This window comes from Paenibacillus illinoisensis NBRC 15959 (assembly GCF_004000925.1).
In the GTDB taxonomy this organism is placed as follows: domain Bacteria; phylum Bacillota; class Bacilli; order Paenibacillales; family Paenibacillaceae; genus Paenibacillus; species Paenibacillus illinoisensis.
This window is the reverse complement of record NZ_BIME01000010.1, coordinates 115,213-230,205: the sequence shown is the minus strand read 5'-3', so window position 1 is coordinate 230,205 and position 114,993 is coordinate 115,213. Positions and strand designations below refer to the sequence as shown.

The following is a 114,993-nucleotide window of genomic DNA, read 5'->3' as shown; positions in this document are numbered from 1 at the left end:
CTTAAACGCTTGTTCGCTTTTAAGCTTTTATCCGCTAAAGTAAATATATCATAGTCTGCCATTCTCGTCAAGGTGACTAAGGGTACTCCTCATGCAAAAAAATCCTGCGCCACAAACCCTAATTCGGGGCTGCAGCACAGGATTTCTTGTATTTGTTACGTTGTGCGGGTCTTCTCCCGCACTGGGGGCAGCAGTTTGCTCATGTTGACGGTACGCTTAATTTCCCACGTCTCCGGTTGATCATGCTCATATTGCTCCAGATAACTGATAACTTCCTTTGTAATCGGAGTCGGCGTCGAAGCACCTGAAGTTACGGCTACCTTGTTTACCCCTTTCAGCCATTCCTGCTTGATCTCGGACACATCCGATACCCGGTAGGCCGTTACACCCGCAATCTCTTCCGATACTTGTGCAAGCCGGTTCGAATTGTTACTTCGCGGGTCCCCAACAACGATAACCAGATCAGATTGACCTGCCTGCTCAGCTACAGCTTCCTGACGAACTTGTGTAGCCAGACATATCTCGTTATGAATTTCAGCACCAGGAAATTTCTCCAGAAGACGGCTCATGATGTGTTTGATATCCCATTGACTCATCGTCGTCTGATTGGTAATAAGAATCTTGCCAGCTGGCACATTCAGTGCATCAATCTCTTCTTCCTTCTCAATCAAATGCACCTGGTTAGGAGCAACTCCAATAGCCCCTTCGGGTTCAGGATGGTTCTTTTTGCCGATATAGATGATCTGATAACCTTCAGCCGTTTTCTCCCGGATCAGGTCATGCGTCTTGGTTACATCCGGACATGTGGCGTCTACTGTAGTGAGCCCTTTGTCCCGTGCCATCTTGCGCACCTCAGGAGATACACCATGGGCCGTAAAGATGACCGTACCGCTCTCTACCTGACTCAGGATTTCGATCCGGTTCGGACCATCCAGTGTAATGATCCCCTCATCTTCAAAGGAATCCGTCACATGTTTGTTATGCACAATCATACCCAATATATATATAGGCCGTGGTAAATCAAGATTACGTGCTGCCTGACGTGCCAATACCATGGCATCCACAACTCCGTAACAATACCCTCGCGGCGAAATTCGCAGTACTTCCACTTGGTTGCCACCCGCTTTCTTTTTCAGCATCACTGCCGATGTAATTGCAGTCCAGTCTATTATACCTTTATTCGATAGGTGGAGCAAAGACAACTGGCATCCAGATGATGAAAGTCGTTCCTTCACCGCGTCTGGTCACGACCTCAACGGAGCCCATATGCTCCTCAATAATCCATTTAGCGATGGATAACCCCAGTCCAATGCCCGGTGTAGCTCCGCGGGATTCGTCTGCACGATAGAAACGATCGAAGATAAACGGCACCTCATCCTTATCCATACCGATGCCTGTATCACTGATCCGGAGACCAACCTGGCCTTTGTATAGGATAGCATCAAGCGTTACCGATCCGTCCGGTGTGTATTTGAACGCATTTTCAATGAAAATAAAGAGCATCTGCTGAAGATAGTCTTTGCTGCCGTTCACATAAATTCCATTTAAAATCGATAAATCGCCAACCCGCCATTCTGCGTGGTGATCGAGGAAATGTGCTCTGCGAGCCACTTCTTGCACCAGAATTTGCAGCGGAATCGGATTCAATTCTATTTTCTGTCCTGTATCGGCCCTAGCCAGTGACAGCATGTCACTAATCAACCTGCTCATGCGTTTGCCTTCGTCCGCCATATCTTCAATCGCTTCAAGCGACATCTCCTTGACGGTCTCCTCATCCAGATTCGGTCGGTCATTTCCTTCCTGATCCCATAACTTTTTCAGGAAATCCACGTTTCCCCGGATCGTCGTCAGCGGTGTACGCAGCTCATGAGAGGCATCGGATACAAATCTGCGCTGAGCAGCATTGGTCTCCTCCAGGCCGCGGAAGGACAGTTCTGTCCGTTCGAGCATGTTATTCACCGTTTCAATCAGACGACCGATTTCATCCTTGGGACCCGTATATTGTATCCGGACACTCAGATCGTCACCGGATTGAATCTGATTGGCTGCATCAATGACATTGACGAGTGGGCGCATCGATTTGCGGGCAAGAATGAGACCTGAAGTAATGGCCAGTGCCATGGCCACAAGCCAGCCAAAGATTAGAATATTAAGCAGCGCCTCCAGCAATCGTTCCTGTGAACTTACATTGGCACCGACCTGAAGAAGCCCCCTAATTTCATTGGTTCCCGAAAGAGAAAGGGGCTGCTGATTGACCAGAAAAGGAGTGCCATTCACGTAAATCTTGGATATCCCGCGTTTTTCTACTATTTCATTCGTCTTCAAAACCGGAAATTGGATGCGAACCTTCTCCATGTTTCCTGAGATTTTGCCAGACTGACTTTGGTAATCCCAGAGTTGAATGTAAATTTGGGCTTCCTGCAGCTGACTCTCGGTAAATGGGTCCAGATCAAGCGTCTGAGATAACGGGTTAACTCCGATCTGGTCTGTAATACGCGCACTCTTCGACTTTAGCTGCTGTTCGACTTCCTGATACGTATTGAAATAAACAAAGGCATAGATTACGACACCCCAAAAAATAAGCACAGCTGCCAAGATGCCAGAATACCATGCGGTTAGTTTTAACCGAATGGACATGTCAGGAGTCACCTCTCAGAATATAACCCGCTCCACGAATCGTTTGGATTAAGCGTTTGCCTCCATACTCTTCCGTTTTTTGCCGGAGCATCGCAATATATACTTCCAGTACGTTTGACTCCCCGCTATAATCATAGCCCCAGATCTTATCCATGATCAGATCACGGGAGAGTACTCTTTTCGGATTTTGCATAAACAAGTTCAATAGTTCGAATTCCTTCGCTGTCAGCTCAAGACGTTTCCCGTCACGCAGTACTTCGCGTGAGTCATTATCCAATATAATATCTTCGTAGACGAGCCGGTTATCCGGCGTTTCTGCAATATCCGATTTACGACGCAGCAAGGCGCGAACACGGGCCAGTAACTCTTCCAGTGCGAATGGCTTCACCAGATAATCATCCGCTCCGGTATCCAGGCCGGTCACCCGGCTCTGAACCTCATCCTTCGCGGTTAACATGAGCACAGGTACTTTGCTTCCTGCTTCCCTTAAACGGCGACATACTTCGAAACCATCAATCTGAGGCATCATCACATCCAGCACCACTACATCCGGTTCCTTATCCATTAATTTACTGAGACCCTCAGCACCATTGGAAGCAGTCTGTACCTCATAGCCTTCAAACGCCAGCCCCCGGCGGAGCATGGACACGATTTTTTCATCATCATCCACAATCAAAATAGTTGAGCGCATGGTCTTTCTCCTTTATTCTCACATTTTAATCTCATTGTAACAGCCAGAAGCCTAGTCTGCATCTTGGCCGCATTTTTCGCTTCTCCAAGCCTTGCTTGGTATCTGTAATCATGCCTTCATTAGGACAAAAAAAGCGAAAGGGCCCTCAAACCCTTCCGCTCTTCTGAATCTCGAACCACCATTCAAATTATGGTTGTGTTTGTTGCTGTTGATCAGATGTTTGTGAAGTATCATAGTCATTTTTGTTGCCGATTTTAATTTTGATATCCATCTTCTTACCATCGCGTACCACATTCAGCGTAACTTCGCTGCCGATTTCCTGAGTTTTGATGAAATCAATCAGGTCTTGGCTTGTGCTGTACGGCGTTCCATTCGCACCCGTGATGATATCATAGGCACGCAGATCGGCTTGGTAAGCCGGAGACTGATAGATGGTGCTGGCTACGACAGAACCTTCAGTAATATCCGTTCCCATTTGTTTCGCTACTTCAGGCGTCAGCGCCATCAGGGACGCACCGATGAACGGTACCGGCTCTTTTGGAACTTCTTTATTTTCTTTCAGATATTTCACGGCATCCGAGATGACACTTGAAGGGATGGCAAATCCAATACCTTGCGCATCAGCGCTAACAGCTACGTTCATACCAATGACTTCACCGTTAAGGTTAAGCAGCGGACCACCTGAGTTACCTGGGTTAATCGACGCATCGGTTTGCAGCAGATGGCTGTATTCACGCGTTTTGCCCGTTTCTTCGTCCGGAATGCTGATTGTACGTTCTTTGGCACTCAGTACACCTGCAGTTACAGTATGCTCGAACCCTTCTGGGTTACCAATGGCAACAAGCCATTCACCAACTTGTGTGCTGTTTGAGTCGCCAAGCGGAGCAACAGGGAAATCATCGTCTCCGCTGTTTTTCTCGATTTTCAATACAGCAAGGTCAAGATCGAAGCTGCTTCCCAGCAGTTTGGCTTCGTAAGGTTTGCTGTTGTTCTCCAGTGTAACCTGAATGACATCTGCACCTTGAATAACGTGCTGGTTCGTTAGGATATATCCTTCTTTGTCAAAAATAAATCCGGAACCAATGCCGAGCGGAACAAGCTGATTGCTTCCCTGCTGCTGCTGCTCGCCTTGGTTGCTATCCGTGCCACCGCTTCCGTTACCTCCATTACCGAAGAAGTATTGATATAACGGATCACTCATCGTGGATCCACCTTGGCTTCCACTTCGCGTGGACTGCTTAGCTAATGTTTCAATCTTTACAACCGCAGGACTTGTGCTCGTCACTACAGAAGAGACATCCTCTTTACCTGTTGGCAGAAGTGATGCAGTCACATTATTGCTGCTGCCCGTATTCGTAGAAGTCGATTCCTGACTTGTGCTTTGATTCTCTGCACTTGTTAAGGCTTCTTGCGGAGTAAACATGTTCGTGCGGTCTGCCGTGTACATCAGTACTGTAATGACCAGCATCCCTGCTATAAAGGAAAACAATAATGATCTGACCGAGGAGCGAGGCTTACGGTTGTTGTAGTTCCAGTTTCCATTTCCGTTTTTGCCACCGCTGCCACCATCTCCACCGTTTCCGGAACCGCTGCCTCCGTTGCCGCGGCCCGCCTGTTCGGAAGATCCATTATTGTAATACATCGGAAGCGGCTTGACAGGATCGGGTCTTGTGATCTGTACATTGCCCTCTTCACGCTCGCTAGGGTTCACATGACTGCTTGCTGTATCTTCCTGATTCACGGACTGAAAAGGTCCATAAGAATAATAGTAAGAGGATTCGTCCGTTCCGGATGTATTGCGGTTATCCGCATGCTTTGTTTGGTCTTCCTCGTCTTGACGGTTCGGTCTATAATTACGTTCGTCCATGCTTTCTACCTCCCAATCTCTTTTTCACAAGAGATATTCTTTAACTGTCCTTATTTTGTACTTTAAACCTTAACCGTACCTTAAAAACAATTAAAAAGGAGATAAAAGCACGTAATAATAGCACATTTTTCCCGATAAATCAGCATTTTAGTCCTTGTTCTTCACCCAACCCTGACGATGAGCGTAAATGGCCAGTTGTGTCCGATCATCCATTTCGCACTTCATTAGCAGGTTGCTTACATGTGTTTTAACGGTTTTGATACTAATATGTAGTTCTTCCCCAATATCTTTGTTGGTTTTGCCTTCTGCAATGAGCAAAAGAACTTCCTTCTCCCGTTCGGTCAGACCGGATTCGTTCTCTCTCGCGGTGCGCTGCCTGATTCCCCGGGTTAACGCCTGGGACACATCTCCCGTCATGACAGGCATTCCCCGATAGGCTCCCTGAAGCGCATAGATTAATTCTTCAGCAGATACAGTCTTCAGGACATAGCTGACTGCTCCCGCCTCAATGGCCTGCACCACCAAATCATCCTCGAGAAAACTAGTAAGCATAACTATTTTGGAACCCGGAAATTCACTCATGATGGCTTGCGTTGCCTCGGCCCCGTTCATGACAGGCATCATCAGGTCCATCAATATAAGATCAGGCATCTCGCTCTGATCCAGCTTGCGGAGCTGGTTAAGCGCATCCTGTCCATTTCCCGCTTCTCCCATGACATGAAATGTTGGCTCAAGCATCAGGTACGTTTTCAAGCCCATTCTCACCATATCATGATCGTCTACAATCATTACATTCACTTTTCCGTTCATTCCGTTTCCCCCTCTGGTTCATCCGGGAATTTCGGGATAAGCACCCGTACTGTCGTTCCCGCTCCCGGTTTTGAAATAATCTGGACATCCCCGCCAAGCTTTTCTGCCCGTTCACGCATGGTGGACAATCCATAGGACCCTGGCCGCTCAACTTGCTGCAAGAAGCCCTGACCGTCATCGCTTATGCTCATGCTGATCTGATGCTCGCTCTCCCGTATGGACAGACTAACAAGCCCAGCCTCCGCATGCTTCACTACATTGGCGACGGCCTCCTGAATAACAAGAAACAGCTGGTGCTCGATGGCATCCGAGACGCCGCCATCCAGTTCCAGCTCTTTCACTCCCTTTAATCCATTCTGTCTGCAATAATCAGGAAACCATCGATCCAGTGCCTCAGCCAGGTCCCTTCCTTCAAGTTCTACCGGACGAAGCTGCGCAATAAGACCACGCATCTGACGTTGTGCAATATGCGACATTTGGATTAATTGGTCGAGTACTTTGTTTCCGTGCTCCGGATTCATCTCCAGCAGTTTGGGCAGGGAAGACGCTGACATATGAATGGCGAACAGCTGCTGGCTGACCGTATCATGCAGGTCCCTCGCCATCCGTCTGCGTTCTTCAAGAACCGCTCGTTCGGAAGCCTGTTCTTTCTCGATCACTTCCTGCTCGCCCAGACGCTGGAGCAATCTCATTTTTTTCTCAATCGAATCCATCATGACGTTAAACTCCTGGTATACCCGGCCGAAAGAGGCATCATCTGCCTCAGGCATGCGAACGGCCAAGTTCCCCTTGGATACTTTCAGCATATTCAGATCGAGCAGGTCGATTTTGCGCTGAAGCCGCAGTGCAGCAATATATCCGGTAACTACAGTCGCCAGCACAACGACAGCCACATACGTCCATGCGCGCTGTCGTCCTGTTCCCATTAACACCTCTCCGTACAGCAAGTAGAACCCGCCCAGCGTAATCAGCCCGGTCAGGACAAAATACATCATCAGTTCCCACTTGTTGGCCTTGAGAATCGTTCGAATCATACGTTAACCCACCTTATTTACTTTGACGTCTCCGATAAATACACTTACTACGATCCGAACCTTTTTTCCTGCTTCCCGGTAATGGGAAGTTTCCGCCTGGGCACTGCTGAGGAATCCACCCCGTTTTTGGTTCAACAGCGACATATCTCCTATAAAGGAGTTCGTGGTGACAGTGACTCCGAGATCCATGTCTTCCGGCACGAATACCTTTACATCCCCAATAAATGAGGAAATATTAATTTTGGTTTCGCCATAAGGGATTTGGGCTTTCGTCAAGTCAATAACCGTATCACCGATAAACGCCGAGATATTCATTGGTTTAAGGGAGAACACTTCCTGTCCCATGTAGAGGTCACCGATAAATGCTGATTTGTTAACGGTATTTCTGTTGCCGTAATCTTCATATTCACTACCGTATCCGCCTCCGCCATCACCATAGTGACTTCCATAGCCGTTACCATCTGGACCATGGGAATGAGTATGGCTATGGGAATGAGAATGATGCTTTTTCTTATGCTGCTGTCCCTGATGCAATTCATCTTCAGCCGCATTGGCGTATGGATCATAATGGTAGTTTTTAGGCTCCTGTTTGGGTTTGCCAAACGTCTTTTCGAATTGCTCATCAAAAGAAGAAGGCATTTCCAGGTCCTCGGAAGACAAGGGCTGATAAGGTTCAGGCGGCGGTGGTGGCTGCATTTTGTCCTGATGTTTGCGATCCCGGCGACGAGGCCCAATCAGAACAAACAGCCCTCCTCCAATTAACATGATTGGAATGAGATAACGAATGAACTCACCCATGGAATAATCAATCCAGCCGAGATTTCGTGACAGGAAGTATCCGCCTATAGCAAGTACAATGACAGGTCCAATCATGGCATAACCGCCATTGCGACGAATTTCAGTCACTCCTTTTACGCCCCACCAGATTAAAAACAGCGGCCAATATGTTCTAAATATATATCCTATATCAATGTCATAACCCAATTGCCGAAACAAAATGATTGCACCAACGGCAATCAACGGTATGCCAACCCACCAGCGGTCTCGCATAGATCGTTTCATCGCTCATGTCTCCTTCGTCTGTATTCTGTATCCAGTGTACCTCAGACAAGGATTCGATAACAGCGGCGGCAGATGGAATTCGTCTCGGTCTCCAGACTGAGGATTGAGGATATTTATGTAAAATTTATCAAAAACTAAAACACCCTGGAGCGTTTGCTCCAGGGTGCCTGAATCATTATTTATTTTTGAAATTTGCCTGCACGGCCTACTTGGCCTGTTTGTCCAGTGTTTTCTACACCGAACTCTGCATTGTATTTTTCATCAGGTGTTTGGAAATTTTCTTGTACTTTGTTTTGCTGGGATTGCTTCACTTTGCTTGCCGCAGTTTCTTGTCCAAACTCAGCATTGTACTTCTCGTTTGGCGTTTGGTACCCTTGTCCTTGTGTTCTTTTAGCCACAACGAATCACCTCTCTCTTCATATTTACGCTGCACTGCTGCTGCGCGGGGTTCGTCCCCAGTCAGTATTATGTGAAGAGAGCACTACAGTTATTCATCCTTAACATCCCAAATTAAACGGCCTTGTCTAACCATGAATCCGGCACGGATTTGTACACATCGATCGCTTCAGACAACTCGTCCAGCATCTTTTCCGTGCACTTTCCGTCACCTTGTTTAATCACCTGTACCTCGACGTCCTTTTTGCCCCATTCCTTATACACTTGCTTCGTGGTCGGAAAATAAAGGTCAATTTTATTACCCTTGATGGCAGAACCTGTGTCCGCCACGATACCGTAACCATACCCCGGAATATAGAGGATGGAACCTAACGGGAATAATTTGGGGTCAGCAGCAATGGTTGACACCGTTTCTTTGTCTCTACGTACCTTCACCCCAGAGTAAGTAATACCATACTGAGGATGTTTTGGTCCTTTACCGGTTGACTCTACACCTGCCGTGTAACCCGTCGCGGTCACCTTTTGCGTTCCCAGTACCTGTTCTGAGCGCGGCGCCATCACAGGCATGGATGGGTCGAGTACAAGCTGCTTGCCTGGGACATCCGGCTTAGGAATGACAATGGGCTGCGGAGACCACAATAAAGCCATATAAACCATCGTCGTGACCTGTACCTGATCACTGTATTCATAATCATGGATCGATAACTCGGACTGACTTTCAACTTGACGCGTTGCAGCTTGATCCTGCCGCTTGATTACATGCAGCACTTCATTTTCCTCTTCAAATGTATACGCCTCTGCCTGATTCCAGGACAATACCAACCCAATGGACATGACCATAATTGAAATCAGAACCCGTAATTGTTTTGTTTTCATTGCATTTTGCTTTTTCATTTTAAAACCTCCCCCTTACTGCAAAGGTTTTCCAAAAAGCAAAATGCTTATACATTTTCTACTCCACTAGGTTCCAGCACATGAGAAATAGAAAAAAACCGTCTAGAGCATGGATTAGGCCACGCCCTGACAGTCTTTCTCAAATGCATCTATTTATATTGATCTTGTGCTGATTTCTTCTTTCAGTTGAGCTACGATTTCATCCACAGGTTTCATGCCGAGATCGCCTTCTCCGCGTTTACGCACAGACACGGATTCGGCACTGCGCTCATTCTCACCAACAACAAACATATAAGGCATTTTCTCCAGTTGTGCCTCACGGATTTTGTATCCAAGCTTCTCGTTGCGCAAATCAGCCTCAGCAGAAATTCCCGCGCGTTTCAGTTTCGCTTCCACTTCACGTGCGTAATCATCGAAGTTTCCGGATACCGGAATGACTTTTGCTTGAACAGGAGACAGCCACAGTGGGAATGCTCCCGCAAAGTTCTCCAGCAAGAATGCAGTGAAACGTTCCATTGTACTGATTACGCCGCGGTGAATAACGACCGGCCGATGTTTTTGTCCGTCATCTCCGACATATTCCAGTTCGAATCGTTCTGGAAGCAGGAAGTCCAGTTGTACGGTGGACAATGTTTCTTCCTTGCCCAGTGCTGTTTTGATCTGCACGTCGAGTTTGGGACCATAGAATGCTGCTTCACCCTCTGCTTCATAGAAAGGCAAGTCGAGTTCTTCCACAACTTCACGCAGCATGCGTTGGGACATTTCCCACATTTCATCGTTTTGGAAATATTTCTCGGTATCCTGCGGATCACGGTAAGACAGACGGAAGCGATATTCATGAATACCAAAATCCTTGTAAACCGTTTGGATCAATTCAATAACACGAGCGAATTCTTCCTTGATCTGATCTGGACGACAGAAAATGTGTGAATCGTTCAAGGTCATTGCACGAACACGGTGCAAGCCAGTCAGAGCACCAGACATCTCGTATCGGTGCATCATGCCGAGCTCGGCAATCCGGATCGGCAGGTCACGGTAGCTGTGCATGCTGGACTTGTACACCATCATATGGTGCGGGCAGTTCATTGGACGGAGAACGAGTTCTTCGTTATCCATTACCATTTTAGGGAACATGTCCTCTTGGTAGTGCTCCCAGTGTCCAGACGTTTTGTACAATTCCACATTACCGAGAACCGGTGTATATACGTGCTGATATCCAAGACTTTCTTCCAAATCTACAATGTAACGCTCCAGCGTACGACGCAGTTTGGCACCGTTTGGCAGCCAGATTGGCAGACCTTGTCCAACCAGTTGGGAGAACGTGAACATTTCAAGCTCTTTACCCAGCTTGCGGTGATCGCGTTTACGTGCTTCCTCCAGGAAGTGCAGATGCTCATCCAGCTGAGCCTTTTTCACAAAAGCTGTACCGTAAATACGCTGCAGCATTTTGTTTTTGCTGTCACCACGCCAGTACGCACCAGCGACATTCATCAATTTGAACACTTTGATCTTGCCTGTGGAAGGTACATGAGGTCCACGGCACAGATCGAAGAACTCGCCCTGCTCATAAATGGTAATTACGCTGTCTTCCGGCAGATCACGAATCAATTCGAGTTTGTAAGGATCGCCCACTTCTTCAAACGTTTTGATTGCTTCAGCACGGCTGACTTCCTTGCGCACAATCGGCAGGTTTTCACTTACGATACGTTCCATTTCCTTCTCGATCTTTTGCAGATCTTCCGGGTTAAGCGGGTGTTCCAGGTCCATATCATAGTAAAATCCGTCTTCGATGACAGGTCCAACGCCAAGGTGAACCTCTTTGCTGCCATATAGGCGCTTCACAGCTTGAGCGAGCAAGTGAGCTGTACTATGACGCATCACTTCAAGTCCGTCTGGTGAATCAAAAGTTACGATCTCTACCAAAGCTCCCTCGTGAAGCTTGGTCGACAAGTCCACCACAATTCCATCCAGTTTCCCTGCTACGGCGTTTTTGCGCAATCCGCTGCTAATGGATACTGCTACGTCCTCAATACTGCTGCCATCGGCGTACTCACGTACTGAACCATCCGGTAGTTTAATGTTAACTGCCATTTGTCTCATTCCTCCTGTAAATGTAACCTTGTCCATCAACATCATGGACTGATGATCTATTGCTATCCCTGCTGATTGGCAAAGAACGCAAAAAACACCCGTCCCGGCAAAGGGACGAGTGTTGTATACTCGTGGTTCCACCCTAATTCAGCTGCTTCATTCTTCATTGAAAATACAGCCCTCATTGGCATGACGGTAACGGGCATGACCCGGCATATCCTTACTCACGGAACGATTACATTCATCTCCGTTTTCAAAACTGCAGCTACAAAGGGGTAAACCAAACGTGGCATCCGGAGGAAATTTCAGCCTGGTTCCCTCTCTCTGCACCGACCGTGCGTATGGTCCTTGTCTTTGTCAACGCTTTTGCTTATTGGTAAAAGTTCATCCATAAAAACATGTTCATTAATTCATGGATCAACAGTTATTATAATTGCCGAGATCACTTGCGTCAAGGCCTGACAGCAGGCCGGAACGAAGCACTTCACACTCCGGGCAATGATGGCATAATTGAACCTTGTCCTCGAAGATCTGACGAATCGTCGATATAATCGGCAGATCGGGTGTGTTTGTATGAAGCATCACTTTTTCGGGAGATATCGATATAAGTGTGCTTACAATCATGTCTTCAATATCCATTTCCAGTTCAAGACCAGGCATCTCCACGACGACTTGCTCATCTTTTTGTACAGGGAGCTGGTTAAGCCCTGCATCCAGAACCTGAAATTCATGCGAGCCTTTGTGCACCAGATGGACCAAAGGAACTTTGGCTTCCTGAAAGAACACAAAATATTTTAACAGTCCCATGAATTCTTCGTATTGACGATCCATCCAGAATTCATCCAGTGCATACTCCACCAGTTCGTGCAGTTCCTGTTTGTATTGCTTCATTCGAAAATGAAGAATGCCTTCCAGGTGAAAGAAATGAACCTCCTCCAGATCATGTCTAAGACCACCTGCGAGGGTTAAGCGCCGCTTCTCTCGAAGCCCTGGTTGATCCAGATCACCGTTGAATAACAAGGGCATGCAGATCCGGTGTACCTTCTCCACTTCATATTCATCCATAACGGAACAGGCCTTGGAAATCATGTTTTCTACAATGGAGCGTTCCCGGGTATCCATAATGAAATCGGCCAGTCCTTTGGCAAGCAAATCACTGATCTGGGGCAGCCACTGCTGAAAATCCGCGTGATTTTCATTCCCTCTGCAGACCCAGGCTGCTTTGCCGTCATTATGTTTGAAGGTGAGCCGGAAACCTCTTTTGCTTATATGTAAACCTTTGGTTTTTTCTTTGATGCAGCGGTAAAATTGATCTGCTTCCTCTTGCCCTGACACATCGGTCCATACGGCGAACAGCTCCACAAGAATCACTCCTTTCCTTCCTCTTCAAAGTATATGGCAAGGCCGATGGGGATATACGAAGCGGATTGATGGAAAGCGTGTCATCATTTCTCAGTATATTTGTAAAGAGGTTTGGAGTTCAGACAAAAATGTGTTATTATTTTGATAACAGTATGTTTCACGGAAAAGGGGGGAAGCCAAAATGAGACAACAACCTAGAATGCTTCGCAGTGCTTTTATCATCATTTTGTGTTTGTTCCAAGCGTTGTGCTTCCCTATTCCGATGCAGACAGAATCCGCTGTTGGCGTATCCGTTGATGCCACTTCCAATAAGGAAGTGTTATTACAAATACCCGAAACTCAGCAAAAACCTGCTATCCGCAAATACTCGCAAGTCATGGTTAAGCTGATTGCAGTGACGAATAACAAGCCTGTAACTTTGGTGCTTGCCTTATTGCTGATGCTGCGAATTCCTACTCCGCGTCTGCCCTTTAAACCGTTGATTTGTCTGTTTAAGCGCAGATTATTTCTGCTACCCATTAAATTCACCAGTATGTATTTGTCCCTCGCCCCTCATGCACCAAGATACGTAAACGCCCTTCACTAGGCGTTGCACCGTATGTTCGGTTGCCATGCATAGAGACATCTCTGTCCAACAGACGGTGTACTTGTGCATAACTTATAACCCTTTAAGCAAACGTTAGTTAACGACAAGGTTAACAGTGTGTCACGATGTTGTATTTGTCATATCCAATTTTGTTCAAAATTCAATGTATACGGCTGTGTGTCAGGAGTACCTGGCTCTGTTTGCCCGCATCATTTAATGTTTCTTCCAAATACAGATCATTCTATTTTCGGGAAATAAGCCTGTCTTCTGTGGCCAGCCCTCAATTTAAGGAGGCATATTATCCATGGATGTACGTGAAACTGATTTGCCGGGAATCGGCAAGAAGTTCCAGATTGAAACGAGCAGCGGAGATAAAATTGTGATCATTATTCATGATGACGGACGGCGTGAAATGTACCATTTTGAATACGACGATCCGGATCAAAGCATCTCCATGATTACGCTCGATGATTATGAAGCCAGACAAATTGCCGCTATCGTTGGCGGATTGACCTATAAGCCAAAACAGCTTGAAAATATTGAAGTTACTTTTGATGATCTGATCATCGAATGGTACAAAGTCGAATCCTCCTATGGATGCATCGGCAAGTCCATCGGTGAACTGGACGTACGTCAAAACTCTGGGGCAACGGTTATTGCCGTTGTAGAGAAAAACCACAAAAAACATATCAGCCCCGGTCCTGAGGTCGTGATTACTGCTGAGTCTACCGTTGTTGCCGTTGGCGAACGCAACCAACAGAAACTCTTCAAATCCCTCCTCCTGACCGGAAGGGGGTGAGTCGATGGATCATCTGATTTTTGAAGTAGGACTGGCGCTCGTTCTCATTGCTGCCGCTGGCCTCTTATCTGCCAAATTGCGTTTTTCGGTCGTCCCTTTTTACATTCTGATCGGGATGGCGGTTGGTCCACATGCCATGAAAATATGGCATCTGGACTTCCGTTTTATTGAAAGTCAGCCTTTCATCGAATTTATGGGCCGGATTGGTATCCTGTTCCTGCTCTTCTATCTCGGATTGGAATTCTCGGTAGGACGTCTGATCAAATCCGGTAAATCCATTGCCGTCGGCGGTTCGATTTATATCGGGATTAACTTTACGCTTGGATTAGTTTTCGGATTTGCTTCCGGCTTCCCACCTGCTGAGGCACTTGTTATTGCTGGGATTACCACCATATCCTCCAGTGCCATCGTGGCCAAGGTGTTAGTCGATCTGAAACGTACAGCCAATCCGGAAACGGAAATGATACTTGGAATTATCATGTTCGAAGATGTGTTCCTGGCTGTCTACATCTCCATCCTATCCGGATTGGTGCTCAGTGACTCATCCTCGATCGGAGGCGTCATCGTATCCGCGCTTATCGCGCTTGGATTCATGCTTATTGTCATCATACTGGGGCGCAAAGCGACTCCGCTGCTCAACAAACTGCTTAAAATACGCTCCAATGAATTGTTTTCACTTGTGATTTTTGGTGCATTGTTCCTGGTAGCCGGATTCTCCGAAACCATTCACGTGGCCGAGGCCATCGGTGCATTACTTGTTGGTCTGGTCCTTGCAGAGACAGAACATGCCAAACGGATTGAGCATCTAATCCTGCCGTTCCGTGACTTCTTCGGAGCCATCTTCTTCTTCAGCTTCGGATTGTCCATTGACCCTCTGTCCCTTGGCGGAGATGCCGTGTGGCTGGCTTTGATTGCTGTTGTTATTACGCTATTTGGTAACTTCCTGGCAGGTATGCTGGCCGGACGCAGTGCGGGACTGTCTCCGAAAGCTTCTGCTAATATTGGTTTAACCATTGTATCCCGCGGTGAATTTTCGATCATCATGGCCAACATGGGTAAAGCCGGTGGACTCTTGCCGCTTCTCCAGCCGTTTGCCGCACTGTACGTACTGATTCTGGCCATTCTTGGACCGTTATTAACCAAAGAGTCCAAACATGTGTTTAGAATTTTGGATAAAATATTCAAGTTCAAAGATCCTCGGAAGAAGAAAGAAGAACCGAAGGTTTTACAGAAAGAAGGATAAAAACCTGTGCCTGTTCAGAACAGGCACAGGATCGTAACTGCGGCTCCTCGCCGATCTTCTGTGATCAACCCAGGGAGAATGGCTCGCCAGCCGCACAAAGGAGGATGACGTATGAAAGCACCTCTGATATCGGCTAATCCGGTGCCACAAACCGCTAAGACCAGAATATCATCCACGCGACGCTTCCTGAATCTTTTGCTGGTGATCGCCGGTGGGATTCTGGCCTCCGTGGGACTTGAATTATTCCTGCATCCCAATAAGATTATTATTGGAGGCATTACAGGCATATCTTCTCTGTTCGCCCATTGGACTGAGATGAGGATTGGATTGTTCCTGTTCCTATTCAATGTTCCGTTTATATTTTTATCCTACAGGCTGGTGCAAAAGAAATTTGTACTCGTTACTGTACTGGGTCTGGTTGTCTTTTCGATTGGTGCCATCGTGCTTCATCCCATGCCGCCTCTGGTTGAACATCCGCTGGCTGCCGCCATGTTCGGCGGATTATGTCTGGGTGTTGGAATCGGACTTGTGGTGCGGTATGGCGGGACACTGGATACGCTGGAAATCGGTGATCCGTCCTCCCGGCCACCTGAACGGGTATTTAGCGGGAAACGGATGCTTATCGAAAAAATAATCATGCTGCTCAACCTGTTGATTCTGACAGCCGCTGGTGTTGTCTTTGGTTGGGATCAAGCGATGTACTCTGTTATTGCCTATCTTATTGCGTATGAAACGGTCTATATCGCATTTCGCGGATTTACGACCACTCGCAAACTGTACATTCTGACTACCCAAAGCTCGCAGGTTGAAAAAGCCGTTCGCAAGCGTCTGCGACGGGAACCCGGATCTCCTGTACCCTCTTCAGAATCTGCTTCCTTATTGCCTGCTGAAGGATGGATTCATCACATTCCGGGGGCATTGTACTATGAAGTTCATTTTCTGGAGATGATCTGGTTGAAATCCATTGTGCGCCATATTGATCCGCACGCTGGTATTATCACCCATCCGGAGAAATGACCCAACGACTTGAACCCCAAAAACCTCTCTCTAACCTAAAGTGATATTTTATCACAAGGTTAGAGAGAGGTTTTTTTATTCCTGCTTTTTATAACTGTTTCTTTATTTTCGATACCCTACACTTTTACAGTTCAACTATAGCTTTTACCACATGTGTATCTGGGAGCAACCACTTGTCCATGGCGGAAGGAAGCTCAGTTAAAGGCTCCCGATGCGTAATGTAGCCATCCATGCTAAGCTTTTTCTGCCGCAAAGTCGATATCACTTGCTCAAAATCCGCACGCGTTGCATTACGACTGCCCAGTATGCTCATCTCTCGCTTATGAAACTCAGGATCATGAAACGTAATATCGGCTTTGACCAATCCCACATAGATCAATTGTCCGCCATGAGCTACATACCGAATGGCCTCATTCATGGACTGCACATTGCCTGTTGCATCAAATACAGCGGCAGCGTAATCCCCTTCTGTCACTTCAGCTACCTGCTCTACCACTTGATCTGTTGCCTGTATTACAACATCTGCCCCAGCCCAGGTGCGGCTTAGTGCCAATCGGTCCAGGTTCCGATCAATGGCGATTACTCGGGCCCCGGCCTGTTTCGCAAAAGCCATGACCCCAAGTCCGATCGGTCCTGCCCCGATGACTATAATCTGCTCCCCTGGCTGCACACCTGCTCTTCTTACTGCATGAGCACCGATACTGAGCGGTTCAACCATCGCTGTTTCATCCAGGGTCAGTCCTTCCGCCTTAATCAAATGGGAAACAGGCACACTGATTCTTTCGCGCATCCCTCCGTCCACATGTACTCCCATGACCTGCATGGATGCACAGCAATTGGATTTCCCTGTTCGACAGGCAATACAGTGACCACAGTGCAGATAGGGAATAATGCTTACCTGATCTCCAACTTGAAGGCCAGCAGTATTCGGGCCAATGTCATCAATGATCCCTGACAGTTCATGTCCCAGAATACGAGGATAGGTAAAATAGGGCTGGTTGCCTTTATAAGCATGCAGATCCGTCCCGCAGATGCCAATCCGCTTGATGGATACAATAGCCTCATGTTCAGCTCGAATCGGTTCGTCGGTATCCTGTATTGTCAAACGATTGATCTCTTCGCACACAACAGCCTTCATCCCTGTTCCCCCTTCGCTGCTTTCTGTTGTGGTTCGTTATACTCGGGACGACCACTAGTCCACGTTATATTATGAACGGGTGCCAGAATGCGCAGTACCTCTGCCAAAAGCTCTTCATCGAGTGGTTCATCTACCCACTCGGCATTATGACGGATGTTATTTACACTTGCGCTGCTCACCAGTGTGGTTGGGATCTGTTCATTTGCCGTAGCAAACTGCACAGCCAGCTTGGCAATATTCGCACCTTGCTCTGCACAGAACTGCGCAGCTTCAAGACAGACTTGTTTGACTCGTTCATCTGCCGGATGCCAGGCAGGCGTCCCTCTTGTACCTAATAAGCCCATGGAGAGAGGCGAAGCATTAACGAGGCCAACTCCCTCTTTTTCCAATAAAGGCAGCAAGGACAATAATGAGGTATCATTCAATGCATAATGACAATAGGAGATGATGGCATCGGCATCAATCTGCGGCAGCACTTTCTCGAACAAGGGCAGGGGCAGACCACAGACTCCCGCATGACGAATTACACCCTGCTCTTTCAGTTCCAGCAAGGCTGGATAGGCTTCTTCAATAATGATCTCTGCTGGTGCAAACTCAATATCATGCAGGAACAGAATATCGATATAATCGGTGTGCAATCGGTCCAGACTTTCCTTGACACTATCCTGAATGCGCTTACGGGAAAAATCAAACTCATTCTCTCCGTATCGTCCCGCCTTGGTTGATAAAATATATGAACTGCGCGGCTGGCTTCGTATCGCTTCCCCCAGTACCGTCTCTGCCTTGGTTAGACCATAATAGGGTGACACATCTATATAGTTCATTCCTGCATCCAGAGCTGCATGTACCGTACGAATACCTTCCTCGCGGTCAATATCGCGAAATACCGAACCCAGGGAAGAAGCGCCAAAACTCAACACAGGTACATCGAGACCAGTCCTGCCAAGCATCCTTCTCTTCATTCACTTGCTCCTCTCCAGCATGTCTGTTGCTCCGTTTCTTTCATTTTAACAGTTCAATATCATTATAAAATATCGCCATATGCGTAATATGTACTCTTTCATGACCTAGGAATGGCCCCTTATGGCAAGCATCCAACAAAAAAACCACGGATTACCCTTCAATGGGCAGCCCGTGGTCTTCATTCTAATACCTAGATATAAATAAATCCTCTTATTAGTTCTGCATGACAAAATCTTGCTGCACGGAATTCTCTTCTTCATCAAACATGCGCAGAATATCGTATCTTGTATTACGCTGTGCCGGAATATAACCCGCCTCACGAATAAGCTGAAGAATCGAGCCAATATTGACTTTGTATGTAGCACCCGCTGCGGATACGACATTCTCTTCAATCATCGTGCTGCCGAAATCATTACAGCCAAATTCAAGCGATTTCTTACCGATTTCAGGACCCATGGTTACCCATGAAGATTGAATGTTTTTGATATTATCAAGTACAAGTCGGCTGATCGCTACCGTCTTCAGGTATTCTTCCGGAGTTTGGCGCTCCAGTTTCAGATTCGTATTATCCGGCTGGAATGTCCAAGGAATGAATGCCAGGAAGCCTTCTGAGTCATATTTGTTCGCAATACACTCATCCTGTGCTTCACGTACACGAAGCAGGTGAAGTGCACGCTCTTCCATCGATTCGCCCAAACCGATCACCATGGTTGCGGTTGTGTTCATCCCGATCCGGTGAGCTGTCTGCATAACGTCCATCCAGTCGCGCCATGAACCTTTCAGACGGCTGATTTTGCGGCGTGTACGGTCATCCAGAATCTCAGCGCCTCCACCTGGCAAGGAATCCAGTCCTGCTTCGTGAATGGCACGTACGACCTCTTCCAGCGTAAGACCATCCGAAACTTCTACCATTTTCATAATCTCCGCTGGTGAGAAGGAGTGCATGGTGATGTTCGGGAAACGTTCTTTGATTGCTTTTAACAGATCCGTGTAATAGCTGAAAGGCAGATTGGGATTCGTTCCGCCTTGCATCAGAATCTCAGTACCGTTCACATCTTGTGTTTCCTGAATTTTTTGGAAAATCACTTCATCCGGCAATACGTATCCTTCATCTGATCCAGGTCTGCGATAGAAAGCACAAAAACGGCAGTACACATCACACACGTTGGTGTAGTTGACGTTACGCCCAATGACAAATGTTCTGTATGGCTCCGGGTGCATACGCTTCATAATAACATTGGCAGCTGCCCCGATTTTGTCGACTTCATTCGATTCAAACAGCTGAATTGTGTCTTCCAGGTCTAATCGTTCGCCCCGAAGGGCTTTATCTAAGATACGGTCTACCGTACTCATCGTAAAAAGCCTCCCTCATGAAGAGAAAATATGTTCACGATCCGTCCCGACTTGTATATATGCCAGCCTTGTGCATGATTGGTTGGTTCCAAACGATTGCGTAGAAATAGAAATTCTAGGTGGATTGGAACCTTTCGATCCATTCTGGGTTAATAAAAAAACGGCTCATTGAATCTATGCATAAGACGCATCGCTTGCAAGTGCTGGTGGCAACATCGCATTTCTGTACTCTGTCTATCGTAACACAGGTTACATGTGAAAAAAAGCACCTTATGGAAAGGTGCCCTAAATTTAAGTAAAAATATTGACATATGCAATCTATTATAATTGAAGCTTTTTTAGACTGATTTATTGATTGTTCGGCTAGCCAAAAAAAATGATGATTATGATTCCTGAAGTGCCTGATCCAGATCAGCAATCAGATCGTCGATATCTTCGAGCCCGACTGAGAAGCGCAGCAGCCCATCGGTAATGCCACGTTCAAGGCGAACTTCAGCAGGCATCGCTGCATGGGACATCATCGCAGGATAGGACAGAATACTCTCCACTGCACCCAGACTGACTGCCACGATTGGCAGTTTCACCCGGTTAAGCACCGCTTTGGCACGGTCACCCGAGCCAACGTCAAATGAGACAACCGCTCCATAACCCGTGGATTGGCGCTCGTGAGCTTCACGACCCGGATGCTCCAGCAATCCAGGATAGTATACTGCGGTAATATCGCTGCGTCCGCTAAGCCAGGTAGCCAGCTTCGCCGTGCTTTGTTCACTGTGTGCCATACGAGCTCCAAGTGTTTTCATGCCGCGCATCAGAAGCCAGGATTCTTGAGCACCGAGTACGGTACCAAGCCCATTTTGAAGCTGTTTGAGTTGTCTCCCCAGCTCTTCGGTACGGGCAACGGCAAGTCCGGCAAGTACGTCGCTATGTCCACCAAGAAACTTGGTTGCACTATGTACAACAATGTCCACGCCGAGCTCAATCGGGCGCTGATAATATGGCGTCATAAATGTGTTATCGAGAATGGTGATCAGTTCATGTTCCTGTGCCCAGGATGTGACAGCAGCAATATCCGTGATCCGCAGGGTCGGGTTGGAAGGTGTCTCCATATAGACTGCCTTCGTATTCGGCTTGATGGCCGCCTTCACCTCTTCAATATTGGTCATATCCACAAACGTCGTCTCAATTTGCATTCTGCTAAGAATGGACGTGAGCAGGCGGTATGTTCCTCCATACACATCTTCTGTTACGATCATGTGGTCGCCTGCCGAGAACATCAGGAACACACTGGAGATTGCAGCCATTCCTGAAGAGTAAGCAAATCCTCGAGCTCCACCTTCAAGCAATGTGATGTAATCCTCCAACGCTTGACGTGTCGGATTACCCGAACGGCTGTAATCATGCTGTGGTGGATTAAAGATATCAAAATGATGGAATGTGGATGCCTGGTAGATAGGTACGCTGGAGGCTCCCGTTGTTTTATCCACTTCGTCACCAAAATGCAGCAGCTTGGTATCAAACTTCAATTCGGATTGCTTGTTGTTCTGCTCACTCATGATGTACGCCTCCTTCAACCTCACGCTGCGCAGCTTCCAGGGCATTTCCCAAATCCGCAATCAGATCGTCTGCATGCTCAATTCCTACGGAGAATCGCAGCAAGCGGTCATCGACACCTACGGCGTCGCGTATTTCGAGCGGGATATCTGCATGCGTCTGCACCGCAGGATACGTCATCAATGATTCAACGCCGCCAAGACTCTCGGCAAAAGCAATTAACTTGATATGGCGCAGCAACGGTTCAACTAAACGGGCATCTTTGACTTTGAAAGAGAAGATGCCTGTGTTTCCTCTAGATTGTTTCTTCTGCACTTCGTATCCCGGGTGATCTGACAAACCAGGGTGATATACTTCCCCCACGGATGGATGTTCCAGCAAATACTTGGCAATCGTAAGTGAATTATACTCATGACGCTCCATACGCAGCGCGAGTGTCTTCATGCCTTTCATCAACTGATAGGAATCACTTGGAGATAGTACCGCACCAATGGAGTTATGCAGGAATGCCATTTCGGCTGACAATTCCTCGCCCTTGGTGATAATCAATCCGGCAAGCACATCGTTGTGTCCACCCAGGTATTTGGTTGCACTATGAATAACGATATCTGCTCCGAGCTCGATAGGACGTTGGAAGAACGGCGTCAGCAGTGTATTGTCCACAATCGTCAACAGGTTATGGCTTTTCGCCCAGGAGCTGACCGCTTCAATATCCGTAATCATCATAAGTGGATTGGTTGGCGTCTCGATAAATACAGCTTTGGTGTTCGGCTGACGAATGTCTTCCATGGCCACCAGATCATTCGTGTCCACGTAGCTTGCCGTTACGCCAAAACGAGACAGGATACGCTCTAGAAGACGATACGTTCCCCCATACAGATCCAGCGAGACAATCAGATGATCCCCCTGTCCAAACATGGCGAAGATCGTTTGCAGCGCTGCCATGCCCGAGCTACAGGCAAAACCGGCATCACCTGATTCGAGTGCAGCTGCAGCTTCTTCCAGTACCTTACGCGTTGGATTGGTTGTACGAATGTAGTCAAAGCCTGTGCTCTGCCCGAGCTTCGGATGGCGGAACGCCGTCGATTGATAGATGGGGAAATTCACGGCACCAGTCACCGGCTCATTGACGGATCCGATTTGAGCCAAGCGGCTTTCGATTTTCAACTTATTGTCTTCCATTGCAGTATCCTCCTGTAATCTCGATTAGATTTGCGGGCCAATATCGTAAGGCGTCTCCTGATACACATAGTAATTGAGCCAATTAGAGAATAATAAGTTTGCATGTGCCCGCCAGGTTGCTGGAGGAACACGGGATGGATCGTCGTTTGGAAAATAGTTTCTTGGCAGTGCAATATCCAATCCTTTGGATGCATCGCGGTCATATTCCCATTTCAAGGACAATGGATCATACTCCGCATGCCCTGTCACAAAAATTTGTTTGCCGTCTTTGGTGGCAACCAGGAAAATGCCTGCTTCCTCCGATTCGGCCAAAATTTCGAGGTTATCGTTCTTCTCAATATCCTCGCGCCGAACTTCGGTATGACGGGAATGTGGGACATTGAACACTTCATCAAATCCGCGAAGCAGCTGTACGTGAGATTTGTTAATCGTATGTGGAAATACGCCAAAACACTTCTCTTCCAGCGCTACCTTAGGTACACCGAAATGATGGTACAGACCAGCCTGAGAAGCCCAACAGATGTGCATGGTCGATGTGACGTTGGTTTTGGTCCAATCGAAGATCTCCTGAATTTCCTTCCAATAATTCACGTCTTCGAAATCCATTTGCTCAACAGGGGCACCTGTAATGATCATCCCGTCAAAACGGCGGTGTTCAATCTCATCAAAGGTTTTATAGAAAAGATTCAGATACTCCTGTGACGTGTTCTTCGATATGTGGGACTTGGGATGAACCAGAACGATATCAACCTGTATAGGGGTATTCCCCACCAAACGAAGCAGCTGGGTTTCTGTTGTTTCCTTGGTAGGCATCAGGTTTAATATAGCAATGCGTAGTGGACGAATATCCTGCTGGTAAGCATGTGTCTCGTCCATTACGAAGATGTTCTCACCTGCGAGGACTTCCTTGGCAGGCAGTGCGTCTGGAATTTTAATTGGCATGATGTACAAACTCCTCCTTGTGCATAGATAGATGCAGCCATCACAGGCTTGATGTGTTTCACATCAAAATTGTTCTAGACTGCCATGAGCTTGTCTATAGGTGGAGGATTGCAAATAGCGCAACGCTCTAACCTGACAAACTCAAGTTCCATAGCGAAAATCAGTGCTGAGAAGTCGGTGCATATAACAAAGACCTTCCTCGGATTCCGAGAAAGGTCATATGTAAATAGATATGCGCCTCTCTCATCTCTCAGTTACAACAGTGCCTCAATGGACACTTAGTCGCTGCAAGAATTAGCACCGTGCGGTATACCGCCGGTTGCCGGGTTTCATCGGGCCAGTCCCTCCACCTACTCTTGATAAGATTTCGCCTTATTCAATTGTGTATTTAGTGTACTTCACCGTCTACTTTAAAACATTAATCCTCTCACGTCAAGCATGTAGTTTTATGTCTGTTCATGTAGGCCGGAACCGTTCGTCTATCGCTGTCATACACTGCTTCAGGGCGCGAAATAGACACATTTTTGCGCTTGAAAGCACCATGTACCAGCGGTATACTAAACAAGTGTTGCAAACCCTTATGTGAGAGGTGACATATTCAATGGATGGCGACCCGAGGCCTGACTGTCAGCCGTATTCCGACAAACTGCATAGAGAATTGACATCAGCATGCCGGCAGCGGGACGTTATTTCCGTTTGATTATAGAGCGAACGCAGTCCTGACTTCCAGGTTCCGCTGCCGACCGGCTGATCTGTTCTTTTTGCGCCCATATTGATGAAAATCCGCCTGTTTGGCGGGTGCAGAAGGAGTGGATGAACGATGAAAATCCGGTTGGTAAACAACGGTGTATTTATCCCGGTGGACGATATTGAGCAGGCGCTGACGCCACCAGCTGAGGGATTTTACTGGATCGATGCAGACGTTGATGATCTGGCGGTACTTCAGCCGCTGTTCATGATGCATGATCTGGCTGTAGAGGATTGTTTGAGTGATGAAGAACAGCGTCCGAAGATTGAAATTTATGAGAGCCATTATTTTATTGTCGTAAACAGCATTCGATTTGATGACGAAGAGATCTTTTTGCGTGCGGTTAACATGTTTCTAGGGAGACACTATATCATTAGTGTTACGAAGCAGAAGGTCAGCGAACTGCGGACCTTGAAGCCTATTCTGTGGGAACAGGAAGTCAGCACCCCGGATCGTCTCCTGTATCTGTTGGTCGATTTGATTGTGGATAACTACTTTACCGTCGGCGACCGGATCGAAGCACGCATTGAGAAATTGGAAGAAGATATTTTGATGCATACGAAAAAGTCCCATTTGAATGAAATTATCGGGCTGCGCAGTGAGATTCTGTGGCTCAAAAAAGTTCTGGGACCTCAAAAAGAGGTCATCAACACGCTGAATAAAAAAGACTTGCGTCTGATCGATGATCAACTGCAGAAGTATTTCAGTGACATCTATGAGAATGCTGTGAAAATATCCGAGACGTTTGAGACTTATCGAGACCTGATGGGAAACTTGCGAGAAGCTTACCAATCCAGTATCGCCAACCGGGCGAACGAAATCATGCGCGTGTTTACCGCCATTACAACGGTGTTCATGCCCCTGACGGTCATTACCGGCATCTATGGGATGAACTTCAACAACATGCCTGAGCTGGACTGGAAGTATGGATATTTTGTAGTCATTGGCCTGATGGTGACCCTCGGCCTGAGCATGTTCTTTATTTTTCGCAAAAAAGATTGGATCTGAACGTATTCATTCAAAAAGACGAAGCGCTCCATCCAGGGAGAAGCGGCTTCGTCTTTTTTTCTGTACTCAAAAACTTCTCTCGAAACGATATGGGGTGTCTACCCGACGTTCTGCTCTGTTTCTACATGTCTTCGGAATCGAATGCGGATCATGCGCAATCTCTCGTACACTTGCTCCAGATTGCCGCTAACCGGCTTATCTCCGCCGTATACTCTATGTAATACAGGTTTCAGGAAACTGTCTCCCAGCTCCTCGTATGCACTCCAGACCGCCTCCTGCTCCTGCTCAGGCATTATCGCAAGCTCTGCATCTAGGAGGCTATCTGTATCATAACCTTCCGTATCGAGTGTCTCCAGCAGTTCAATCAGCTCTCTGCGGGATAGTCCGGAGCGGTTCACAATCTCTTCAAGCGTATACCCTTCCTTCATACCCTCAAGCAACTGCTTGCGAGTGGTGAATTTGTCCAGCTCCTGCTTATATTTCTGTTCTTTTTGCTTGTACAACCAGCTCTCATATTCATCTTCGGACAAGACAGACTGTACCCAATCAAGTGGAAAAGCAGTCGAACGCTCTACTCCGCTTGTAAGCTCCATCCACTCCTGACCGTATTCACTTGCCTTACTCTCCCCAACACCTGGTAGCTGCATGAGTTCATCCATGGTTTGTGGTACGAATGCACTGATCATGCGCAGCAAACGATTCGTTGCAATAAAGTATGGGGCCTTCCGGTCAGACGCAGCCCTTCTTCTCCGCCAAGTGCATAGATCAGCATATAATTCTTCATTGCCGTAGCGTTCACTATAACAATGAAGACGCTGTCCACCATAACTGCGTAATTTCAGATCTTCCGTTTCATGAAACAGTCCCTGAATCAATGGCCGGTAACCTTCACTCATTCGAATCGCCAACTGGTGGCGATAAATATGGAGCAGTTCTTCCCAGGAGCTCCCCTCATACCAGATGCTGTCTTCGCGATCTCCTTCCTCATAATGGCTCCACCCGAGATGCCAGGCACCTTCCTCCTCACCAATCCACAGCTGAGCGTGTTCCTCATGTTGACCTGACAATTTGGACAATCTGTTCATGAAAATGACTTCCATCGATTTCCCCTCCTTAATATTGCAGCCTATTACCAGTTAGATGAGCCGCCTCCAGGCAACAAAAAAAGCACCTCTCCTGCAAATTCATTGCAAGAGAGGTGCTTCCTCATTAACCGTAGTATGCTGTTGCTCATATCTTACCACAATGGAAAAATTCGTCAACCACTTGTGATCAATTGAATTACTTGTTCAAAGCCAATTTGGCCAAGGCCAGCGATCCGCACAAACCGGCATTGTCACCAAGGCCTGGCGGAACGACATACTCTTCGATCCCCGAGTGAAGGGCAGGATGCTGAACATATCCATTTAACAGCTCCTGCAATTTGCTGCGCACCATAGGGAACAGATGCTCCTGCTTCATGACCCCACCACCCATCACAATTTTTTCCGGAGTGAGAATCAGTACATAATTCATGAGTGCGTGCGCCAGATAGTGTGCCTCAATCTCCCAGGCTTTGTGATCTGCTGGTAGCTCATATGCCGGCTGGTCCCAACGTTTATTGATAGCCGGTCCCGCTGCGAGCCCTTCCAGACAGTCCCCGTGGTATGGACAAAAACCTTCATATGTATCCTCAGGGTGTCTGCGTACAATAATATGTCCCATCTCTGGATGAGATAAACCGTGAACCATTTTGCCGCCTACGACTGCACCGGCACCAATACCTGTTCCGACAGTGATATACAGACAGCTCTCCAGTCCTTGTGCTGCTCCCCAGGTTGCTTCTCCAAGCGCAGCTCCGTTTACATCTGTATCAAACGTCATCGGCACATCAAAATGTTCCTTCAGTTTGCCAATGATATCATACTGACCCCAATGAGGCTTCGGTGTAGTTGTAATATATCCGTACGTAGGACTTCCTTCAATCGGATCAATTGGTCCAAAAGAACCCACGCCCAAAGCTTCAATCCCCTTGCCTTCAAAGAAAGCGATAACCTGCGCCATCGTTTCTTCCGGTGTCGTTGTAGGAAAACTTACCCGTTCAAGCACTTCACCATTCTCTGTTCCAATCCCACATACAAATTTGGTTCCCCCAGCTTCAATTGCGCCTAAAATCGTCAAGTTAGTCACACTCCCAAGTTAGTTTAAAGTGAAATTCATCTTTCGTTCTGGACGATGATATGTTGTGAATCTACTGCCCGCTCTCCAGCTTATCCAAACGTTTCAATAACGTTTGCCTCCAGCTATCTGACAGCGATGGAATAGCCAGTAATGCACGCATTCCGGCGGCATCCTTCTTCCCCTGATGCATGACCCGGTTGGCCTCTAGAACGGTCATGGATGCAGGGTCTGTGCGAATACGCATGAACGGAGAGTCAGGAGCGACTTCTCCCTCCTCCAGTACGCGAAAATAGAAACCGGTATAGCCGCTTTCCTGAAAATATACAGGCAGCTCTTTGAAATCATATCGGGCAGCGAGTTTGAAGCAGGGTTGTCTTGGCTGGCTAACCTGAACCAAAGCTCCGCCCAGTTCATATACATCACCAATCCGGACTTGATCCTCGGAGCAGCCTTCCACCGTTAAATTCTCACCACAAGCTCCCCAGTCCAGCTTGCGCTCCATCAGTTGTTCCAGTACGGAATACCGACTGTAATCGTATACACAAACAGCCTTATCCGGTCCGCCGTGATGCTCCAGGTCCGCCTGGCCATCTCCTGTCATTCCAGTGAATGACAGGAAAACCGGGCCGGATACGGGATGTTTGACAATGCCGCTCAGCACTTCGCGCTTCTGGCCAGGCAACGGCTGAGGCTGGCCCACATTAATGGCAAGTACAGCTGTATTACGTTCTGCTGACTGTTGATCATGTGCGAGTGTCATGTGCTTCATACCTCCCATACGATTAGTACTTTAACGGACTGAGCCGCCAAAAACGAGTGTATTACTTAACAACCGCCCTGGTGAAGTCAACATCTTGCCACCTGCATACAAGCCTGAGGAAGCTCCGCCATCCAGATTCATGGCCTGCTTGGCACCGAGCTTCTGCATGACTGCCGCCCACTCCTTAATGGTAGCTCCCGAGACAGTCGCGAGCATTACCGAACCGTCAGCCATGATGGCGATCCCGCTTCTGGCACCCGAGGCATTCAGAATCTTGGTATCCTTGAATCCTTCGCTGGTTGGGTTCACGGCGACTTTACCGTCTTTCACAAGACGAGGACCAGCACCAACAGCAGTTACCACGTCTTCCCAAGGAATCTCTTTGCCTGATGCATTGGTATATCTATAGTTCATTTCTACAGTCGAACCCACGGTGAAGCGATCTGCAGTAGATTTCTGATTGCCTGTAAAGACCAATACAGATCCATTTTTCGGAATCGCTACATTGTTATTCGCCACTTTCTTGGTGACAATTCCTTTCTCCATCACGACCGCAGTACCGCCTTTGAACCCAACTTTGGGGCCTCGCTCCGGAGTATAGAGCATTGAAATGCTCGCATTCGCAGAAGGTGTACGGTTAATGAAGGTTGCGTACCAGCTGCGTGACTTACCTGCTGAATCGGTAACTTTACCTGTAAGACTTACCTGAAGTGAATCCATAATTGCTGTTCCATCTTCCTTGAAACCTATCGTTGTTCCGTATCGTCCAATATGTATCACTTTTCCATTTGCTATCAACATGCCATAAGGATCTGGTGCTCCATTATACGCTTCAAAGAACGCCCCATTAATGGCTGCTTGAGCACCATATGATTTTACAATGGAAGGCAATGTTGCCGTTTGTCCTACCTGTTTCTTGGCTAATCCTACGGTCACCGGTGTTCCTTTGGGAATGCTTACCGTTTGCACGGTGAAATTTCGTCCTGCTGCTTTTACTTTCTGTACTTTGGTGCTAATTGCCGCTTTTGCATCGGCTGTTTGCGGAGCGCTTACTGCGCCTGATAGTAATACCGGCAAAGCTAGGACGAGGGCCATAGCCCCTGTCCACCACTTTCTACCGGCACGTTTTGTCTGCATGTTGATCACCCTATTGCCACTCCCATCCAAGAGCCCAGGCTCTTCATCTCAAGTTGTTCGAACTTGTCCATCACCGTATCCGGATCAAGACGCAATTCACATACATCCAGTGCGCAGGCTACCGGAACAGCGCAGTGAATCTCTGCCAGTTTACGGGACAGATGCAGCATGTCGAGATCATTCTCGATTTTTTTACGTACCGATGGCGTGAGTTTATCCAGATTATCCAGAATACCCTCAATAGTGCCATATTCCTGCACGAGTTTTAGAGCTGTTTTCTCACCGATTCCACGTACTCCAGGGTAATTGTCACTTGCATCCCCCATCAGACCTTTCATATCAATGACTTGACGAGGAGTCAACTGCTTCTCTGCCATGAGAGATTCAGGCGTATACACCATGTAGTTGCCGTGGCCTTTTTTCATAATAATAATGCTTGTCCGGTCATTGATCAGCTGCAGCATATCATGGTCGCCGGTCAGCACCATCACGTTCATATCCGTCTGCTCCGTATAATACTTGGCCAGTGTACCGATGCAGTCATCGGCTTCATACCCCTCTGCTCCAATATTCGGAACACCCAGGCTGTCCATGACTTCACGAATCAATGCAAACTGGGGAATTAGATCATTCGGTGCTTCGGGACGATTTCCTTTGTATGCCGCGTACTCTTCACCGCGAAACGTCTTGCCACCCATATCCCAGCAGCATACCACATGACTTGGTCCGAAAGTCTGAACCGCATCCCAGAAATAACGGATAAATCCGTATACCGCATTGGTTGGCAAGCCTGCCTTTGTACGTCTGATATATCCGCTTGCAGATGTCGCATAAAATGCACGGAACAACACCGCCATACCGTCTACCAGCAACAAAGTAGGTTCATTACGTTGATTCACTTGATTTTGTTCTCTCCTATCTGTATATAGCAAATAAAATATCGAAACTAATTCTATCATTATAGCATAGTTCCGCCAAGCATCGTTCAGCCAAAAAAGCCCTGAATGTTGAACATTTCAGGGCTGCTAATCGGCTTCATTTATGAATGGACAGACACGTCACTAAGCCTGTTGCTAAACGTTGTTCCATTCCTGTTCATACGTCTCTTCCTTGAATCCTACGGTCACCTGCTCCCCATCTGTCACGATGGGACGCTTAATCAGACGGCCATTGGAGGCAAGCAAACGAATCTGTTCTTCAGCAGGCATGCCAGGCAGCTTGTCCTTCAACTGCTGCTCCTTGTACACTTCTCCACTTGTATTGAAAAACTTCTTCACTTCAAGTCCGCTCTTCTGAATGAGCTCGGTTAATTCGGCCTCAGACGGTGGTGTGTCGAAAATGGGGATTAACTCCAGCTCATGGCCATGAGCTTCAAGCCATTTTACTGCTTTGCGGCAAGTTCCGCATTTTGCATACTGGTATACTTTCAGTTTACTCATTAAAATTTCCTCCTAAAATACTCCGGTATTGATATATCGCTTTCCTTGGTTTGCTTCGCAAATCCAAAAGTCGCTCTACATCAATACCATCGTCATACGTTTAAAACTATTTAAAACAAATGGTGATTTGAGCCCTCCTACAACTCTTCCCTTGGCTTCGCCTCGATATCTAAACGTTTCTCCAGCGCAGCCATATCTGAAGGAAGAGGTGCATGGAACGTCATGCGTTCCTGTGTAAGTGGATGAACAAACGACAGCTCGCAGGCATGCAATGCCTGGCGATCGATCCACAAGTCCCGTTCTTCCCGCATGGCAGCCGTCTGTTCGTCAATCTTATCCGCAGGTAATGTCTTGTACATTCGATCGCCGATTAGCGGACATCCGATCGATGTCATATGTACACGAATCTGATGCGTTCTGCCACTCTCCAGCTTCAAATTCACCGCACTTGCAGTCCCGCCGTCCCAGCGGGTGATCGAGGTGTACAGCGTTCTTGCCGGATAGCCATCAGGCGTGACAATGCGGCGATGAGGTTCCTCCGGATCACGGTCGATTGCACCATCAACAGACCCCTGTTCGAGAGCAGGATTTCCATGTACAAACGCAATATACTTTTTGTCCACAGTTCCTGCGATCATCTGTTCAGATACATGCTGATGCACATATGGATTTTTGGCAATAGCCAGCACCCCGGAAGTCTCCTGATCCAAACGATGAATGGGTCTAAACCGGAAAAGCTCTCCCTTGGACTTCCAGTAATGAACAACACCATTCGCCAACGTTCCTGTATAGTGTCCATGTGTCGGATGCACAATTACGCCGGCATCCTTGTTAACAATAAGCAAATGCTCATCTTCATACAAAATGGAAAAAGGAATGGATTCCGGCAAAATGTCATCCGATTCCTCCTGTTCCATCCGAATCTCCACGATATCTCCAGCCGATACCTTCACGCTGATATACACGCGTTCTCCATTCAACATAATTCCCTGCTCCGTGAGCTTCAGCCTGGACAAGAGCTTGCGCGATACCTGCAGCCGCCGCTGAAGCACGGTTTTCAGCAGCCAGCCATCTTCATGTTCGGGAACGGTGTAGATAATCGGCGAATAATAGCCGCTCATTCTTTGCGGCGGAACACTTTTTTGCTCCGTACATATTCAATATCCGACACCTGCTGTCTGGCATTGGCTGTCCGTGCTACAACGAAGAAATAATCAGACAGACGGTTCAAGTAACGGCGTACCGCAGGATTAATATCCGTATGCTGTCCCAATGTTACCGTGCGGCGCTCTGCACGCCGGCATACCGTACGGCACACATGAAGCGCTGAAGACAGCGGGCTGCCTCCCGGGATAATGAACCGTTCCACTTTCGGGTTCTCCGCATCATACTGATCAATCCATTGTTCAAGCCGGGTGACCATGTCATCCCGCACTTTGTATTTGGTTTCGCTGATTTTCACAAACGCCAGGTCGGACCCGCAATCAAACAATTCTTGCTGAACCTCCAGCAAATGTTCGCGCAAATCCTCAAATTTCCCCTCTGTATCATCGATCAGACTGATTGCCTGGCCGACAAAACAATTCAGTTCATCGATGGTACCGTAAGCTTCAACGCGGTCGTCATCTTTGATCACCCGTCCTCCGATGACCGAAGTTTGCCCTTCATCACCTGTTCGTGTATAGATGCCCATTTGCAATCCCTCCAAATGTTTAATTTCATTCACATGGCAAAACATCGGTTAATTCTTAATATGCCTGCCCTTCTAATCTCAACTTAACCAGTATACTTGACCTCTGCTTGATACGGAAATGCATTTTTTCAGAAACCGCTTCTACCCTTTGCACGTATATATGAATTGGCGTGCTCTGCCCGAGTATACGTCAAATTCAGGTAAATCAAAAGTAGAGGAGACGATTATGCAAAACTGGATAACCGATTTCATGGAACAATACGGCTACATAGGCATCGCACTCATTATTGCGCTCGAAAACGTATTTCCTCCCATTCCTTCGGAAATTATTTTGCCTTTTGGCGGATTTATGACAACGTACACCAGCCTCACTCTTCCAGGTGTTATCATTGCGGCTACCATCGGTTCTGTGCTGGGTGCAGTGGTTCTCTATGGTATTGGCCTGCTGATTGATGTGGAACGTCTGGAGAAAATTGTAGATCGCTGGGGACATATTCTGCGAATCAAAAAAGAAGATATCCACCGTGTTGATGCATGGTTTGACAAATATGGAATGTGGACTGTACTATTCTGCCGCATGGTGCCACTTGTTCGCAGTCTCATCTCCATTCCTGCAGGCATGTCCAATATGAAATTCGGTTTATTCGTCCTCTTCACCACAATCGGGACACTCGTCTGGAACATTATTTTGGTCTCGATTGGGGCCGCACTTGGCGCTTCTTGGGAAAATATTTTGCACTTTATGGACGTCTATTCACTGGTGGTGTATGCGCTGCTCGCCATTATCCTGGTTGGATGCGTAATATGGTGGATCAGACGTATGAAAAAACACAAATAAAAATCGCGTCTCATGCAACTGAATTGCAATCATACATTTCTCAATATAAATAAGCCTCCGTACCACAGTTTGTGGTTATGGAGGCTTTTGTTTACCTGACTTCTTGACCCATTATGCTCAGTTATCGTTGTATCGTACTTCTTGCTTCTTCAGATCAATGGCTAGTCCCGATACCACCATGTACATGCGTTCCGAGTGAGACTGCAGTGCACGATTCACCGAAGCCATTCTTGCGGCAAAAATACGCTCTTCTTCCGATGGATACAGGGAACCCTGCATTTCATTGGTAATGACCAGCAGCTTGCCCTGATAAGATAGCAAGGCATCAAGCAGCTGTTGTGTATGTACGCGTTGTTGATCAAGATCATCCGTTGCTCTAAATCCGGCAGCCATCCACGAAGTCAGACTGTCCACAATGACAATGCGCTGATCAGCCAGAAACAGATTCGATTCCCGATTGATCTGATGAATGACTTCCGTCAGGTGATGGCCATTTCCGGCTGAAATGGCTCGATAATGAGCGGATGGCAGTTCCGGAATCACCGGATCATGATCGCCTGTGGATAAATAGATTCCTTCCCGGCTGATTTGGGCTGCATAACCTAGGGCAAACCTGGTTTTACCACTCCCTATCCCGCCAGTGACCGTAATCAGCAATCCGCTCCCCTCCTTCAGTTACCATACTTATACGCTATTCTGTCAGCGCCTTCAGCACTTTTTTGGATTCTTCAACATTGGCAGCCGATAGCGGAATGGTAGCAAACAGATTTTGGGCGGCATATTCGACATCCTTGAACATTTGCATATCTTCGAGTGGGATGCCATAGAGATGGGTTTCTTGCTTCATATCGGTGCCATTGTCTCCCTGGCCATCCTCAACTAACACTCCGCCCTCAAATACACCACGCTTATACTTCTCAGGATCAAATGTATCATCCAGCGGAATATTGGAGCCATTGCTTCCGTATTGTTTCATATCTGCCTCTGGCAGAATAAAAATATCATGACTGCCTGCTGCGTATTCTACCATAATTTTCTGTACATCATACATGGCGCTTGTAATGACTTCCACTTTAGGTTCCTCACCCAGTTTTTGCTGCAGATTGGCCTGTAACTGTTCTCCGATTACGGATGGATTACCTTGATTATCAATGATAAAAATGGTAAATCCGTCTTTACCACCACATCCAGCGAGCAGAAAAATCAATGATACGAGTGCAGTTAGCCCCCAAAACCTCTTCATTCCAGTTCCCCCTTTAGTCTCCTTAGTACAATATATCACAATTGTTCCACGCAAAAAAATAGCCCTTACAAATAAGAGATTTCTTATTCCCATCAAAAAAGGAGACCCCTAGGGGTCTCCTTTAACATTCATATGGGTAACGTTTTCGTAAATATCAATTTATCTCCCTTTTATCGGGTTAGCTTTCATATATTCATTGATCTTCAGATCCAATAAACTGCTGATTTCAATCACAATCTCTGAAGTAAAGGATTTCTCCTCCATAAAAATCTGTTCCATCTTGCGACGAAGCATGTGGATCTCATCTTCCAAGGAAATGTCATGCAAAGATTCGTGATCTGGTCTCACCGACCATCGGTCGCCTTGATCGCCTTCAGCCACGTAATGCCCACGATTAGTCGGTAAATCATATTCAACACAAAACAATGCTAACCCCTCCTTGGAAAATTAGTTTCCAAATATATGAAAAACATATTTCAAATTGAAATTATATCACAATATTTTGTAAATGAAAGTTATTTTTTTCTAATTAGCAAAATGTCCACATTTCCGAAAACACCTTACTTCTTATTAACCCTCTTTTTGCAGTTTGTAAACAAAATTTCCGATTCGTTCCAAAGCTTCATTCAATTGGGTCACTGAAGTGGCATAAGAACAGCGCAAGAAACCCTCTCCCTGTGGGCCAAACACGTTACCAGGAACAGCAGCAACTTTATTTTCGGTCAGGAGACGTTCGGCAAAAAGATCAGAGTTCAGGCCCGTATTTTGAATACTCGGGAATGCATAGAAGGCTCCCTGAGGTTCATGGCAATCCAGGCCGATGTCACGGAATCCCTGTACGATAAGACGTCTGCGCTGATTGTAGGACTCGACCATGCGGTCTTTCTCTCCCAGTCCATTCGTTAGCGCCTCAAGTGCCGCGACCTGTCCCATTGCTGGAGCACACATTACGGTATACTGGTGAATTTTCAACATGGCTGCGATAAGTTCCGGATGACCGCACATGTAACCAATCCGCCAACCTGTCATGGCAAAAGCTTTGGAGAAGCCACTCACAAGAATCGTGCGCTCCTTCATATCCGGGATCGAAGCGAAGCTGACATGTTTTTGAGTATACGTCAGTTCTGCATAGATTTCGTCAGCAATGACGATCAAGTCATGCTTTTTAATGACTTCTGCGATGGGCAGCCAGTCTTCGTACGTCATAATGGCACCGGTCGGATTGCTTGGATAACACAAAATCACCACTTTGGACTTCGGTGTTATGGATGCTTCCAGTGATTCCGCAGTCAATTTGAATTGGTCTTTGGCATACGTTTCGACACCCACAGGAATTCCTCCGCCAATTGAAGCAATTGGTGAATAGGCTACATACGAAGGCTCCGGAATGAGAATCTCATCTCCTGGCACAATTAATGCACGCAGAGCAAGGTCAATCGCTTCACTTCCGCCTACCGTAACGATAATTTCATCCTTGGGATCGTACTTGGTATCAAATTGAGTATCCAGATAATGACTGATCGCTTCTCTCAATTTGGGCATCCCAGCGTTGGATGTATAACTTGTCATACCTCTCTCGAGGGAGTATACGCAAGCTTCACGCATATGCCAAGGCGTAACAAAGTCAGGTTCTCCGACACCGAGCGTAATTATATCTTTGTTGTCACCAACCAGGTCGAAAAATTTCCGAATCCCGGATGGCGGTATCTGCTGAACCAGAGGTGCCAGATACGAGGTCATCTTCTTGTTGTTTCCTGTTGTCTGTTCATTCACTATCATGACACATCTTCCTTTACGGCGAGATCATGAGACGGTTATCTTCCTGATGGTCTTCAAAAATGATCCCGTCCTGTTTATATTTTTTAAGAATAAAATTGGTTTTGGTTGAAAGCACAGAATCAATTGGAGACAGCTTCTCCGATACAAAGTTAGCGACTTCACGCAGGTTGCCACCTTCTACTTCTACGAGCAGATCGTATGCACCTGACATAAGATAGACGGATTTCACTTGTGGATATAAATAAATGCGTTCGGCGATACCCTCAAAACCACGACCACGTTCCGGTGTGATCTGTACTTCAATCAGGGCTGTCACTTTCTCATCGTCGATTTTGCTCCAGTTAACCACCGTAGCATACTTTACAATAACGTGGTCCTGTTCGAGCTGGGCCACAGCGTTCTTGATCTTGTCTTCAGACTCCCCAAGCAGTGTAGACAGCAGCGCCGGAGACCTTCTTGCGTCTTCCTTCAGCAGATCCAGAACTTTTAATTGCAGATCGTTCAAATCTTTCATGACTTTCCCTCCAGCGTCATCCAGGTTCCTGAAAATGAATTAATACTTATATTACATGAATTTAACGTCTGTGCAAAGCTAAAAACCGCCTGCCCTCAATTCAGGCAAGCGGTGGTATGGTCTGGACAATCTATGCTTCAATCCTTATTCTCGTTTATGCTTCAACCTGTTCGCAAAAAGGTTACATGTAATAAGGGTTACCGTAATTAGGTTGATGCTGAGGCACATTAGGAGCCTGGCTATATGGACTGGAAAGGGTACTCTTTTCCTGAATGAACTGATGACATTTCTGCTGCGTTTGATGTGCAGACTGAATCGTTTTGTCCAGCTCGCTCCGAGAAGCTTTGGAAGAAGCGGAATACATGTTATTCTGCTGCATCAGGTTAAACAGTTCCCCTTGCAATCTAAGGGTATCGTTCGTCAGATCTGTAAACATTCTGCGGGTAACAGGGCAGGAAGATTCAGTCGTTGCTGTAGTATATTCACGGGAAGTTCGTCTTAAATCCGCAAGAATCGACTTCAGCAGATCCTGCTCCTGCATAAAATTTCCACCAGATGACAAAGATTGAGAGTACACGCGGTTTCCTCCTATACATTTAATATCTTGGGACTACCTAAGACTGTGTTGGTGCAAGGGACTGATGCTGCTGAAGGACATTGACGAGTGTGTTCAGATGCTGTTCATGTGAGCGTACATACTGATTCAGCGCTTGCTGGATCTGCGGGTTATGTGTGATGGAAGCTGTTGCTGCACACTGTTTGATCAGCATTTCTTCATTGGAGATCGAATCCGCAATGTAGTTCAGTTCCTTGGGGCTAAGCGCCTGCATCTGCGTATTTTGCATGTGCTTTTTTCCTCCTTAACCTAAAGTTTATGCGAATTTATTGTTACCTTGTCCTGCAAAAGTATACTTATTTAACAATCCAAACCGAGGTGATTCATAATGGAACTTATTAATGGCAATACATTCTGGCCAAGTACATTCACATCCCCATACAGTTATCCTGTTCTAGAAGGCGAGATATCTTGTGACTGTCTCATTATCGGTGGTGGTATGGGAGGAGCACTGTCCGCCAAACTATTAACCAAGAGAGGTTTGCATACTGTTGTGATTGATAAAAGAGAAATCGGTCATGGCAGCAGTATGGCTAACACGGGACTACTGCAATACTCTAATGACAAAACGCTTACCTCCTGTATACATACCTTTGGCGAACAACGCGGGGTACGTTTTTATGAACTATGCCGTATGGCCATGCAGCAATTAGAAGAGACCGCTTCGAGTCTGGACATTGATCCATGGTATATCCCTCGTACAAGCTTGTATTGTGCAAGCCGTGAAGAGGATATGGCTCTTTTGGAAGAAGAATACCATACGCTCAAAACCCACGGCTTCGACGTTGAGCTGTGGAATCGGGACAAAATTAGTGCCCATTTCCCATTCAGCAAACCGATGGCGCTGTATACCCAAGGAGATGCCGAAGTTAACCCCTATAGGCTAGTACATGGCCTCCTTCAATCTGCTACTAAAAAGGGTGCTCAGGTGTACGAACGGACGGAGATGATCCATTGTGAATATGGTGAAGAAGGTGTCCTCTGTTACACTCCGAACGGAACAATTCGCGCCAAGCAGGTTATCTTCTCTACGGGTTATGAGACCCAGGAGATCAAAAATGACCGTGGTGCATATCTGAAGAGCACTTATGCGATTGCAACCAAGCCACTAAGAGATCTTAGCAGCTGGTACAATCACAGCATGATATGGGAAACGGCTCGTCCATATTTATACATGCGCACCACACCAGATGGCAGAATTATTGCCGGAGGTCTCGATGAGGAAATTCCGCGTGAAGATCAGCGTGCAATTCGGGCCGAGCATAGGGGCGAGGATTTACTTAAAAAGGTATCTAACTATTTCCCACTTCCGGATCTGGAAATAGACTATGCCTGGGAAGCAGTATTCGGCAGCACCCATGATGGATTTCCTCTGATAGGCCCTCACCCTGAATTCCCGAACTGTTATTTTATTGAAGGATATGGGGGCAACGGGACAGTATATAGCATGATTGCTGCATCCATTCTTACGGATGTGATTACTGGGAGCCATAACGAAGACATGGAACTGTTCTCTCTAACCAGAACCACTAAACCTTCCCCCGTGTAAAATAGAAAAAGGTGCAGATCAGGAATGGCTTTCCTGATTCTGCACCTTTTTCTGTTGTGACCAAACGAATTAGGACGCTGGCTTACCCTGCTCCGGCCCTACTAACATTTTACGCATAAAGACCCAGCCGATTAATGGGAAAGCTCCCAAAACCACGATGAGCCAGGTTAACGTACGAAGTGAAGGGCTATTCATTACAATAATGATAAACACGGCAAGACCAGCTAGGCGGCCTGTCATCAGACAGAGTTCCCTTAAAACGACAAGTTCAACCCTTTTCTCCACATTTTCGCCGCTCATGCCCATCAAGTCGAATCCTGCCGCAATCATGGGAAGCATGTATAACGGCATGGCCAGTGCTGAGCCAACCCCCATAATCAAAAGCGTGCCATAGCTTACCTTCCAGATGAGAGGCAGGAGAACGAGAAATAATATAATTGCCCCCGTCAACATACCTTTCGATCTATAATGCGGTTTGAACCACTTGCCCGCCATCCAATAACTGACCAAAGCTACGGCGGATGTAATTAATGAGAACTGACCCAGCTTGTACTCCTGTTCCGTGGCTACATAAACGAGCAATGCAATTAGAAAGGCGAATACGCCCTCCCTTACACCTTGGGCGGCCAATCCTAGCCCCAGCGGTCTCCACTCGCTGCCTGGTCTTGATAATTGCTGCCAGGGTTCCGACCAGCGGTAGGTGCCGCTCACTTTTCTCTTTTTCAAAAAAAAGCTGAAGACAACTGCAATCACGTATATCACAAGTGACACGGTAAAAATGAGCCGATAACCCGAATTATCCGCCATCTTCGAGATAATCAATCCCGAGAACCAGGGACCAATGATTCCTGTCATGGAGCCCAACAACCCGACCCATCCATTGAACAGGTCCCTGTTCTCCCGGTCTGTAACTTCAAAGTACACTACATTAAAAGCGATCCAGAACAGACCCAGAGCACATCCGAGCAATATGCCGAGTGGCCATATCCAATCCACCGCTCTTGGTCCAGCCCACAGTACAAGCATATAAAAAATGCCAGACAATGCTGTGCCTAGACGCAGCGCACTCATTTTATTATGTTCTTTGACCCATTTACCGGCTAACCAGAATGTCAATCCAAGTGCAAGCTGTTGACTTACTGTAAACCATCCCAGCATCGCATAGTCCGGACGACTCTTCCATAGATATACATTCAGAAACGTCCCCGACAAAGCTCCGGCTAACACAAACAATCCATTCACGCCCAGAAGCAGAATGGATTGTCGGCCCAGAGATATCTTCATCTGCTCCCTCCTTATTCCGCTTGAAGTCAGCGCTTCGCGGCAAGTCTCAGGGTTAACGTACCCCAAGCAGAGGAAAAACATGACGAATCTCAGGAATATTTCATTTTAATGGAGTGGAAATTACTTCTTGGCGCTCAGATTTTGAATCAGGCGCAGACGATCATCCTCAGACAAACTATATTGAACTTGGAAACAGCCGGAGCAGACATACATCTGTACTGTAAATGGTGCATCCAGCAGGGAATCTGTTCTTGAAACCGCGTTAGCTACAGGAGTGAATGTGTCCTTCGTGGACGTTTGTGTACCTGCGAGAATCATGAATTCACGGCAATGTGGACATTCCGGTACTTCTTCCTGCAGATCCAGCTGTTTCTCCACACCTTCTTCATATAGGATTAGATCATTTCCATCGTCCGCATATTTGGTTAGTGTTCGCAGTTCAGGCAATTTCAGTTCGACTTCATCTCCCCACAATGCCGTGAGGTCAGTGGTTTGATCGCTGTCCTGAGCATCATCAACATCGTAAATATCGCCGGCCTCATCTTCGTCCTCTTCTTCTCCAATGTTGATGTTCAGCGTACGATAACCCTTCAGTTCATTGTGACAATAGGGACACTCTTCTTCAGGGCCCAATTCCTCATCCCATACAATCTCGGTGTGACACCACGGACATACTGTTGTTTCCAATTGAATCAACCTTTCTTTTATACAGTCTTATTGTCAGGTGTTCATGACGTATATAACACCGATAGCAAAAAACACAATAGAAGCCGCAAACAAAATTCGGATCAATATCTTCATGCCAGGTCCCCCTACATGATGCTCGCGCCGATGACAAATGACAACGAGACAGAAATAATCATGGATATCAAGCCCACTGCCCGGTTATCTCGCTCAATTTCCTTGTCAATGGAGAATACCGGTGTCAGAAACTCAAACAGAAAATAAGCAATAAGCAGTAGAGCAAAGCCTACAAACGACCATGTCATGGCTTCATAGACAGAAGACTTGGCTTGTATGCAGAATCGAAGCACATTACAGATCCCGAAGATCTTGCCTCCCGTAGCCATGGCAACAGCTACATTGCCTTTCTTGATCTCATCCCAACATTTGTATTTGGTTACTAGTTCAAAACAAGCCAGAAATACAAGCAGCTCCATTATGGCTACTGAGAAAAAACCGAGTACCATCCCCAAGGGATGAGACAGCAATTGGTCAATCGTCCCTTTCACTCACTGTTCCCCTTCCCTGTTCCACTGCCCCTCTCACCACGCAGTGGAACACTGTTGTTTCAAGGTCCGGCTATTCCAATTCTGCAACAGTTACGCCGTTTCCGCCTTCTCCGTAATTGCCCAGCCGGTAACTTTTAATATGTTTATGCTTACGCAGATAATCCTGAATACCGGATCGCAAAATTCCAGTCCCTTTACCGTGAATAATATAAATCTGACCCAGATTCGCCAGGAAGGCTTCATCGATAAAACGGTCCGTCTCCATCAATGCTTCCTCCAGATTGGTTCCTCGCAGATCCAGTTCACTCTTCACGTTGTCATCACGTGTACGCTTCATGCCAGTGACCGGTTTCTGCTTAGGCTTGGCTTCTGGCGCAGATTGCTTCAGTTCCAGATCATCCAGGGATACTTTCATTTTCATAATCCCCAGCTGTACTACCGCTTCTTTGCTGCCCGATAATTCCACGACATGCCCTTTTTGGTTCAAGCTGTACACATGCACTTCATCCCCTGGGCCGATCGCCCGGGTTTTTGGTGCTGATCCAGTACGCTTCACTGTCTTTTTACGTCTCTCCGGTTCAGCTTCATCCAGCTGTTTGCGGGCAGCAATCAGCTTATGCTCTTTCACGGATGCGCCTTCCTCCATCGCAAGCTGACGCAGGTCCGCAATAATTTTCTCTGCTTCGGCTCTCGCCTTGTCCACGATGTTACGAGCATCTTCCTCTGCTTTTTCAATCCGGCGTTCACGCTGCTGTTCCAGCTTCTCGAGTTCGGACTGGTGACGGCTCCGCAATTTCTCCATATCCTGACGGAGACGCTCCGCATTCTCCCGTTCCTGCTCGGCTGTAAGCCGGTTTTCTTCCAGGGAAGCAATCATGTGTTCGACACGCTGATCTTCTTCCTTCACTTCCCCGCGAGCATAATCGAGAATGTATCCCGGCAAACCAAGGCGCTCAGCGATCGCAAATGCGTTGCTTCGTCCCGGAACACCGACCAGTAAACGGTAGGTCGGGCTTAGCGTATTCACATCGAACTCCATGCTGGCGTTAATGACACCTTTACGTTCATAAGCATAAGCTTTCAGCTCACTGTAGTGTGTTGTCGCTACCATGCGGCATCCTGTCTGATGCATATGTTCCAGAATGGAGATCGCCAGTGCCGATCCTTCGGCAGGATCCGTTCCTGCACCCAGCTCGTCAAGCAGCACCAAACTTTTGGTAGTCATATTTTTCAGAATTCGGATAATGTTTGTCATATGGCTGGAGAACGTACTCAGATTCTGCTCAATGCTCTGTTCGTCCCCAATATCGGCATAGATTGCGTCAAATACGCAGAGCTGACTGCCATCTTCGGCAGGAACGAACAAGCCGGACATCGCCATCAGGCTTAGTAATCCAATCGTTTTGAGTGTTACGGTTTTACCACCCGTATTCGGTCCCGTCACAATAATGGATGTATAATCATTGCCCAGCTCAATATCTGTCGGCACCACGTTTTCAATAGCAATCAGCGGGTGGCGACCTTTTTTGAGCTTAATAAACCCACGATCATTCATGCGCGGCAAGGTGGCTTTTAATTCACGGGCATGCCGTGCTTTGGCGAAGATAAAGTCCAGGGAACCCAGCAAATCGACATCATACAACAGCCACTCACCCTGCTCACTGACAAGTGCTGTCAATTTCTGCAAAATCACTTCAATTTCGCGTTCTTCCCGGATTCGGGTCTCACGCAATTTATTGTTCATCGCTACAATGGACTCTGGTTCGATAAACAGCGTGGCTCCTGAACCTGACTGATCGTGTACGATCCCGCCGAAGTAAGAACGATATTCCGCTTTTACCGGGATGACAAATCGGTCTCCACGAATGGTGATCAGCTGATCCTGAAGCATTTTGGATACGGTCGAGGAACGAATCATGGAATCCAGTTTCTCACGGATTCTGGCTTCTCCCCCGCGCAGCTCACGTCGGATCTGGGCCAAAGTTACACTGGCACTATCCGCTACTTCTGCATTGTCATCAATACAGACGCGAATCGCGTCTTCGAGTGCTTTTTGCTCCGACAGCTGATTGCTGATAAAGAACAGGGACTCAATCTTCTCATCTTCGTGAAGAGCGGCAATCTGACGTTTCAAACGGCGAGCAGCCAAGGTTGTATTGGAAATCCCGAGAAGTTCATGCGGATTCAGGGTTCCTCCAATTTCGGCCCGTTTCACGGATGCCGTGATGTCCACAATGCCTCCAAAAGAAGGCGACCCTTTCAGACGATCAAAAGTGAAGGCTTCATCGGTCTGCTGGAGCAGCCGTTTTACTTCTTCCAGTTCACTGATGGGTTCCAGTTGTTCCGCTTTCTTCTTACCCATGGTTGTTTGGGCATAGCTTTGCAATGTATTTAAAATTTTGCGGTATTCCAGTGTGTGTAAAATTTTCGTGTCCAAGTGTACAACTCCTTCCAAACTATATCTGTATTATAACGAAAGAAACTTTACTGCGCTATTTAACGAATCCTTCCACACATAAGTTCTGACATCATGCCGCAAACTACAGGTGTCAGGATTTTGCAACCTCTCCATGTGTGATGGTTCCAAATGCATAATCCGATCTGAACTTAAAGGAGGTAAACACGTTGAACTTCTTGGGACATGTCGTACGTTTTATCATCGCTGCAATCGTATTGATGGTTGTCAGCTGGATCGTTCCTGGATTTGCTGTCGGTGGTTTCTGGAGCGCTCTGCTGCTCGCTCTGGTTATTGCGCTGCTCGGCTGGATCATTGAAGGCGTCTTTGGCAAAAGAGTCACTCCTTTTGGCCGCGGAATCGTCGGCTTCATTGTCAGTGCATTGGTGATCTGGCTTGGTCAATATATTGTTGACCATGTCGAAGTTAGTTTGCTTGGCGCTATTCTTGCTGCGTTGGTGATTGGGATTATCGATTTGTTCATTCCGGTATCCACACCTTTTGAAGCAGGACGAAGCTCCAAGAATAACTAAGAAGCACCTAATAATGCAACTGCATGCAACACCTGCGATTCTTCCTTAAACCTCTGATGGCCATATGCCAGATGAGGTTTTTTCATTTCCATAACCTCTCGGCCATTCCTCAAGATTAGAGAGAAAACCTTACTAACTAATCTTCAAAAAAACGACATAGCCTTCATGTACAGGCCTTACCATTTTGCGGTATGATGACTTGAGAAATGATTAAAATTTCATCTATATCATGCTTAAGGAGGCTCATGATGAAAAAGACTATGGCTTGGCTTGCAGCCTGCATGTTAATTCTGGTTCTCGCCGCTTGCGGAGGAAGCAAACAATCAGCAGATTCGGGCAGCAGCGGTGAATCCGATCCAGGCGTAACCGCAAGTGAGGAACTCGTCATTAAAGCGAGCAACTATGAATTTGACCAACCGGAATACCATCTTAAAAAAGGGGTCCCCGTTAACATTGTTTACGAAAACGTCAATGGTAATCATGGCATTCTCGTTCCTGAGCTGAATCTTCAGCTGGACACCAGAAACAGCTCTAAAGTTATTACTCCTGACAAGGTTGGAGAATTCGAGATGTCCTGCTCCGTGTTCTGTGGAAGTGGACATAGCAGCATGATCTCCAAAATTATTGTCGAAGAATAAGTCCCAAGACAATGAGCCCCCGTAACGACGGGAGCTCTTTCTGTATTATAACAAATTGTACAATCGTTCGATGCCCATGATTTTAGTTATGATCTGATACCCTTAGGTCTGATCCTGTTCAATCAATTCGATCCATTCGTTATATTCCGTCTGCAATTTCGTATATTCATCCCGCAGCTGGCGATACTCCATGTTCAGCTGCTCTGCCTTCTCCTGCTCCATTTCGCGTTCAACCTGCAGCAGTCTAAGCTGATTCGCAGCGAGTTCGTAGCGCTCACCAATCTCCAGCAGTTCATTTTCCATCGTTTGTTTCTCTTCTATGGCTTCGTTACGGAGCTTATCGAGCTGCTCACGCTCCTGTTCTAGCGCCTCTACCTTTTCAACACTGGCGGCACTTTCCTTCTGCCAAGCATTCAATTCATTCTCAAGCAGGTTCCAGCGTTCCTGCCAGGATTGCTCCTGTACGGCCCATTCATCTGCACGACGCTGCCAGACCTGGTCCTGCTGCTCGGCTTGTTCCACACGAGAGAGTAACCCGGTTTCTCGCTCCTTTAACTCATCCAGTTGTAATATAAGCTCTGCCTGTTTTGCAGACAACTCTTCATGCTTAATCTGCCATTCAAGTGCTTCTTCCTCTGTCTGTGCAAGCAAGTTTCTTTGTTCTGCGATTTGCTCAGTTAGCTTGGCAGCATGCTCGCCGGATGTTGCAATTGCTTGTTCCAGTGCCTGCTTTTCTTGATCCAGTTCAGCCAGCTTGCGCGTGTGATTTTCCTCCCGCTGCAATGCATCCCCATAATCGTTGCGGATTTGTTTATAGGATTCCTGAAGTTGGTTTAGTTCTTCACGGATCCGGTTCAGCTCCTCTTCAAGCTGTTCGCGCTCCTGCTGCACACGACTTGCCTGCTCGTTATAGCGATTCGCTTCTTCTCTGTAACTACGAGCTTCTTCCTTAACCACGGTTAATTCATCATGAAGGGACTGTACACCAGACTCTAATGTTTCATTCTGTTCTGCTGCTTCAAGCACCTGAGTCTCCAGCTCTCCCATTTCGACAAGGCGCTGTTCGGCCAGGTCTTTCCAGGATTTTCCGCTTTCGGTAAGCGTGCTGATTTCATTTTGCAGTGTTCGTACGGCAGCATGAGCCTGCTCCAGAACTTTCTGCAATCTACGCTGCTCATTCTCGGACTTCTCTTCGGCTTCACGAAGCTTCTGAATTTCTTTTTCAAGCAATCCATGCTGCTCCTGAACTTTCCGAAGCTGTGCTGCAAGAGAAGTTTCTCTCTCCACTGTCTCGTTGTATTGTCGTTTCCATTCCTGCTCCGTTTCACGAGACTTTTGCAAAGCGATCTCCGTTTCACGCAGCTGCTCCTGGAGCTGGGTACTGTCTTCCTTCAGCTGCCCCAACTGCTGTTCAAGTTCCGTTATGCGCCGAGCCTGAACTTCCTGAGCCTGTTTGCGCTGCGCTTGTTCCTTGCGCAATGCATCCTGCTCAGCGCGTTCCTGCTGGAGCTGCTGTTCCTGATCAGCAGCCACTTCCTGGGCCTCTTCAAGCTGCCTGCGTATATCCTTAAGCTGGTTCTCAATTTCTGCTACACGACCCTCAGCTTGTGTGCGCTCGTTTTCCAGCTGCTGCAGCAGTTTCCCACGTTCTTCCTGCAGTTTGGCCTCAGCATTAGCTGCGGCTTCTGTGAACTGAGAAGCTGCCTCGGCTTTTACTTGTTGTAACTGCTCCTCGTAGGCTGCTTCTTTTTCCATCCATTCCAATTCGGCCTGCTCTGAAGATTCGTGGAAATCAGCTTTTAGCTTTTCGATCTCTGTTAAGTGTTCCTCTTTCGTTTGTTGTAGCTGTGATGTCTGCTCTTCCTGGACCTTGCCAAGCTGGAATCTTAATTGCTCTTCTGCCTGCTGCTTCGCCTCTTGCAAGCGCTGATCCGTTTGGGATTGAAGTTCACGGTATTGAAGCTCAGCCTCTTCCTGAACCTTCTTCAATTGACTCTCAGCCTGTTCCAATTCGGACAAAATCGCAGCCTCGGCTTCTTCTTTGGCTGCCTGCACCTGCTGTGCTGCCTTTGCCTCGATTTTCTGGCGTTCTGCGACAGCACGACTCTCCGCTTCCTTCATCTGGGCTGCTGTTTTATCCTGCAGTTCCTTGTACTGTCCTGCTGCCTTCGCCTGGCTCTGCTGTAACTCAGCAGCAGCCCGTGCTTGGACTTCTTTTAGTTGGGCTGCTGTCTTATCTTGCAGTTCCTTGTACTGTCCCGCTGCCTGTGCCTGAGCCTGCTTAAGCTGGTTGGCCGCCTTCTCTTCGGCTTCTTTCAAGCGCAATTTCATCTTCTCTTCGGCTTCCTTCAGCTGCGCAGCAGTCTGTGACTGCAACTTTTGTTCACGGGCTGCAGCCTGACTTCGTTCCTGTTCAAGCAATGATTGCAGCTTGTTTACTTCATCCTGCTTCTCGGATTGCAGCTTCGCCATGGCCTGCTCTGCCTCAGTCTTCTGCTTGGTCGCTTCAGCCAGCGCCTGGTCACGACGCTCCAGCTCCTTCTGATGTTCACTTTGAATGGCATTCAGCCTGTTCAATTCATTTCGAAGTTCTGTCCGTTCACCAGTCAGCATTTTCAGTTCATTACGGATCTCCTGGGTCTGAAGAGACTGTTCAGCCATATGTACAGCCGCCAGTACCGCAATACGCGGGGTATCCAGACGGGAATGGTTCTTGGAAATTGCGCTCATGCGCTCATCCACCAGATTAGCTACTTGTTTCATATAGTCGGCACTGCTGCCAACCAGTTTATAGGAAGTCCCGTAGATCTCTACGGTGACGCGTGTACGATCAGGTGTAGTCACAGTTGTGCCCTCCTTCAAGTCTGTATGTTGATTCTAAGCTGTAATGACAAAAAAGTCACATCGATCCTCTAATGCTAAGGATTCGATGTGACTTCAAGCAATTCCTGCTAATTGTTGTTCAAAAAATTGGCTTCTGTTCTATTTGCGCAATTCTGCTCCGAATTGCTCCTCCAGACGGGCAACCACACGAGCATGAACCTCTGTGATTTCCTCGTCCGTCAGTGTACGCTCGCGGTTGCGATACACAAGCGCCATGGCCACACTCTTCTTGTCTTCACCCAGTTTGCTGCCTGTGAACACATCGAATACCTGTACTGTTTGCAGCAGCTCTCCTGCAGCCTCACGAATCGAGCTGAGCATAGCTCCTGCTTCAATGTCTTTACTTACGACTACGGCAATATCGCGTTCAACAGCCGGGAAACGCGGAAGCTCACGGTAACGGATATCCACGTCTGCTTCACTATAGATTGCCTCAAGAGCAATCTCTGCGATATACACATCGTTCAGATCATATTGTTGTTGAAGTTCAGGATGCAATTGACCCATGGTACCGATCAATTTACCTTCACCGCCGTCCTTCCCTTCCAAATACACGGAGGCAGAACGTCCTGGATGGAACCCTTCCGGACTGTTTGCAACAAGACGAATGCGTTGTTCCAATCCAACATAGGAGAACAGGTTCTCAAGCGCACCTTTCAGATCGAAGAAGTCCACTTTTTCTACCCCTACATTCCACTGCTGAGCGGCACGGTTACCTGTAAGCAGTAAGCTCAGGACCGGAATTTCATACGGCTGCTTCGTCAGCTTTTCTTCTTCGGTGAAGAACACGCTGCCCACTTCGAATACAGCAAGTGAATCCTGCTTCCGGTTCATATTATACACTGCTGCATCCAGCATTTGCGGCAGAACGCTTGTGCGTAGCACGCTGCGATCCTCACTCATAGGCATAGCCAGCTTCACCGCCTTGCTTCCTGCAGTCAATGCCGGGAACAAGGATGCTTTATCCGGATGTACAAAGGAGTAGCTAATCATTTCCTGCCACCCGCTGCCTGCGAGCAGTCCACGAATGGTACGGCGCATTGCCTGTGAGCGTGTGTAGGCTCCTGGTGTTGTCGGTCCTTCAATTAATGTGGTTGGAATGTTGTCGTATCCATACAAACGGGCAATTTCTTCAAAGAGATCTACGTCGCGAGTAATATCACCTCTGCGCGTTGGTACTTCCACATCAAGCAATCCTTGTTCAGCATCGCCGCATGCAAAGTGCAGACGAGCAAAAATGGTTTTCACCTCAAGCAGTGAAAGGTCGGTTCCCAGATAACGGTTCAGTCTGTCGAGTGACAGCTGGATAACAACCTTCTCTGCCACCTCGGCTCCAGCTTCCACAATTCCCTGGTGTACTTGGCCTTCAGCATAGCGCTGAATCAATTCAGCCGCACGGTCCAGTGCCGTGATAACAGCCCCCGGATCAACTTCCTTCTCAAAACGCATGCTAGCTTCGGAACGCAGCCCCAATTGGCGCGATGTTTTTCGAACCGTTCCGCCGTCGAACTTGGCGGACTCGAGCAGCAGATTGACTGTGCCTTCCGATACCTCGGAATTCTCGCCACCCATAACACCCGCAATGGCTACCGGTTTCACGCCATCGGTAATCAGCAGCATATGCGGTTCCAGCTTACGCTCCTGACCATCCAGGGTCACGATCGTTTCGCCTTCCTTAGCCATGCGTACTTCAATATGACCTTTTTCCAGTTTATTTGCATCAAAGGCGTGCAGCGGTTGACCGTACTCCAGCATGACATAGTTCGTGATATCCACGATATTGTTAATTGGACGAACACCAGCCGCCATTAGACGGTTTTGCATCCAGAGCGGAGAAGCTCCCAGTTTGATACCCGTTACATAACGGGCAGCATAGTGACTGCATTGTTCCTGCGCCGTGATTTCCACCGAGATATGATCGGCAGCAGCATCACCGACTTCAACCAGCTGTTCTTTCGGATTAGGCAGCTTCACTTCACGACCCAGAATGGCGCCAACTTCATAAGCTGCACCGCGCATGCTCAGACAGTCGGAACGGTTTGGTGTCAGATCCAGTTCAAGCACATGATCGTCCAGACCAAGCACCTGGCTGATTGGTGTGCCGATTTCCGTTTGCTCCGGCAGGACAAGAATGCCTTCCTGCTGATCTTTAGGAAGCAACTTGTCGTTCATGCCGAGCTCTTTTGCAGAGCAGATCATGCCAAGTGAAACGACGCCGCGCAGCTTGGCTTTTTTGATATCCAAACCGCCAGGTAGCTTCGCTCCAACCAGGGCTACGGCTACCTTTTGACCCGCATCCACATTTTTCGCACCACATACGATCTGAAGATCCTCTTCCTGACCGGCGTCAATGATGCATACGTTCAGTTTGTCCGCATCCGGGTGCTTCTCCTTGCTCTTCACATACCCTACAACCACTTTGTTTACGCCCTGGTTGCGGTTCTCCACTACATCGATTTCGATCCCTGCACGTGTAATTTTCTCTGCCAGTTCCTGTGGCGTCACACCTTCAAGGGCAATATAATCAGACAGCCAATCTGTCGATACTCTCATGGACGTTCACTTCCTTAATCTATAAATTGGTTTAGCTAAATTTCCTTTAGCGCTTGCTTATCGTAAAGTTTACAGCCGTCCGAATTGCTTCAGGAATGCCATATCACTGTTATAGAAATGACGAATGTCATCGATACCGTACTTCAGCATGGCGATACGTTCTACCCCCATACCAAACGCGAAACCGCTGTACTTCTCGGGATCATATCCACCCATTTCCAGCACCTTCGGATGAACCATTCCGCCGCCCAGAATTTCAAGCCATCCGGTTTGTTTACATACTCGGCAGCCGCTGCCGCCGCATTGTACACAAGTTACATCCACTTCAGCACTTGGCTCGGTGAACGGGAAGAAGCTTGGACGCAGACGAATTTCAGTGTGAGCACCGAACATTTCACGCACAAATTGCAGCAGTGTACCCTTCAAGTCGCTCATGCGAATGTTTTCGCTGATGACCAAACCTTCAACCTGATTGAACTGGAAGGAATGCGTAGCATCGTCATCATCACGGCGGTATACTTTACCCGGGCAAATGACTTTGACAGGTACTTCCCCTTTCATGCTTTGCATGGTGCGTACTTGCACCGGAGACGTATGGGTTCGCATCAACAGGTCTTCGGTCACATAGAAGGAATCCTGCATATCGCGCGCCGGGTGATTCTTCGGCAGGTTAAGTGCTTCAAAGTTGTAGTAATCCATTTCCACCTCAGGACCTTCTGCTACGCGATATCCCATGCCGATGAAAATATCTTCGATTTCCTGTACCACTTTGGTCAGTGGATGCAGACCGCCTTGACGTCCACGACGTCCTGGCAAGGTGACATCAATGGTCTCGGACTGAAGACGCTTCGCCGTCTCTTCCTTCTGGAATTGCTCCTGCTTGCTGTCGATGACTTCCTCAATGGCGCCGCGAACGTCGTTGGCCACTTGCCCGATTACGGGACGTTCCTCTGCACTAAGTGCACCCATGCCACGCAAAATTTCAGTCAATGCACCCTTTTTCCCCAAATACTTCACACGCAGATCACCAAGCGTCTGCGGATCGTTCACGCCGGACAATTGTTCCAGCGCTTCAATCTTCAATGCTTCTAAACGTTCTTTCATGTGTAATTGCCCCCTTTATGTGGTGTTATTGCAACAAAAAAAGGCCTTTTCTCCCCAAAAGGGACGAAAAGACCGTGGTACCACCCTTGTTAGACATCCGGTGCTGACTGGCCCTTCCGGCCTGTAACACGTCTGTCTCACTCTGTACGGAATAACGACCGTTAACCGTTTGCCCCTACTGCTGAGCCTCAGCAATTGCTGCCAAGTCAAGTTCAGGGAACCGCTTCGGAGTGAATTTCGGCAGCCTGGTTCTACAGAAACGCTCTCAATCTACGGCGCTTCCTCCCTGTCCAGAGGCACTGCTTACTTGTCTCCATCATCACGTTTGTTAATGAATCAAACCTATATCGACGTATTTATCGATGATCGTTCATAATTATATGCAAATTCAATCGAAATAGCAAGCCAGTCAATCATCTATTTTTTGCTCGCATCCTTCCGCCGAAGCTGAATTAACCGCTCTTGAATGTCACGGATCTCAGCGGCTTCCGCAGCTCGTTCTTCAGCAGCTTCTGGATGGGCAAGGATATCTATGCCTGCATTGCTCATGGGAGATAGCAGTTCGGACAGTCGCATTTCCAGGCGTAATCGTTCATCATCCGATTCCCGCTGGCCAAGTGAAGAATCTCGGAGTTTTTTCGACTCTTCCCAATCCAGAACTCCTCCTTCAAATACCGTAACCTTCCCTCCAGGCTCCAGATCAAGCAAGCGATTTGCCAGCATTTTGGTCAGCATTCGGTCATGAGACACAAGGACCAGAGCACCCGAAGCCTGTTTTAATACATTCTCCATCACTTCCTGGGTATCAATATCCAGATAGTTTGTCGGCTCATCCAGAACCAGCAAGTTTGCACCGCCAAAGTATAATCTCAAAAACGCAACCCTGCATTTCTCTCCCATACTCAGGTTCCCGATGCGCTTGAATACATCCTCTCTGGTAAATAGAAAACATCCCAGAATGGTTCGGGCTGCACTCTGAGTCATGGATGGGAGACTGAGCAAGCTGTCCAGCAGCGTCTGATTCTCGGGAAGTCCCTCAAGCTCTTGAGAAAAGTAGCCGATCTTCAGCTGTGGATGCCTTCTCACCACCCCCTGCTCTGGTTCAAGTTCACCAATCATCAGCTTCAGCAGGGTCGTTTTCCCCGTACCATTCGGTCCACGTACGGCAAGCCGATCCCCTCGGCCGACGGCAATTCCCAGATTGTGAAATAACGGATGTCCCCCCGGATATGCGAAGCAGACGTCTCTCATTTCAAGCAGCTGGCGTGCCGCTAACGTGTCAACTTGCAATTCCATGTTTAGCTTGACTGCATCGCGAGGTTTCTCTACCCGTTCATTCTCCAGCCGTTCCAACTGTTTCTGTTTTGCATGGTAACGTGAAATGTTTTTGTTGGCTTTGGCTTTGTAAAAGCTCTGAGTGATCTTAACCTCCACGTCCGTTGCTGAATTGTGGGCCTTATGGAACCACTCCTGATAATTGCGAATGGTTTCTTCAAGCGCTTTGCGCTCCAGTTCCTGTTTGCGGTATAGGGTTTCCTGTTCTCGCCGTTCCCTCTCCTTATGAACTTTATAGTCAGAATATCCACCTTTATATTTGGTCAGCGTTTGCGGATTAAATTCAATGACACCTGTTGCTACCTGATCAATAAAGGTCCGGTCATGTGAAACAAAGAGCAGCGTTCCGGTGTAATTGGATAGCCACTCTTCGAGCCAGCGCATGCTATCTTCATCCAGATGATTCGTCGGTTCATCCAAAATAAGAAATTGGGGTTTGCTGACCAGCAGTCCTGCCAGCCTTGCCTTGGTTTTTTGTCCACCACTCAAGGAATGATAGGATCTGTTCCAGTGCTCCGAGCTTAAACCCAGACGGGTCAACACCTTTTCCACCTCGGTCTCCCACATGTAGCCGTTCAGCTGCTCATATTGCTCCATGACTACGGTATAGGCTTCAAGCAGCCGCTGCTCATCTTCACTCCCGCTCATGCCCATACGCCGTTCCAGTTCTTCCAACTCACATTTCACTTCATAGATCCGGCCACTTTCCTTCCGTACTGCATCCAGCACCTTCATATCGGGGTCAATTAGAGAGCGTTGACGCATGAATCCCCACTCCTTCTGCGGGACGTGGCGCTCAATATGTCCGCCTCCCTCCTCTTCCCCTAAAATGATGCGTAACAATGTGGTTTTCCCGCATCCATTGCGACCGAGAATCGCAAGCCGCTCACCTTCGTTAATTTCCAGATTTAATCCTGCAAACAATTCCATCCCGTTCCATTCTTTTGATACTTCATGTAGGCGTACCAATGTCATCATAAGACTTCATCCTTCCTGCGCTAAAAAATCAAATTCATCCCGAGCTTCTTCGAGATGATATCGTTAATCTCGATCACGCAGAGCTGCCTTGGCTCGCAGGAAACCTTAGACATCATTTCCTGAACAAAAAAAACCGCTGGCATCCGCCGGCGGTCTGGCAATTCAGGTTTGGATAAAGCGTCAAAAAACAAGCACAAGGTACACCCAGGTATGACAAATAAACACCCAAGAAGGGTACACAAGCCACATTACTCGGCTAGCACACACACCTGATCCCATAGCTGAATTTGGACACACGAATCCCCTCATTGCTCAGCCGCTTCGGCTGACTGCGTCATACATCTTCTGCAGTTACTGGGGTTCAATTCATGTGTCTTACTTCATGGGACGTGTGGTTACCTCTCATTCATGTATAGTATCAATTTCTCCGTTATTGTACCAGAAGTTGGGGGAATTGCAAAGCTTTGAATGAATGTAAGAAAGCAAATACTGCGCTTTCATCACTTTGAGTAAAAAAAGAAAACCCTCTTGTGATTAACAAGAGGATTCTCTAAGTTAAGCGGGTGATGGGAATCGAACCCACGCTACCAGCTTGGAAGGCTGATCTTTGGCCTAGTCAATAAGTGTCACACTTCTTCAAAAGCTTGATATATCAGGGTTTTTAAAATTTTACGGCAGTCATTGCTGGCTCATACAATTGTAGAATATACGGTTGTCTGCCCCATGTCTGCCCCTTTTTTTTCTGGTCTGATGTTTATGGACTTAAATAAAATAAAAACCGCCAAGGATTTACCTGGCGGAATAAATGTTGTTTAGAATGAAGCCGATGTAATTTCTGCAAGGTTTACGCGTTTAGGATTTCCGTCACTGGTGAGAAGTTCAATTTCCTTAGTCCCTGAATTTATGTAGACAACAATACCCTTAATTCGTTCGTCTTCAAAGGGACTGAATACAACCAACTCAACCGTCTTTCTTCTATTATATGATTCAACCAATGCCCATTCAATTTCTAACTGAGCTTGCTCGTCGAGGTCAGGTTTACCTCTCTTTTTTTGTTCCTCCAACAATGCGGTGTACGCTTCTCGGTGCTCAGGCAGGATCATCCTCGACCCTTCATACATTCCGTTGCCGCTTAATTTACTCGCCACACTATCGCCTCCTTTATTGGATTTATTATATACGAACATATGTTCTTTATTCAACAGAAAAATAATCCAATTAGACACTTGAATAATAGTACCATATATGGTACTATATAAATAGGAGGTGAGACATGGCTAGGATCGAAAAATTGGTCCAGAAAATGAAAGACCGCCCAAGCGGAATCCAATATGATGAAGTCGCCAAGGTACTCCGGCATCACGGATACGGATTAGTGAGAAGCAACGGCTCGCACTTCCATTTCCGAAACCAAGCAGGAGACTTGATAACCATCAAAAAGGAACAACCACTAAAGGCGGCATACGTCAAAGACGTACTGGACCGGATTGGGGAGTGACCGCTCCCCTTTCCTTAATCCTCATCATATCCTAGCCGCATATTAATGGCAAACCAAGATCAAAAGAAAGATTTAGCCTATTACATGGCTCTACCCTATACAATCCAGATCAGACCGATAAAGGATGAGAGCGGTGACTATTTCTTCGCAACTGTTGCTGAATTAGATGGATGTCAGAGCAACGGGGATACCTTTGCTGAAGCATATGAAAGTTTACGGGAAGCCATGGAAGGATACCTGGAAGTTAAGCTGGAGTATGGAGATGCCATTCCTGAGCCTATCGGTGAAGATGAATACAGTGGAAAGTTTAATCTTCGGGTACCTCGTAGCCTTCACCGGCAATTGGTTGAACGAGCAGCTGCGGAAAGTGTTTCATTAAATCAGTATTGTCTATACAAATTAAGTAAATGAACCAAAAAGCCCTGTTAACCTATATGGTCAACAGGGCTTGATTGCTTACCCGGCTATATCAGTGCGCATTGACTGTACCCCTGAATCTTCAGGTCGCATCATATGAACAGTTAGTTTGCTTAGGAATAAATAATACCCCAGTTTATTCAGTGAAGAGAATTTCTGAATTTTCCCAGCTTTCATTCCACCTTCAATAAGCTTTCTTGAATAGGAATTAACTAGACTTAGATCTATTATGTAGTCATCTAAATTAGCATCTGGAATATACAACAAGCGATAATTCAGGTTACTTTTCATCGCATGTGTATCACCCTTTATTTTAGAAATGGGAACCAGAGGAGCAAACATAATTGATTCATCATTCTCAGCATCACACGTGTTTGAAATCAACATCCCCATAGCAGTCATAGTTGATTGCTCACCTTTTTCATTAAATCTCACAAAGGGGATATTGGCAATAATATCCCCTTGAGAGAGGAATTCAAATGGCTGTGCCAAGCAAAACTTTGTATGACGCCCTAAGGTCTCAAACTGACGAATCGAGCGCTTTACTTCTTCCCTAGTGTACGGAGAGATTGAGGGAAATAGCTCTTCTACAAATTTAACAAAATCTGTTAGCATAAATCAAAGAAGTTCCTACCAGTTGGCACAAATAATTCATCCAGTGCTTTCTCGTAGTTTTCCGCTTCTTCTTTTGTGAAGTCTCTCATTTCAGGAAACAGCTCTTGGGCCTCCGTTACCCAATTTTTGTTCTTGAATGAAATCACATCAGGCGTCCCAGTTTGTTCTTCGAAGCTAAATTTACCAATGTTATTTTCCATAGGGCTAAATGATGAGCTTGTTGAAGCTATACCGGACATTGAAGTCAGAGTAGTCAGTATTACGGCAGCAGATTTGAGGGCGAGAGATGAACTGCTATTCATTACACTCATCATAATTCAATCACACCTTCCGTAATCATTTTTGGTAGCTTATCCTTTACAATACGTTCCATTATATTGTAAATCTCATTAAGTGTGTCCGCCTGAGTTCGATAAGCCGTATCTCTGTTAAAAAGATATCTATCGTTAATATCAATAGATACTCCCAGTAGGTTGGATTTTTCGACTATAGACACCATATCTTGCGGATTCATTCCGATTCCCTCAAAGAATCTGATATTCCTGAAAACTAGGTTAACGTAATACCGATCTTCTAATACAAAGGCCAATTTGTATTCAATATCAAAAGGCTCAGTGTTGGATCGGTAATTAAGAAATTTATCTTTAATTACATCAACCGCAAGCTCACTATCAATAGGAACAATGCCCTCAATAGTCAAACCAGAGAATAGTGCACCATCTATTAAATATGGTTGCATTGTATCGTTTAAAAGATCTGCTCTCTTCTTCAGATAATTCAAACACTTCTCAGGATCTGTGTTAAACAATTCATCGAATTGCACATTAACTTGAGCGTTGCTTAGTGATATTTCTATTTGCGAATGCCCATTAATAGAACTTGCGCTAAGCCTCGTTAACATTTCAGGAGCATTGTCAGGAAGAGCTATAACGTTTATTGCAGAGTAATAAGCTTGTAGACGCTCTTCAATATCGAAGGCTCTTTTCCTTAAATTATCAATCCTTGGAAAAATGGTATTGAATCTACCGGTTTGAATGATCATTTCAAGTTCTCCAGTCCTATTGTCTTTGACACAAGTATAAACAATGGAACTAGGGATTACAATTAAAACTATTCCTTTTTTATCCACTTTCCATCTTTTTAAACCACCTCTCTCCTGATTTCATAAATATTGTACAACCTTCTTTAATACGCTTCGTTTGTATAACGCTTGTATTTCGGCTGATTTTGGGCTGATTTTTGGAAGATCAGTGGCTGAAAATTATAAAAAAAAGGCTCCACCGGCGTTATGCCAGCAGAGCCTTTTTACCGATGCTTTCGGATTTGAAATTATATTACCATATTTAACCTATTTGGTCAACATACTTCAACAGCCGGCTGACGACAGCCCCCAGCTCCTCTCGAGTAACCAAAGCACCCGGACGCGTGCCGTCGAAGAATCCCTTCTCCGTTACCTCTTTCCATGTCGTTTCAGCCCACATACTCGGGACGTTAATATCTCTTTCCTGAGTCATTGTCTTGACCTCCTTTGCCTTGCTTTTCAACCCCAGATATGCCACAATCCCTTGGACATGCCCTTCAATGATTGCATCGATCACACTGGCTTGCTTTAGCCGATCCGCGTCAGCTGCCACATCAACAAATAAATTTTCGGTGAGTACTGCCGGCATTTTAGATTCACGGACCATGTGCAGGTTCTGAGCTTTCTGGCCCCGATCAGTGCCACCCAGTTTGGCCATGACCGCCTTGTGCAGCACGTCCTGCAGCTTAATGCTGTTTTGGGATGCAGATGTATACCGGAAAGACTCGAATCCACCTTTTCCCCCACCAGCGTTGCAATGAATGGAGACTAGGAGATCGGCGCCGGCTGCGTTCGCCTTGCTTGTCCGTTCACGAAGCTCCAGGAATACATCCGTGGATCTCGACAGCAAAACCTGCACATTTTCATAGGCTGCTTCCATGCGCTCCTTAATTCCGAGCGATACCTTCAGTGCAACATCCTTCTCCTGGAGCCCGTAAGCAACTGCTCCCGGATCCTTACCACCATGTCCTGCATCGATCCATACTTTAAACATCTGTACCAGCTCCTTTGCTTACTTCTGGCAAACCTGCCAAACTTGTTAACAGGCTGGTGATCATTGATAATACGACTGTCCCACCCACTACACGCCAATCAACTTCTGTGAATACAGTAGTTGCACCGATTACGCCAATAGCAACCTGCGCTCCCGTTTTAATCACCCGAACTCCTGCAGCTTTCCACCATTTCATTGTCATAATTACATTCCCCCTAGTTTAAGTCCGGCCCATACAGCCGTAACAATAGCCCCTGCAACTACGGCAATTACTGCTCCGTAGAAGGTGCGTTTAAACCACTTTTGATCCTCAGCTTGTGCTTTCTGTGTGGCCAAAGCCGATTCAGCTTTACGCAAAGCATCGTCCGCAATCTCTTTCGCGGATTGAAGCATGTCTACCCTGTGATGCGCCGACTTGGATGACTGGTCCGCATTACGAGCGATCTCACGGACCGTTTCTACGGCTGCCGCCAACGTTGGCACAACCTCCAGCGTTTTCTCTATGCGTGCAAGCTGGATCTGAATATCGACAAGCAACTTCGAATTTTCGTCAGCCATCTCTTTCACCCTCTCGTCCACGGCTTTCTCCCCCTTCTCTTTGTATATATGAAAAAGCCCCCTGACCACTCCAGAGGGCATAATAATAGCGTTCCGTTTCAGGAACGCCTGGCTACGCGATATTGCCGTTTTGGTCCATCCCTGCTGCCTCCAAAGCTTCCGCTACTTTCTCACGGCTTCCTGTAGGTACAGCTTCCAACTTAATAACACCCTTATGGATCAGGGCCACGTATACAGCCAACATAGTCTCACCCCCTTTCACGAGTAACAAAGCCCAACGGATCAGCAGCCTGGCAAGTTTAAGCCTCATTAGATTCGCCGCCTGAAGACAACCCTAAAATCATGGCATGCAGCTCCATCAGAGCAACTTGATTCAGTGTACTTTCCTCAGCCAGCTGCTCATTCCGTGCTTCTGCTTCAGCAAGTCGCTGTTTTAGCAGATCCAGCTCTGAAGGTTCTTCAGGCTGCGGCTTGGTCAGCTCGTCAATCTCTTCCTGGCTTAACCCTTCGATCCACAAATCCGGAAAATCGGGACCGACATATTGCGGCGCTTCTTCCTTTTCTTCTTCAGGTAATTGAAGCCAGGCATCATAAAGAGCTTGATACTCAGTTCGTGCTGTCTCTTCCTCTTCGAGATAGGCTTCCCATGCCTTCAGATCAAACTTCGGCCGAAACAGTCCTGCAGGAACCGGCACGCCTACAATGTAACCCTTAATCTCTGGTTCAACCTCTTCCACGTCTTCCGGTTCCTCAACCTCTTCTGATGCTTCCGGATCGAATACCGGAGGTTCTGGCTCGGCATAAAAAGGGACGACACCGGAAAAGGCATCGCCCACCAACTCGTCCTCCAAATAGAGGCCGTCTATATTTACTTTAGGTACGACTTTCATTTGAATCCTCCTTTATTGTTCAGCTAAAAATGAAATTCCCTCCAATGACATAAAGCCCGATTGGAAGTTAACAGCAGTAATAACTGTACCATCAGGAAATACATTTATGCTTGCTGGCAATGCTCCATCGCCTGCGGCATTCGCGGCAGAAATAGTTGATATAGCTAAAGCATGTGCAGGGCGATATCCTTTTGGAAGCATGAAAAATGCACCTCCAAATCCGGACTTGATTAACCCTCTTATATGCACATATCCCGATGAATCTTTATAATATCCTGCCGGACTAAACCCATTCGAGAAGTTAACCCAACCATTAAGCAACGTTGGCGTAATCCACGCCGGACTATCCTTTTCAGCCTTTTTCGACTCCACAACGCTAATACGTGCATTCGCTTGTTGAACGTCTTGTACCAAGTCCGTAAACAACGCCTTTTCGTTTTCGGCTACCGATCCGAAGATAGGAACAATTGGAGACTTGTCCAGCATCAAATACGTTACCGTGTACGTTACGGATGGATCGTATTTATCCGATGCAAGGCTTGCTTTTTTATTGCCGTATTGATTGTTCCCCGAATAAATAGTCCATTTGTAGTCCCTTTGATTGTTACGGAATATAGCAAGAATATCCAAGACTTTGTATTTCAAGGGTTTACCATAAACCGTATCGTTTAAATAGTAAGTATTTGAATATAAACCCGCTGTATTAGGTTCACGCAACACGATACCCGTTCCGACTTCAACTTGGTTATTGCCTTCGTTTAACGTCAATTGCCCTTCTGACGTGATCGGTTCGACAGTTGGCGTTGCAAGTTGATATACGAGTTGGTATGGCGTCCATTCCGAGTATGTGTCCGTCGGAATTGATGATACGCTGGAATCTGCTGGGCGATTAATTTTAAACCACTGTTTGGTTCCGCTCGTATACGGTGTTTCTCTGTTCCCTTCTTGGTACATTTTCCATCCCATGAAATACGCCTTAATCTCGTCGGCTGTCGGATTGTAAGAGTCTCCCCATCCGCTGTTTGCGTTGGAAATTGTCAAGAATAAACGAGTGGGATTTCCTACAACTATGCCATTTTGAATATCAGAAGCGGTTAATGATGCGTTTAAGTTGAGGACTTTACCATCAAATTTCGCAACAATTGCTGACCTTGAGACGGCATCATTATACACACCTTCAACGTAAACCGCTTTATATCCAGTGCTTGAATTACTCGAACTATACGCATAAACCAAACTTCCGTCTAATGTGCCCTTACGCCACTTCGCCAACTTGAAGTATTGCCCGTCCTTCTCGAACACTTCGTCAGCATTCGCCCCGGTTAATGGATCAGCGTATAAATCCGTTTGCAATGCGAGCATGGCATCTTCACGTGGTTTGAATGGTTTGGCTGTTGTGCCGATATTGAGCATTGGGTTATCCACAACCATAATTCCCGTTAAACTACCGGATATAAGCGTTAGTCGGAGATACTTCGTCCCTGATCCGCTTGGAACAGTGAAGGTAATCGCGTCCCTGACTACGCCCAAAGAGTTCATTGTAATCGTACTCTTATCATCAGCAAAACCGATTACTTGAAAGTTATCTCCGTTTACTAACCCCGGCGTCAATGTGTAAGTCTCCCCTTCGACCACCGGAACCCAATATCTTGCAACGTTTACACTCGATCCTGTTAACGAAAAGGATAGCGAGTATGGGGATGTTAAATTTACGCCAGTAGCAATCTCGGCTTCGTAAAACGGTGGCAACAAATTCTCGCCGTAGCGAATCGCGTACGGATTTCGCACGGGTTGAACGCTATCGACGTAAGGATACTTGGATGATATTTGTTCAAGCGTCATGCTGTCCAATGCAGCGTATTCAGTTGCGCTTAGTTCGTAAAGACGAATCGAATCAACATATCCATACGTTCCGGCTGCCCCTTCCACGGAAATATTAATATTTGCCGCATTATCGGTTGTGGGATTATATTTCACGTACTGTGGCCCGAATTTCGTATCCGTGTAATTTATAGCTGTAGGGCCTCCACTACTTATGTTGGTTCTCAACCCGATCGCATTCCCGTTCTTGACGTCTGCCATAAGCAAATAATATTTTCCGGCTTTGAACGGATACGAAGATTGGTAAATCGATCCCACAGTGAACCCTGCGGAAACAGTTATCTTGAATCCATTAACCCCACTTGTTTTATTAGAGGAATCCAATGCGTTAGAAGTTTGGAAGGTTTTCCAGTTACCGATTGCTTCACAACCTCCTTCACGTCCCAGCAAGTTAACCAACGTTCGGCCCTTGAGTCCACTCAAGGAAAACGGGGCTTCCTGCTCTGCTTGTAAAACTTGGACACCTGGCTGTAGTGTAACGGCTGATCGCTCCGAGATATCCAGTCTCCCGTCCACGTATGTCTTAACCTCATCGGCCTTCGCTTGAGCTCCTGCCTTTGTCTCCCCGTCTTCACGAACAAACTTGGCATCTGCACCGCTCATTAGGCCGCTGGCTCCACCTATCACAGCATCAGGAATAACGTCTGATCCACCTGTGATGTGGGAAGATGCATGCGCACCTGGAGTCGCTTCCCCTGTGGCAGTCACAGTTAATTTCTTACTTGCCGGATCCGTTGTCACTGTGATCCCAGTACCACCTGTAATCTGCAGAGCATCGGACGGGGCGGCTGCCTCTACGTCATTTACCTTGGCAAATGCGTTCTGATTGACCTCAGCTCCTTCAGCAATGCCATCTAGTTTGGCATGATCCTCAGCAGTAACGTGTATGTCCGTATCCGCTGCATGGCTGTCCAGATTAGCCTGTACTGCGTCTGTTTCTGTTTTACGGGCAATGTCATCCGCTGCAGCTGGAGCGGCCACCTTGGCCCGTCCCTCTGCGTCTCGCTGCATGAGCGTGTCAGGCGTTGCAGCGCTGGTGCTGGCATCTGATTTCTTCTTATCTGCAGCTGACATGAAACCTGCGGCGTTGCCGCTCGCTGCTGGGTGCTCGTCGGCTCCTCGTTGCTTATGGGCTGTCAGAGAAGCTGCAGCTGAAGCAATAGCAGCTGCTTTAGCTGCATCGGCTTTAGCTTGAGCATCGGCCGGCGTACCCTTGGTGTCCATTTCAGCCTGGACCCGATCAAAGCCAATATTGATATTATTGAAATCTTCACTGATCCGCTTGCTCCCGACCAGGTTCGCGTATCGGTTGGCCATTTGTCTCAGCTCCCTTCAAAAAATGATCCACATCCTGCTTAAGTAAAAGAAGCAGCCCAAGCTTATCATCCCGATTTGGCATCGTATCCAGCAAGGCCTTAAGCACCTGAGGCACTTCGTTAACAATGTCCTCTACATCGATGGACAACTCTAATACTTTCTTAATTCTCACAGCTAAACCCCTTTCCAGGCATCAAAAAAGAGCCCATGCACATGGACTCTCAATTGGATTATTTAATTGCAGCCAAGGCCTCGTCAATCAGTTTCACATCTTCTTCATATTTAGCGATCTCAGCATCCAGGTCAGCTATTTCTTTTTTTAGGTTGGCTATCACCTGAGGGGTAAAATCACCACCTTCTACCTTTTCCAAATCCGCTAGTTGAGCAACCTTACTTTCTCTGATTTCTTTTGTTGGGATAAGAATCTTTTCCTGAGTTATCTTTTTTGATTCTTCCAAACTAGACTTTGACTGGCCCAGGTATTTATTGGATTGGGGTGTCGGTGTAGTGATTGTAGAATCAACACTAGCATTATCTTCCGAATTCGAAGTAATAGTTATCGTCTTACCACTCACTTTTACATCAGCTCCTAAAGCATCGGACAAAGCGCGCGCCGGTACATTTGCTCTGGAGTCAATCACAGCGCCCTTGTCCGACAATTTTTTACCGTCCACGATAACTGTATATTCACCCGTTACCTTTTTACCAACCATGCTCTTTACAGTATCAGCAAATGCCCCGCCTGCTGTCGAAAGAACAACTCCAATCAGAATACCCCCTGCAATGTATGCTACCTTTTTCACTCTTATACCTCCGTATTGGTGCAATTTACCTATTATGATACATTACGGAGTAGATGTCGTAAAGGTTCCGCCCCAGTTCTGGTTAGCAGTGTTTCCGTGATTGTGCGTAGGTAAAGTAACCGTATGTGTATGGCTCGATGAAGCTTTACCAGCAATCGCTGCCCATAGCGCATTGATTTCGGATTGAAGTCCAGCTATTTTAGATATACCAAGACCCTGGACCGTGGCAAATGAATAATCTATTGTACCTTGCATCGAGAGTGTGCCATTCATTGCTCGAATCAACATATCTGACTGGCCTATTAACGAGAAACTACCGCTAGATGCGTATAGCTGACCCATTAGACTCTCAGACTCATTGAAGAATGTTAGCCCTGCCATACCAGCGGCATCGTTATAGCCAATGCTTACACGCTTACGGTTAGATGAGTCAATGGATCTCCAACCAGCTTGGTCGATTTCAATACGTCTCCCGCTCTCGGCAGTTTTTAGCACTGAACCGGTTATAGTAGACCCTTTAATATCTGTACCTATGATTGTTCCTGCTTGGATCGTTCCGCTGAATGTACCATCTACCCCGAGTAGCGTTCCTGAAAATGTACCTCCTGCTGCTTGCAGATCACCTGTAAATGTCCCACTTGCTGCTTGAAGCCTACCAGAGAATGTTCCATCAACACCCTGGAGTGTACCCGTGAACACGCCATCTGTGGCTTCCAGCGTCCCGTTAAACTTATACCGTCTGCTTGGGATGTCAAAATAAATAGCGTCCTCGCCACCCGCCTGGAAGGTCATCTGGTCACTGTTGAGGATCACCTTGCTGGCATGGTCCTCACGTTCAATGGTCAGCCCCTCAGTTCGGGTAATCGTTGCCCCGTAATAGGACTTACCTTCTTTAACCGCGATCTTGTTCAAATTGTTGACTGCTGTGGTCAGGCTGCCGTCCACCACAAATTCACTCTGTTGCTCAGATACCGAAGGTGCTTCCAGCGTCATGCGAAGTCCGCCAGCAAAGTTAAATACCTGGTGCAGGATCAGAGACTTATACCGGACAATACCGTCCCACGGAATATCGGTATCCTGCCAGGATGATACCGTCTCGTCCCAAGTCGTCCCCTCTTGCTGTTCAAACGAGATCACGTCTCCCTGCTCCAGCTGAGGATACCCCTGCGCCCTCATGGTGAGAGGTAGATAAGAAAACCCCTGCAGCGTCGCCTGTAGGTCATTCACCATAGCCTGGGTCATGAACGGGTTCTCCAGGTACAGGGTATGGTTGTCATCTCCGGTACCCGACTCATACTCCAGCTCATCTTCCGTGTTGTATGTGACGACTACCCGGGTGTATGTCTTCACTGGATTCGTTTGTTTCACGGAAGTATAGTCAAACGTCGTCATCTCAAAGACCGGCTCATCCGTGGCGGTGAATCGCTTGAACTTCACGGTACCCGCTTTGTCAATGTACAGGCTGGCACTATTGGCTGCAGCAATATAGGAAAGTACCTGCCTCATCGTGTAGCCAGCAGGCCCAGCTTGGATTCGGTAATTGGGGTTAATGACCACGCTGCTGTCATAGGTCCAACCCAAGCGCTTACAGATCTCGTCGAACACTGCACGCTGCGTAGCGGGGTAGGTTAGCGACGACACATAAGCTACATCCGAAAATACCAATTTGTCATAACAAACAAAGGTCCACACATCATTGATTCGCTCCCTGGAGTCCACATAAAACTCGCCCAAGGGTAGCCAATCTGTTCCAGTACCGGTCCATGAGATGTGCATATCTTGCCAAGGGTACTGAGCCTGCAGCCAGGTCATCCCTCGCATGGACAAAGAAAGGTATGGCATGATTCGAGCGTTTGCTGGGATGATTTCATTGGTCCGGAGCTTAATGGTCAGTTTGGACGGAATGGCCGTCCCGATCTGAAAGCCGTCCGTCAAGCTCAGGCTATTCTCTATACTAAAATCAACAATCTTAGTATCATCGTATTCTTCGGATCCCACAGAGGCCTTCACGATAAATTCTCGGTCAGGCCGCCGCAGATAATCCGCATAGATCGGTGATATAGGGAACAATCAAATCACCTCTCTGTCAGCGTCATTTTGAAGCCGCTCCAGTAGATAATGCCATCTTTCTCGAACGGAATATTCCCTGGCCGATCTCCGACATACACTTTTTTGGTCACGTACCCTCCGACCATGGGATCCGGATAAGTAAAATCAAAAAAGACATCACTCATTTGCTGAAGCAACGGCGATATCTCCCCCATTTCCAAGGTGTTAAATGTCAGTTCAATTTGACGCTTCACGGCTACCCGGTCCCGATGCAGCGTACCATCAGCGGTTCGCGTGGTACTCTCAGCATCGTCAAGATCCAGGACAGTCACTTGAATTGAGGAAGGCATGGCCGCAATCGCTGCACCGTTGATTTTAAGATCCACAGTCATCCCTCCTTAGATACGCAGCGGGTTTACACCCGTTCTGCGCTGAATATCATTTATGCCGGTGGCGGCCACTCGGCCGATCTCGGTTGTGCCTACCTGCAGGATCAGATCTCCTTTGCTACTCCGAAGAGCCGTAAGGATCTGGCCAAGTAGGTTTTCCATTCTGCTGTTATCGTTGCCTGAGTTAATGATCCCCTGCAACTTGGAAAGTGGTGCGACCACCTCAGGGTCAATGCCGGCGCCCTTGTTATCTCCGACCATAGCCAGCGTTGGCCCGTAAGCCAAACCACCTTTCGCCAGGCGCGGGATCTTCGGAATTCTCGGCAAGCCGATACTACCACCGCCGACTTTCTGGCCGAAAATCTCGACTTCCGGAATGCTGACGCTGATACTGTTTAACCCATCGATTACTTTGTTCACGCCATCGATGATCAGATTCAGCGGTGCTTTCACCAAGCCGTACAACGATTCGAAGATACCACCGAAGATATCTTTGACTCCCGTCCAGGCTTTCTTCCAATCTCCTGTGAACACGCCCGTAACAAATTTAATGAGACCGGTCAACGTCTTCCTCAGTCCCTCAATCACGGTCCCGATCCCGTCGAAGACTGTACTGAATGCCGGCTTCAGATTCTTCCATAGCACGTCTATAATCGGGTTGATCACGTTTTTCCATAGCTGCGTTAGTATGGTAATGACCTTATTGATGATCGGCATGACGGTCACCGTCAAGATCTGATACAGCCCTTTCCAGGCTTCAGCTAAAACAGATCCTATCGCCTGAGCCAAAGGAACAATGATCTTTTGCCACAACATGGTGAGTAATTCAGACAGCACCTTGAAGACAGGCTGCAAAACTGTTCCGATGAAGTTGGCCAGCGGTACCAGGACTTGCTGCCATAGCTGTTTGAAGATTGAAATGACGTTTGGTATCACCGTCTGTACGAAGAACATGATGGCAGGCTTTAGGATTTTGGTCCAAGCATCTGTCAGTACCGTCTTCACGAACTCAGCGACCGGTTTCAGAGCAGCCAGCCAGGTTTTACCCAACTCCTGAACCTGCTTCCGGAATTCCTCGCTCTCAGCATACAGATCCACGAAACTGATAATAAGCGCGGCAATGAGTCCCGTAATAAGTACAACCGGCGAAGAAACAGCACTCAATGCTGCTGTGATCCCTTCCAGGACACTGGCTACCAACCCACCGGAGGCAATCATTTCACCAAGCGTTGCGAGCATGGGCGCGATAGCAACCACAAACTCGGCAATCTTAAATGCAGCAAAGAAACCGGCAACGACAGCCGCACCTTTTAAGAAGGTTTCCTGGTTCCCATCAATCCAGGCAGACAGGCTGTTCAAGCCTCCAGCAAGTTGCTGCAAGGCCGAGACAATAATCCCGCCTGTCCAAGCCGCTACGGGCTGCAGGAAGTTGGTCCAGAGCCAATCCGCTACCGGTTTAAAGGCTTCGACAACGCTATTCAGTACGCGTATGGCTCCAGCCAATACATCAATGAATGCCGGCAAAGCCTTCTCCACCGTCCATTTGGCCAGCGGGACCAGAGCCTCTTTATACAGCCAAACCAAACCTTGGCCAACGTTCTTAGCAAATGGTTTCAGCGCACTCCATAGGCCAGCTAAGGATTTCTTCAGTGGCTCCAGGCTGATCTTCGAAAGAGGTTCCAAGGCTTTACGAACCGTATCAGCAAAAGCCCTAGCTTTCTCCGTGAGAGCATCCATTTCACCTGTTACACCGCTGAAGTCGGAAGCTGTGAATCCACCCATCCCGCCTCCTCCGATATCGGGGATAGAAGCTCCTCCTCCACCAGCTCCAGCACCTCCGTCATCCTCTGCGCCAGAAGCACCGCCGCCCTTATCACCGACCAGGTTGAGCTTGTCAAAGCCTGCAACGGCAGCCTTGGCTTCCTTCGCAGCAGCTTTGGCTTTCTTGCCGGCGTCCTTAATGGCACTACCCGCCCCGGAAGCTTGATCCCCTGCAGTTTGGTAAGCACCACCAAGGTCTCCTATGGCGCTCGCTTGGTCTTGTGCAGCTTGTACCTGCTGTCCAGCTCCGGAAGAACCGCCAAATAAAGCCGTGGTAAATGCGGCCAGCCATTTCATAGCTGTTGCAAGGGCTTTGGCCATCGCGATCAGCGCTGGCAGAACGGTATTGTAAATCGGCAAAAACGCCTGACCGAGATACAGCCGGGCGTTCTTCAGTTGAGCGATAAACATAGCCTGACGGGTCATGGTATTCGCCTGCAGCGTATTACCATACTTGCGGGCCGCTTGTTCCAGGATGGCATAATACAAGATCGTCTGCTGTGTCTGGAAGCTCAGCTGCTGCCAACTGCTGTCACCGGCAAACTGCCTGAACGCTTCTGTTGATTCGAGCATGGCCACATTGACGTTAATCCCCAGATCCTCGATGGCATCCGTCTCACCGAGCATACCGCTTCGGATCCGTTCCATGACGTCCGAGATTTCCCGACCCGTCGCACTGGCGATGATCGCGGATGTCTTCAGCAAGTCAATGGTCCGCTGCGTCGTCTGCGCCTGGTCTTGTGAGAAGCCGCTGATCAGGTTTGCATACGTGGCACCGTACTGCGTGGCCTCCGAGATCCCCATACCAAAGGCAGCGGCCTGAGACATGACCCATTCGCGGAATACCCCGACGCTTTGACCCATCATCCGGTTGACCTGACCCACGGCAGCCTCAAAGCGCATGGCATCCTTTGTCGCACTGGTAAACACTTGGCCAAGCTTCAAGACAGCCAGGGTGGCTGCCAAGGATTGGAATGCGGACTTGATCACTCCCGTCGACCGGCTAACCTCGCGCTCCGTATTACTCAGCTGCTTCCGGACGTTCGCCAGATCGCGGCGGAGCTGACTGGTCTCGCCCGTTATCAATACTCGTAGTTCCTCTACCGTCATGGCCATGCTTTTTCTCACCCCGCTTCCTGTGTCGAGCCCCGTAGGCTGCAACTCGTTCCTTCATTAAGCGCCAGTCTTGACGCTGATCAAACAGTTCTTCAGGGAATATCCCGGGAAAGGCCTCCTGCAGCTCAGGTGGTTTCTGTTTGTCCCCTAACGCCCGGGAGACAAGCTTTCCAATGAGCTGCGCCTGTCTATAACTAAGAACAGCCTCAAGCTGCAGGTCTGCTTTTCTCCGAGCTGTGTAAGCCTCGATGGACACCGTAATCTCTTGATACGTCATGTCCCAATACTGGATAGGATCCACACCTGCCTGAACGGCCGTCGGATAGAGCTTATCAAACAGCTCGGTCAGCGATTTTACTGATTCTCCGCCCCGGTCGCTTCCCCCGCCTCCGGAGCTTTCTTGAAAAAACCGCTGACCTGGAATACCTCAATCAAATGCGGCATTAAGTCCGTATACGTGTTGCCTTCATCCACATAGTCGTCATAGATATCCAGGATGTTTGCCCAGCTGATCCCGTGCTGAAACTTCTGCATTGCTGCGTGCAGAATCCGCAGTGTGCCCGTCAGTGGGGGCAGATTCCCGTTTTCCGCAGCCATCAGGATATCCATTGGATTCCGTCCGCCCAGGTGCTTCTCTAGCTCCGTGATATGGGCAGCTCCAAGGCGCAATTTATAATCCTTGCCGTTCATCGTAAGCGTCGTATATTTCATGTCGTTTCCTCCTCAAATTTAAAAGCGCCCCCAAGATAGGAGCGCCTTTGTGTATTAATAGCTGTTAAACGGGGTCTGTGATTTCAATCTCGGATTGTAAGTAAAACGCAGCGGTAAAGGTCAGGGCCGCGTTGACAGCAGCCGCATCCATCTTCACGCTCACTTGGGCCGAGAAGTCATGCGTTGTACCGTCCGGATATTCCACGCGGAAATCCTTGGTATCTCCCGATTCCATAATGCCTTTCAGGATCCGGAAGTTGGACGTCGGTCCAGAGTTGTCATACAAGAATGAGAACGTCAAATCACCGAGATCCTTGATCCCGGCAATATAACGACGGGTACTATCCTTCAGCGTAGTTACCTCTACTTGTTCCGGATCCCCACCCATTTCTGGTACTTCCATCAGCAAGCCAATTTCAGTGTATGTGCTTGATCCGCTTGTCTCCTTATACGACAGTGTCGTGTCTTTCGTTAATACTCCAGCCATGTTGGTCTCCTTTCTGCCTATTGCGTCACGCGGCCGCTGCGGGAATCCACAACGCCGCGATAACGCATGGTCTTGTGTTTAATACCTGACGGGTCCGGCACATCTGCCGAAAAGTCCCGACGCAGGCCAATACTGTTCATCCTTACATCTACTTCAGCAGCAAGCGTACCCGTAGACTTGTTATGCCAAATGTCCACCTGGATGGCTACCGCCGTCAGTGGACTATTTTTAATGCCGAGCGGGTCATTATTACTTGGCTCATAGAAACTGATATGGGGTAGCATGGAGAAGTCCTTTGGATATGCATCCGAAATGGTGACTCCCGCAATCTCCTTCAGCTGGGCAAAAACTTCGGGCTTGATGTCATACATCAGTGACCACCCAACTTTCTAATTTCCTTTTTCAGCTCATCAGCAATCATATCGCTGACAATCTGCTTATTCTGCTCTGCCGCAGGGTACAAGAACGGCTGCGCCGGCATCCCCTTCCAGTCTTGGCGATAACTCAGATCGCCGTCATACTTCGGAGGAGAAGGTGAATCCTTACCTCGCTGGCCCGTCCCAAACTCAACATACGGAGCGTAATCCAAGCCCGTTGACACTACTCCCACCGTCTTGCCGCGTTCTTCTGTTACCTCTGCCTTAATGCTGTTACGGAGCTGACCTGTTTCACCGGTAGGAGCAAGCGCCTTAGCGTCACCCTGAACCTTCAGAGTCGCTTTATGGATGCCACGCTTCAGAGCTTCTTTGTCTGCCCCTAAACGAGCTAACTTACGCATAAGACGATCCACGCCTTGCATGGCCATAATCAGATCGCCTCCATATCGATAACAAAGTGGCCGCTCCACGGCCTCACGGCTACCACCTTGTAATCCGGAAAGTCCAGGGTGTATAAACGAGCCCCTGCCGATTCAAGCTTCTCAGGAGGCTTTTGCTCCACGTACATGACTTGCATATACGCCAAACGTTCGCCATACATTTCAGCCATGACACGTCCACCTGCAGGCTGCACGTTACCGCGCAGCTCAAATGGATCGCCCCAGCCTTCAGACGTGGTTCCGTCACCCTCCTGGAGTGGGACCCTGGGCTGGAAGGTCACAAGCCGTTTATCACGTTCCCGTAGTCTCACGTCCGGCCCACCACCTTCAGCAACCGGTGATGACTGATGGTCCGCTGGAGATCCGCAGGCAGATCCACAAAAGCACGGCTCACGCCGCCCTCGCTGTGACTTGTCTGACCCTCGATCCCCACTTTGTTATACCGCATGATTACCAGCTGCCTAAGAGCTGATTCCAGTCCAGACGGAATGGTCTGACGGTTCGTCCAACTCAGCAGATCCGCTTCGGCGTCCTCGATCAAGACAGACAACAAAGGGCCCTGCTCTACAGAAGCGGGACCCAGCAATGCTTGTATCTTTTCCAAACGATTCATTGTAGCCATAACTTATCCCCTCGCTTACGCCTTGGGTTCACCGGCTGCTTTGATCTTCTCCAGAATGCCCTCTTTGCTCGTTGCCTTGCCGAGGTCGATATTGCGATCCGCTGCATAGACTCTCAGCTCGTCTGGCTCCATGGAATCCAGCGGATCCGCTGTCGGCGCAGAGTCGTTTCCAGCGCCAGCGTCATCATCGGATTCATCAATCACGTTTACATAGGGCTTGATCCTCTCATAGCCTTTCGAGGAGATCGAAAAGGACGCTCCTTTTTCATAGGGCGTCCCGTTGTGGCGAATCGGTATGCTTCTCACTTCAACTTTCACGTCTTATCCCTCCTTTGGTCCTTCGGTTTTTAGATGACTTGAGCTTGGAACACGTTATCCGCTTCCGGGAAGCTTGGCAGCGCTGTGGCAACGGCTTTTTTCCATGTGCTCACAGGGTCCAGGTTCTCTTCGTAGACCATGGCCAGGACGTTACCTACCATCTGGGATTCGATACTTGGATCCCGACGCAAACGCACTTCCTCCGCTGTCGGACCATAGATCGTTTCACCAAGCGGGTTATCACCAAACAAAGCAATCTTGTTCTGTGGGAAATAACGATGCGTTGTGAATGTTCCATTTGCATGCTGCTTACGATACTTCGCATCATAAGACGCCAATGCCGGTAATCCGTGCTGCACCAGGAAGGCGTTCAGATCGGCACGAGTTGGTACGCGCTGCGATCCGGATCCATAAATGGCTCCAATGATCTTCGAGTGACGAAGTAGGGAACCAATGACCTCTTTTGAAGTCAGGCCACGTGTCGGTACCTCATCCAAAGCGTCCGCAAAACGTTCCAGGTCTCCGATTGGATCGCTGTCCGGATCCGTCCAGAGGCTGGTACCGCTCAGTACTTCTTTATGTTCATCTGGTACGCCGTAGTCAATAGTCGCGGACAGGTTGTTCTCATCTAGCGTAACCGTACCGTTTGCTGTTGCCTCCATACGCATGGCCTCAGCCCGTGCACGTACCCCTGCCACCAGGACGTCGATATCGTTGTACACCACCTGCATGAGATATTGCAGCTCCTGCGAGTTACGCGGGCTCTCCAGTGCAATGATCTCTTTCTCAGTCAGCGGCAGTTTACGCTTAATCAGGGCAAGCTCCAGCGCTTGTTTAGCTGCTTCACGCGTGCCGATCTCCGCCTCCGTATCAAACGCATGAACAGAAGCGATAACTGGCGTGCGGCCCGCCCCCACGATCATGTCAAACTCCAGGGATTCCCGCTTCACCTCAGGGAACAAGGTCTCTCCAAGCAATGGCGGGAATTGTCTGTCTCGTAAATAGTTCAGAATCTCGCGTTGATTAAAAAGGTCCAAAATGTTTGCCATAACTGAACTTCTCCTCTCAGCCTGTTACAGGCTCTGTTTAAATTTAATATCTGACTTCTCAGTAAGCGCCGTCTGCGCCTCTGCTGAAGGGGTGACCGGTAGTCTTTCCTTGTAAAGCCAAGCATCGACCAGGACAGAACCCGGTTGTGGTCCTTCCGTGACATCCGTATCGGTGTAGGTGATACCAATCGCTGTGGCGTCATTGGCCGGGTATACCGTACCTGCAGGAACGATCTTTCTACCATTCGCATCTGCAGTCACACCTGCATCACTGATTTGATGGGTAAACGCAACAAACTTCGCACTCGCCAGAAAGTTAGGCTGAGACGCGCTTTCTCTTTTCACATATGGCATAATAATGCTCCTTTCTTAGCCCCAAGGATTAAGTGCAGCAGCGGGGGCTTTGCCGCTTTCATTTGCTGCCTTTGCAAAATTGGTGCCTGCGCTGGTCTGACCGCCTTTGCCGCCTCCACCTTTTGGCGGACCATCTTTCAGGCGCTCATTCACGCCAGCCTCAACCGCTTCACGGAATGCCTTCTCTACGGCTTCCAGGCTCTTGTTCGTAGCATCAGCATCCGTATAGACCAGAACCTCAGCCAGAGACAAAGGCAGTTTCTTTTCGCTGAGCTGTTCCAGGGCAGTTGCTCGAAGCTCCCGGCGGGTGATATCACTCTCCCGATCAGCAAGGGCCTTCTCTCGCTTCTGGCGTTCATGCTCCGCCTTCTGCTCGGCATTCATCTTGGCCAGCTTCTCCGCTTCGGTCTTGGCCTCGTCCAGCTTGGTCTGCATGTCTTTTTCCCATTTGGATTGTGCCTTACCAAGCCGCTCTCCCAGGATTCGGTCTACCTCGGCCTGTTGCTCAGCGGAAAAGGTTACTTTGCCTGCTCCGCCTTTATCACCTTCACCGGCCCCAGGATCACCTATTGCGCCTCCTCCAGTTCCTGCTGCTCCTGCACCCTCACCGCCACCATCGCCTTCAGCAAACAGCTGCAGGTTAAGAGGGAAACGCTTTTTCTTCATGTCCATAATTGAATCCTCCCGTTTACGCCCGTCGGCTATTTTCCATGACAGCTTTTATAGCGTCCTCCGCACGTTCTGGACAGGTTGTTACTTGGACGGCCCAACTCCAGCAAGCAAGGCTGCTTGGTAGCTGACCGTCAGCGTCAAAGCTTGCTCTACTGTAAAACCGGCCATAACCAGTTTCGTGTAATACTCCCACGCCATTAAAGCCAGATCACTCATGGCCTGTATAAGCTGGTCCTTCTGCCCGATATTCATCGTTTTCCCTCCCCGCTCTTCCCACCAATCAAGGATAAAATAATGACCGTCAAGCAAATGAGGAATGTAATCATAACGCCATTGGACAGGTTAACCACCGCCTTTCAGAGAACGCCAAATAGGCCACCATTAGGCAGCCAGAACATATTGCTTGTACCAATCGTTATAACTCAAATTCGCCGGCACTAGCATCGTCTTCCCGGTCTGTGGATCTCGGGCTCGTCGCTGCATGCCAGCGATGGCTTCCTCCCCAAACCAAGCGCGTGTTGTGCTCCGGCACCATGGATGGAGCGGGGGCATGTTCTTACCAGGTTGTGCATCTGCCACGTCATATACTTTGGCGTCATGCTCTCGGCACCGTTTCGACGTTCGACTATCCAGCGTGGCCATGAATTGATACTGATCCACCCCAGCCTCTCTGTATGCCGCCATTTCGCCCGCATTGGACATATAGGTGACTTCAGTCCGGATCACCCTGGAAGCGACGAATAGACCCACTTGCATCGCGTCTGCGAGCTGCTGGGCCATCTTGGCTGAACTTATATCACTCATAAAGCCTGAAGTGGCTACATCCGTCAACTGAGCAGCCAGGTACTCCGTATTGGTCCATACACGGCTGCTGAAATGGATACCACTCCAGGGATTCAACAGAATCTCCTCGATATCCCGAAGCGGCATCCTCGCAAAGTTGAACCCGAAGCCAATCCCCTTCTGCAGATCGAATATGGATCGATAGTAGCTCTTCCGGATCGTCTTCATATAGCCGCTACGGCTGGCCGTCAGCTCTACATCTGCAATCAGCTTGCTCTGAAGTGCGATTTGCTCCTTTAGAGCCTGCAGGCGGGAAATCCGTGCCCGATAAGCTGGAGCATTGATTCTGGCCAGCAGCCAGCGCTTGATTTGCTCATTCTCCACCAGGGGGTACCACTTCTGTGCTAGCTTCATAAGTGGATTCGGGATCTTCTGATTCAGGAATCGCTTTGCCCTCTTCGGATCCATATCCTTACTGAACGTCTTGAAGATCTGATCGATCTCAAACTGGATATCCTTCTGCGCTCGCTGGTATGCCCGAGTCACCGTTCGGATTGTTGTATCTGCATCCCGGTGGTATTCGGCCATTCGTTGCTGAGCCCGACGATCCCAATAGGCGTTACTCCTCGTCTTCATCGTCCGTCACCGGATCCTCATCATCGTCATTACCGCCCATCGGCATGCCAAACGCTGCTTGTTGGTCCTTTAGTGCTCGCGCCTTTTCAGCCATGACCTTCTCATTCTCAGCAACGGGATCCTTAACGAAGGAGAGCTGGCTAATCAGCGTTTCGTTACTCACATGGCCACTCAGCTGACTGATTAATTGAGCCGTTTCAGTGTCATTGCTCGGCAGACTGCGTGTCATGGTGATTTCCACGTCATTGATGGCTACCGCCTGAGCTTTAACCTGAAGGATATTGGCGAACAGCTTCAGCCGCTCACGTAAGCCCTGCACAAAATAGCGCTCTTTGGTTTCGGCCAGCTTCTCCAAGCCAAACAGCTTGTACTTCATGGCCTCCCCGCTGACATTCCCCGCGAACTTCTCATCCGTCAGGTTAGGAACCATGGAAAACTCATGAATGTCTGACTTCAGTGCATTTCGGAGTACTTCCGTATCCTGCTCATTCAGCGTTTTGGTTAACCAGCTCGCGTCAGCATCCACGCCGCCAGGCAGCTCCAGAACCTTGTACTTCTTCAGCATGCGGATTGCCCGGCCAGCTTCCTCTTCGGTATCCCCCAAGCTAGCGCCAATAAGCTTCAAAATGGCATCCACAAACTGCTCTTTATCGTTGACTCGGTCCGAAGCTAACGTGTTATAGGCGTTGATCAAGCTCAGCTGCTGCTCGAAGTCGCCTTGCTGCTCTTCATTGTTCCAGAACTCCACCACAGGCACGGTTTTGTAATAATGATCCGTAGAATCGATCTCTTTAAAATCTTCACCAGCGATGTCTTCGATCTCATATCGGACTCTCTTATTGGCCGTATAGACGTTCACGAACCATCCAACTGCCTTGTTTTCCATATCGCGCTTCTCGTAGTAGTGAACCGCAAAAAGGCTGCGATACTCCACGGAATCGTCAACCACCAGGAAGATCTGGCGTGGATCAATGCAGCTGACGCGGGGGATCGGCGGATCATCACTGCTCATGTAGTGCAGCTCCAGTGCAGTCCCATACATGGACAGGTCCTTGACCATCTCGGCGTCATGGCTGGCCACATCAGCAGCCTTGTACGCATTCGTGATTGGCTCGATCTGCGAACCAGAATATTTGACCGGATCGCCGCCAAAGTATCCGGAGGCAACGTCTGTGATGTACTTCGCGTGATTGGCCACAAGCTGGTTATTCGGCAGGCCCTTGTCATCACCGCCCAGATCACGCTTCAGGATCTCATGCTCGCCCTTATAGTAGTCCTCCAGCTTCTGAATCCGCTCAATACCGTCTCGATGTTCCTTGATACAGTACTGCAGGAGCTTGGCCGGGATCTCGTCCCAGTTATCCAGCAGCTCACGGCTTCGTATGATTGCCATCGTTATCTCACCCCAATTCTCGCTTTACTGCTTACTGTTGCCGCAAAACCTTTCATGTCGGCCACCTCATAATCATCCAAGGCATACCAAATAGCCGAAAACGTATGGGGGTCAATGTTGAACTGATCTTCAATGATCTCCCCGTTCTTGTCCACGGCGTAGGTTAAGTCCTGCAACTCAGATATGACATTCACGCAATTCGACGAACAGACAATCTTCTTGAACCGCTTGATCTTCTTCGTATACTGCAGTCTGGAGCCTTGGAACTTCTTGGCTCCCTGCATGTTAAAGCCCATCTGCCGGTAATAGGCAATGGTCTTCGGCTCGGCGCTATCTGCCCGGATCAGCTCCCTGGACTCCTTGAACTCCATGATCTCCAGAGCGGTTCGGTCATCCGTCATCTTGTTCTTGTAATACTCCCAGTGAATGTATAGGATCTTCTCCTTGTGATCCACCGTCAGACGAACCAGAGCATTGTATGAGTCCTCAAAACCAAAGTCCATGCCGGTACGCTTCACTGGTGATTTAGTCGCCTGGATCGCAGACATGACTTCCTCATGCGGTGCTACAACAAACTGTGGTAGGACCCGCTTACCGTTTACTCCAAAACGCCCACGCCGCGCAATACGATGCAGGTCCGGGTCATGTGTCTTCAGATCCTCCAACTGCTCGATGTAGCTCTCAGGCAGGAACAGGTTATCGTCTGCCACCGAATGATGATAGTACGTGTCCTTGACCACGATAACTCGATCCCGATATAGGTCCATGTCATCCAGGACGTGAATGTTATTCTTTGGATCCTTGAAGAAGTACTTATAACTCCAGTTCGATGTGCTGACAGGGTTGGTACTCAGGATCATATGCAGCTTCAGTGTCGGATGCCGCAAACGACCAATGAGCTCCTTGAAGCCGGTATATTTAACCTCGCTGCACTCCTCAATCCAAATGATCGACACGTTATGAATGGACTTCAACTTTTCCGGCTTGTCCATTCCCTTGAAGATGATTCGGCTGCCATTCGGAAAACGTATCTGCATTGGAGAGCTGACCAGTTTTACCTTGCCCTCCAATCCCAGATCCACGATGATCTCGGACAGCAAGGCATACGTGGAATCCCTGAGCGTGTCATACACTTCCCTTACCACCAGAGCTGTCCGTCGTTCCTCCAGCAGCTTCAGAACTAGCTTCAGTCCAACGTGGTAGCTCTTGGATGACCCGTAACCACCAACGAGGAACTGAAATTTCTGATTCCAGTCGAACAGGAAATCTTCGAAATGGGGGTTCACTTCCTTCTCGGTCATGAGCGCTCACCCTTTCGAACGATCCGGATCTCTATCGGCTTGTCATCATCCTTGGCCACCTTCTGCTCCAGTACCACCACTTCGCCCTTCAGCTTCTGGATCCGCAGCTGCTGTTCCTCGTCTGCATAACCTTGGCGGCACATTTCCTCATACTGCTTGATCATGTTCTGCAGCGTTGCCATAGCCCGGCTCTGTGCGTTGAGGAATGTCGCCTGCCGATCCCAGGCAAATTGGAATTCGTATTCCTGCTCAATTGGAATCTGCTTCATTTGCGGTGAATCATCTTTCCTTTCACCAGGAACCTGAACAAGCTCAAATTTCTCTTTCTTCAGCTCCTTGATCATCTCGCCCTTATCCGTCACATGCATGATTGGCTGTGCCCGGATAATGGCCGCGAACTGAATTGTGATCTGATCCCACAGCATATCAAGCGGTGACCTCGTTTCAATCAGCTCCATGATCTCCCTGGCTTCTGCCGGCAGATACTTCGCAAACAGACCGTGTGTCTTGGCGTTGCTGTTTCCCCGTGGGGCGCCGCCGCTATTCCCTATAGCGTTTTTATTTCCTGGCGGTGCACCTGAACGTTTTGTGTGCACACCTTTTGTAGAGGGTGCACCCTTTTCCCTAGTCCATCCGTGACGCTGCTTCCAGCTCTTCACCGTGTTGATGGAAACGTCGTATTTCTCAGCAATCTCTTTGTATTTCATTCCACGCTTATAATCGGCCTCTGCTTTTCTATGCATCGATCATCTTCACCACCTCCACGGTTGAGTTGTTTTGTATGTAAAGAAAAAGCACCCCGAAGGATGCTTTGTTCTACACGATTTTAATCGTACTTAGCTGTTCATTAATTCTTGCTTGTATACCACTATACTCCTCAGGTAGTTTTTTTATCACCTTCGAAACATCATGATGAACAAGTGTATGTATATGCTCAAGTTTTTGTAAGCTAGTCAGTAATTTTTCTAGCAAAAGTTCCGGAGCGGCGTTCAGTTCAACTTTTATTTCAATTGCCATAGCAAGGAATCTAAGTTGGTTCCCATAAACACCTTTAATCTCATAGATATCCGCAGTGTTTTTGTATCCACTACCTTCGATTCTCTTTAGTACTTTGCTTAAACTATCTTCAAGCTCTTTGGTGGCTTCTCTTTCTAGTTTAAGAGTTTGTTTTATAGATTTAGTAGTATGAATATATTCACTTTGAATATTCTTAAATCGATCATTTAAAATCTGCTCTCTTTGCTTTAAAAGTTCATTAAGTTCACTAGAACTCTGTTCGCGTAACTGGTCAAAACGTTCAACTAATCTAATATTATTTTGTTTGCTTTCTTCCTCATTAATTTTTAGAATTTCCTGTTTTATAGCCTCGACGCTAGCTTTATTAGACCGATTGCTATTGAAAACATTTAAACCGACAATGGAAATAATTGCTGTCCCCAATCCACCTAATGCCCAATAGATAGTATTGAGAATACGATCATTATAATCCTTCTGATCTTCGTACATTTGCTTGTAGTACTCTTGCAAGTCTGATCCAGCCTGGTTGTTAATTGATCCAGCGTTTGTTAATGAGCTTGAAGATAAACCAAATAGTAAGAATAGGATTAGAACTAGTGAGAATTTTAGAACTGAATTCATATGTGCCCCCAGATGTTTATTTTTCTGGAGAATTCGACATTAAGTTAGCTTTTCCCTTCTTTAGCTTGATTTTGTGACAATATAATCAAAAGAAAAAGCACCCCGAAGGATGCTTTAACGACTACGACAATTCTTTGATTATTTTCTGTACAAGAATACCTTCTATTGCTGATTTGATATCTGTCGGAAATTGTTTTTCCCAAACACCGATACTATTGTATTCTCCTTGTGAATTAGCAATGTCCTCAAAAGAGAATACAATATCGACCTCTCCTATTTTAGGTATGCTCACCTTCACACTCCATGCCATAGGAGAGATTAAATCTTGTTTCCAACTTGTTCCGTAATTAAATGGTGTTTGCTCTAACTCTTTCAAGCACTCTTCAAGAAAGTTTTCAATTTCATCCCTCTTAGAGATATATGTAGCAACTGTTTCCTGAATTTTCTCTTTCCAATTTTCCATATCGAATTTCTCTCCTAAACTCATATTTTCTTCAATGATTATTTCCTATAAATTTAAGGCATTGAATCCCTAATATTTTGTCTTTTTTCTTTTTCTTCATCAATACTGGAGATTACTATATCAATAATTTCTAAAATATTATTTATATCTACTTTTGTCTTTGTTATGCTTCCATTGCGAATCATCTGCTCTCGTTCCTCGGTCATTCTTTCAATTTGTTCAGCCATTGTCAGGGCTCGATGCATTTTCTCATAATCCTGAGGTGTTTTTTCAAGAATATCAATTAAAAGCTGTTCTTTCACTGAAGCTAGATAACCAAGGTCAGTGGAGAAGTTTTTATACAATGACTTGTACGAATTGCTTATCATAATTAACGATGTAGAAAGGTCTGTATCTTCGACACGATCAATATCAGTCCAAAACACTTGACTCATTTCATACATCTCAAAACGAAATTCTGTTGCAGTCTCACCACTACTGATCCTTCCTAGCTCCTTTAAAGAATCCTCCATAGCGATTAAATCATATTTAATCTTTAATAGCGCAGGCTTCTGATTCATGAAAGAAATCATTTCCTCGTTAGCAACTTGCTTTTGAAACTGAGTTGTTATTTGATACCTCGCGACTATAAAAGCTACAACCGCACCAGTTATGGCACCTATGTATCCTCCAAAAAAGCCCACCCATGAATTTTCATCACCAATCGTTAGAAAACCAAAAGGCAAACGAATTAACTGACTTAGAATAATTGGAGCCGCTACAAGAAGCCCACCCACTATAGCAATATTTTTTTTATTTAGTTTCACTAACTCTATCGCTCCTCCTAGGGTTCTACTAAGTAAGAAGAGCCCTCCGTAATGGAGAGCCCTATGATAGACAGACTTATGGTATACATATTGTACGACACGTTGTACGACAGTACGTACGACACGATCACAAAAATTCTTTTGAAATCTTGTCCTTAGCCCTTGTAACATACTCCTGCACTGACCGTTTTGATAGGTTTAGTTTAGACGAAATTTCCAAAAGCGTCAAGCCTTGCGCCATGTGAAGTAGAAAACACGTTCGTTCTCTGTCACTCAGCGCCAGCAGTGCATCTACCAGACGTAAACGCTCTGCATCGGTAATCTCCTGCCCAGATAGCTTAATGTAAATTTCCCGCTGCCGATATACGTCTGTGATCTCAACGCCACGGCGGCTGCCTGGCCGTCTCCCGCGTTTTAACCAGGTCAGGGCATATCTCATGTCTGAAAGCATTTCAGAGACCTTATCCGCCTCCTCAGCCTCCTGGGGATCATCCAGATCCAAAGTCTTTCGGTATTTATCTAGGACGTGGGCTTCTGTTGCATACTGACTGATCAATGTCTCAATCCAGGTTGCCTTAGTCGGTGTAATCATAGGCTATTCCCCCGAAGCAGTCAGGCGACCCAGGATCCAACGTGCACGAGTCAAATCCTGAATAGCTGACTCAAGGACATTCGTTTCACTGTTCGGCGCGGATATGTCCAGTTTCGTGATTAGGCGATCCCGTTCTTCTTCGAGACTTTTAATCAGTTTTTCCTGCTCTTTGATCGTCTGCAGGTGCTCTCCGATCTTCGCATTGGCGTTTGTAACTCGCTCATAGCTGCCTTCGAACATTTTTTTGTAGTCGTCGCGAGAAAGTTCTAAATCATCCTTCTGTTCACGCAGTCGTTCAACCTCCGCTGTCAGTCGTTCAATCTCCTTTTCTGCTTTATCAAGCAACTCTGTTTTTGGATCTGCCGGCGCACTGACATTTTTCTCACGCAGCAGTACAGCGGTATCGGGGTTCTTCGGTTTACGTCCTCTTGGCATATTGTTTTCCTCCCTGGGTTTGGTTTTTATCTCAATGGGCTTCTTGAAGTTCTTATCCCTTTTTGTCGCCGGGTATTTCCTACGGACCTCTTCCAGTTCTTCGGGTGTCAGCTGGCTCACAGTCACTGATGATGGTGGAGATCCGATCAACTCATTCTCCTTTCGGGGAATGGCATAGCGCCGGTTATTCAACGGGCTCACCCTCTCTATTTGATCCGCTCGATGCGGGCTTTCAGTGCGTCGAGAAGCTTGTCCTGTGTGGCTGCCTTACCCTCCAAGGCTTTCATGACATCCTCGTCAGCCCCACCTTGCACAACCAGGTGATGCAGAATGACCTTCTGCTTTTGGCCCTGCCGGTGCAAACGCCCATTTGCCTGCTGGTAAAGCTCCAGGCTCCAATTCAGTCCGAACCATACGACATGATTCCCCCCGTCCTGCAGGTTAAGGCCGTAGGCTGCGCTTGCTGGATGGGCAAGCAGGATATCTACCTTGCCGGCATTCCAGTCCAGTTGATCCTGTGGGGTCTTCAGCTCCCGGATCCGTAAGCTCGTTTTCTCCAGTGCCTTCTTGATCCGAGTCAGGTCATGCTGGTAGCTGTAGAACACCAAAGCCGATTTCCCGTTCAGCTGTTCCACCAGTTCCATGAACGCCTCCACCTTGTTGTCGTGGATCTCAAAGACTTGCCGGTTCTCATCGTACAAAGCGCCATTGCATAGTTGCAGCAGTTTACCGGATAATACCGCTGCACTCGTTGCCGTGATCTCTGTTCCGTCATCGATCTCCAGAAGCAGCTCCTTTTCTAGCTGGTTATACTGCTTCTGGGCTTTCGCATCTAAGACAATCGGGATTACGTTTGTGATACAGTCAGGTAGCTCCAGGTAATCCTCAGCCTTCATACTCACGCAGAGATCGGCAATCTGTCGTTGGATTACTTCATCCGCACCTGGCTTTGCTGTATAGCCGTGACCGTTATAGTTCTTCTCAAAATACTTCGTGCGGTACCCCGTGATGTTCTTCTCCAATCGCTTGCCCTGGTCCAACAGGAAGATCTGGGCCCACAGGTCAAGCAGCCCATTCGGTGCTGGTGTTCCTGTCAGCCCTACGATTCGATTGATATGCGGCCTTACCCACGTAAGCACCTTGAACCGTTTCGCCTGGTGATTCTTAAAACTGGATAACTCGTCCAAAACCACCATGTCGAATGGCCAGGCATTCCGGTAATACTCCACAAGCCAGGCCATGTTTTCCCTGTTGATCACCCAAACGTCACCAGGTGTGTTCAGCGCCTTGATTCGTTGCTGTACCGTACCAAGGACCGTTATGATCCGCAGGTGTTTCAGGTGTTCCCACTTGGCTGCCTCGTTCCCCCATGTGGCCTCCGCCACCTTTTTGGGTGCAACGACCAGGCAGCGCCTTACGGCGAACCGGTTATATTTCAAATCGTTTACGGCAGTTAACGTAATGACCGTTTTCCCTAATCCCAGATCCAGAAGCAATCCGATGGCCTCATCCGTCAGTAGCCGGTTAATGCAATACTTCTGGTAATCGTGTGGTACAAATCTATTTCTTAAAGCTCCTGTAGCCATGCATCCACCTGCTCCCTGCTGTCGATCACTCGCACCTCATGTCCCAAGGCTTGCATCCGTTTATGCTGAACCAGCTGCAGCTTGGTGGGCTTCTTTCCGGGTGCCTTCAGCTCCACGAACACGGATCTGCCTTCGGGAAGCAATACCAACCGGTCAGGCACACCAGAGTTACCGGGCGATACAAATTTATAAGCAATGCCGCCAAGGTCTTTCACCTTCTGCCGCAAATATGATTCGATTTGACTCTCTTTCAAAATGAACACCTCCATGACACTTCCAAAATTCCTATACTATATATTCAATCAGGCGTATTAGGCGTTATATATAATTCTCTATTTTCTATATTTATCTATTTATTTACCTTTAGTTATTTAAGTGTCAACAGTAACAACAAAGTAATATAAATATAGATTCTATAAGGTTTTAGCGCGTTGACAGTTGGTGTGACACTCGGGTTGACACTCTGAAAACTGTCACAAAGGAAAAATTGACACTTTACCAACTGTCACACCCGAAAAATCAATCTGTCACGCCCCAGTGTCAACAACCTTCCGTTTAAATCCTCGCTGGATTTCGTAAGGACCGAATCTCCCCCGATACTCTTCCCAACCTGGCATGCTGGACAAAATGCCGTTGATTTCCCTTGTATCCGTCTGCTTCATGTACTTGATATCTGATCGGAAACATTCGCACCATATCTCTGCAGCACATATCCGGTCTCGGGGGCCTCCCTCGCCTTCATGGGGCTTCCCGAATTCACCGGACCAATGAATCAGTCTCGTCGGCAAATCACGTTTCTGCCAATCTTCCGGAACTGGCCGATCTACGAAAGCCTGTATGATACCTTCCTTTGCGTTACTTTCCCTATGCGCCTCCTGGCGCTCTTTGGCCAACTCTTCGATATCACCTGACAGATACAGTGGCTCGTTCAGCTGCCATCGTACAAAAGCTTCGGCATAAATCTGATCAACTTCACCCTGCAGATCCCGAAAGACACTTTTCGTTGGTTTCAGGACACCTACATCAATGGGCCAGAACCGCCTGTTGCCTGTCCGATCCCGAAGAAACTCACTGTCATTCGTTGTTCCGAAAAACACGCAGCGCCGCGGATAGGGCATCGTCCGTTTTCCATAAGCTTCACGGTAAATATCCTCTGTCCGACTCAGGAACTGCTTAACGGCGTTACTTTCAGACTTACTCATACCCGTCAGCTCCCCAACCTCATTCAGCCATATGCCCTGGATCAGTTCCATAGCATCCTTGCCCTCGAATGTAGTCAAACTGTCCGAATACCAGTCCTTGCCCATGTACCGCAGAAACGTTGATTTCCCTAACCCCTGGGGCCCCGCCAGAATCGGCATATAGTCCCATTTGACACCTGGCTCCATGGCTCTAGCGACAGCAGCCGTGAAGGACTTCCGGGACACGGCTCTTGTGTACAAGCTGTCCTCTGCACCCAGGTAATCCGTAAACAGAGTATCCAATCGCGGAACACCGTCCCACGTCAGCCCTTCCAGGTACCTCCGCACATCGTTGAACCGCTTCTTGTGCGTAATCAGGGTTAATGCGTTATTGATCTTGGCATCCACAGCGATCCCATACACCTTTTCGATATAGTGATAAATACCGGCATCGTCAGAGCTGGCCCACGGCCGCCGATCCTCTCTGGGATCCCACGGAAGAGACCCGAGGACCAGTCCCCGATTCGCAAATTCATCAAACGCGATCTTATCCTTTAAAGCTGGATCATGCTCCAACACGATAAGCACATTGTCTACCGTCTTCAGGTACACACCGTTACTGTTGAACTCCAGCCGCCGCATCCAGTCCATGTCCTCAGGCTCTGCCGGCAACGCAGGAGAATCAGCAAATGCCGCAGTAGCTTTCTGGTGCCGTTCCTGCATGAGCAGCCCCGCCACGGGCTCCTGGCGCATAGCGAAGTCCATCATGGCCGTGTAAGACGGCAGCTTATTCGTCGGTGTTCCTGGCTTCGCCTCGTCGTCCTGGTCGCCGAACTTATGCAGACGTACCAGGTCAAAACTGTTTACCAGGCGACCACCTGTTGGATCCGTAGCATGATGTGAGAACAAGAACTGGCCATCGTCATAAATGATCGCACCGCCTGTCGTCGACCCACCCACATACGTTAACCGGCCGCTGCCGTCATCCGTATTCAGATAGACACCTGGCAGAAAGGCCTCAATGGCTGCCGGCACGTCGTAGACCTTACAGAAAGCTCCGACCATACCCTGCTTCTCGGTGGGATCTCCTTGCTTCGCTGCCAGACGCACATGAGCCTGACCGGTACCTGGCACTTGTGGCCACGAAGCCACATTGCGCCAATCTGCATAAATACCCAGCAGTCCATCTACCGAAAGGAAAGGCTTATCCCCGAAAGTGAATACATACTGACTGTCTACGCTGCAGCTCGGCCAATACATCAGCCGAGAAGCTTCGAACGTGGTCGGATCACAAAGCCCGATCCCGATGATCTCGCCCAGCTTCCTGGCAAGAGGTTCATATTCATCCGCTGTGGCCATCCGGTCCAGCGGAGCAACGACCCGAAGTCGCGGACGGTTCTCTTCATGCTTTCTCGTGCTGTACGCGGCATAGCCGCAGCCCAGGGCATCCAGGCGGCGAAGCACGTCCGCCGTCCCGCCTGCAGGGATATTATCAAGGTCAAGCGTAACCAGATCCCGGCCAATGACCGCGTTGGCTTTCCGGCGACCGCCTGACAGACTGCCACCGACAAAGCCGCCAACGTCCTTCAGGTCATCCTGTTTGCTCTTAGGCAGCTGCAAGTATTCCGCCAACGTTTCCGAACCCCGTACAGCAGTCCGTAAACGCTCGACGATCTCGGACCAATAGGCCGTTTGCGTCTGCCAGTTTGTGCTGTGTCTGGTCCCGGCGCTTGAAATAGTTAGTTGTCTGTCAAAATGCATGACGCCTGCCTCCTGGTTTAATCCGATTCTTCAATAACCCGATAGTCGTATACGTTCACGTCAGATCCCGTTATTAACTTTGGATCCCGATCTATAGTGCCAGGTGTCAAAACACCGTATTTTTTCAGCAAGAAGAACAAATCTTTCAAATCCTCTGAAGCCCTCTCAGCTTTATAAAGCTTGTTTCCAAATTCATCTTCAGCCATATCATCTGGTATCGAAACCTCGATTTCGTGTTTGCTTTTGACCGTTTCGTATACAATCAACTTTGCTTTACGCATAGAGCAGCCCTCCTAGTTTAATCAATCTCTATAACAGGTAAATCCGTAAGTGCACATTGTTGCCAAGGTGGTATCTCGTAAAGCTCAAGCTCGCCGCGATTACGACTATTGGTTGGGTCTTCATGCTGAATCGTCAACAGGCCACCTGGATCCAATCGGATATCCACACAACGATGCTTCAGCGAACGGGTTACTCTTCGTAATAGCTGATAATCGATGATCATCGAACGATCCTTGTCTTTGATGACAGCTGGATAACCTTTAACTGGAGAAAGAGCATCAAACTGCAGTAATAGTTCCTTTTTCCGTTGCATTTGGACTGGAGCAGTGCACGCCCGGATCTGCGCACCAAGCAGAATTCGTTTCTTGGATATCGCTGTATTTGCACGTTTCTTCACATCAGCAATTTGCTTCTTTTCCTGAGCTGTCAGAGGTCTCATGTCTCATCCCCCTCATACCTCCTAGTTGGGAATACATCGACATACTGCATGGCGTCATCCCAAATTTCCTTATAGATGATTTCATCCTGCTCCGCCTCAGACTTACCTTCTAATTCAACAGGATCGATTTCAACTGTCCCTTCACGCTCAGCTCCGGGAAATCCGATAGTCATTTTCCAGTCAACATTTACCACAATAATCACCGCTTTCCTTGAACCGATGTAGATAAAACAGCTATTTTGTTTTGCTTCTTCCTCGGCGGCGGATCCGGAAGAGGCTTGTACACCTCACCTACCACCTTGCCGCTATGATCTGTGACAATATCCCAAGGAATATCTAATACATATAGATCGACGAACATCGGCTTTATCCGACCTCCTGTTTGATTTATATAAAACTAATTCATACTGTTAACTAAAATCCTCAACTGGTATAATGTTCCTAGTAAAAAATTACTAGGAGGTTTCTATGACAGAAGAAACTAAATTCTTAAACATTGGACTAGTTATGCCTATTGCACCTATTGATGGGTGCTCAACTGATCACTGGCTAGACGTTAAACGAATCATTACCGAAGCTGTCTCTTCTATGCCTGGTTATAGTAGTAATCCTAAGATTGTTAGTGAAGGAGATAGTTCCGGGCTTATCCATAAGCGCATTGTTGAAGGGCTGTACACGTCTGACATCATCATCTGTGACGTAAGTTGTAAAAACCCCAATGTCATGTTTGAACTCGGAATGAGACTGGCTTTTGATAAACCAACCATTATCATTAAAGATGATAAAACCGACTATACATTTGATGCTGGGGTAATTGAACACCTTCAATACCCTAGAGATCTTAGATATAAATCTGTTGTTGAGTTCAAAGAGCTGCTTTCTGAAAAAGTAAGAGCAACACACGAAGAATCGATCCAGGATGGAAATAAATCCTCCTTTTTGAAAAGTTTCGGGACTATTAAGGTAGCTTCTATACAAGAAGATGAAGTTCCAGTAAATGAGTTTTTCATTCAAACGTTAAAGGAAATTCAGAATGATATCTCAGTCATTAAATCTTCACAAAGATCTGATTATCCGAAGAACCAACGCCCTGATTGGGCGAGTCTTACACGTTTAAACAAGATAATTTTCAAGTCCATGGAAAAGTACTCAAACCAAAAGAATTTAAAAATACATGAAATGGCAACTGTTGAAAGTCTGGAAGATTTAATAGATTATGTGACTAACGATCTGGAAGCAACAGGATTTGGGCCTGTCACACGTAGTAAAATTCGCTCAGGAATTTACACTTATTTTGATTTTATGCTTAAATCTAGCACCCCCTAATCCTTCATATAAAAATCTGTGGTAAATCCGGCTGCTTTAAGTGGCAGCCCGGGTGCCCACGGTATCGGTTCTGCCATCAGGTCCAAAACCTTATCCAGATCCTCCGGATGAGCCGATTCGATTCCAATTTCGTCATGCACATGCAGCACGGTGTCATAACCGGCTTGCTCCACACGAATAAGGGAAACGGCCAGACAATCCCGTGCAATGGCTTGGACAATGTTCTCGACAAGCTTCCCACCATACGTGCTAATCAGCGACCACTTACCTGTCCTCTGATCCGGACCCATGTAATGCAAAGCCTGTTTGCCAAAGTCGTTCTGGGCCAGACGAGGTTCCACATAATACAGCTTTCTTCCTGAAGGGAGCTGAACCGTAAAGAAGTCCAAACCATTACCGTGATGGCTCTCCCGAGCGAAGATGATCCCCCTTACACCCACAGGCTGACCGGTCTCCATAACGCTCAGTGCCGCTTTCTCAAATCCGAACCAAAGATCTACGATGCGCCGATTGGCGTTACGCCACCGCGTGACGATCTCAGGTAGCTCATCCTCTTCGAGACCCATATCTAGGGCGCCCATAGCGATCAATGCGCCTGAAGCGCCCTGGTAACCTAAAGCAAGTTCAGAAACCTTGCCCCGTTGTCGCAAATCCTTGTCCACCTGTTCGAGAGGGACCCCGAACATAGCAGAGGCTGAAGCTTCGTAAATCTTGCCATGGGTAGCAAATACATCCAGCCGCCACTGTTCTCCAGCAAGCCAGGCAATTACTCGGGCCTCAATGGCTGAAAAGTCAGCTATATTAAGCTTCTTCCCATCTGGAGCCACAAACGCTGTCCGAATGAGCTGACTGAGCGTATCCGGCACGTTTCCGAACATCAGTTTTAGTAAGTTCACTTGTTTGTTCTGCACGAGCTGCCGAGCATACTGCAGTAGATCCAGCTCCATCTTGTTCTTGGTCAGGTTGTGGACCTGGACCAATCGGCCCGCCCATCTCCCAGTACGGTTGGCTCCGTAGAACTGCAAGAGTCCTCGGACCCGTCCATCCTCACAGGCGACTGTCTCCATGGCCACATACTTCTTGGTACTGGTCTTGGACAGTTCTCTGCGGATCTCCAGCACGCGCTTGGCCCGGCCTTCTTCCACGTTGTCGATCAGTCCGGATACGGTGTCCTTTTTCAGGTCCTCGACCTCTTCGCCAATTTCCTTGGAAATCCACTTCTTGAGCTGCTGCACTGACTTTGGGTTATCCAAACCACTGAGTTGTACCGCTTCCTGCGTCAACTCGGCTGTGATCTGTTGATCGACCGCCAATGCTCCTTCCACCAGCTGCAGGTCGCAGGCGATTCCTCGGGCATTAATGCGCTGGTCCAAGAACCAAAGCTCCCATTCCTGATCAGGTACCGGGAATACCGATAACCGCCGAAGAATTTCGACCTCAGCTACAACGTCACCCACGCAGTATTGCTTGAACAGCTCCCACTTCTCAGGTTCATGATGCGGAAGGGTACGCTTCCGGAATCCGGTTGACTTGGCAGGCTTCTTGATCGGTACACAGAACGTCCGGATCAGTGCACCACCGACGCCCATCTTCTTCTTATCCTGGGGAAGTCCAAGCGCCTCACCTACCTTGCCGAGACCTGCAGGATATCCGCAGTACAAACTGTGGATTTGAGTGCAGCGCCATTGCTCTACAGCTGAAGGCCAAAATTTATTCAGACAGTACCATTCAAAAGCCGCATTATACGCGTGTTTGATGACTTCTGGATCATTTAATGCCTGGATAACTTCATTCGGTATTCTTTCGCCTTTGGCCAGATCGATGATCTGAACCTGGCCTCCATTCCAGGAATAAGCGAACAATAGAATTTCAAAATCTGGACTCTGAACGTATCGGTACAGGCCTGCTTTCTTAATGTCAATGCTGCTGTAGGTCTCGATATCAATAGAAAGATGCCATGTCATTGGTCTGGCTGCCTCCTCTCTGGTAAAGTTAAGGGGCTCCGAAGAACCCCTCTGCTGAATGTCTATGAATTAGATCCCGTAAATGCCCCCACCAAGAGGTTTGCCTGTGATTGGATCAATCTGCTGTTGCGGTGGTTGCTGACCATACCCTTGTTGTGGCGGTTGACTATACTGCTGAGGCGCTTGACCGTAGCCAGGCTGTGCTGGTGGCTGCTGGCCGTATTGAGGTTGCTGAGGTGCTTGTCCATATCCACCTTGCACCGGAGGCTGTTGGCCATACTGTGGCTGTTGCGGCGGTTGTTGACCGTACTGTTGCGGCGGGATTTGATCATAACCTTGCGGCGCTGGGGCCGGTGCAAAACCTACACTGCCTCCATTGCCCCCGAAAGCTTGTTCAGCGGAGATCCGGCCGCCCAAGGCTTCACCGTCGCGCAGGATCTGCACTGGACCAAGGCCTGCGCCAATACCTTTATTACCACTGTTGCTGTAGGGGAAGAAATTAATGTTCACACGGCCATATACTCCGGAGTAGACTTTAGTCTGATCGATGATCGGTCCCATGTCTGGGCCCACCACGGCCTGCTGTTGCTTGCTGCTTGCAGTCAGGACCCAGTGGCCTTTGCACTCTGGACCAAACGCCTCTCCGTTCGGACGAACACCGTCACCGTCATGAATCGGTGTACGTGGTTGAGCAGGACGAGCCCCAGCCCATACTCCGGATACGCCTTTTTGCGTCGCTGCTTCAATGGCTGCGTTAATTCGTTGCATCGTGGCAAAATCATTTTTCGGAATCAGAATAGTCGTGCTGTACTTCGGCTCTTGTCCTGGTTGGTTGGCACGCGGTGTGAACAAGTTTACAAAGCTCAGTCTTACTTCACCTGTTGTAATTGCTGTTTCAGTTGTCATATGGATTTGTCCCCTTATCTTGTATTAGTTTTTGGTTGTTCTGGTGGTGCTCCGAATACGTCTTCTGGTTTAACCTGATTTGTGATACCTGGCCGCTTGTCGTCGTCAGGGACTAATGTCGGTGCACCTGAGCGGCTAACGACATGGCCGGATTCCTCCAGCAACTCGCGGTATTCCTTCTTGCCCAGTGCCTTCTCAAGCTGTGGGGGTGTTAACGGTTTACGATCATACAGGATCGCTTCCTCGATGCCTTTTTCCTGTAGGTGCTTAAATGCAGCATCCAGATCCGCATAATCACGACTGCCCCGACCCTCGACGGCTTTCCAGCCGGGAACGATCCCCCCTTTCAGAGATTCAGCCAGGGCAAGCTTCTTCAGATCGGAATACCAACTCACAATCCCCTCAGCTCTTTTCAGCACGTCTGCAGCTTCTTCCCAGGTGAGCAGCGGCGGCTTCATCGGTGCTTTGGCTCCGGCCTCCATGATCTGCGTAACACGGGCACGGCAAGTTGCTTTGGCACGGCAGAATCCACAATGTGCACCCGGAACGTACTCACCCAGCCCATTGAACGCTTGCTGAGCAATCGGCTTGATCGACTCGCCCCAGGACAACAGATCACCTACAGGCAACGACCACTCAGAAGGCTGATCCCATACCTTTGGTTGAACGATGGCCACATGAACGGTTTCGATTGGAAATAGCAGGCTGAATGCCTTATACGCACCCAATGCATACAGCTTCATCTGTGAATTGTTTTCAGCGGACACCGGAACGCCTTGGCCATTCTTGTAATCAGTCACATATAGCTGGCCGCTGCCGATAATAATGCAGTCCGACGTTCCGAAGCTTTCCGGTACAAAGTCGGTCAGATCAACGCGGCGCTCAATGCCCACAAAAGGCGGCGAAGGAAACTGGTGAACAATGGACTGAATGTAATCCACATAAGCGTTTGTATGCTCCTCCATGATTGGCTCATACAGCTCATCCGCTTTGTACTTCTTCAGGGCAGCGTTGTATTTTCGAGTCGTCAGACCGGAGAACAACTTCTGCAGCTTCAGCTCTGCGATCTCATGAGCCAGTGTGCCGCGCTTGGCGGCTTCACTCTCGGAATCAGGTAGCGTGGCTTCGAGCCTGGCACTCGGCGTGCACTGCAGCCAGCGGGATGCCCCACTGGCCGACAGCAAAGCATGTGCCCGCTCTGCATGTGCAATTTCCGCCATTAGATCCGGCCCCCAAGACTGCGCAGGAAGGTGGCAAACTCGCCATACTTACTAGGATCAAGCTGCGTCAATCCGCCAACCCCTTGTTGCTGCAACCATGCAATCAATTCAGGACCTTTACCTGCGTCCATAACCGGCTGAGCAGCTACACCAAGTTGATCAATCGTATAAGCTGGCGCTGTCGTTGGAACGCCCCCTTGCTCCTGTGCTGGAGGCTGTTGGCCATACTGCGGCTGATCCTGCGGACCAGGTTGGCCTTGCACCGTCGGCTGCTGTCCGTATTGCTGTTGCTCTGGTTGTTGGCCATACTGCGGCTGTTGCTGACTGTAGCCAGGCTGTTGACCGTATTGAGGCTGCTGCCCATACTGCGGCTGTTGTCCGTAATTTTGTTGTTGCGTTGGAGCTTGTTGCACTGATGCCTGGGCAGGCTGTAGAGTCGGTACTGGTTGTGTAGGAACCGTGGATACCGTTGTCTCTGTAGGCAGTGAGTCATTAGGCATACCGCCCAGTGTACCGGCCAGATCGTGCACTAGGTTTTTAATGTCAGTAGCGTTTACAGCTTGAAATGTGATTTGAATCGGAACGATATTTTGCATATATAAGTCCTCCTAATAGGTTTTAGTTTTTAGTAAGCTCTACTGCCTTTGTAATACATGGTGTACAGATCTGTTTACCATGAAATAAGTGCAGACTTTCGTCGTTTCCACAAAAGAAGCACCCAGGTTGATACCTGCGAAGGATGATCTTGTCTCCATCCACGAAGAACTCCAGCGGATCTCCTTCCTCAATGCCGTGTATCCGGCGAAGTTCTTTAGGGACAACGACTCGACCAAGATCATCGATACGGCGAACAATACCTGTAGCTTTCATACTCATTGCAATTTCCTTTCTGCCAGTGTAGACTGGCGGTAGAGTGTTTTACATTTGAGCAGCTGATTCGGGGTAGGATCCGATCGGCTGCTTTTTGCTTTCCAGACGACTACGATAAGTGCGATACTGCTTGTCCGCATGGGTGGCGACTTTGATATGTCCACTGCGGCGCATCTGGCTTGCAAGGGCCAGATAAAAGGCGCAGGCTGCTGTAAAGTGTTGTTCAGTCATTAATGGCAAGTTGTTCACCTCCTTTCAGTCACTGTTTCATTCGAATCACCAGCCGTGATCGTCACAGCGCCGATGGACTTGGCCATGCAGCCCATACTACAAAAAAGTTCATGTCCATGCCTAACAGCTATCTGGCCGTGTACAATTTCAGATCCACACTCCTGATGAGCACAATAATCCATCACATCCGATGCACTTAAATCAAGAACTTTGCTCATTAACAGTTTCCTTCCTCTCTAGCCACCGATCTAACGATATTTGTCTGAAATGAATTAGAGATCGATTTCGAATAAACGGGATCTCACCCTGTTTCACCATTCGGCGAAGAGTAGAGTCTGAGACCTTTAGATATCTGCAAGCTTCAGCAAATTCGAACACATTAGCGTATAACCTCCGATTAATCTCAGGTTGTAACTCAGCCAAAATCTCATTTCTAAGCTCCAACTTGATCTCTGTCCGGAGAGTTTCAATAAACTCAGTTGTTGACAGCATCATCAGACACCCCCAATACCAACTCGTCCAGTGAGACGCCCAATGCACTTGACAATTTAACAAGTGTTTCAGCATGTGGGCCTTGTTTTTTGGACCCCATGTTGTACAATACTGTTAATGAAACTCCGCTTTCTTTTGAAAGGCGGTAAATTGTCCAATCCTTTTTATCAATCAGCCTTTTCATATTAGCCTCAATATCTAGCCCCATGTGCTCACCTCCTGAACACATAATATCTCCGTTTTAGGTTACAGTAAAATCTGATTATATCCGTTTTGGGTTACATAATAATGTTTTTTCTCCTGCTTGCTTTAGTTATCTTGACATATCTCCGTTTTGTGTTTTATTATAACTTCATTAGGTTATAACCGAATTAGGTTATAGTGATGGAGGTAATGACTTTGCAACTGTCCGAAAAGATAACCAAAATTATGGAAGAAAAGGACCTGACAGCTTACAGAGTGTCTAAAGACACAGGCATCCCGTATACAACACTTACAAAAATATTAAATGGAACAACCAAAAGTCCGAAAATAGATCTGATCCAAATAATTGCTAAGTATTTAGATGTAACTGTCGATTCCCTAACTACTCCTGAGAGCAACAACGTTCAAGCAGCCCCAGATTGGGCAACTGCCAAAGATATGAGAGATTTCAAAAAGATGCTCGAGGAAGATGAACCTATCATGTTTGACGGAGTGCCTATAAGCGAAGAAGATAAAGAAAAGGTTAAGCGTGTCATGGAAGCCATGTTCTGGGATGCTAAGAAAGAGAATAAAAAAACTTACGGTCGTAAAAAGAAAGAGGAGTAGCCTATGGACGAAATTGTTCGAGGGCTTATAAAGCGATTCAAGACAAATGACCCCTTTGCTATTGCTGAAGGATTGAATATAAAAATCTGGTACTGTGATTTAGGAAATAACACACGGGGCCTCTATTACCGTAAACTTAGGCGCCGTTTCATCGTAATTAATTCCGACCTTAGTGACCCTTGGAAGAAGTTTGTCTGTGCTCATGAACTTGCTCATGATCGACTTCACCCCGGCATTAGCCGATTTTTTTTAGATGAACAATCTTTCTTTAATGCAGGTAAATATGAACGCCAGGCTAATCAATTTGCAGTTAAACTACTTACGGCAGATTCCGAGAGTGAGCCTGGAGAAACCCGAGAACAGTTGTTACGCCGATGCTCGATTCCAGCTGAATTACATAAGTATTTGTAAACTTGCGCCTTCTTCGGTACGAGGCGATTCAACATATATAAAAACAGAACATACGTTTCATTTAAGGGGGTGATCAACTTGTAGAGGGAATATATTCAATCAATAAAGAAATTAGAAAAGGAGATTGAACAATGGCCTGGAGTGAACATTTAGGAGGTAACAAGTACAAAATCGTAGAGCGAGATCCGTCTAAAGCTAAAAATCCTAAACGATCGATTACTGTGTACATGCCAGAAGATATAGCAAAATCTCGCTCTGATAAAAAGAAGTATGCATGGCTCGCTACAGAAGAAGAAAAATGGAGTGAGCAAGTTATTTCCGGTAACCTCGAAGGTAAACGATCTAAATCAAAGAAAATGACTTTCGCCGAATTCATTCCCACATGGTTAAAGATTTATGCTGAGCCGAATATGAGTGGCGAGACAGTTCTGAATTCGGTAAACATTATTAATTCCAGGTTAATCCCCTCTTTTGGAGATACGTGGATTGACCAGATTACAACACTTCAATTAGCAGAATGGTTTTCCGAACTCAAAAATTTGAGAACGGGGACTGAGCTGGCCACAAACAGCAAGTTAAACATTTATAAGGCCGCCAAGTCCATTTTTGCCAAGGCTTACGAATGGAAGATAATTAGCAGAGATCCAATGGAAGGCGTTGAGCGCCCAACAGCTAATAAGAAAGAAAAAAAGAAAATGAAGGATGTTAAGCAAAGCTACTCAACTTCCGAGGTCGCAGAGCTTCTACTAGCCTTATACAAGCTTCCTGATCGTTGGAGGCTGTATTTCACCGGGGTGATGCTTGGAGGCTTTAGAAGGGGCGAATTTTTGGCCGTAGAGCTCACTGATTTGGATTACGACTCATCCATGATCTTCATTGAGAAGCAAATCACGGTTGATAAGGATGGGAATAAGGTTGAAAGTGAAGTCAAAACAATCGAATCAGAGGGTTGGGTTCCAATGCCCAAGTGGTACATGGACGAACTGAAGCTTTATGAACGTCAATGGAAGAAAGAAAAGATGAAATGTACAGAATGGCTTGGTGAGGGAAAGCAATACGTTTTTCATAGCGGAAACGGAGTCATGTATTATCCAAGCACCCCTACTCGAACCTGGGCAGAGTTTTTGAGAAAGAATGACTTTCCACATGTAAAACTTCATGGTCTTAGGCATACAGCTGCCACGCTGCTACGAGATCACGGAGCAGACCAAAGGAGTATACAGAAATTTCTACGGCACGCAAAGCTGGAGACGACAAATAGATATACACATGAGTCAGAGACGGTCAATCGTGCAGCAATTGCCCCTTTAGAATCCCTAAATCCAAAAAGGATGCAATTTGCCCCATGATCTGCCCCATGACTCAATTGTCGCATGTCGAGCAACATATTTTAAAAAAAGAAAAAACCCTTGTGGGCCAAGGGTTTCGGGTGTTACAACTTATAAAGCGGGTGATGGGAATCGAACCCACGCTACCAGCTTGGAAGGCTGGAGTTCTACCATTGAACTACACCCGCACGATTGACGATCGGGACGACACGATTTGAACATGCGACCCCCTGGTCCCAAACCAGGTGCTCTACCAAGCTGAGCTACGTCCCGTTAAGTTCCTAAGAATCTTAACACGGTTTTTACAAAGACTAATATAACATGTTCATCCGGTCCTTGCAACTTTTAATTCCCATTTTTTCCTTTTGGGTGACAAACAAAAAAGACAGAAGCGATTCCCGCTCCTGTCTGATGGCTATCCTGTAGGTTTATCCACATCTCGTAAAAACCGCTTTTCAAAATCAGCCGCCACAATGGGTTTACTGAAAAAGTATCCCTGTGCTTCATGGCAATGCTGATCCCGAAGGAACACCAGCTGCGACTCGTTTTCCACTCCTTCGGCTGTCACCTTCAATTGCAGATGATGAGCCATGGATGTAATGGTGGAGACGATTGCTGCATTATTGCGATCCTCCATGACTTCGTTCACGAATGAACGGTCAATTTTGAGCCGATCAATCGGCAGATCCTTCAGGTAATGCAGCGAACTGTATCCTGTTCCAAAATCATCAATACTGATTTGCACACCAATCTCTTTAATTTTGCGAAGTTGTTCAAACGCACGATCTTTGTCAAATGTCATACTTTCGGTAATCTCCAGTTCCAGCCAGTCCGGCTCCAATCCTGTTTCCCTCAGTATGCCGTTGATGTTATCCAGCAGATGGGAATGTCTGAATTGTCTCATCGAGAGATTAACAGACACACACAGTTTGCGGTATCCAGCTTCCTGCCATTGCTTGTTCTGCGCACACGCCTCCCGAAGCACCCACTCGCCCAGCGGTACAATTAGTCCGCTCTCTTCCGCCAGTGGGATAAACTCTGCAGGAGAAATTGCGCCGCGCTGTGGATGCTGCCAGCGTACCAGAGCCTCCATACCAACGATTAAACCACTTGCGATATTGATCTGTGGTTGGTATACAAGATAAAACTGACCTCGATCCAACGCTTTCCGCAGATCATTCTCCAGCTGCAGTCGTTCCTGTGCCTTCATCTGCATTGCATGAGCATACCGGTTCAATTCGATCCCCTGTTCCTTGGCGTTATGAAGCGCAGTATCCGCATTTTGAATGATTTCCTCTGGTGATCCCCCGTCATGGGGATATATGGCCATGCCAATTCCAAGCGTTATATGATAGTCGTTGCCATCAACCATGACTGGCTTTTCAAACAGCTGCAAAATCGATCTTGTTCGGCGCAGAGCATTTTCTGTATTCCAGAGGTCCGTCATCGTGACCACAAACTCGTCCCGACCAAGACCATACACTTCTTCGCCCGGCAGAGACGATTGCTTCAGACGCTGCCCCACTTGACGAAGAACACGGTTAGCAGCCTGCTGACCGAGGGAGTCGTTAATCGTTTTGAACCGGTTGATATTCAAAACGAGTACACCGACGAGCTCGTCCTGTTTCACTGCTTCATCCATCAATCTTTTGAGTCTCTGGGAAAGGCGGCGGCGATTTGGCAGACCCGTTACATCGTCATGATGAGCAATATAGTTCATTTTGGCTTCAGCAGCCTGCTGCTTCAGAAACGGGGTATCCACTACCGTTGTATATAGTCCTTTTTGTACAAAGAAATATCCCAGACAATTCATCCACAATGCAAATAACAGATTCAAGTCGCTGATCTGCGTTGCAGAAATCAAGTAGCACTCTCCGTAGAAGAAGCACAGGGCTCCACACAGAATAGAAGGCAAATCTCCCTCTTTACCCTTCTTCCACTTCAAATACAACACAAATGCGGTGATCCCGTAAAGAAGACCGACCAAGAAGTGAATTTTCATAAACGTTTCGCTTAGCACTTCTTGCTGAGTTAATTTGGGCAGCCAGCTCCATTCCTGAACACCCGCTGTGTACAACAGGACAAACGTACCCAGCGTTCCGCTAAATAGTAAAAATTTACGCGGTAACGCAATCTCTTTTTCTCTCACTGCATAAATAAGCAATAAACCCACTGCACAGATCACAGAGCCCAGCGTCATCATTTTGAGGGAAAATTCTGATTCCAACATCGCGCCACTCGGCATCTCTTCCGCATATGAAACGATATGAATTAATTCAAACAGGCCGATCAACAAAAAAAGCGTTGTAATCATGATTCTGCGCAGGGTTAACTTTTGGGTCTGGAACAACCAGCTTTGGTTGTAAATACCGATACAGGCTGCAGCAGCAACGAATCCGCCAAGTAGCGTCAGCACTGGGTATCCGGATATGATTAGATCAGAGCTTGCAGAGGAACGATACCATTGACTTACGAGGAAACATAATAAGCCGCCTAGTGCGACCCATATCACTTTTCTCTGATCTTGCGAATTTGCCTTCATGCCTTGTTTTTCCTTCCCGGGATCACCTATCCTGAATAACCTTTAGCCCTCGTCTATGACGTTCAGGTTTGAAAACTTTCATTATTACACCATTCGACAATAAATATTTACCAACGTTCAATTCACATGCCAATACATGCTATCTGGTACATAATAACATTTAATTCTGCGGACGTGAACTAAAAAATAGTTGAAAATAGGAATATGTATTCATATCCACGTAGAAAAACAAGGCACTAAGAACTAAAAAAACATGAATCTCCAATTGGAGTCCATGTCCCTTTAGTTTGCAACAGCATTTCAGACTATTTTCCATACAAAATGCATTGCGGAGAATCTGATACATGACCGTTGCTTCTATGATGTTTACCGAAAAAATTATTTATCAAAATTCACTTCAGGCGTTGTCAATTTATCATAGAAATCCACGACGTTATCCTTCTCGGATGACGAACGCAGGGCCATTGCCGAACGCGGATGCTCGTCAAGTGCTCCTGTGATCATGTATGGCAGGATGTAGCCCCATTCTTCTTTTTCACGAAGAGGAACCATCAATTGTTCCAATACGCCAAGTACCGGACGCAAGTTATATTTCGTTCCCTTCAGATGCGCCACAAGAAGTTCAGTTGGGCAGTTACCTGCTGCACGGCCCATACCATATACGGAAGCATCCAGTAGTTCGACGCCAAGCTCTGCAGCGACAAGCGTATTGGAGAATGCAAGCTGCATGTTATTGTGAGTGTGAACACCGAGACGTTTGTTTGGCAGATGGGTTTTGAACTTTTCAACGAGGTACTTCACGTCGTTATGGTCGAGGCTGCCATAAGAGTCAACGATGTACACAACGTCTACAGAGCTCTCTTTGATCAATTCAAAGGCTTCGAGCAATTCGTTCTCCATGACATTGGACAAAGCCATGATGTTCAGGGTTGTTTCATATCCACGATCATGGAACGTTTGAACAAGGGCCAAAGCCTTGTCCACATCTTTGCTGTAGCAGGCTACACGGATCAGATCCAGCATGCTCTCGCTGCGCGGCAAAATGTCATTCTCGTCCACACGTCCGACGTCAACCAGAGCAGACAATTTGGTATTTCCTTTTTGCGGGATCACTTTGCGCAGGAAGTCATCATTCAGGAAACGCCATGGTCCTGCTTCTTCGGCACCTTTCAGCAGTTTCGGCGAGTTTTTATAACCGATTTCCATATAATCAACGCCTGCCTCATTCAATCCAGCATATAGCTGTTGAACGAAGTCCACGCTAAAGTCCCAATTATTTACCAATCCGCCATCACGAATGGTGCAATCTACAATTTTGCAATGATTTGTCTTCATTTGTCTGCTCCTTTTCTGACCAACTTGTGTATTCCTCTCATGATACTTGAACGTAACAAGAAAAGTAAAGGGATAAACACGTTATTGGGTCTAATGGTTCTATCAAGACTTCCAGTTCTGATCAATCTCGGACATCTCGGAAGGATTCGGAGCTTTTTTTCCGTAACGAACCGCGTTATAGGTACTTGTTAAAATGTCTGAAAATCTCTGCGTATCTTGCTTGCCTGAAGATGGCTTGTGATGCCGGATCTTCTCTGCTGCTTCCAGCGGAGTCTGTGCAGCTTCAATTTCGACCCCTCGCTGTCTGGCTTGATCTATCCATTTTCTGTAGTAGTAACGAACGCGCTCGGCCTCCTGAGATGGGGGTGTTTCTTTTTTCCGGAACCAGGGTTTGCGTGGTCTCACGGGTGTTTCCAGGGTTTCACTAATATCGATGTATTCGGTCCGCGGCTCGGCCCTCCGCTCCCTGGGTTCCATCATCCCCCTCAATCGGTCCATAAGACGGTTTATAGTCTTACGCCCCAATCTGAAGATAAGCCATAGAATCAGTGCAGCAGAAGCACCTAGAACGAACCATCCCAGCATGTCCCAGAAAACAGATGGTTCTGACTGCTCTGTCACTCTCCCTGGAAGCTTTGATGGGTCAATACCAGAGTCTGGTGTCATGGGCAACTGCGGATCGGAAGACGGACCTATTAATCCCCTGATCCATGCGAGCAGACGATCCCGCAGTGGAGCGAGCCAGGCGGCTAGACTGGGAAATGCTCCGATACCTGCAATGATTAACAACATCCATATCAACCGCTGATGATTCGCTCTGTTGAATTCCCGAAGCACAATCTTTCTCTTGCCATCATTTAATACGGCTCTATCCAGCTGTGAACTGTAGACATTAAGGAGACAAGCAACAAAACTGATGAAGCCTGTTGCATATAATGTTCCTCCATAGGTCTGCAATGGGAATAAGGGCTCGAACCAACGCGAGAAAATACCTCCTATAATAGACCCGACAACGCCGAAGATCTGCCATCTCCACATCAAGGTGGAGCGAAGTGATGGTTCTGGCGCCAATCCTACAAAGGCTGATAGAGCCCCCCACAGAAGAGTTGTGATTAATTCCGGTCCCGTATGTCCAGCTATCCAAACCACAATAAGGGATACAGCCACCCCTAGGAGCAGAGCTCCAACTAACCGAAGCCACATACGGGTTCCTAATCCTTGAAACCTATGGCCAAGCAGCACGCCGATGCCGCTTGCCAAAGCATAGATGATCAGCAGAATATAAGGAAAATGACCGTTTGCATAGAATGAAGTAAGGGTCAACAAAGGAAACACATAAACGCCAATTAGCAGCGTCGCGAGCAGAGACATCCCTAGTCTTGATTTGCTTTCCCAAGTCGGATCACTCATGCACTCACCGCCTTGTTGCTCTTCGTACCGATGTGATCTGGCTCCACAGGCAGAATGGTTACTCGGTGTCCCTGTTCATGCAGGCGAGCAATCTCATGCTCCATGGCAGTAGAAACGTAAGACGTAATTAAAAGATAGCTTCGTGCCTGATGAGCTTCCTCATTGCGCTTCACTTCATCATTCAGGAACTGTTCCATGGGAACCATGCATTTCAACTCGGTTTCAGCCATTGCCTCCAAAAGCAGCTCCAGATGCGGGTTGCCATAATCAGGTTCAATTCGAAGCGGATCACGCCCGCCATTTACCCGATAGCCGTTGTGAGCGAATCCTGCAGGGAGTCCTCTGCCAATCGCATCGGCTGCAGCCGTTGCCGCATAGCTCAGTGCACGCTCAATCGGCTCAGGTCGGGTTACTACACTCCACATATCCTCCGACTCCTGAATATTTACAATAATCCAGGACTGTGGATCAGCTGTCCAGCCTTGCTTGTATACCTGCAGCTCACCTGTACGTGCGCTTGCTTTCCAATGAATTCGGTTCATGGGATCGCCTGCTCCGTAAGGACGTACGCCAAGAATAAGAAATGGATCCTCCACGATCCAGCGTGATACCTCTACCTCCCCCTGCCACACCTGGTAAATGGCAGGCAGATCTTCAGCAGCGACCAGCGATGGATATACGATCATGGACAGATGGACAGGGATCGGTTGGGTATTACGCCAGACGCCAAACAGATCTCCACCTGTCATGGTCACCGTATTCAACGTGTAGATACCACGTTTACTGCACATAATCGGATGCTTGCGTGTAATTCTCGTAAATGGTTTCAAAGTAAATATACTTTTGTGATTCTGGTAGATATCACCTTGACTGATATCCATGCCTGAACCACTGCGAAAGACAAAGGATCCGGGCATCATCGCCTCAAGTCTCAGCCAGGGTACTGTGACCCGCTTCTCATTCGCTATCGTCTCCACCATCTCAAGCTCATCGCCTGCGTAACAGCGCAGTTTGCTGAATTCACGTGTATACTTCAGCCTTCGTAATGCCGGGCGTCCAAACCATACACCTTGTAGGCCAATGATAATACCCCCTACAATGACAAGCCATAATAGTGCCATAATTACCGTCCACTGCCGGTGCCAATGCTCTCCGTTGGCACCTCTGCCTGGGTCAGAATCCCATGAATGATCCGCTCCGCAGCGCCTTCCTGTTGCCTCACCCTGTTACGGAATACAAGTCGGTGAGCCAGTACAGGTTCAGCCAGAATCTTGATGTCATCTGGTAGAACGTAATCCCTGCCATGCAATGCGGCCCATGCCTGACACGCCTTCAGTAAGGCTTGCGCTCCCCTTGGACTAACACCAAGCGAAAGCTCAGGGTGTCTGCGTGTCTCTTCTGTAAGACGAATCATGTATTTAAGCAGGTCTTCTTCGACCTGGACGGACTGGTATGTACGCTGCGCCTCAAGAAGCTGCTCACGACTTAATATGGATGTAAGATCGTTAACCGAACGACCGGCTATAGTCCTTCTCAGAATCTCTACACTTTCATCACTGCTTGGATAACCCATGCGAATTTTCATCATGAATCGATCCATTTGTGCCTCAGGCAGCGGAAAGGTCCCCTGATTATCAATCGGGTTCTGGGTTGCTATTACGATGAATGGACGTTCCAGCTGTCTCGTTGAACCATCAATACTGATCTGACGCTCTTCCATGCATTCCAGCAAGCTCGATTGGGTTCGCGGTGTAGCACGATTGATCTCGTCGGCCAGCACAAGGTTCGCAAACAACGGACCGGCTCTGAATTCGAAATCACCAGACTTTTGATTGTAGAAATGAATCCCCGTCAGATCAGACGGCAGCAAGTCCGGGGTGAATTGTATGCGTTGAAACGTACAATCCAAAGATGAAGCTACCGATTTGGCCAGCAGTGTTTTTCCTGTACCTGGTACGTCCTCAAGCAATACATGTCCTGAAGCGATAACTGCGGTCATGATCAGTTCTATGGTTTGCTCCTTGCCTACAATAACCTGTCCCACATGATTCGTCAGATTTTTATTCATCTGTTCCATTTCCTGAATATTCATCATGCACCTTCCTTTCGCAAGCTATGAGTATGTATCCGCATTCATTCTAACTATAACCCATAATGCTTCCAAAAAAAAACAAAAGGAATCGGCCAACATGCCGATTCCTTCTCATTTTGCCGTATTACACTAATGGGAGCATAATTATAAACCGGGTTCCTTCACCCTTTTTACTATCAACCGAGATTGTGCCCCCGTGGTTTTTGATGATGCGATAACTTACCGAAAGACCCAGTCCTGTCCCGCTCTCTTTAGTCGTGAAAAATGGATCAAACAGACGTACAAGCGTGTTGTGGTCCATACCCTGACCGTTATCCGTAATGGAAATCTGCACATACCTGTTCTCGGTTTCAGTGGAGATCCGTATGCGACCTGTATGCTCCTCGCCTACGCCCTCGATGGCATCCATTGCATTTTTCACCATATTCAGAATAACCTGCTTAATCTGTTTAACATCAATGGAGACGTTCATCGGCGAGTCTGCTTCATCTAGGGTAATCTCGCACCCTTTCATCAAGCCTTCGCTTTCCGTCAGTAAGACGACCTCTTTGAGTAAGGAATCCACCGATATAATGGTCTTCTGCGGTGCTGACGGTTTGGAGGAATTCAGGAATTCATAAATAATATCGTTCGCCCTGTCAATCTCCGTCAATATGATCCTGGCGTATTCATCTTTCCCCAATTGCAGCAAATGTGGGCGCAGCAGCTGTATAAACCCGCGGATCGCTGTCAAAGGATTGCGAATTTCATGCGCGATGGATGCTGAAATGCGTCCCAGCATGGCAAGCTTGTCATTCTGATAAGCAGTCTGTTCTATTTGTTTATAATCCGATACGTCCTTGACACTGAACAAAAAATCTCCATCCATCTGATCTCCGTAGGTTACTGTGACCAGCCAGTGTCTGCCATACTCATCAATCAGTTCATGATAGCGCTTACGGTGGAAGATGGTCTCCCGGTAGATACGTAAAATTTTCTTTTTCTTAAATCGGCTCATCTGTGGATGATGCAGCATTTGCATCAGGGTGCAGCCGCTCAACAGACTTCGGGGAAGCTCCAACAATTTTGCCATTTGAACGTTAATAAACGTCAATACACCGTTGCTGTCAAACAACATAATACCACTATCCAAATGCTCCAGAACATTTTCATATTTGTTGTAATCCAGATGTACAGGCGGGAAACTGTTCGTTGGGTGAGGCACTGTATCCTGAAATTCACTAATCATGACAGGTTCCTCCTTTTCACGTAAATGATAAACTTGCCATTCGGACATCATATCATCACAGAAACAGGAAGGGCCGATTTATTTTTCATTACCGGTGCCCTTTCGTTGGGGGGCTGAGCCGAAAATATGGATGGCACGTCCGGAACCTTAGCTGGTCTATTCCCGGTAACCAACAATTGATCCGGAAAATAATATATGTGGTTTGTTCCATTCAAAACCTTCTCCTATTCCCAAACACGAACATTTCATTTGCTCCGCCTCTTTTGCAAGTCTGTTTTTATCATAGACAAGTTTATAGAAGAGAGTCAATCAGAGAAAGTGTCGAATGGAAATTATTTTAAGAAAAACCTCGAAATACCCGATTTTCAAAACACAAAAACGAAGCCTTTTCGCATATATCGCGAATCAGCTTCGTTCATATCCAAATGGTTACATAACAATTTATAGCATAGCATTCAAATTAATCTATAGTCCGCTTTTATTGTGCTGAATTTTAAGTCTGCGCTGGCTCATTACGGCTAATCGGCGTTTGAGTTCGCTCTCCCACTTCTCATCCTTCATTTCCTTGGCTAGTCTCAGGAGATCAAGTGACATGTCAATTTGTCGCTGAACAATGACCATCGCATCCTCGCTCTCGCGGTTGACGCAATTTTCGAAGATTGCATCCTCATCCTCCGTCACGTAATCCTGAAAATCAATCTCGGAAGCTCCGTCGCCATGCGCATATTCAGCCAAAATTTCATATTCATTTTCCACTTTGTAATGCACTTCCACCCGGTGGCATACCGGACAAAACAGCAGGGGAACATTATGAACCTGGGTGCGGTAATGCTTCAGCGTGCCCTTTGTTCCCACCATACTTGCCCCACAACAGTAACTCATTTTTGTTCACCCTCCTTATTACGTGCCGGGACCTTATATTTAGATATGGTCTCCCTAGCACCTGCAGCTTTTCTGAAAAAGAAGTTGTTCCATCAGTGTATCTCATTCATTACCATATTATCATGGTGATGGCCCGAAAATATTTACGGGGTTTCCATACCCTATTCGCCTCAAAGGCCTTCAATTCCTCTTTCGGGAGATGTAAAAACCTCTCATTCCTATAATACTTCATTAACACGTTTCTTGCCCTGTCTAAACACCCTAATCCAACTTCCAAATAATATTTGGGAAAAAGGGTGCAAAAAGCCCTCAATCCCGAATGGGATGAGGGCTTGAACCACAAACGTTCAAGTTAATCAGACTTACAGGTTGCTGTCGCCTGGTTTCCAGTTCATTGCACACAATCCGCCGGATTGCAGTGCTTGCAGTACGCGAAGTGTTTCTTCAACACTGCGGCCTACATCGTTGTGGTTAACCACTTGGTATTTCAATTCGCCTTCTGGATCGATGATGAACAGACCGCGCAATGCAACGCCTTCTTCTTCGATCAGAACGCCGTAATCTTTAGCCACTTGCTTCGTGATGTCGGAAGCCAGTGGGAAGTTCAATTGACCCAAGCCATTGCTGTCTTTAGGTGTATTGATCCAAGCTTTGTGGCTGTGTACGGAGTCAACGCTCACGCCAAGAATTTCAGTATCCAAAGCTTTGAATTGCTCGGAAGCATCGCTCAAAGCTGTAATTTCAGTTGGGCACACAAATGTGAAGTCCAAAGGATAAAAGAAGAATACGAGCCATTTGCCACGGTAATCGGACAATTTAACGGAACCAAAATCTTGTCCGTCTCCCGATACTGTTTCCATTGCGAAATCCGGTGCTGGTCTACCAACCAAACGTTCTGCCATAACTAAAAATTCCTCCTTTGGGATTATGTAAGCATCCATATGGATTGCTCATCATCAAGAAAAGCGCGAAAGCTTTTCCTGTTATTAAAATGGTTTGATACTTGATAACAAGTACAAGTAAAATGTTATCATCCGGACTTCTCAAAGTCAAGATTATAAACGTTATTTTTTTATAATAATTATAAATAAGAAATTTTCGTGCCAAAATCTAAAGCCCAACATATAAAGGAACAGCCCTCAATCTCTCCTATTGGAAAGCTAAGGGCTGCCCGATCATGATGTCTGAACTATGCCTGTTTACGGATCGCTGCAACGATCAGATCGCCCATTTCCGTAGTACTGATGGCTTTGCTCTTATCTACAGCAATATCACTTGTACGGTGTCCTGCATTCAGCACTTCAGCTACAGCAGCTTCAATGGCATCCGCACCTTCAGCGTAACCAAAGGTTGTACGGAACATAAGTGCAACAGATAGAATCGTGGCAATTGGATTGGCCAATCCTTGACCAGCGATATCCGGTGCCGAACCATGTACCGGCTCATACAGACCGAAGCTGCCTTCGCCCAGTGATGCAGAGGCCAGCATACCGATTGAACCTGTCAGCATTGCTGCTTCATCACTCAAGATATCTCCGAACATATTTTCCGTTACGATGACGTCGAAGCTGGCTGGACGACGCAGCAGCTGCATCGCACAGTTGTCAACAAGAACGTGCTCCACTTCAACATCCGGATATTCCGGGGCTACCCGGTTAACCACTTCACGCCAGAGTCTGGATGTCTCCAGTACATTGGCTTTATCCACAGAAGCGAGTTTTTTGCGGCGTCCTTGAGCAATTTCGAATGCTTGACGAACTATCCGCTCCACTTCAGTTACATTATATACACAGGTATCCACAGCTTCTTGCCCCTGTGAGCCTTCACGTCTGAATTTTTCACCAAAGTAAATGCCTCCGGTCAGCTCCCGAACCACCATTAGGTCCGTGCCTTCCAGTACTTCAGGTTTCAATGTGGATGCATCCTTCAGGCAGTCAAACACAACGGCCGGGCGCAAGTTGGAGAACAATCCGAGCGCTTTACGAATTCCCAGCAAGCCCGTTTCCGGACGGAGTTCCTTGCTGTTGTTGTCCCATTTCGGACCGCCAACGGCTCCGAGCAATACGGCATCCGCACTTTTGCATACGGTGAGTGTTTCCTCTGGAAGAGGCGTGCCTTTTTCATCGATCGCAATTCCGCCAAACAGTGCGTGCTCGGTTTCAAAACGATAACCGAATACTTCCTCCGTGCGTTTAAGTACTCTCTCTGCTTCCGCTACAACTTCCGGACCGATACCGTCACCTGCGATGACTGCAATTTTTTTTACGTCTGTCATGGGTTGTCCAACTCCTTCATTCATTCTCAATCGAACGTGTCATACTTAACTCTCTCTTTTGTATCATATTCAGTGGTCATTTGACCAAGATATACAATCTATGACTTTAATAGATTTTACCTATAAGAGGTTTGGAGGGCTGTTGTTCTGCTCGTCAGACTGGAGTAAAATAATACGTGAAGTCAAATTCAGGTAACTCAGGAGGGATTGCAAACCATGCAATACACGTACTTGGGAAAATCAGGTCTTAAAGTAAGCCGGATTTGTCTCGGCACCATGAATTTTGGACCTGCTACAGATGAAAAAGAAGCATTCCGTATCATGGATGCGGCACTCGATGCTGGCGTTAACTTTTTTGATACCGCTAACATTTATGGTTGGGGTGAAAATTCCGGCCTTACCGAAGAAATAATCGGTCGCTGGTTCAGCCAGGGTGGAGGCAGACGTGAAAAAGTGGTGCTTGCGACCAAGGTGTATGGTTCCATGCATGATGAAACGGATGGTCCCAACAACGATGCCGGTCTCTCTGCCTATAAAATCAGACGTCATCTGGAAGGCTCCCTTCGCCGCTTGCAGACAGACCATGTAGAGCTGTATCAAATGCACCACGTGGACCCGGCGGTTTCCTGGGACGAGCTATGGGGGGCATTCGAAAATGCTGTCCATCAAGGCAAAATTGGTTATGTCGGATCAAGCAACTTCGCTGCATGGCAGATTGCCATTGCTCAAAGCGAAGCCAAAAAACGCCATTTCCTCGGTTTGGTGTCCGAGCAGCATAAATACAGTCTTAACTGTCGTTTGCCTGAACTCGAAGTGCTGCCTGCAGCCAAAGAGCTGGGCCTTGGCGTGATTCCATGGAGCCCACTTGATGGTGGCTTGCTGGGTCGCAATGCACTTCAGAAGCTGGAAGGCACACGCAGCGGCGGCATCGCGGAACGCATTGAACATCATAAAACCCAGCTTGAAGAATTTGCAGCACTGTGCCGCGATCTTGGTGAACCACAGGATACGATTGCTTTGGCTTGGGTTGCAGCCAATCCGGCAGTGACCGCACCAATCATCGGTCCCCGTACGCTGGAGCAGTTCGAAACTGCACTTAAATGTCTTGAAGTCACATTGGATGAAGCGGTGCTTAAACGTCTTGATGAGATATTCCCGGGTCCGGGTGGACATGCCCCCAACGCGTATGCCTGGTAATCTGCTCTAGTTGCAATTTTCTAGATCCGTCCTAATTGATAAACATATCATTCAAGCTATAGCAAAAAGTCTGACCTTAGGTCCATTCCTAGGGTCAGACTTTTTTAGCTTGCTCAACAAACTGCAGTGCAGTTCGAGTGCATTGGATGCTTGCTGCGTCTGTTTACAGATTCACGTTGACACGGTTGGTGTATGTTTTACGTTTCTCAATCAGTTGGTTCAGGCCATCCACATAAGCACGTGCACTTGCACCCAAAATATCGGTGCTTACACCGCGTCCCTGAACGGAAACCTGGTTCTGTGTCAATACAACATGCACTTCACCGAGTGCATCTTTACCATGTGTAACCGACTTGATGGAGTAATCAGACAGCGTAACTTCTTCCCCGCTCACCTTGTCAATCGCATTGTAAATGGCATCAACGGAACCATTACCTTCCGCTTGCTGTTCAACGGTGTTACCGTCAAGCGTGGCGATACGGACTTTGGCTGTCGGAGTCGATTCATCCCCATACGTCACGAAGATGGATTCCAGTTTGTACACCTCAGGTGCATCCTGCAATTTCTCTTCGATTACCGCGAGCAAATCTTCATCAGTGACTTCTTTTTTCTTATCCGCCAGATCTTTGAATTGGGCAAAAGCTCGATTCAGTGCTTCTTCATCCAGTTCATAACCCAGCTCAATCAAGCGCTCACGGAACGCGTGGCGTCCAGAGTGTTTACCCAGTACGAGCTTGCTTTCCTTCAGACCAATGGTCTCTGGCGTCATGATCTCGTACGTTGTTTTTTCTTTCAGCATGCCATCCTGATGAATACCGGATTCATGTGCGAAGGCGTTCGCACCAACAATGGCTTTGTTTCCTGGAACAACCATTCCTGTCAAACGGCTAACGAGCCGGCTGGTACGTGCAATTTCCGAAAGCTGCAGAGAAGTTTTTGCCTGGAAGAATTCCTGACGTGTCTCCAGTGCCATGGCAATTTCTTCGATCGCCGTATTTCCTGCACGCTCACCGATTCCGTTAATCGTACCTTCGATCTGATCTGCACCATTCAGAATGGCAGCCAGTGTATTGGCAGTTGCCATACCCAGGTCATTGTGACAATGTGCACTCAGCTGCACTTTTTCAATACCATGAACATTCTCTTTGAGATGCTTGAAAATGTTACCGTACTCATAAGGACTCAGATATCCTACTGTATCCGGAATGTTAACTACCGAAGCACCTTCCTCTACGGCCATGTTCACCATTTCAACGAGAAAATCATATTCGGTACGGCCTGCATCTTCAAGAGAGAACTCAATTTTGGAAAATGACTTCTTCGCATAACGAATGGCAGAACGAGCCGTATCCAGCACTTGCGCTTTGTCCATGCGCAATTTATGTTGGCGGTGAATCGGTGAAGTTGCCAAAAATACGTGAATGCATGGGTCCTGTGCACCTTTCAGCGCTTCTCTAACCGCATCAATATCCTGCTCTCTGGAGCGGGACAAGCCGATAACCGTAATATTTTTAACCGCTTTCGCTACTGCATTTACCGCTGCCAGATCGCCTGGAGATGCTGCCGGAAAACCGGCTTCCATCCGGTCAATCCCAAGCCGCTCGAGCTGATGGGCAATTTCCACCTTTTCACGAGTGTTCAAATTGACTCCCGGGGATTGTTCTCCATCACGCAGCGTTGTGTCGAATACATAGATTTTACGCACGCCTCGCACCTCCTAGACTGTAATGTATGTTTGCCTCTAAACCAGCAATAGCGGCACACGCATAAGCACGGCCGCTATTTCCGGTTAAAGCTGTAAAATTGCTTATCTTATAAGTGCATGTTCAAAAAGTCAACGATTCAGCACCGAGAAGGTTACGAGAACCTGAAGGAGGAGGAGCGGAGTGTAGGCAAACCTACATGAGCACCGGACTCCGAAGGTGAACGCAAGATTCGATGTCGAGTTCGCTTCGTGGGCTACTTCGTGATCAATTGAGGACTTTTTGAACAACCTCTAAGTGCAAATGCTTACTTCTTGATCCAGTGCATCATTTCACGCAATTGTCCGCCAACCACTTCGATTGGGTGTTCAGCTTCGTTGCGACGAGTTGCTGTCAGGAACGCACGACCGGATTGGTTTTCCAGGATGAAGTCACGTGCGAATTTACCTTGTTGGATATCAGAAAGGACTTCTTTCATCGCTTTCTTCGTATCTTCAGTTACAACGCGAGGTCCAGTCACATAGTCACCGTACTCTGCTGTGTTACTGATGGAATCACGCATGCTTGCAAGTCCGCCTTCATACATCAGGTCAACGATCAGTTTCAATTCGTGCAGACACTCGAAGTACGCCATTTCAGGAGCATAACCAGCTTCTGTCAACGTTTCGAAACCAGCTTTTACCAGGGCACTTACACCGCCACACAGAACAGCTTGCTCACCGAACAGATCTGTTTCTGTTTCTTCGCGGAAGGATGTTTCGATAACGCCTGCACGTGTGCAGCCGATACCTTTTGCATATGCAAGACCGATGTCTTTTGCTTTACCTGTTGCATCTTGCTCGATCGCGATCAGGCCCGGTACACCGAATCCTTCCACGTAGGTACGACGTACCATGTGGCCAGGGGACTTAGGAGCTACCAGCAGAACATCGCTGTCTTTTGGAGCAACGATTTGACCGAAATGAACGTTGAAACCGTGGGAGAAGAGCAATGCTGCCCCTTTTTTCAGGTTAGGTTCGATTTCGTTTTTGTATACAGAAGCTTGCGTTTCGTCAGGGAGCAAGATTTGAACCACATCTGCACGGCTAGTTGCTTCAGCCGGAGACAATACTTCAAATCCATCATTTTTTGCAGTGTCAAACGATTTACCTTCACGAAGTCCGATGACTACATTCAAACCGCTATCACGCAAGTTTTGTGCTTGGGCGTGGCCCTGGCTACCGTAACCAATTACGGCAATCGTTTTTCCTTTCAATACGCTAAGCTCTGCATCCTGTTCATAATAAGTAGTTACTGGCATGTTTATAAGTCCTCCTTTGTATTGTAAAGAACCCTTCATTAATGAGCGGGTGTCTCAAGGGACCGGCATGCTGGCTGTTCCAGCACATCAGGTCTGATCCGATCCGTTCAGACACCCGCCCTTTAATGCGGGTGTGTAGCTCTCTTTTCAAGCGTTACATCACTAAAATGTTGAATTGCAGCAGATGCAGGATCACGATGTCATTCAAGGATCACCTGCAGTCTGTTGTACTGCTTCTTCTCGTATCCTTCGTTGCTTATCCGATATGCATATTAGACCATAGATTTAGATCTATTGGCAATTATACGTTTCCACGTACCAGTGCAGTTACACCAGTCCGCGAGAGTTCGCGAATGCCATACGGCTTAAGCAGCTCGATCATGGCGTCGATTTTGTCCGTATCTCCAACAACCTGAACCATCAGACTACTTGGACCAATATCCACAACCGATGCACGGAACGTTTCAACCACTCCCATGATTTCAGGGCGTTCGGAAGGTTCTGCTTTTACTTTAATCAAAGCGAGTTCACGGGCAACCATCGGCTTGAGGCTGAAATCCACCACTTTGATTACGTCAATGATTTTATAGAGCTGTTTCTCAATCTGCTCCAGCGTTTTGTCGTCACCAATAGTGACAATGACCATACGGGACAAGCCTGCTTCTTCCGACTGACCTACCGTAATGCTCTCAATGTTGAACCCACGTCGACCGAACAACCCCGATACCCGCTGCAGGACGCCAGGCTGATCGTTGACCAAAATCGAAATCGTATGTCTAATCATTCCTCAGCATCCCCCATCAGCATTTGATCAATTGTTGCTCCTTGCGGAACCATTGGATATACATTTTCTTCTTTGCGAACAACAAATTCTACAACGACCGGTCCAGGTGTATCCAGTGCTTCCTGCCATGCCCGTTCAGCTTCTTCCTTGTTCGTGGCACGCAGTCCTTTTACACCATATGCCTCAGCCAGTTTTACAAAATCCGGGCTTCCTGCCAGATCGATGTGACTGTAACGGTTCTCGTAGATGATCTCCTGCCACTGGCGAACCATTCCAAGCACCTGGTTGTTAATGATGACAATCTTGACCGGGATATTGTTGATTGCGCAGATTGCCAGTTCTTGTGAACACATCTGCATTCCGCCATCGCCATTAATGGAGATGACCAGTCTGTCCGGATTCGCCATCTGTGCACCAATTGCCGAAGGGAATCCAAAGCCCATTGTTCCGAGTCCGCCGGAGGTTACCCATGAGCGAGGTTGATTGAACTTGTAGTACTGCGCCGCCCACATCTGATGCTGACCAACGTCAGTAGTCACGATCGCCTCACCTTTAGTTGTATCATTCAACAACTCAACTACCCATTGTGGTTTCAACTCGTCTTCGGAATCCGTGTAGCTGTATGGTTTCTCTTGCTTCCACTGCTTGATCTGGTCTCTCCAGGCATCCGCACGCTCGGCACGCTGCACTTCCTTGTTGGCTATTTCGAGTACCGTCTTCACATCCCCAACGATCGGGATATCCGTCGCAATGTTTTTGCCAATTTCAGCCGGATCAATATCGATGTGCACGATTTTGGCATGTGGTGCAAAACCGTCCAGTTTACCTGTAACCC

122 protein-coding genes, 3 tRNA genes and 1 riboswitch (1 of these 126 only partly in view) are annotated in these 114,993 nt (G+C 47.6%); of the genes, 16 read left to right on the top strand and 109 right to left on the bottom strand.

The genetic code is table 11. From position 1 onward, the window contains the following. Nucleotides 1–155: 155 nt before the first annotated feature. The 11 genes from PIL01S_RS22395 to PIL01S_RS22345 all read right to left on the bottom strand — a co-directional run bounded on the left by PIL01S_RS22395 (nucleotide 156) and on the right by PIL01S_RS22345 (nucleotide 12,853). Nucleotides 156–1,109: a 4-hydroxy-3-methylbut-2-enyl diphosphate reductase gene (locus tag PIL01S_RS22395; protein ID WP_127539447.1), complete on the bottom strand. Its 954-nt coding sequence runs from the start codon at nucleotides 1,107–1,109 to the stop codon at nucleotides 156–158. Nucleotides 1,110–1,176: 67 nt separating this feature from the next. Further along, the gene (locus PIL01S_RS22390; protein WP_127539446.1) at nucleotides 1,177–2,637 is read right to left on the bottom strand and encodes a sensor histidine kinase; all 1,461 of its coding nucleotides are present in this window, start codon (nucleotides 2,635–2,637) and stop codon (nucleotides 1,177–1,179) included. Nucleotide 2,638: 1 nt separating this feature from the next. Further along, nucleotides 2,639–3,328, bottom strand: a complete 690-nt coding sequence (locus PIL01S_RS22385; protein ID WP_095288273.1) for a response regulator transcription factor — start codon at nucleotides 3,326–3,328, stop codon at nucleotides 2,639–2,641. A gap of 187 nt (nucleotides 3,329–3,515) precedes the next feature. Then, nucleotides 3,516–5,195 (bottom strand): S1C family serine protease, encoded by a 1,680-nt coding sequence (locus PIL01S_RS22380; protein WP_127539445.1) that lies wholly within the window; start codon nucleotides 5,193–5,195, stop codon nucleotides 3,516–3,518. Nucleotides 5,196–5,342: 147 nt separating this feature from the next. Beyond that, complete coding sequence (locus PIL01S_RS22375) at nucleotides 5,343–6,005, bottom strand: response regulator (RefSeq protein WP_095359079.1); 663 nt, start codon at nucleotides 6,003–6,005, stop codon at nucleotides 5,343–5,345. After that, nucleotides 6,002–7,039 (bottom strand): HAMP domain-containing sensor histidine kinase, encoded by a 1,038-nt coding sequence (locus tag PIL01S_RS22370; RefSeq protein WP_174818723.1) that lies wholly within the window; start codon nucleotides 7,037–7,039, stop codon nucleotides 6,002–6,004. Before PIL01S_RS22370 ends, PIL01S_RS22375 begins: the two co-directional genes overlap by 4 nt. Before the next feature lie 3 nt (nucleotides 7,040–7,042). Beyond that, nucleotides 7,043–8,101 (bottom strand): cell wall-active antibiotics response protein LiaF, encoded by a 1,059-nt coding sequence (gene liaF / locus PIL01S_RS22365; protein WP_127539444.1) that lies wholly within the window; start codon nucleotides 8,099–8,101, stop codon nucleotides 7,043–7,045. 179 nt (nucleotides 8,102–8,280) lie between these two features. After that, nucleotides 8,281–8,499, bottom strand: a complete 219-nt coding sequence (locus PIL01S_RS22360; protein ID WP_127539443.1) for a hypothetical protein — start codon at nucleotides 8,497–8,499, stop codon at nucleotides 8,281–8,283. Nucleotides 8,500–8,611: 112 nt separating this feature from the next. Beyond that, nucleotides 8,612–9,337, bottom strand: coding sequence for a 3D domain-containing protein (locus PIL01S_RS30085; protein WP_371859983.1), 726 nt, complete (start codon nucleotides 9,335–9,337; stop codon nucleotides 8,612–8,614). Between the two features lie 207 nt (nucleotides 9,338–9,544). After that, nucleotides 9,545–11,482, bottom strand: a complete 1,938-nt coding sequence (gene thrS / locus PIL01S_RS22350; RefSeq protein ID WP_127539442.1) for a threonine--tRNA ligase — start codon at nucleotides 11,480–11,482, stop codon at nucleotides 9,545–9,547. A gap of 417 nt (nucleotides 11,483–11,899) precedes the next feature. Further along, complete coding sequence (locus PIL01S_RS22345) at nucleotides 11,900–12,853, bottom strand: putative sporulation protein YtxC (protein WP_127539441.1); 954 nt, start codon at nucleotides 12,851–12,853, stop codon at nucleotides 11,900–11,902. 172 nt (nucleotides 12,854–13,025) lie between these two features. Between PIL01S_RS22345 and PIL01S_RS22340 the strand changes: the two genes are divergently transcribed. The 4 genes from PIL01S_RS22340 to PIL01S_RS22325 all read left to right on the top strand — a co-directional run bounded on the left by PIL01S_RS22340 (nucleotide 13,026) and on the right by PIL01S_RS22325 (nucleotide 16,489). Then, nucleotides 13,026–13,430, top strand: a complete 405-nt coding sequence (locus PIL01S_RS22340; protein WP_127539440.1) for a hypothetical protein — start codon at nucleotides 13,026–13,028, stop codon at nucleotides 13,428–13,430. 304 nt (nucleotides 13,431–13,734) lie between these two features. Further along, complete coding sequence (locus PIL01S_RS22335; protein ID WP_110821088.1) at nucleotides 13,735–14,229, top strand: cation:proton antiporter regulatory subunit; 495 nt, start codon at nucleotides 13,735–13,737, stop codon at nucleotides 14,227–14,229. Between the two features lie 4 nt (nucleotides 14,230–14,233). Beyond that, nucleotides 14,234–15,472, top strand: coding sequence for a cation:proton antiporter (locus PIL01S_RS22330; protein WP_127539439.1), 1,239 nt, complete (start codon nucleotides 14,234–14,236; stop codon nucleotides 15,470–15,472). A 111-nt stretch (nucleotides 15,473–15,583) separates the two neighbouring features. After that, nucleotides 15,584–16,489, top strand: coding sequence for a YitT family protein (locus PIL01S_RS22325; protein WP_127539438.1), 906 nt, complete (start codon nucleotides 15,584–15,586; stop codon nucleotides 16,487–16,489). A 124-nt stretch (nucleotides 16,490–16,613) separates the two neighbouring features. Here PIL01S_RS22325 and PIL01S_RS22320 read toward each other — a convergent pair whose 3' ends face one another. From PIL01S_RS22320 to PIL01S_RS29595, 7 genes are all read right to left on the bottom strand, one after another. Continuing rightward, complete coding sequence (locus tag PIL01S_RS22320; RefSeq protein WP_127539437.1) at nucleotides 16,614–17,627, bottom strand: zinc-binding alcohol dehydrogenase family protein; 1,014 nt, start codon at nucleotides 17,625–17,627, stop codon at nucleotides 16,614–16,616. After that, nucleotides 17,624–18,589 (bottom strand): aldo/keto reductase, encoded by a 966-nt coding sequence (locus tag PIL01S_RS22315; RefSeq protein ID WP_127539436.1) that lies wholly within the window; start codon nucleotides 18,587–18,589, stop codon nucleotides 17,624–17,626. The genes PIL01S_RS22320 and PIL01S_RS22315 overlap by 4 nt, the downstream gene beginning before the upstream one ends. Before the next feature lie 214 nt (nucleotides 18,590–18,803). After that, entirely contained in the window at nucleotides 18,804–19,943 is a 1,140-nt protein-coding gene (gene mqnC, locus PIL01S_RS22310) for a cyclic dehypoxanthinyl futalosine synthase (RefSeq protein ID WP_095288286.1), read from the bottom strand. Between the two features lie 383 nt (nucleotides 19,944–20,326). Continuing rightward, nucleotides 20,327–21,496 (bottom strand): trans-sulfuration enzyme family protein, encoded by a 1,170-nt coding sequence (locus PIL01S_RS22305; RefSeq protein ID WP_127539435.1) that lies wholly within the window; start codon nucleotides 21,494–21,496, stop codon nucleotides 20,327–20,329. After that, on the bottom strand, nucleotides 21,489–22,676 hold the full coding sequence (locus tag PIL01S_RS22300; protein WP_127539434.1) for a PLP-dependent transferase: 1,188 nt from the start codon (nucleotides 22,674–22,676) through the stop codon (nucleotides 21,489–21,491). Before PIL01S_RS22300 ends, PIL01S_RS22305 begins: the two co-directional genes overlap by 8 nt. A 24-nt stretch (nucleotides 22,677–22,700) precedes the next feature. Beyond that, complete coding sequence (gene metA / locus PIL01S_RS22295; protein ID WP_127539433.1) at nucleotides 22,701–23,618, bottom strand: homoserine O-acetyltransferase MetA; 918 nt, start codon at nucleotides 23,616–23,618, stop codon at nucleotides 22,701–22,703. A gap of 240 nt (nucleotides 23,619–23,858) precedes the next feature. Beyond that, nucleotides 23,859–23,984, bottom strand: a riboswitch (SAM riboswitch). A gap of 261 nt (nucleotides 23,985–24,245) precedes the next feature. After that, nucleotides 24,246–24,389 (bottom strand): hypothetical protein, encoded by a 144-nt coding sequence (locus PIL01S_RS29595; protein ID WP_164764310.1) that lies wholly within the window; start codon nucleotides 24,387–24,389, stop codon nucleotides 24,246–24,248. A 49-nt stretch (nucleotides 24,390–24,438) separates the two neighbouring features. Here PIL01S_RS29595 and corA point away from each other — a divergent pair, with 49 nt between their 5' ends. Continuing rightward, nucleotides 24,439–25,374, top strand: coding sequence for a magnesium/cobalt transporter CorA (gene corA, locus PIL01S_RS22290; RefSeq protein WP_127539432.1), 936 nt, complete (start codon nucleotides 24,439–24,441; stop codon nucleotides 25,372–25,374). Nucleotides 25,375–25,472: 98 nt separating this feature from the next. On the opposite strand, the gene PIL01S_RS22285 is transcribed toward corA, so the two are convergent. The 8 genes from PIL01S_RS22285 to PIL01S_RS22250 form a co-directional block, all read right to left on the bottom strand. Continuing rightward, nucleotides 25,473–26,474: an HRDC domain-containing protein gene (locus PIL01S_RS22285; protein ID WP_127539431.1), complete on the bottom strand. Its 1,002-nt coding sequence runs from the start codon at nucleotides 26,472–26,474 to the stop codon at nucleotides 25,473–25,475. 181 nt (nucleotides 26,475–26,655) lie between these two features. Continuing rightward, nucleotides 26,656–27,534: an ROK family protein gene (locus tag PIL01S_RS22280; protein WP_127539430.1), complete on the bottom strand. Its 879-nt coding sequence runs from the start codon at nucleotides 27,532–27,534 to the stop codon at nucleotides 26,656–26,658. Nucleotides 27,535–27,604: 70 nt separating this feature from the next. Then, complete coding sequence (locus PIL01S_RS22275; RefSeq protein WP_127539429.1) at nucleotides 27,605–28,294, bottom strand: MOSC domain-containing protein; 690 nt, start codon at nucleotides 28,292–28,294, stop codon at nucleotides 27,605–27,607. A gap of 30 nt (nucleotides 28,295–28,324) precedes the next feature. Then, on the bottom strand, nucleotides 28,325–29,431 hold the full coding sequence (locus PIL01S_RS22270) for a phosphodiester glycosidase family protein (RefSeq protein ID WP_307720998.1): 1,107 nt from the start codon (nucleotides 29,429–29,431) through the stop codon (nucleotides 28,325–28,327). A 5-nt stretch (nucleotides 29,432–29,436) separates the two neighbouring features. Then, complete coding sequence (locus PIL01S_RS22265; protein ID WP_127539427.1) at nucleotides 29,437–30,330, bottom strand: 5'-3' exonuclease; 894 nt, start codon at nucleotides 30,328–30,330, stop codon at nucleotides 29,437–29,439. Nucleotides 30,331–30,504: 174 nt separating this feature from the next. Further along, the gene (locus PIL01S_RS22260; RefSeq protein ID WP_127539426.1) at nucleotides 30,505–30,870 is read right to left on the bottom strand and encodes an arsenate reductase family protein; all 366 of its coding nucleotides are present in this window, start codon (nucleotides 30,868–30,870) and stop codon (nucleotides 30,505–30,507) included. Between the two features lie 137 nt (nucleotides 30,871–31,007). Further along, nucleotides 31,008–31,991 carry an RluA family pseudouridine synthase gene (locus PIL01S_RS22255; RefSeq protein ID WP_127539425.1) on the bottom strand — a complete coding sequence of 328 codons (984 nt, stop codon included), beginning with the start codon at nucleotides 31,989–31,991 and terminating at the stop codon, nucleotides 31,008–31,010. Continuing rightward, the gene (locus PIL01S_RS22250) at nucleotides 31,988–32,563 is read right to left on the bottom strand and encodes a cob(I)yrinic acid a,c-diamide adenosyltransferase (protein ID WP_127539424.1); all 576 of its coding nucleotides are present in this window, start codon (nucleotides 32,561–32,563) and stop codon (nucleotides 31,988–31,990) included. Before PIL01S_RS22250 ends, PIL01S_RS22255 begins: the two co-directional genes overlap by 4 nt. Before the next feature lie 226 nt (nucleotides 32,564–32,789). On the opposite strand from PIL01S_RS22250, the gene PIL01S_RS22245 reads away from it, so the two are divergent. Beyond that, on the top strand, nucleotides 32,790–33,401 hold the full coding sequence (locus PIL01S_RS22245) for a DedA family protein (RefSeq protein WP_127539423.1): 612 nt from the start codon (nucleotides 32,790–32,792) through the stop codon (nucleotides 33,399–33,401). Nucleotides 33,402–33,518: 117 nt separating this feature from the next. On the opposite strand, the gene PIL01S_RS22240 is transcribed toward PIL01S_RS22245, so the two are convergent. From PIL01S_RS22240 to PIL01S_RS22210, 7 genes are all read right to left on the bottom strand, one after another. Next, entirely contained in the window at nucleotides 33,519–34,058 is a 540-nt protein-coding gene (locus PIL01S_RS22240; RefSeq protein WP_164764309.1) for a bifunctional adenosylcobinamide kinase/adenosylcobinamide-phosphate guanylyltransferase, read from the bottom strand. A gap of 34 nt (nucleotides 34,059–34,092) precedes the next feature. Beyond that, a complete protein-coding gene (locus tag PIL01S_RS22235; protein ID WP_127539421.1) occupies nucleotides 34,093–34,644 on the bottom strand; it encodes a type 2 periplasmic-binding domain-containing protein in 552 nt (183 codons plus the stop codon). A 159-nt stretch (nucleotides 34,645–34,803) separates the two neighbouring features. Continuing rightward, nucleotides 34,804–35,025 carry an aspartyl-phosphate phosphatase Spo0E family protein gene (locus PIL01S_RS22230; RefSeq protein ID WP_307721001.1) on the bottom strand — a complete coding sequence of 74 codons (222 nt, stop codon included), beginning with the start codon at nucleotides 35,023–35,025 and terminating at the stop codon, nucleotides 34,804–34,806. 189 nt (nucleotides 35,026–35,214) lie between these two features. Further along, nucleotides 35,215–36,423, bottom strand: a complete 1,209-nt coding sequence (locus PIL01S_RS22225) for an aminotransferase class I/II-fold pyridoxal phosphate-dependent enzyme (RefSeq protein WP_127539419.1) — start codon at nucleotides 36,421–36,423, stop codon at nucleotides 35,215–35,217. A gap of 13 nt (nucleotides 36,424–36,436) precedes the next feature. Then, nucleotides 36,437–36,937 carry an Lrp/AsnC family transcriptional regulator gene (locus PIL01S_RS22220; protein WP_095288304.1) on the bottom strand — a complete coding sequence of 167 codons (501 nt, stop codon included), beginning with the start codon at nucleotides 36,935–36,937 and terminating at the stop codon, nucleotides 36,437–36,439. 181 nt (nucleotides 36,938–37,118) lie between these two features. Next, nucleotides 37,119–37,514: a spore coat protein gene (locus tag PIL01S_RS22215; RefSeq protein ID WP_127539418.1), complete on the bottom strand. Its 396-nt coding sequence runs from the start codon at nucleotides 37,512–37,514 to the stop codon at nucleotides 37,119–37,121. Between the two features lie 37 nt (nucleotides 37,515–37,551). Next, nucleotides 37,552–37,782: a hypothetical protein gene (locus tag PIL01S_RS22210; protein WP_127539417.1), complete on the bottom strand. Its 231-nt coding sequence runs from the start codon at nucleotides 37,780–37,782 to the stop codon at nucleotides 37,552–37,554. Nucleotides 37,783–37,881: 99 nt separating this feature from the next. Here PIL01S_RS22210 and PIL01S_RS22205 point away from each other — a divergent pair, with 99 nt between their 5' ends. Beyond that, a complete protein-coding gene (locus PIL01S_RS22205; RefSeq protein WP_127539416.1) occupies nucleotides 37,882–39,102 on the top strand; it encodes an NAD(P)/FAD-dependent oxidoreductase in 1,221 nt (406 codons plus the stop codon). A gap of 69 nt (nucleotides 39,103–39,171) precedes the next feature. Here the strand turns inward: PIL01S_RS22205 and PIL01S_RS22200 are convergent, their stop codons facing one another. From PIL01S_RS22200 to PIL01S_RS22185, 4 genes are all read right to left on the bottom strand, one after another. Next, nucleotides 39,172–40,386 carry an MFS transporter gene (locus tag PIL01S_RS22200; RefSeq protein WP_127539415.1) on the bottom strand — a complete coding sequence of 405 codons (1,215 nt, stop codon included), beginning with the start codon at nucleotides 40,384–40,386 and terminating at the stop codon, nucleotides 39,172–39,174. Nucleotides 40,387–40,506: 120 nt separating this feature from the next. Then, nucleotides 40,507–41,073 (bottom strand): hypothetical protein, encoded by a 567-nt coding sequence (locus tag PIL01S_RS22195; protein WP_127539414.1) that lies wholly within the window; start codon nucleotides 41,071–41,073, stop codon nucleotides 40,507–40,509. A gap of 125 nt (nucleotides 41,074–41,198) precedes the next feature. Further along, nucleotides 41,199–41,618 carry a DUF350 domain-containing protein gene (locus tag PIL01S_RS22190; protein WP_164764308.1) on the bottom strand — a complete coding sequence of 140 codons (420 nt, stop codon included), beginning with the start codon at nucleotides 41,616–41,618 and terminating at the stop codon, nucleotides 41,199–41,201. Nucleotides 41,619–41,688: 70 nt separating this feature from the next. Continuing rightward, a complete protein-coding gene (locus PIL01S_RS22185) occupies nucleotides 41,689–44,055 on the bottom strand; it encodes an endonuclease MutS2 (protein WP_127539413.1) in 2,367 nt (788 codons plus the stop codon). 188 nt (nucleotides 44,056–44,243) lie between these two features. Here PIL01S_RS22185 and PIL01S_RS22180 point away from each other — a divergent pair, with 188 nt between their 5' ends. Together PIL01S_RS22180 and PIL01S_RS22175 are read left to right on the top strand one after the other, a co-directional pair. Further along, nucleotides 44,244–44,606 carry a phage holin family protein gene (locus PIL01S_RS22180; protein WP_127539412.1) on the top strand — a complete coding sequence of 121 codons (363 nt, stop codon included), beginning with the start codon at nucleotides 44,244–44,246 and terminating at the stop codon, nucleotides 44,604–44,606. 248 nt (nucleotides 44,607–44,854) lie between these two features. Next, nucleotides 44,855–45,244 carry a cytochrome C oxidase subunit II gene (locus PIL01S_RS22175; RefSeq protein WP_127539411.1) on the top strand — a complete coding sequence of 130 codons (390 nt, stop codon included), beginning with the start codon at nucleotides 44,855–44,857 and terminating at the stop codon, nucleotides 45,242–45,244. A 102-nt stretch (nucleotides 45,245–45,346) separates the two neighbouring features. Here PIL01S_RS22175 and zapA read toward each other — a convergent pair whose 3' ends face one another. The 6 genes from zapA to PIL01S_RS22150 form a co-directional block, all read right to left on the bottom strand. Next, nucleotides 45,347–48,088, bottom strand: a complete 2,742-nt coding sequence (gene zapA, locus PIL01S_RS22170) for a cell division protein ZapA (RefSeq protein ID WP_164764307.1) — start codon at nucleotides 48,086–48,088, stop codon at nucleotides 45,347–45,349. A gap of 138 nt (nucleotides 48,089–48,226) precedes the next feature. Continuing rightward, nucleotides 48,227–50,680, bottom strand: coding sequence for a phenylalanine--tRNA ligase subunit beta (pheT, locus tag PIL01S_RS22165; protein ID WP_127539409.1), 2,454 nt, complete (start codon nucleotides 50,678–50,680; stop codon nucleotides 48,227–48,229). A 69-nt stretch (nucleotides 50,681–50,749) separates the two neighbouring features. Then, on the bottom strand, nucleotides 50,750–51,784 hold the full coding sequence (pheS, locus tag PIL01S_RS22160) for a phenylalanine--tRNA ligase subunit alpha (RefSeq protein ID WP_095288315.1): 1,035 nt from the start codon (nucleotides 51,782–51,784) through the stop codon (nucleotides 50,750–50,752). Nucleotides 51,785–52,201: 417 nt separating this feature from the next. Next, entirely contained in the window at nucleotides 52,202–54,097 is a 1,896-nt protein-coding gene (gene abc-f, locus PIL01S_RS22155) for a ribosomal protection-like ABC-F family protein (protein ID WP_127539408.1), read from the bottom strand. Nucleotides 54,098–54,658: 561 nt separating this feature from the next. Further along, nucleotides 54,659–54,731 (bottom strand) — tRNA-Gly (locus tag PIL01S_RS29590). A gap of 178 nt (nucleotides 54,732–54,909) precedes the next feature. After that, nucleotides 54,910–55,245, bottom strand: a complete 336-nt coding sequence (locus PIL01S_RS22150) for a YolD-like family protein (protein ID WP_127539407.1) — start codon at nucleotides 55,243–55,245, stop codon at nucleotides 54,910–54,912. Between the two features lie 125 nt (nucleotides 55,246–55,370). Between PIL01S_RS22150 and PIL01S_RS22145 the strand changes: the two genes are divergently transcribed. Further along, entirely contained in the window at nucleotides 55,371–55,595 is a 225-nt protein-coding gene (locus tag PIL01S_RS22145) for a type II toxin-antitoxin system HicA family toxin (RefSeq protein WP_076328831.1), read from the top strand. A 45-nt stretch (nucleotides 55,596–55,640) separates the two neighbouring features. Next, on the top strand, nucleotides 55,641–56,006 hold the full coding sequence (locus PIL01S_RS22140) for a type II toxin-antitoxin system HicB family antitoxin (protein WP_127539406.1): 366 nt from the start codon (nucleotides 55,641–55,643) through the stop codon (nucleotides 56,004–56,006). A gap of 45 nt (nucleotides 56,007–56,051) precedes the next feature. Here the strand turns inward: PIL01S_RS22140 and PIL01S_RS22135 are convergent, their stop codons facing one another. The 42 genes from PIL01S_RS22135 to PIL01S_RS29575 form a co-directional block, all read right to left on the bottom strand. Continuing rightward, nucleotides 56,052–56,627, bottom strand: a complete 576-nt coding sequence (locus PIL01S_RS22135; protein WP_127539405.1) for a hypothetical protein — start codon at nucleotides 56,625–56,627, stop codon at nucleotides 56,052–56,054. Next, nucleotides 56,621–56,941: a hypothetical protein gene (locus tag PIL01S_RS22130; RefSeq protein WP_127539404.1), complete on the bottom strand. Its 321-nt coding sequence runs from the start codon at nucleotides 56,939–56,941 to the stop codon at nucleotides 56,621–56,623. Before PIL01S_RS22130 ends, PIL01S_RS22135 begins: the two co-directional genes overlap by 7 nt. Then, nucleotides 56,938–57,669 (bottom strand): hypothetical protein, encoded by a 732-nt coding sequence (locus PIL01S_RS22125; RefSeq protein WP_127539403.1) that lies wholly within the window; start codon nucleotides 57,667–57,669, stop codon nucleotides 56,938–56,940. The genes PIL01S_RS22130 and PIL01S_RS22125 overlap by 4 nt, the downstream gene beginning before the upstream one ends. A gap of 301 nt (nucleotides 57,670–57,970) precedes the next feature. Then, nucleotides 57,971–58,702 carry an N-acetylmuramoyl-L-alanine amidase gene (locus PIL01S_RS22120; protein WP_127539402.1) on the bottom strand — a complete coding sequence of 244 codons (732 nt, stop codon included), beginning with the start codon at nucleotides 58,700–58,702 and terminating at the stop codon, nucleotides 57,971–57,973. Next, nucleotides 58,695–58,904, bottom strand: coding sequence for a holin (locus PIL01S_RS22115; protein ID WP_127539401.1), 210 nt, complete (start codon nucleotides 58,902–58,904; stop codon nucleotides 58,695–58,697). The genes PIL01S_RS22120 and PIL01S_RS22115 overlap by 8 nt, the downstream gene beginning before the upstream one ends. Nucleotides 58,905–58,906: 2 nt before the next feature. Then, nucleotides 58,907–59,281, bottom strand: a complete 375-nt coding sequence (locus PIL01S_RS22110) for a hypothetical protein (protein WP_127539400.1) — start codon at nucleotides 59,279–59,281, stop codon at nucleotides 58,907–58,909. A 91-nt stretch (nucleotides 59,282–59,372) separates the two neighbouring features. Next, a complete protein-coding gene (locus tag PIL01S_RS22105) occupies nucleotides 59,373–59,570 on the bottom strand; it encodes a CD1375 family protein (RefSeq protein ID WP_127539399.1) in 198 nt (65 codons plus the stop codon). After that, nucleotides 59,560–60,150: a hypothetical protein gene (locus tag PIL01S_RS22100; RefSeq protein WP_127539398.1), complete on the bottom strand. Its 591-nt coding sequence runs from the start codon at nucleotides 60,148–60,150 to the stop codon at nucleotides 59,560–59,562. Before PIL01S_RS22100 ends, PIL01S_RS22105 begins: the two co-directional genes overlap by 11 nt. A 12-nt stretch (nucleotides 60,151–60,162) precedes the next feature. Next, nucleotides 60,163–63,348: a hypothetical protein gene (locus PIL01S_RS22095; protein ID WP_127539397.1), complete on the bottom strand. Its 3,186-nt coding sequence runs from the start codon at nucleotides 63,346–63,348 to the stop codon at nucleotides 60,163–60,165. Further along, nucleotides 63,302–63,520 carry a hypothetical protein gene (locus tag PIL01S_RS22090; RefSeq protein WP_127539396.1) on the bottom strand — a complete coding sequence of 73 codons (219 nt, stop codon included), beginning with the start codon at nucleotides 63,518–63,520 and terminating at the stop codon, nucleotides 63,302–63,304. The genes PIL01S_RS22095 and PIL01S_RS22090 overlap by 47 nt, the downstream gene beginning before the upstream one ends. Nucleotides 63,521–63,578: 58 nt before the next feature. Further along, complete coding sequence (locus PIL01S_RS22085) at nucleotides 63,579–64,151, bottom strand: stalk domain-containing protein (RefSeq protein WP_127539395.1); 573 nt, start codon at nucleotides 64,149–64,151, stop codon at nucleotides 63,579–63,581. A gap of 42 nt (nucleotides 64,152–64,193) precedes the next feature. After that, a complete protein-coding gene (locus PIL01S_RS22080) occupies nucleotides 64,194–66,221 on the bottom strand; it encodes a hypothetical protein (RefSeq protein WP_127539394.1) in 2,028 nt (675 codons plus the stop codon). Nucleotides 66,222–66,226: 5 nt separating this feature from the next. Further along, nucleotides 66,227–66,592: a DUF6711 family protein gene (locus tag PIL01S_RS22075; protein WP_246058512.1), complete on the bottom strand. Its 366-nt coding sequence runs from the start codon at nucleotides 66,590–66,592 to the stop codon at nucleotides 66,227–66,229. A gap of 6 nt (nucleotides 66,593–66,598) precedes the next feature. After that, nucleotides 66,599–69,526 (bottom strand): phage tail protein, encoded by a 2,928-nt coding sequence (locus PIL01S_RS22070; protein WP_127539392.1) that lies wholly within the window; start codon nucleotides 69,524–69,526, stop codon nucleotides 66,599–66,601. Next, nucleotides 69,432–69,827, bottom strand: coding sequence for a hypothetical protein (locus tag PIL01S_RS22065; RefSeq protein ID WP_127539391.1), 396 nt, complete (start codon nucleotides 69,825–69,827; stop codon nucleotides 69,432–69,434). Before PIL01S_RS22065 ends, PIL01S_RS22070 begins: the two co-directional genes overlap by 95 nt. A gap of 53 nt (nucleotides 69,828–69,880) precedes the next feature. Beyond that, nucleotides 69,881–70,237, bottom strand: a complete 357-nt coding sequence (locus tag PIL01S_RS22060; RefSeq protein ID WP_127539390.1) for a DUF6096 family protein — start codon at nucleotides 70,235–70,237, stop codon at nucleotides 69,881–69,883. Nucleotides 70,238–70,301: 64 nt separating this feature from the next. Further along, nucleotides 70,302–70,724, bottom strand: coding sequence for a phage tail tube protein (locus PIL01S_RS22055; RefSeq protein ID WP_127539389.1), 423 nt, complete (start codon nucleotides 70,722–70,724; stop codon nucleotides 70,302–70,304). 17 nt (nucleotides 70,725–70,741) lie between these two features. Beyond that, nucleotides 70,742–71,095: a hypothetical protein gene (locus tag PIL01S_RS22050; RefSeq protein ID WP_127539388.1), complete on the bottom strand. Its 354-nt coding sequence runs from the start codon at nucleotides 71,093–71,095 to the stop codon at nucleotides 70,742–70,744. Then, the gene (locus PIL01S_RS22045; protein WP_127539387.1) at nucleotides 71,095–71,529 is read right to left on the bottom strand and encodes an HK97-gp10 family putative phage morphogenesis protein; all 435 of its coding nucleotides are present in this window, start codon (nucleotides 71,527–71,529) and stop codon (nucleotides 71,095–71,097) included. Before PIL01S_RS22045 ends, PIL01S_RS22050 begins: the two co-directional genes overlap by 1 nt. A gap of 2 nt (nucleotides 71,530–71,531) precedes the next feature. After that, a complete protein-coding gene (locus PIL01S_RS22040) occupies nucleotides 71,532–71,852 on the bottom strand; it encodes a head-tail adaptor protein (protein WP_127539386.1) in 321 nt (106 codons plus the stop codon). Further along, complete coding sequence (locus PIL01S_RS22035) at nucleotides 71,849–72,163, bottom strand: phage head-tail connector protein (RefSeq protein ID WP_127539385.1); 315 nt, start codon at nucleotides 72,161–72,163, stop codon at nucleotides 71,849–71,851. The genes PIL01S_RS22040 and PIL01S_RS22035 overlap by 4 nt, the downstream gene beginning before the upstream one ends. A gap of 15 nt (nucleotides 72,164–72,178) precedes the next feature. Then, entirely contained in the window at nucleotides 72,179–72,481 is a 303-nt protein-coding gene (locus PIL01S_RS22030) for a hypothetical protein (RefSeq protein ID WP_127539384.1), read from the bottom strand. 29 nt (nucleotides 72,482–72,510) lie between these two features. Further along, a complete protein-coding gene (locus PIL01S_RS22025) occupies nucleotides 72,511–73,530 on the bottom strand; it encodes a major capsid protein (protein ID WP_127539383.1) in 1,020 nt (339 codons plus the stop codon). 24 nt (nucleotides 73,531–73,554) lie between these two features. Continuing rightward, on the bottom strand, nucleotides 73,555–73,884 hold the full coding sequence (locus tag PIL01S_RS22020; protein ID WP_127539382.1) for a hypothetical protein: 330 nt from the start codon (nucleotides 73,882–73,884) through the stop codon (nucleotides 73,555–73,557). A 15-nt stretch (nucleotides 73,885–73,899) separates the two neighbouring features. After that, the gene (locus PIL01S_RS22015; protein WP_127539381.1) at nucleotides 73,900–74,556 is read right to left on the bottom strand and encodes a DUF4355 domain-containing protein; all 657 of its coding nucleotides are present in this window, start codon (nucleotides 74,554–74,556) and stop codon (nucleotides 73,900–73,902) included. Nucleotides 74,557–74,637: 81 nt separating this feature from the next. Further along, nucleotides 74,638–74,808 carry a hypothetical protein gene (locus tag PIL01S_RS29585; RefSeq protein ID WP_164764306.1) on the bottom strand — a complete coding sequence of 57 codons (171 nt, stop codon included), beginning with the start codon at nucleotides 74,806–74,808 and terminating at the stop codon, nucleotides 74,638–74,640. Between the two features lie 129 nt (nucleotides 74,809–74,937). After that, entirely contained in the window at nucleotides 74,938–75,975 is a 1,038-nt protein-coding gene (locus tag PIL01S_RS22010) for a minor capsid protein (RefSeq protein ID WP_127539380.1), read from the bottom strand. After that, on the bottom strand, nucleotides 75,959–77,368 hold the full coding sequence (locus PIL01S_RS22005; protein ID WP_127539379.1) for a phage portal protein: 1,410 nt from the start codon (nucleotides 77,366–77,368) through the stop codon (nucleotides 75,959–75,961). Before PIL01S_RS22005 ends, PIL01S_RS22010 begins: the two co-directional genes overlap by 17 nt. A 2-nt stretch (nucleotides 77,369–77,370) precedes the next feature. Further along, nucleotides 77,371–78,669, bottom strand: a complete 1,299-nt coding sequence (locus tag PIL01S_RS22000) for a PBSX family phage terminase large subunit (protein WP_127539378.1) — start codon at nucleotides 78,667–78,669, stop codon at nucleotides 77,371–77,373. Further along, entirely contained in the window at nucleotides 78,666–79,412 is a 747-nt protein-coding gene (gene terS / locus PIL01S_RS21995; RefSeq protein ID WP_127539377.1) for a phage terminase small subunit, read from the bottom strand. The genes PIL01S_RS22000 and terS overlap by 4 nt, the downstream gene beginning before the upstream one ends. A 73-nt stretch (nucleotides 79,413–79,485) precedes the next feature. Then, nucleotides 79,486–80,307 (bottom strand): hypothetical protein, encoded by an 822-nt coding sequence (locus PIL01S_RS21990; RefSeq protein ID WP_127539376.1) that lies wholly within the window; start codon nucleotides 80,305–80,307, stop codon nucleotides 79,486–79,488. Between the two features lie 121 nt (nucleotides 80,308–80,428). After that, entirely contained in the window at nucleotides 80,429–80,770 is a 342-nt protein-coding gene (locus PIL01S_RS21985) for a hypothetical protein (protein WP_127539375.1), read from the bottom strand. A gap of 53 nt (nucleotides 80,771–80,823) precedes the next feature. Then, entirely contained in the window at nucleotides 80,824–81,576 is a 753-nt protein-coding gene (locus PIL01S_RS21980) for a hypothetical protein (protein ID WP_127539374.1), read from the bottom strand. A gap of 127 nt (nucleotides 81,577–81,703) precedes the next feature. Beyond that, entirely contained in the window at nucleotides 81,704–82,168 is a 465-nt protein-coding gene (locus PIL01S_RS21975) for a sigma-70 family RNA polymerase sigma factor (RefSeq protein WP_127539373.1), read from the bottom strand. 3 nt (nucleotides 82,169–82,171) lie between these two features. Next, entirely contained in the window at nucleotides 82,172–82,603 is a 432-nt protein-coding gene (locus PIL01S_RS21970; protein ID WP_127539372.1) for a hypothetical protein, read from the bottom strand. Nucleotides 82,604–82,809: 206 nt separating this feature from the next. Continuing rightward, entirely contained in the window at nucleotides 82,810–84,189 is a 1,380-nt protein-coding gene (locus tag PIL01S_RS21965; RefSeq protein ID WP_127539371.1) for a DEAD/DEAH box helicase, read from the bottom strand. Beyond that, nucleotides 84,171–84,452, bottom strand: a complete 282-nt coding sequence (locus tag PIL01S_RS21960) for a PDDEXK family nuclease (RefSeq protein ID WP_307721000.1) — start codon at nucleotides 84,450–84,452, stop codon at nucleotides 84,171–84,173. Before PIL01S_RS21960 ends, PIL01S_RS21965 begins: the two co-directional genes overlap by 19 nt. 264 nt (nucleotides 84,453–84,716) lie before the next feature. Continuing rightward, complete coding sequence (locus PIL01S_RS21955) at nucleotides 84,717–87,131, bottom strand: virulence-associated E family protein (RefSeq protein WP_127539369.1); 2,415 nt, start codon at nucleotides 87,129–87,131, stop codon at nucleotides 84,717–84,719. A 17-nt stretch (nucleotides 87,132–87,148) separates the two neighbouring features. Then, nucleotides 87,149–87,412, bottom strand: coding sequence for a hypothetical protein (locus PIL01S_RS21950; RefSeq protein ID WP_127539368.1), 264 nt, complete (start codon nucleotides 87,410–87,412; stop codon nucleotides 87,149–87,151). Nucleotides 87,413–87,429: 17 nt separating this feature from the next. Next, nucleotides 87,430–87,852 (bottom strand): hypothetical protein, encoded by a 423-nt coding sequence (locus tag PIL01S_RS21945; protein WP_127539367.1) that lies wholly within the window; start codon nucleotides 87,850–87,852, stop codon nucleotides 87,430–87,432. Beyond that, nucleotides 87,849–88,055, bottom strand: a complete 207-nt coding sequence (locus tag PIL01S_RS29580; RefSeq protein WP_164764305.1) for a DUF7167 family protein — start codon at nucleotides 88,053–88,055, stop codon at nucleotides 87,849–87,851. The genes PIL01S_RS21945 and PIL01S_RS29580 overlap by 4 nt, the downstream gene beginning before the upstream one ends. Continuing rightward, nucleotides 88,052–88,213, bottom strand: coding sequence for a hypothetical protein (locus PIL01S_RS29575; protein ID WP_164764304.1), 162 nt, complete (start codon nucleotides 88,211–88,213; stop codon nucleotides 88,052–88,054). Before PIL01S_RS29575 ends, PIL01S_RS29580 begins: the two co-directional genes overlap by 4 nt. Nucleotides 88,214–88,320: 107 nt before the next feature. Between PIL01S_RS29575 and PIL01S_RS21940 the strand changes: the two genes are divergently transcribed. Further along, complete coding sequence (locus PIL01S_RS21940) at nucleotides 88,321–89,178, top strand: RNA helicase (protein WP_127539366.1); 858 nt, start codon at nucleotides 88,321–88,323, stop codon at nucleotides 89,176–89,178. Here the strand turns inward: PIL01S_RS21940 and PIL01S_RS21935 are convergent. The 9 genes from PIL01S_RS21935 to PIL01S_RS21895 form a co-directional block, all read right to left on the bottom strand. Continuing rightward, nucleotides 89,175–91,142, bottom strand: coding sequence for a DNA polymerase (locus PIL01S_RS21935; protein WP_127539365.1), 1,968 nt, complete (start codon nucleotides 91,140–91,142; stop codon nucleotides 89,175–89,177). The genes PIL01S_RS21940 and PIL01S_RS21935 overlap by 4 nt on opposite strands. A 69-nt stretch (nucleotides 91,143–91,211) precedes the next feature. Next, the gene (locus PIL01S_RS21930; protein WP_127539364.1) at nucleotides 91,212–92,048 is read right to left on the bottom strand and encodes a DUF2815 family protein; all 837 of its coding nucleotides are present in this window, start codon (nucleotides 92,046–92,048) and stop codon (nucleotides 91,212–91,214) included. A 14-nt stretch (nucleotides 92,049–92,062) separates the two neighbouring features. Continuing rightward, nucleotides 92,063–93,268, bottom strand: coding sequence for a DUF2800 domain-containing protein (locus PIL01S_RS21925; protein WP_127539363.1), 1,206 nt, complete (start codon nucleotides 93,266–93,268; stop codon nucleotides 92,063–92,065). Next, entirely contained in the window at nucleotides 93,268–93,864 is a 597-nt protein-coding gene (locus tag PIL01S_RS21920; protein WP_127539362.1) for a hypothetical protein, read from the bottom strand. Before PIL01S_RS21920 ends, PIL01S_RS21925 begins: the two co-directional genes overlap by 1 nt. 22 nt (nucleotides 93,865–93,886) lie before the next feature. After that, on the bottom strand, nucleotides 93,887–94,138 hold the full coding sequence (locus tag PIL01S_RS21915) for an AbrB/MazE/SpoVT family DNA-binding domain-containing protein (RefSeq protein ID WP_127539469.1): 252 nt from the start codon (nucleotides 94,136–94,138) through the stop codon (nucleotides 93,887–93,889). A 48-nt stretch (nucleotides 94,139–94,186) separates the two neighbouring features. Then, entirely contained in the window at nucleotides 94,187–94,378 is a 192-nt protein-coding gene (locus tag PIL01S_RS21910; RefSeq protein ID WP_127539361.1) for a hypothetical protein, read from the bottom strand. A 5-nt stretch (nucleotides 94,379–94,383) separates the two neighbouring features. Continuing rightward, nucleotides 94,384–94,587: a hypothetical protein gene (locus tag PIL01S_RS21905; protein ID WP_127539360.1), complete on the bottom strand. Its 204-nt coding sequence runs from the start codon at nucleotides 94,585–94,587 to the stop codon at nucleotides 94,384–94,386. Beyond that, nucleotides 94,571–94,861: a helix-turn-helix domain-containing protein gene (locus tag PIL01S_RS30080; protein WP_127539359.1), complete on the bottom strand. Its 291-nt coding sequence runs from the start codon at nucleotides 94,859–94,861 to the stop codon at nucleotides 94,571–94,573. Before PIL01S_RS30080 ends, PIL01S_RS21905 begins: the two co-directional genes overlap by 17 nt. Further along, nucleotides 94,845–95,069, bottom strand: coding sequence for a helix-turn-helix domain-containing protein (locus tag PIL01S_RS21895; RefSeq protein ID WP_127539358.1), 225 nt, complete (start codon nucleotides 95,067–95,069; stop codon nucleotides 94,845–94,847). Before PIL01S_RS21895 ends, PIL01S_RS30080 begins: the two co-directional genes overlap by 17 nt. 191 nt (nucleotides 95,070–95,260) lie before the next feature. Here PIL01S_RS21895 and PIL01S_RS21890 point away from each other — a divergent pair, with 191 nt between their 5' ends. The 3 genes from PIL01S_RS21890 (at nucleotide 95,261) to PIL01S_RS21880 (ending at nucleotide 97,431) form a co-directional block, all read left to right on the top strand. Then, on the top strand, nucleotides 95,261–95,671 hold the full coding sequence (locus tag PIL01S_RS21890; protein WP_174818722.1) for a helix-turn-helix domain-containing protein: 411 nt from the start codon (nucleotides 95,261–95,263) through the stop codon (nucleotides 95,669–95,671). 3 nt (nucleotides 95,672–95,674) lie between these two features. After that, nucleotides 95,675–96,082 carry an ImmA/IrrE family metallo-endopeptidase gene (locus PIL01S_RS21885; protein WP_127539357.1) on the top strand — a complete coding sequence of 136 codons (408 nt, stop codon included), beginning with the start codon at nucleotides 95,675–95,677 and terminating at the stop codon, nucleotides 96,080–96,082. A 131-nt stretch (nucleotides 96,083–96,213) separates the two neighbouring features. Then, nucleotides 96,214–97,431 carry a tyrosine-type recombinase/integrase gene (locus PIL01S_RS21880; RefSeq protein WP_127539356.1) on the top strand — a complete coding sequence of 406 codons (1,218 nt, stop codon included), beginning with the start codon at nucleotides 96,214–96,216 and terminating at the stop codon, nucleotides 97,429–97,431. A 96-nt stretch (nucleotides 97,432–97,527) separates the two neighbouring features. On the opposite strand, the gene PIL01S_RS21875 is transcribed toward PIL01S_RS21880, so the two are convergent. The 11 genes from PIL01S_RS21875 to leuB all read right to left on the bottom strand — a co-directional run bounded on the left by PIL01S_RS21875 (nucleotide 97,528) and on the right by leuB (nucleotide 109,174). Then, nucleotides 97,528–97,598: transfer RNA gene (locus PIL01S_RS21875), tRNA-Gly, on the bottom strand. Nucleotides 97,599–97,609: 11 nt separating this feature from the next. Beyond that, a tRNA-Pro gene (locus PIL01S_RS21870) sits at nucleotides 97,610–97,683 on the bottom strand. Between the two features lie 142 nt (nucleotides 97,684–97,825). Next, nucleotides 97,826–99,952: a bifunctional diguanylate cyclase/phosphodiesterase gene (locus PIL01S_RS21865; protein WP_127539355.1), complete on the bottom strand. Its 2,127-nt coding sequence runs from the start codon at nucleotides 99,950–99,952 to the stop codon at nucleotides 97,826–97,828. Between the two features lie 378 nt (nucleotides 99,953–100,330). Then, nucleotides 100,331–101,287 carry an aldolase catalytic domain-containing protein gene (locus PIL01S_RS21860; RefSeq protein ID WP_127539354.1) on the bottom strand — a complete coding sequence of 319 codons (957 nt, stop codon included), beginning with the start codon at nucleotides 101,285–101,287 and terminating at the stop codon, nucleotides 100,331–100,333. Nucleotides 101,288–101,389: 102 nt separating this feature from the next. Further along, complete coding sequence (locus PIL01S_RS21855) at nucleotides 101,390–102,697, bottom strand: DUF4129 domain-containing protein (protein ID WP_127539353.1); 1,308 nt, start codon at nucleotides 102,695–102,697, stop codon at nucleotides 101,390–101,392. Then, entirely contained in the window at nucleotides 102,694–103,818 is a 1,125-nt protein-coding gene (locus tag PIL01S_RS21850; RefSeq protein ID WP_127539352.1) for a DUF58 domain-containing protein, read from the bottom strand. Before PIL01S_RS21850 ends, PIL01S_RS21855 begins: the two co-directional genes overlap by 4 nt. Nucleotides 103,819–103,820: 2 nt before the next feature. After that, nucleotides 103,821–104,789 carry an AAA family ATPase gene (locus tag PIL01S_RS21845; RefSeq protein WP_127539351.1) on the bottom strand — a complete coding sequence of 323 codons (969 nt, stop codon included), beginning with the start codon at nucleotides 104,787–104,789 and terminating at the stop codon, nucleotides 103,821–103,823. 124 nt (nucleotides 104,790–104,913) lie between these two features. Continuing rightward, nucleotides 104,914–106,017, bottom strand: coding sequence for an ATP-binding protein (locus PIL01S_RS21840; RefSeq protein ID WP_127539350.1), 1,104 nt, complete (start codon nucleotides 106,015–106,017; stop codon nucleotides 104,914–104,916). 465 nt (nucleotides 106,018–106,482) lie between these two features. Further along, nucleotides 106,483–106,899, bottom strand: coding sequence for a hypothetical protein (locus PIL01S_RS21835; RefSeq protein WP_024628323.1), 417 nt, complete (start codon nucleotides 106,897–106,899; stop codon nucleotides 106,483–106,485). Nucleotides 106,900–107,261: 362 nt separating this feature from the next. Next, nucleotides 107,262–107,801 (bottom strand): peroxiredoxin, encoded by a 540-nt coding sequence (locus tag PIL01S_RS21830; protein ID WP_062320195.1) that lies wholly within the window; start codon nucleotides 107,799–107,801, stop codon nucleotides 107,262–107,264. Nucleotides 107,802–108,088: 287 nt separating this feature from the next. After that, nucleotides 108,089–109,174, bottom strand: a complete 1,086-nt coding sequence (leuB, locus tag PIL01S_RS21825; RefSeq protein WP_095288324.1) for a 3-isopropylmalate dehydrogenase — start codon at nucleotides 109,172–109,174, stop codon at nucleotides 108,089–108,091. Between the two features lie 216 nt (nucleotides 109,175–109,390). Here leuB and PIL01S_RS21820 point away from each other — a divergent pair, with 216 nt between their 5' ends. After that, entirely contained in the window at nucleotides 109,391–110,371 is a 981-nt protein-coding gene (locus tag PIL01S_RS21820; RefSeq protein WP_127539349.1) for an aldo/keto reductase, read from the top strand. 163 nt (nucleotides 110,372–110,534) lie between these two features. Here PIL01S_RS21820 and PIL01S_RS21815 read toward each other — a convergent pair whose 3' ends face one another. The 4 genes from PIL01S_RS21815 to ilvB form a co-directional block, all read right to left on the bottom strand. After that, nucleotides 110,535–112,076 carry a 2-isopropylmalate synthase gene (locus PIL01S_RS21815; RefSeq protein WP_127539348.1) on the bottom strand — a complete coding sequence of 514 codons (1,542 nt, stop codon included), beginning with the start codon at nucleotides 112,074–112,076 and terminating at the stop codon, nucleotides 110,535–110,537. A 305-nt stretch (nucleotides 112,077–112,381) separates the two neighbouring features. Further along, the gene (ilvC, locus tag PIL01S_RS21810; RefSeq protein WP_095288327.1) at nucleotides 112,382–113,374 is read right to left on the bottom strand and encodes a ketol-acid reductoisomerase; all 993 of its coding nucleotides are present in this window, start codon (nucleotides 113,372–113,374) and stop codon (nucleotides 112,382–112,384) included. Between the two features lie 301 nt (nucleotides 113,375–113,675). Beyond that, the gene (ilvN, locus tag PIL01S_RS21805; RefSeq protein WP_095288328.1) at nucleotides 113,676–114,158 is read right to left on the bottom strand and encodes an acetolactate synthase small subunit; all 483 of its coding nucleotides are present in this window, start codon (nucleotides 114,156–114,158) and stop codon (nucleotides 113,676–113,678) included. Continuing rightward, nucleotides 114,155–114,993, bottom strand: partial view of a biosynthetic-type acetolactate synthase large subunit gene (ilvB, locus tag PIL01S_RS21800; protein WP_127539347.1) — the 3' end only. 913 nt of this gene lie beyond the right edge of the window; the window shows 839 of its 1,752 coding nt (coding positions 914–1,752); its start codon lies off the right edge, out of view; it ends in the stop codon at nucleotides 114,155–114,157. Before ilvB ends, ilvN begins: the two co-directional genes overlap by 4 nt.

Bases quoted from the DNA above. Each gene is read 5' to 3' on its own strand.
- PIL01S_RS29585 (WP_164764306.1), bottom strand. From the start codon at position 74,808: ATGAATATCGGGCAGAAGGACCAGCTTATACAGGCCATGAGTGATCTG.
- PIL01S_RS22340 (WP_127539440.1), top strand. From the start codon at position 13,026: ATGAGACAACAACCTAGAATGCTTCGCAGTGCTTTTATCATCATTTTG.
- PIL01S_RS22335 (WP_110821088.1), top strand. From the start codon at position 13,735: ATGGATGTACGTGAAACTGATTTGCCGGGAATCGGCAAGAAGTTCCAG.
- leuB (WP_095288324.1), bottom strand. From the start codon at position 109,174: ATGACAGACGTAAAAAAAATTGCAGTCATCGCAGGTGACGGTATCGGT.
- thrS (WP_127539442.1), bottom strand. From the start codon at position 11,482: ATGGCAGTTAACATTAAACTACCGGATGGTTCAGTACGTGAGTACGCC.
- PIL01S_RS21945 (WP_127539367.1), bottom strand. From the start codon at position 87,852: ATGAGACCTCTGACAGCTCAGGAAAAGAAGCAAATTGCTGATGTGAAG.
- PIL01S_RS21845 (WP_127539351.1), bottom strand. From the start codon at position 104,789: ATGAATATTCAGGAAATGGAACAGATGAATAAAAATCTGACGAATCAT.
- PIL01S_RS22275 (WP_127539429.1), bottom strand. From the start codon at position 28,294: ATGACACTCGCACATGATCAACAGTCAGCAGAACGTAATACAGCTGTA.
- PIL01S_RS22120 (WP_127539402.1), bottom strand. From the start codon at position 58,702: ATGTTTAAAGTATGGATCGATGCAGGACATGGTGGTAAGGATCCGGGA.
- PIL01S_RS22035 (WP_127539385.1), bottom strand. From the start codon at position 72,163: ATGGCTACAATGAATCGTTTGGAAAAGATACAAGCATTGCTGGGTCCC.
- PIL01S_RS22260 (WP_127539426.1), bottom strand. From the start codon at position 30,870: ATGAGTAAACTGAAAGTATACCAGTATGCAAAATGCGGAACTTGCCGC.
- PIL01S_RS22225 (WP_127539419.1), bottom strand. From the start codon at position 36,423: ATGATAGTGAATGAACAGACAACAGGAAACAACAAGAAGATGACCTCG.
- PIL01S_RS21990 (WP_127539376.1), bottom strand. From the start codon at position 80,307: ATGAATTCAGTTCTAAAATTCTCACTAGTTCTAATCCTATTCTTACTA.
- PIL01S_RS22175 (WP_127539411.1), top strand. From the start codon at position 44,855: ATGAAAAAGACTATGGCTTGGCTTGCAGCCTGCATGTTAATTCTGGTT.
- PIL01S_RS22060 (WP_127539390.1), bottom strand. From the start codon at position 70,237: ATGAAATATACGACGCTTACGATGAACGGCAAGGATTATAAATTGCGC.
- PIL01S_RS22210 (WP_127539417.1), bottom strand. From the start codon at position 37,782: ATGCAAAATACGCAGATGCAGGCGCTTAGCCCCAAGGAACTGAACTAC.
- PIL01S_RS21930 (WP_127539364.1), bottom strand. From the start codon at position 92,048: ATGACAACTGAAACAGCAATTACAACAGGTGAAGTAAGACTGAGCTTT.
- PIL01S_RS21965 (WP_127539371.1), bottom strand. From the start codon at position 84,189: ATGGCTACAGGAGCTTTAAGAAATAGATTTGTACCACACGATTACCAG.
- PIL01S_RS22005 (WP_127539379.1), bottom strand. From the start codon at position 77,368: ATGGCAATCATACGAAGCCGTGAGCTGCTGGATAACTGGGACGAGATC.
- ilvC (WP_095288327.1), bottom strand. From the start codon at position 113,374: ATGCCAGTAACTACTTATTATGAACAGGATGCAGAGCTTAGCGTATTG.
- PIL01S_RS21920 (WP_127539362.1), bottom strand. From the start codon at position 93,864: ATGCAAAATATCGTTCCGATTCAAATCACATTTCAAGCTGTAAACGCT.
- PIL01S_RS22300 (WP_127539434.1), bottom strand. From the start codon at position 22,676: ATGGAAGACAATAAGTTGAAAATCGAAAGCCGCTTGGCTCAAATCGGA.
- PIL01S_RS22305 (WP_127539435.1), bottom strand. From the start codon at position 21,496: ATGAGTGAGCAGAACAACAAGCAATCCGAATTGAAGTTTGATACCAAG.
- PIL01S_RS22045 (WP_127539387.1), bottom strand. From the start codon at position 71,529: ATGGCCATGCAAGGCGTGGATCGTCTTATGCGTAAGTTAGCTCGTTTA.
- PIL01S_RS22255 (WP_127539425.1), bottom strand. From the start codon at position 31,991: ATGAGCGGCTATTATTCGCCGATTATCTACACCGTTCCCGAACATGAA.
- terS (WP_127539377.1), bottom strand. From the start codon at position 79,412: ATGCATAGAAAAGCAGAGGCCGATTATAAGCGTGGAATGAAATACAAA.
- PIL01S_RS22330 (WP_127539439.1), top strand. From the start codon at position 14,234: ATGGATCATCTGATTTTTGAAGTAGGACTGGCGCTCGTTCTCATTGCT.
- PIL01S_RS22100 (WP_127539398.1), bottom strand. From the start codon at position 60,150: ATGAAAGTCGTACCTAAAGTAAATATAGACGGCCTCTATTTGGAGGAC.
- PIL01S_RS22145 (WP_076328831.1), top strand. From the start codon at position 55,371: ATGGCTAGGATCGAAAAATTGGTCCAGAAAATGAAAGACCGCCCAAGC.
- PIL01S_RS21830 (WP_062320195.1), bottom strand. From the start codon at position 107,801: ATGGCAGAACGTTTGGTTGGTAGACCAGCACCGGATTTCGCAATGGAA.
- PIL01S_RS21885 (WP_127539357.1), top strand. From the start codon at position 95,675: ATGGACGAAATTGTTCGAGGGCTTATAAAGCGATTCAAGACAAATGAC.
- PIL01S_RS22070 (WP_127539392.1), bottom strand. From the start codon at position 69,526: ATGGCCATGACGGTAGAGGAACTACGAGTATTGATAACGGGCGAGACC.
- mqnC (WP_095288286.1), bottom strand. From the start codon at position 19,943: ATGAGTACGGTAGACCGTATCTTAGATAAAGCCCTTCGGGGCGAACGA.
- PIL01S_RS22315 (WP_127539436.1), bottom strand. From the start codon at position 18,589: ATGAAGAGAAGGATGCTTGGCAGGACTGGTCTCGATGTACCTGTGTTG.
- PIL01S_RS21940 (WP_127539366.1), top strand. From the start codon at position 88,321: ATGACAGAAGAAACTAAATTCTTAAACATTGGACTAGTTATGCCTATT.
- PIL01S_RS22020 (WP_127539382.1), bottom strand. From the start codon at position 73,884: ATGCCATATGTGAAAAGAGAAAGCGCGTCTCAGCCTAACTTTCTGGCG.
- PIL01S_RS22140 (WP_127539406.1), top strand. From the start codon at position 55,641: ATGGCAAACCAAGATCAAAAGAAAGATTTAGCCTATTACATGGCTCTA.
- PIL01S_RS21835 (WP_024628323.1), bottom strand. From the start codon at position 106,899: ATGAGTTACTGTTGTGGGGCAAGTATGGTGGGAACAAAGGGCACGCTG.
- PIL01S_RS22250 (WP_127539424.1), bottom strand. From the start codon at position 32,563: ATGGGCATCTATACACGAACAGGTGATGAAGGGCAAACTTCGGTCATC.
- PIL01S_RS30085 (WP_371859983.1), bottom strand. From the start codon at position 9,337: ATGGTCATGTCCATTGGGTTGGTATTGTCCTGGAATCAGGCAGAGGCG.
- PIL01S_RS21950 (WP_127539368.1), bottom strand. From the start codon at position 87,412: ATGCGTAAAGCAAAGTTGATTGTATACGAAACGGTCAAAAGCAAACAC.
- PIL01S_RS22075 (WP_246058512.1), bottom strand. From the start codon at position 66,592: ATGACTGTGGATCTTAAAATCAACGGTGCAGCGATTGCGGCCATGCCT.
- PIL01S_RS30080 (WP_127539359.1), bottom strand. From the start codon at position 94,861: ATGCTGTCAACAACTGAGTTTATTGAAACTCTCCGGACAGAGATCAAG.
- PIL01S_RS21880 (WP_127539356.1), top strand. From the start codon at position 96,214: ATGGCCTGGAGTGAACATTTAGGAGGTAACAAGTACAAAATCGTAGAG.
- PIL01S_RS22010 (WP_127539380.1), bottom strand. From the start codon at position 75,975: ATGAAGACGAGGAGTAACGCCTATTGGGATCGTCGGGCTCAGCAACGA.
- abc-f (WP_127539408.1), bottom strand. From the start codon at position 54,097: ATGATGACATTGGTACGCCTACATGAAGTATCAAAAGAATGGAACGGG.
- PIL01S_RS21935 (WP_127539365.1), bottom strand. From the start codon at position 91,142: ATGACATGGCATCTTTCTATTGATATCGAGACCTACAGCAGCATTGAC.
- PIL01S_RS22270 (WP_307720998.1), bottom strand. From the start codon at position 29,431: ATGCAGACAAAACGTGCCGGTAGAAAGTGGTGGACAGGGGCTATGGCC.
- PIL01S_RS21970 (WP_127539372.1), bottom strand. From the start codon at position 82,603: ATGCCAAGAGGACGTAAACCGAAGAACCCCGATACCGCTGTACTGCTG.
- PIL01S_RS22325 (WP_127539438.1), top strand. From the start codon at position 15,584: ATGAAAGCACCTCTGATATCGGCTAATCCGGTGCCACAAACCGCTAAG.
- corA (WP_127539432.1), top strand. From the start codon at position 24,439: ATGAAAATCCGGTTGGTAAACAACGGTGTATTTATCCCGGTGGACGAT.
- PIL01S_RS22380 (WP_127539445.1), bottom strand. From the start codon at position 5,195: ATGGACGAACGTAATTATAGACCGAACCGTCAAGACGAGGAAGACCAA.
- PIL01S_RS21915 (WP_127539469.1), bottom strand. From the start codon at position 94,138: ATGAAAGCTACAGGTATTGTTCGCCGTATCGATGATCTTGGTCGAGTC.
- PIL01S_RS22220 (WP_095288304.1), bottom strand. From the start codon at position 36,937: ATGAAAGATTTGAACGATCTGCAATTAAAAGTTCTGGATCTGCTGAAG.
- PIL01S_RS22025 (WP_127539383.1), bottom strand. From the start codon at position 73,530: ATGGCAAACATTTTGGACCTTTTTAATCAACGCGAGATTCTGAACTAT.
- PIL01S_RS21985 (WP_127539375.1), bottom strand. From the start codon at position 80,770: ATGGAAAATTGGAAAGAGAAAATTCAGGAAACAGTTGCTACATATATC.
- PIL01S_RS22320 (WP_127539437.1), bottom strand. From the start codon at position 17,627: ATGAAGGCTGTTGTGTGCGAAGAGATCAATCGTTTGACAATACAGGAT.
- pheS (WP_095288315.1), bottom strand. From the start codon at position 51,784: ATGAAAGAACGTTTAGAAGCATTGAAGATTGAAGCGCTGGAACAATTG.
- PIL01S_RS22205 (WP_127539416.1), top strand. From the start codon at position 37,882: ATGGAACTTATTAATGGCAATACATTCTGGCCAAGTACATTCACATCC.
- PIL01S_RS21840 (WP_127539350.1), bottom strand. From the start codon at position 106,017: ATGATTAGTGAATTTCAGGATACAGTGCCTCACCCAACGAACAGTTTC.
- PIL01S_RS21865 (WP_127539355.1), bottom strand. From the start codon at position 99,952: ATGAAGGCAAATTCGCAAGATCAGAGAAAAGTGATATGGGTCGCACTA.
- PIL01S_RS22125 (WP_127539403.1), bottom strand. From the start codon at position 57,669: ATGATCATTCAAACCGGTAGATTCAATACCATTTTTCCAAGGATTGAT.
- PIL01S_RS22055 (WP_127539389.1), bottom strand. From the start codon at position 70,724: ATGGCTGGAGTATTAACGAAAGACACGACACTGTCGTATAAGGAGACA.
- PIL01S_RS21925 (WP_127539363.1), bottom strand. From the start codon at position 93,268: ATGGCGGAAATTGCACATGCAGAGCGGGCACATGCTTTGCTGTCGGCC.
- PIL01S_RS22370 (WP_174818723.1), bottom strand. From the start codon at position 7,039: ATGATTCGAACGATTCTCAAGGCCAACAAGTGGGAACTGATGATGTAT.
- PIL01S_RS22130 (WP_127539404.1), bottom strand. From the start codon at position 56,941: ATGATGAGTGTAATGAATAGCAGTTCATCTCTCGCCCTCAAATCTGCT.
- PIL01S_RS21955 (WP_127539369.1), bottom strand. From the start codon at position 87,131: ATGCATTTTGACAGACAACTAACTATTTCAAGCGCCGGGACCAGACAC.
- liaF (WP_127539444.1), bottom strand. From the start codon at position 8,101: ATGAAACGATCTATGCGAGACCGCTGGTGGGTTGGCATACCGTTGATT.
- PIL01S_RS21905 (WP_127539360.1), bottom strand. From the start codon at position 94,587: ATGAGCAAAGTTCTTGATTTAAGTGCATCGGATGTGATGGATTATTGT.
- PIL01S_RS21860 (WP_127539354.1), bottom strand. From the start codon at position 101,287: ATGAAGACAAATCATTGCAAAATTGTAGATTGCACCATTCGTGATGGC.
- PIL01S_RS22375 (WP_095359079.1), bottom strand. From the start codon at position 6,005: ATGAACGGAAAAGTGAATGTAATGATTGTAGACGATCATGATATGGTG.
- PIL01S_RS21895 (WP_127539358.1), bottom strand. From the start codon at position 95,069: ATGGGGCTAGATATTGAGGCTAATATGAAAAGGCTGATTGATAAAAAG.
- PIL01S_RS22390 (WP_127539446.1), bottom strand. From the start codon at position 2,637: ATGTCCATTCGGTTAAAACTAACCGCATGGTATTCTGGCATCTTGGCA.
- ilvN (WP_095288328.1), bottom strand. From the start codon at position 114,158: ATGATTAGACATACGATTTCGATTTTGGTCAACGATCAGCCTGGCGTC.
- PIL01S_RS22385 (WP_095288273.1), bottom strand. From the start codon at position 3,328: ATGCGCTCAACTATTTTGATTGTGGATGATGATGAAAAAATCGTGTCC.
- PIL01S_RS22115 (WP_127539401.1), bottom strand. From the start codon at position 58,904: ATGACAATGAAATGGTGGAAAGCTGCAGGAGTTCGGGTGATTAAAACG.
- PIL01S_RS21975 (WP_127539373.1), bottom strand. From the start codon at position 82,168: ATGATTACACCGACTAAGGCAACCTGGATTGAGACATTGATCAGTCAG.
- PIL01S_RS21855 (WP_127539353.1), bottom strand. From the start codon at position 102,697: ATGAGTGATCCGACTTGGGAAAGCAAATCAAGACTAGGGATGTCTCTG.
- metA (WP_127539433.1), bottom strand. From the start codon at position 23,618: ATGCCAATTAAAATTCCAGACGCACTGCCTGCCAAGGAAGTCCTCGCA.
- pheT (WP_127539409.1), bottom strand. From the start codon at position 50,680: ATGAGAGTATCGACAGATTGGCTGTCTGATTATATTGCCCTTGAAGGT.
- PIL01S_RS21850 (WP_127539352.1), bottom strand. From the start codon at position 103,818: ATGGCACTATTATGGCTTGTCATTGTAGGGGGTATTATCATTGGCCTA.
- PIL01S_RS21820 (WP_127539349.1), top strand. From the start codon at position 109,391: ATGCAATACACGTACTTGGGAAAATCAGGTCTTAAAGTAAGCCGGATT.
- PIL01S_RS29595 (WP_164764310.1), bottom strand. From the start codon at position 24,389: ATGGGCGCAAAAAGAACAGATCAGCCGGTCGGCAGCGGAACCTGGAAG.
- PIL01S_RS22200 (WP_127539415.1), bottom strand. From the start codon at position 40,386: ATGAAGATATCTCTGGGCCGACAATCCATTCTGCTTCTGGGCGTGAAT.
- PIL01S_RS29575 (WP_164764304.1), bottom strand. From the start codon at position 88,213: ATGTTCGTCGATCTATATGTATTAGATATTCCTTGGGATATTGTCACA.
- PIL01S_RS22285 (WP_127539431.1), bottom strand. From the start codon at position 26,474: ATGGAAGTCATTTTCATGAACAGATTGTCCAAATTGTCAGGTCAACAT.
- PIL01S_RS22235 (WP_127539421.1), bottom strand. From the start codon at position 34,644: ATGAAGAGGTTTTGGGGGCTAACTGCACTCGTATCATTGATTTTTCTG.
- PIL01S_RS22050 (WP_127539388.1), bottom strand. From the start codon at position 71,095: ATGTATGACATCAAGCCCGAAGTTTTTGCCCAGCTGAAGGAGATTGCG.
- PIL01S_RS22095 (WP_127539397.1), bottom strand. From the start codon at position 63,348: ATGGCCAACCGATACGCGAACCTGGTCGGGAGCAAGCGGATCAGTGAA.
- PIL01S_RS22245 (WP_127539423.1), top strand. From the start codon at position 32,790: ATGCAAAACTGGATAACCGATTTCATGGAACAATACGGCTACATAGGC.
- PIL01S_RS22000 (WP_127539378.1), bottom strand. From the start codon at position 78,669: ATGACCGAGAAGGAAGTGAACCCCCATTTCGAAGATTTCCTGTTCGAC.
- PIL01S_RS22015 (WP_127539381.1), bottom strand. From the start codon at position 74,556: ATGGACATGAAGAAAAAGCGTTTCCCTCTTAACCTGCAGCTGTTTGCT.
- PIL01S_RS22135 (WP_127539405.1), bottom strand. From the start codon at position 56,627: ATGCTAACAGATTTTGTTAAATTTGTAGAAGAGCTATTTCCCTCAATC.
- PIL01S_RS22105 (WP_127539399.1), bottom strand. From the start codon at position 59,570: ATGAGGCTTAAACTTGCCAGGCTGCTGATCCGTTGGGCTTTGTTACTC.